The 115,343-nt window shown below is 57.0% G+C and carries 88 protein-coding genes, 2 tRNA genes, 3 rRNA genes, 1 pseudogene and 1 riboswitch (2 of these 95 cut by a window edge); of the genes and pseudogenes, 44 read left to right on the top strand and 50 right to left on the bottom strand.

The window, feature by feature from the left end; translation table 11 throughout:
- On the bottom strand, positions 1-36 hold the beginning of the coding sequence (locus tag OQH67_RS04945) for a hypothetical protein (RefSeq protein ID WP_215437370.1). The gene continues 867 nt to the left of window position 1, outside the view; only the first 36 of its 903 coding nucleotides appear in the window; its start codon is at positions 34-36; its stop codon lies beyond the left edge, outside the window.
- Between the two features lie 194 nt (positions 37-230).
- On the opposite strand from OQH67_RS04945, the gene OQH67_RS04940 reads away from it, so the two are divergent.
- The 6 genes from OQH67_RS04940 to kdpC all read left to right on the top strand — a co-directional run bounded on the left by OQH67_RS04940 (position 231) and on the right by kdpC (position 9,116).
- Positions 231-2,909: a DUF4118 domain-containing protein gene (locus OQH67_RS04940; RefSeq protein WP_215437372.1), complete on the top strand. Its 2,679-nt coding sequence runs from the start codon at positions 231-233 to the stop codon at positions 2,907-2,909.
- A gap of 19 nt (positions 2,910-2,928) precedes the next feature.
- Positions 2,929-3,627 (top strand): response regulator, encoded by a 699-nt coding sequence (locus OQH67_RS04935; protein WP_067569633.1) that lies wholly within the window; start codon positions 2,929-2,931, stop codon positions 3,625-3,627.
- A gap of 150 nt (positions 3,628-3,777) precedes the next feature.
- Positions 3,778-4,557, top strand: a complete 780-nt coding sequence (locus OQH67_RS04930; RefSeq protein ID WP_215437374.1) for a TonB-dependent receptor domain-containing protein — start codon at positions 3,778-3,780, stop codon at positions 4,555-4,557.
- Between the two features lie 117 nt (positions 4,558-4,674).
- Positions 4,675-6,375 carry a potassium-transporting ATPase subunit KdpA gene (kdpA, locus tag OQH67_RS04925; RefSeq protein WP_215437376.1) on the top strand — a complete coding sequence of 567 codons (1,701 nt, stop codon included), beginning with the start codon at positions 4,675-4,677 and terminating at the stop codon, positions 6,373-6,375.
- Between the two features lie 33 nt (positions 6,376-6,408).
- A complete protein-coding gene (kdpB, locus tag OQH67_RS04920) occupies positions 6,409-8,520 on the top strand; it encodes a potassium-transporting ATPase subunit KdpB (protein WP_343195914.1) in 2,112 nt (703 codons plus the stop codon).
- Between the two features lie 29 nt (positions 8,521-8,549).
- The gene (gene kdpC, locus OQH67_RS04915; protein ID WP_215437386.1) at positions 8,550-9,116 is read left to right on the top strand and encodes a potassium-transporting ATPase subunit KdpC; all 567 of its coding nucleotides are present in this window, start codon (positions 8,550-8,552) and stop codon (positions 9,114-9,116) included.
- 149 nt (positions 9,117-9,265) lie between these two features.
- Here kdpC and OQH67_RS04910 read toward each other — a convergent pair whose 3' ends face one another.
- Complete coding sequence (locus tag OQH67_RS04910; RefSeq protein WP_215437389.1) at positions 9,266-10,867, bottom strand: putative Ig domain-containing protein; 1,602 nt, start codon at positions 10,865-10,867, stop codon at positions 9,266-9,268.
- Between the two features lie 172 nt (positions 10,868-11,039).
- Between OQH67_RS04910 and clpB the strand changes: the two genes are divergently transcribed.
- The 8 genes from clpB to nrdR all read left to right on the top strand — a co-directional run bounded on the left by clpB (position 11,040) and on the right by nrdR (position 22,641).
- Positions 11,040-13,622: an ATP-dependent chaperone ClpB gene (gene clpB / locus OQH67_RS04905; RefSeq protein WP_067569646.1), complete on the top strand. Its 2,583-nt coding sequence runs from the start codon at positions 11,040-11,042 to the stop codon at positions 13,620-13,622.
- A gap of 959 nt (positions 13,623-14,581) precedes the next feature.
- A 16S ribosomal RNA gene (locus OQH67_RS04900) occupies positions 14,582-16,093 on the top strand.
- A 174-nt stretch (positions 16,094-16,267) separates the two neighbouring features.
- A tRNA-Ala gene (locus OQH67_RS04895) sits at positions 16,268-16,343 on the top strand.
- A 106-nt stretch (positions 16,344-16,449) separates the two neighbouring features.
- A tRNA-Ile gene (locus tag OQH67_RS04890) sits at positions 16,450-16,526 on the top strand.
- A gap of 210 nt (positions 16,527-16,736) precedes the next feature.
- Positions 16,737-19,572, top strand: a 23S ribosomal RNA gene (locus tag OQH67_RS04885).
- 255 nt (positions 19,573-19,827) lie between these two features.
- Positions 19,828-19,943, top strand: a 5S ribosomal RNA gene (gene rrf / locus OQH67_RS04880).
- Together the 16S, 23S and 5S rRNA genes with 2 tRNA genes alongside form the textbook arrangement of a ribosomal RNA operon.
- A gap of 349 nt (positions 19,944-20,292) precedes the next feature.
- Complete coding sequence (locus OQH67_RS04875; RefSeq protein WP_215458947.1) at positions 20,293-21,855, top strand: sialate O-acetylesterase; 1,563 nt, start codon at positions 20,293-20,295, stop codon at positions 21,853-21,855.
- Positions 21,856-22,149: 294 nt separating this feature from the next.
- Entirely contained in the window at positions 22,150-22,641 is a 492-nt protein-coding gene (gene nrdR, locus OQH67_RS04870) for a transcriptional regulator NrdR (protein ID WP_012419886.1), read from the top strand.
- Between the two features lie 412 nt (positions 22,642-23,053).
- Here nrdR and OQH67_RS04865 read toward each other — a convergent pair whose 3' ends face one another.
- A complete protein-coding gene (locus OQH67_RS04865; protein WP_215435505.1) occupies positions 23,054-24,055 on the bottom strand; it encodes a nitroreductase family protein in 1,002 nt (333 codons plus the stop codon).
- A 99-nt stretch (positions 24,056-24,154) separates the two neighbouring features.
- Here OQH67_RS04865 and OQH67_RS04860 point away from each other — a divergent pair, with 99 nt between their 5' ends.
- Complete coding sequence (locus OQH67_RS04860) at positions 24,155-24,487, top strand: winged helix-turn-helix transcriptional regulator (protein ID WP_215435504.1); 333 nt, start codon at positions 24,155-24,157, stop codon at positions 24,485-24,487.
- A gap of 16 nt (positions 24,488-24,503) precedes the next feature.
- On the opposite strand, the gene OQH67_RS04855 is transcribed toward OQH67_RS04860, so the two are convergent.
- The 7 genes from OQH67_RS04855 to OQH67_RS04825 all read right to left on the bottom strand — a co-directional run bounded on the left by OQH67_RS04855 (position 24,504) and on the right by OQH67_RS04825 (position 32,656).
- Positions 24,504-26,183 carry a SulP family inorganic anion transporter gene (locus tag OQH67_RS04855; protein WP_215435503.1) on the bottom strand — a complete coding sequence of 560 codons (1,680 nt, stop codon included), beginning with the start codon at positions 26,181-26,183 and terminating at the stop codon, positions 24,504-24,506.
- Between the two features lie 131 nt (positions 26,184-26,314).
- Positions 26,315-27,682 carry an argininosuccinate lyase gene (gene argH / locus OQH67_RS04850; protein WP_215435502.1) on the bottom strand — a complete coding sequence of 456 codons (1,368 nt, stop codon included), beginning with the start codon at positions 27,680-27,682 and terminating at the stop codon, positions 26,315-26,317.
- A gap of 117 nt (positions 27,683-27,799) precedes the next feature.
- Complete coding sequence (locus OQH67_RS04845) at positions 27,800-28,330, bottom strand: hypothetical protein (RefSeq protein ID WP_215435501.1); 531 nt, start codon at positions 28,328-28,330, stop codon at positions 27,800-27,802.
- Positions 28,331-28,383: 53 nt separating this feature from the next.
- The gene (locus OQH67_RS04840) at positions 28,384-29,637 is read right to left on the bottom strand and encodes a tetratricopeptide repeat protein (RefSeq protein ID WP_215435500.1); all 1,254 of its coding nucleotides are present in this window, start codon (positions 29,635-29,637) and stop codon (positions 28,384-28,386) included.
- Positions 29,638-30,488: 851 nt separating this feature from the next.
- A complete protein-coding gene (locus OQH67_RS04835; RefSeq protein ID WP_215435499.1) occupies positions 30,489-31,730 on the bottom strand; it encodes a GYF domain-containing protein in 1,242 nt (413 codons plus the stop codon).
- 25 nt (positions 31,731-31,755) lie between these two features.
- Positions 31,756-31,965, bottom strand: a complete 210-nt coding sequence (locus OQH67_RS04830; RefSeq protein ID WP_215435498.1) for a hypothetical protein — start codon at positions 31,963-31,965, stop codon at positions 31,756-31,758.
- 16 nt (positions 31,966-31,981) lie between these two features.
- A complete protein-coding gene (locus OQH67_RS04825; RefSeq protein WP_215435497.1) occupies positions 31,982-32,656 on the bottom strand; it encodes a coiled-coil domain-containing protein in 675 nt (224 codons plus the stop codon).
- Between the two features lie 373 nt (positions 32,657-33,029).
- On the opposite strand from OQH67_RS04825, the gene OQH67_RS04820 reads away from it, so the two are divergent.
- Entirely contained in the window at positions 33,030-33,722 is a 693-nt protein-coding gene (locus OQH67_RS04820; RefSeq protein WP_215435496.1) for an SWIM zinc finger family protein, read from the top strand.
- Between the two features lie 14 nt (positions 33,723-33,736).
- Here OQH67_RS04820 and OQH67_RS04815 read toward each other — a convergent pair whose 3' ends face one another.
- The 3 genes from OQH67_RS04815 to OQH67_RS04805 all read right to left on the bottom strand — a co-directional run bounded on the left by OQH67_RS04815 (position 33,737) and on the right by OQH67_RS04805 (position 37,685).
- Entirely contained in the window at positions 33,737-35,236 is a 1,500-nt protein-coding gene (locus OQH67_RS04815) for a hypothetical protein (protein WP_215435495.1), read from the bottom strand.
- Positions 35,237-35,407: 171 nt separating this feature from the next.
- Positions 35,408-36,697, bottom strand: a complete 1,290-nt coding sequence (gene eno, locus OQH67_RS04810) for a phosphopyruvate hydratase (protein ID WP_215435494.1) — start codon at positions 36,695-36,697, stop codon at positions 35,408-35,410.
- A gap of 154 nt (positions 36,698-36,851) precedes the next feature.
- Positions 36,852-37,685, bottom strand: coding sequence for a deoxyribonuclease IV (locus OQH67_RS04805; RefSeq protein ID WP_215435493.1), 834 nt, complete (start codon positions 37,683-37,685; stop codon positions 36,852-36,854).
- A gap of 153 nt (positions 37,686-37,838) precedes the next feature.
- Between OQH67_RS04805 and OQH67_RS04800 the strand changes: the two genes are divergently transcribed.
- The 3 genes from OQH67_RS04800 to OQH67_RS04790 all read left to right on the top strand — a co-directional run bounded on the left by OQH67_RS04800 (position 37,839) and on the right by OQH67_RS04790 (position 43,216).
- Complete coding sequence (locus OQH67_RS04800; RefSeq protein WP_215435492.1) at positions 37,839-39,932, top strand: alpha-L-fucosidase; 2,094 nt, start codon at positions 37,839-37,841, stop codon at positions 39,930-39,932.
- Positions 39,933-40,036: 104 nt separating this feature from the next.
- Entirely contained in the window at positions 40,037-41,092 is a 1,056-nt protein-coding gene (locus OQH67_RS04795; protein ID WP_215435491.1) for a 3'-5' exoribonuclease YhaM family protein, read from the top strand.
- A gap of 12 nt (positions 41,093-41,104) precedes the next feature.
- Entirely contained in the window at positions 41,105-43,216 is a 2,112-nt protein-coding gene (locus OQH67_RS04790; protein ID WP_215435490.1) for a ComEC/Rec2 family competence protein, read from the top strand.
- On the opposite strand, the gene miaB is transcribed toward OQH67_RS04790, so the two are convergent.
- The 5 genes from miaB to OQH67_RS04765 all read right to left on the bottom strand — a co-directional run bounded on the left by miaB (position 43,179) and on the right by OQH67_RS04765 (position 48,829).
- Complete coding sequence (gene miaB / locus OQH67_RS04785) at positions 43,179-44,555, bottom strand: tRNA (N6-isopentenyl adenosine(37)-C2)-methylthiotransferase MiaB (RefSeq protein WP_215435489.1); 1,377 nt, start codon at positions 44,553-44,555, stop codon at positions 43,179-43,181. The two genes, OQH67_RS04790 and miaB, sit on opposite strands and share 38 nt — an antisense overlap.
- 7 nt (positions 44,556-44,562) lie before the next feature.
- Positions 44,563-45,786 (bottom strand): class I SAM-dependent RNA methyltransferase, encoded by a 1,224-nt coding sequence (locus OQH67_RS04780; RefSeq protein WP_215435488.1) that lies wholly within the window; start codon positions 45,784-45,786, stop codon positions 44,563-44,565.
- Positions 45,787-45,802: 16 nt separating this feature from the next.
- Positions 45,803-46,126 (bottom strand): hypothetical protein, encoded by a 324-nt coding sequence (locus OQH67_RS04775; protein ID WP_215435487.1) that lies wholly within the window; start codon positions 46,124-46,126, stop codon positions 45,803-45,805.
- Positions 46,127-46,241: 115 nt separating this feature from the next.
- On the bottom strand, positions 46,242-47,171 hold the full coding sequence (locus tag OQH67_RS04770; RefSeq protein WP_215435486.1) for a DUF3750 domain-containing protein: 930 nt from the start codon (positions 47,169-47,171) through the stop codon (positions 46,242-46,244).
- 191 nt (positions 47,172-47,362) lie between these two features.
- Positions 47,363-48,829, bottom strand: coding sequence for a hypothetical protein (locus OQH67_RS04765; RefSeq protein WP_215435485.1), 1,467 nt, complete (start codon positions 48,827-48,829; stop codon positions 47,363-47,365).
- Positions 48,830-48,982: 153 nt separating this feature from the next.
- On the opposite strand from OQH67_RS04765, the gene OQH67_RS04760 reads away from it, so the two are divergent.
- The 3 genes and pseudogenes from OQH67_RS04760 (at position 48,983) to OQH67_RS04750 (ending at position 52,699) form a co-directional block, all read left to right on the top strand.
- Positions 48,983-49,255, top strand: a complete 273-nt coding sequence (locus tag OQH67_RS04760; protein WP_215435484.1) for an HU family DNA-binding protein — start codon at positions 48,983-48,985, stop codon at positions 49,253-49,255.
- 126 nt (positions 49,256-49,381) lie between these two features.
- A complete protein-coding gene (locus OQH67_RS04755; protein ID WP_215435483.1) occupies positions 49,382-51,529 on the top strand; it encodes an alpha-galactosidase in 2,148 nt (715 codons plus the stop codon).
- A gap of 136 nt (positions 51,530-51,665) precedes the next feature.
- A pseudogene (locus OQH67_RS04750) lies at positions 51,666-52,699 on the top strand (IS481 family transposase).
- A 96-nt stretch (positions 52,700-52,795) separates the two neighbouring features.
- On the opposite strand, the gene OQH67_RS04745 reads toward OQH67_RS04750, so the two are convergent.
- From OQH67_RS04745 to OQH67_RS04715, 7 genes are all read right to left on the bottom strand, one after another.
- A complete protein-coding gene (locus tag OQH67_RS04745; protein WP_215435482.1) occupies positions 52,796-53,248 on the bottom strand; it encodes a hypothetical protein in 453 nt (150 codons plus the stop codon).
- A 20-nt stretch (positions 53,249-53,268) separates the two neighbouring features.
- Positions 53,269-53,751: a hypothetical protein gene (locus OQH67_RS04740; RefSeq protein ID WP_215435481.1), complete on the bottom strand. Its 483-nt coding sequence runs from the start codon at positions 53,749-53,751 to the stop codon at positions 53,269-53,271.
- Complete coding sequence (locus tag OQH67_RS04735; protein ID WP_215435480.1) at positions 53,748-55,454, bottom strand: hypothetical protein; 1,707 nt, start codon at positions 55,452-55,454, stop codon at positions 53,748-53,750. Before OQH67_RS04735 ends, OQH67_RS04740 begins: the two co-directional genes overlap by 4 nt.
- Positions 55,455-56,098: 644 nt before the next feature.
- Positions 56,099-57,712, bottom strand: coding sequence for an aspartate:alanine exchanger family transporter (locus OQH67_RS04730; RefSeq protein ID WP_215435479.1), 1,614 nt, complete (start codon positions 57,710-57,712; stop codon positions 56,099-56,101).
- A gap of 11 nt (positions 57,713-57,723) precedes the next feature.
- Positions 57,724-58,440 (bottom strand): anaerobic ribonucleoside-triphosphate reductase activating protein, encoded by a 717-nt coding sequence (locus OQH67_RS04725; protein ID WP_215458949.1) that lies wholly within the window; start codon positions 58,438-58,440, stop codon positions 57,724-57,726.
- Between the two features lie 26 nt (positions 58,441-58,466).
- Complete coding sequence (gene nrdD / locus OQH67_RS04720; RefSeq protein ID WP_067570508.1) at positions 58,467-58,661, bottom strand: anaerobic ribonucleoside-triphosphate reductase; 195 nt, start codon at positions 58,659-58,661, stop codon at positions 58,467-58,469.
- A 49-nt stretch (positions 58,662-58,710) separates the two neighbouring features.
- A complete protein-coding gene (locus OQH67_RS04715; protein WP_215435477.1) occupies positions 58,711-60,807 on the bottom strand; it encodes a ribonucleoside triphosphate reductase in 2,097 nt (698 codons plus the stop codon).
- A gap of 151 nt (positions 60,808-60,958) precedes the next feature.
- Positions 60,959-61,142: riboswitch (cobalamin riboswitch) on the bottom strand.
- A gap of 366 nt (positions 61,143-61,508) precedes the next feature.
- Between OQH67_RS04715 and OQH67_RS04710 the strand changes: the two genes are divergently transcribed.
- Positions 61,509-63,746, top strand: coding sequence for a glycoside hydrolase family 88 protein (locus OQH67_RS04710; protein WP_215458950.1), 2,238 nt, complete (start codon positions 61,509-61,511; stop codon positions 63,744-63,746).
- A gap of 42 nt (positions 63,747-63,788) precedes the next feature.
- Here OQH67_RS04710 and OQH67_RS04705 read toward each other — a convergent pair whose 3' ends face one another.
- Positions 63,789-65,513: a phosphoethanolamine transferase gene (locus tag OQH67_RS04705; protein ID WP_215711648.1), complete on the bottom strand. Its 1,725-nt coding sequence runs from the start codon at positions 65,511-65,513 to the stop codon at positions 63,789-63,791.
- A gap of 113 nt (positions 65,514-65,626) precedes the next feature.
- Positions 65,627-66,394 carry a tetratricopeptide repeat protein gene (locus OQH67_RS04700; protein WP_215435474.1) on the bottom strand — a complete coding sequence of 256 codons (768 nt, stop codon included), beginning with the start codon at positions 66,392-66,394 and terminating at the stop codon, positions 65,627-65,629.
- Between the two features lie 57 nt (positions 66,395-66,451).
- Between OQH67_RS04700 and OQH67_RS04695 the strand changes: the two genes are divergently transcribed.
- Entirely contained in the window at positions 66,452-66,931 is a 480-nt protein-coding gene (locus tag OQH67_RS04695; RefSeq protein WP_215435473.1) for a hypothetical protein, read from the top strand.
- Between the two features lie 303 nt (positions 66,932-67,234).
- Entirely contained in the window at positions 67,235-67,663 is a 429-nt protein-coding gene (locus OQH67_RS04690) for an EMC3/TMCO1 family protein (protein ID WP_215435472.1), read from the top strand.
- A gap of 116 nt (positions 67,664-67,779) precedes the next feature.
- Here OQH67_RS04690 and OQH67_RS04685 read toward each other — a convergent pair whose 3' ends face one another.
- Complete coding sequence (locus OQH67_RS04685) at positions 67,780-68,328, bottom strand: rubrerythrin family protein (protein WP_215435471.1); 549 nt, start codon at positions 68,326-68,328, stop codon at positions 67,780-67,782.
- A 204-nt stretch (positions 68,329-68,532) separates the two neighbouring features.
- Between OQH67_RS04685 and OQH67_RS04680 the strand changes: the two genes are divergently transcribed.
- Positions 68,533-69,033: a hypothetical protein gene (locus OQH67_RS04680; RefSeq protein WP_130084178.1), complete on the top strand. Its 501-nt coding sequence runs from the start codon at positions 68,533-68,535 to the stop codon at positions 69,031-69,033.
- Positions 69,034-69,265: 232 nt separating this feature from the next.
- Here OQH67_RS04680 and OQH67_RS04675 read toward each other — a convergent pair whose 3' ends face one another.
- On the bottom strand, positions 69,266-70,420 hold the full coding sequence (locus OQH67_RS04675; protein ID WP_215435470.1) for a M42 family metallopeptidase: 1,155 nt from the start codon (positions 70,418-70,420) through the stop codon (positions 69,266-69,268).
- Positions 70,421-70,509: 89 nt separating this feature from the next.
- Positions 70,510-72,162, bottom strand: coding sequence for a beta-N-acetylhexosaminidase (locus tag OQH67_RS04670; RefSeq protein WP_215435469.1), 1,653 nt, complete (start codon positions 72,160-72,162; stop codon positions 70,510-70,512).
- Positions 72,163-72,320: 158 nt separating this feature from the next.
- Between OQH67_RS04670 and OQH67_RS04665 the strand changes: the two genes are divergently transcribed.
- Positions 72,321-73,487, top strand: a complete 1,167-nt coding sequence (locus OQH67_RS04665; protein WP_215435468.1) for an MFS transporter — start codon at positions 72,321-72,323, stop codon at positions 73,485-73,487.
- Between the two features lie 26 nt (positions 73,488-73,513).
- Here OQH67_RS04665 and OQH67_RS04660 read toward each other — a convergent pair whose 3' ends face one another.
- Positions 73,514-74,674, bottom strand: coding sequence for an alkaline phosphatase (locus OQH67_RS04660; protein ID WP_215435467.1), 1,161 nt, complete (start codon positions 74,672-74,674; stop codon positions 73,514-73,516).
- 85 nt (positions 74,675-74,759) lie between these two features.
- Entirely contained in the window at positions 74,760-75,173 is a 414-nt protein-coding gene (gene mscL, locus OQH67_RS04655; RefSeq protein ID WP_215435466.1) for a large conductance mechanosensitive channel protein MscL, read from the bottom strand.
- Between the two features lie 195 nt (positions 75,174-75,368).
- Between mscL and OQH67_RS04650 the strand changes: the two genes are divergently transcribed.
- From OQH67_RS04650 to OQH67_RS04635, 4 genes are all read left to right on the top strand, one after another.
- Complete coding sequence (locus OQH67_RS04650) at positions 75,369-76,625, top strand: aspartate aminotransferase family protein (protein ID WP_215435465.1); 1,257 nt, start codon at positions 75,369-75,371, stop codon at positions 76,623-76,625.
- 29 nt (positions 76,626-76,654) lie between these two features.
- Positions 76,655-77,113: an ACT domain-containing protein gene (locus OQH67_RS04645; RefSeq protein ID WP_067569173.1), complete on the top strand. Its 459-nt coding sequence runs from the start codon at positions 76,655-76,657 to the stop codon at positions 77,111-77,113.
- A gap of 122 nt (positions 77,114-77,235) precedes the next feature.
- Positions 77,236-77,802, top strand: coding sequence for an elongation factor P (gene efp / locus OQH67_RS04640; protein WP_067569176.1), 567 nt, complete (start codon positions 77,236-77,238; stop codon positions 77,800-77,802).
- A 159-nt stretch (positions 77,803-77,961) separates the two neighbouring features.
- Positions 77,962-78,615, top strand: coding sequence for a GDSL-type esterase/lipase family protein (locus OQH67_RS04635; RefSeq protein ID WP_215435464.1), 654 nt, complete (start codon positions 77,962-77,964; stop codon positions 78,613-78,615).
- Positions 78,616-78,713: 98 nt separating this feature from the next.
- Here the strand turns inward: OQH67_RS04635 and OQH67_RS04630 are convergent, their stop codons facing one another.
- Positions 78,714-79,676: a glycoside hydrolase family 16 protein gene (locus tag OQH67_RS04630; RefSeq protein ID WP_215435463.1), complete on the bottom strand. Its 963-nt coding sequence runs from the start codon at positions 79,674-79,676 to the stop codon at positions 78,714-78,716.
- 179 nt (positions 79,677-79,855) lie between these two features.
- On the opposite strand from OQH67_RS04630, the gene OQH67_RS04625 reads away from it, so the two are divergent.
- Positions 79,856-82,093, top strand: a complete 2,238-nt coding sequence (locus tag OQH67_RS04625) for a heavy metal translocating P-type ATPase (RefSeq protein WP_215435462.1) — start codon at positions 79,856-79,858, stop codon at positions 82,091-82,093.
- Positions 82,094-82,154: 61 nt separating this feature from the next.
- Here the strand turns inward: OQH67_RS04625 and recN are convergent, their stop codons facing one another.
- Entirely contained in the window at positions 82,155-83,813 is a 1,659-nt protein-coding gene (gene recN / locus OQH67_RS04620; protein ID WP_215435461.1) for a DNA repair protein RecN, read from the bottom strand.
- A 64-nt stretch (positions 83,814-83,877) separates the two neighbouring features.
- Here recN and OQH67_RS04615 point away from each other — a divergent pair, with 64 nt between their 5' ends.
- From OQH67_RS04615 to OQH67_RS04600, 4 genes are all read left to right on the top strand, one after another.
- Positions 83,878-84,651: an MBL fold metallo-hydrolase gene (locus OQH67_RS04615; RefSeq protein ID WP_215435460.1), complete on the top strand. Its 774-nt coding sequence runs from the start codon at positions 83,878-83,880 to the stop codon at positions 84,649-84,651.
- Positions 84,652-84,912: 261 nt separating this feature from the next.
- Positions 84,913-85,461, top strand: coding sequence for a WecB/TagA/CpsF family glycosyltransferase (locus OQH67_RS04610; RefSeq protein ID WP_215435459.1), 549 nt, complete (start codon positions 84,913-84,915; stop codon positions 85,459-85,461).
- 45 nt (positions 85,462-85,506) lie between these two features.
- Positions 85,507-85,833, top strand: coding sequence for a hypothetical protein (locus tag OQH67_RS04605; protein ID WP_215435458.1), 327 nt, complete (start codon positions 85,507-85,509; stop codon positions 85,831-85,833).
- Positions 85,834-85,911: 78 nt separating this feature from the next.
- The gene (locus tag OQH67_RS04600) at positions 85,912-86,247 is read left to right on the top strand and encodes a hypothetical protein (protein ID WP_215435457.1); all 336 of its coding nucleotides are present in this window, start codon (positions 85,912-85,914) and stop codon (positions 86,245-86,247) included.
- A 183-nt stretch (positions 86,248-86,430) separates the two neighbouring features.
- Here OQH67_RS04600 and OQH67_RS04595 read toward each other — a convergent pair whose 3' ends face one another.
- Complete coding sequence (locus OQH67_RS04595) at positions 86,431-87,639, bottom strand: Coenzyme F420 hydrogenase/dehydrogenase, beta subunit C-terminal domain (RefSeq protein ID WP_215435456.1); 1,209 nt, start codon at positions 87,637-87,639, stop codon at positions 86,431-86,433.
- Between the two features lie 428 nt (positions 87,640-88,067).
- On the opposite strand from OQH67_RS04595, the gene OQH67_RS04590 reads away from it, so the two are divergent.
- Positions 88,068-89,285: a Coenzyme F420 hydrogenase/dehydrogenase, beta subunit C-terminal domain gene (locus tag OQH67_RS04590; RefSeq protein ID WP_215458952.1), complete on the top strand. Its 1,218-nt coding sequence runs from the start codon at positions 88,068-88,070 to the stop codon at positions 89,283-89,285.
- An 18-nt stretch (positions 89,286-89,303) separates the two neighbouring features.
- Here OQH67_RS04590 and OQH67_RS04585 read toward each other — a convergent pair whose 3' ends face one another.
- The 7 genes from OQH67_RS04585 to OQH67_RS04555 all read right to left on the bottom strand — a co-directional run bounded on the left by OQH67_RS04585 (position 89,304) and on the right by OQH67_RS04555 (position 96,436).
- Positions 89,304-90,824, bottom strand: a complete 1,521-nt coding sequence (locus tag OQH67_RS04585; protein ID WP_215435454.1) for an oligosaccharide flippase family protein — start codon at positions 90,822-90,824, stop codon at positions 89,304-89,306.
- Between the two features lie 42 nt (positions 90,825-90,866).
- The gene (locus OQH67_RS04580) at positions 90,867-91,685 is read right to left on the bottom strand and encodes an LpxI family protein (protein ID WP_215435453.1); all 819 of its coding nucleotides are present in this window, start codon (positions 91,683-91,685) and stop codon (positions 90,867-90,869) included.
- A gap of 32 nt (positions 91,686-91,717) precedes the next feature.
- Entirely contained in the window at positions 91,718-92,992 is a 1,275-nt protein-coding gene (locus tag OQH67_RS04575; RefSeq protein ID WP_215435452.1) for a 2-oxo acid dehydrogenase subunit E2, read from the bottom strand.
- A gap of 19 nt (positions 92,993-93,011) precedes the next feature.
- A complete protein-coding gene (locus tag OQH67_RS04570; protein WP_130084201.1) occupies positions 93,012-93,986 on the bottom strand; it encodes an alpha-ketoacid dehydrogenase subunit beta in 975 nt (324 codons plus the stop codon).
- 21 nt (positions 93,987-94,007) lie between these two features.
- Positions 94,008-95,009, bottom strand: a complete 1,002-nt coding sequence (locus OQH67_RS04565) for a thiamine pyrophosphate-dependent dehydrogenase E1 component subunit alpha (RefSeq protein WP_257227013.1) — start codon at positions 95,007-95,009, stop codon at positions 94,008-94,010.
- Positions 95,010-95,116: 107 nt separating this feature from the next.
- Positions 95,117-95,797: a zinc metallopeptidase gene (locus tag OQH67_RS04560; protein WP_067569276.1), complete on the bottom strand. Its 681-nt coding sequence runs from the start codon at positions 95,795-95,797 to the stop codon at positions 95,117-95,119.
- A 180-nt stretch (positions 95,798-95,977) separates the two neighbouring features.
- Entirely contained in the window at positions 95,978-96,436 is a 459-nt protein-coding gene (locus tag OQH67_RS04555; protein WP_215435451.1) for a PepSY-like domain-containing protein, read from the bottom strand.
- 178 nt (positions 96,437-96,614) lie between these two features.
- Here OQH67_RS04555 and cobA point away from each other — a divergent pair, with 178 nt between their 5' ends.
- Positions 96,615-98,186, top strand: a complete 1,572-nt coding sequence (gene cobA / locus OQH67_RS04550) for a uroporphyrinogen-III C-methyltransferase (protein WP_251828265.1) — start codon at positions 96,615-96,617, stop codon at positions 98,184-98,186.
- A 64-nt stretch (positions 98,187-98,250) separates the two neighbouring features.
- On the opposite strand, the gene OQH67_RS04545 is transcribed toward cobA, so the two are convergent.
- On the bottom strand, positions 98,251-98,688 hold the full coding sequence (locus tag OQH67_RS04545) for a hypothetical protein (protein ID WP_130084203.1): 438 nt from the start codon (positions 98,686-98,688) through the stop codon (positions 98,251-98,253).
- A gap of 243 nt (positions 98,689-98,931) precedes the next feature.
- Between OQH67_RS04545 and OQH67_RS04540 the strand changes: the two genes are divergently transcribed.
- A complete protein-coding gene (locus tag OQH67_RS04540) occupies positions 98,932-101,505 on the top strand; it encodes a DNA topoisomerase (protein ID WP_215435450.1) in 2,574 nt (857 codons plus the stop codon).
- A gap of 279 nt (positions 101,506-101,784) precedes the next feature.
- Positions 101,785-102,939, top strand: coding sequence for a hypothetical protein (locus tag OQH67_RS04535; RefSeq protein ID WP_215435449.1), 1,155 nt, complete (start codon positions 101,785-101,787; stop codon positions 102,937-102,939).
- A 21-nt stretch (positions 102,940-102,960) separates the two neighbouring features.
- On the opposite strand, the gene OQH67_RS04530 is transcribed toward OQH67_RS04535, so the two are convergent.
- The 4 genes from OQH67_RS04530 to OQH67_RS04515 form a co-directional block, all read right to left on the bottom strand.
- Positions 102,961-103,824: an aldo/keto reductase gene (locus OQH67_RS04530; protein WP_215435507.1), complete on the bottom strand. Its 864-nt coding sequence runs from the start codon at positions 103,822-103,824 to the stop codon at positions 102,961-102,963.
- 94 nt (positions 103,825-103,918) lie between these two features.
- Entirely contained in the window at positions 103,919-104,584 is a 666-nt protein-coding gene (locus tag OQH67_RS04525) for a peptidoglycan recognition protein family protein (RefSeq protein WP_215435448.1), read from the bottom strand.
- Between the two features lie 190 nt (positions 104,585-104,774).
- Positions 104,775-107,528, bottom strand: a complete 2,754-nt coding sequence (acnA, locus tag OQH67_RS04520) for an aconitate hydratase AcnA (protein ID WP_215435447.1) — start codon at positions 107,526-107,528, stop codon at positions 104,775-104,777.
- A 212-nt stretch (positions 107,529-107,740) separates the two neighbouring features.
- Positions 107,741-108,109, bottom strand: a complete 369-nt coding sequence (locus OQH67_RS04515; protein WP_215435446.1) for a hypothetical protein — start codon at positions 108,107-108,109, stop codon at positions 107,741-107,743.
- Between OQH67_RS04515 and OQH67_RS04510 the strand changes: the two genes are divergently transcribed.
- From OQH67_RS04510 to OQH67_RS04500, 3 genes are all read left to right on the top strand, one after another.
- On the top strand, positions 108,108-108,446 hold the full coding sequence (locus OQH67_RS04510; protein ID WP_215435445.1) for a DUF2752 domain-containing protein: 339 nt from the start codon (positions 108,108-108,110) through the stop codon (positions 108,444-108,446). The two genes, OQH67_RS04515 and OQH67_RS04510, sit on opposite strands and share 2 nt — an antisense overlap.
- A 141-nt stretch (positions 108,447-108,587) precedes the next feature.
- Complete coding sequence (locus OQH67_RS04505) at positions 108,588-109,118, top strand: L,D-transpeptidase family protein (protein ID WP_215435444.1); 531 nt, start codon at positions 108,588-108,590, stop codon at positions 109,116-109,118.
- Between the two features lie 46 nt (positions 109,119-109,164).
- Positions 109,165-109,725: a L,D-transpeptidase gene (locus OQH67_RS04500; RefSeq protein ID WP_215711645.1), complete on the top strand. Its 561-nt coding sequence runs from the start codon at positions 109,165-109,167 to the stop codon at positions 109,723-109,725.
- Between the two features lie 881 nt (positions 109,726-110,606).
- Here the strand turns inward: OQH67_RS04500 and msrB are convergent.
- A complete protein-coding gene (msrB, locus tag OQH67_RS13095; protein WP_215435442.1) occupies positions 110,607-111,719 on the bottom strand; it encodes a peptide-methionine (R)-S-oxide reductase MsrB in 1,113 nt (370 codons plus the stop codon).
- A gap of 98 nt (positions 111,720-111,817) precedes the next feature.
- The gene (locus tag OQH67_RS04485; RefSeq protein WP_215435441.1) at positions 111,818-112,357 is read right to left on the bottom strand and encodes a hypothetical protein; all 540 of its coding nucleotides are present in this window, start codon (positions 112,355-112,357) and stop codon (positions 111,818-111,820) included.
- 114 nt (positions 112,358-112,471) lie between these two features.
- Between OQH67_RS04485 and OQH67_RS04480 the strand changes: the two genes are divergently transcribed.
- Positions 112,472-114,742 (top strand): M60 family metallopeptidase, encoded by a 2,271-nt coding sequence (locus OQH67_RS04480; RefSeq protein WP_215435440.1) that lies wholly within the window; start codon positions 112,472-112,474, stop codon positions 114,740-114,742.
- 69 nt (positions 114,743-114,811) lie between these two features.
- On the opposite strand, the gene OQH67_RS04475 is transcribed toward OQH67_RS04480, so the two are convergent.
- Positions 114,812-115,343, bottom strand: the end of a protein-coding gene (locus tag OQH67_RS04475) for an RtcB family protein (RefSeq protein ID WP_215435439.1). 587 nt of this gene lie beyond the right edge of the window; the window shows 532 of its 1,119 coding nt (coding positions 588-1,119); its start codon lies off the right edge, out of view — the gene reads right to left on this strand; its stop codon occupies positions 114,812-114,814.

The following is a 115,343-nucleotide window of genomic DNA, read 5'->3' as shown; positions in this document are numbered from 1 at the left end:
GAAGGTGTGGCGGAGGGTCTGGAAAGTGTTCATCATGAGAAAGGAAAGAAAAACTTTTAAAAATGCCTGATAGCAGAAAGGACGGGAAATGAGAACAAAAATAGAAAAGGGAGGGGGAAAATTAATAAAATTTTAACGGTTGTTCTGGTCTGTTTTATTTGTGCTGTGAACAGAGTTCCTCTAACATGAATCCATTGTTGAGGAGGCCATCACCCCTCCCCCCTTTTTCCATGTTTTCAGAAGTGCACTCGGACAGCCAGCGGGCGGACAGAATTCTGGCCTCCATCCGGAGGGAGGAATCCCGTTCAGGCCGTGGCCTGTTGAAAATTTTCTTCGGTATGGCTCCGGGCGTGGGAAAGACGTATGCCATGCTGGAGGCCGCCATCCAGGCGGCGGACAAGGGGGTGGAGGTGATCATCGGTGTGGCGGAGTCTCATGGCCGGGAGGACACAATGCGGCTGATCGGCAGGCTGCCGCGTCTTCCCATGAAGAAGACGGTTTACCGCGGCGTGGAGATGGAGGAATTTGATTTGGAGGAGGCGCTGCGCCTGAAGCCCCGGCTTATCCTGATAGACGAGCTGGCGCACACGAACGTGCCCGGCCTGCGCCATAAAAAACGTTATCAGGATGTGGAGGAGCTTCTGGCTGCGGGCATTGACGTCTATACCACTCTGAACGTGCAGCATCTGGAAAGCCGGGCGGATACCGTGCATGACATCACGGCCGCTCCCGTGCAGGAGACCGTGCCGGATTCCGTGCTGGCGGAGGCGGATTGCATTCAGCTGGTGGACATTGCCCCCGACCAGCTGCGCGCCCGCCTGCGGGAGGGGAAGGTATACGGCGCGCCGCAGGCTTCCGCCGCGCTGGACAATTTTTTCAAGGAGTCCAACCTGATGGCCCTGCGGGAGCTGGCCCTGCGTATCATGGCGGAGAAGGTGGATCATGAGCTGACGGAGGTACGCACCATTTCCGGGGACCATTCCATCTGGCGCAGCGGGGAACGGCTGATGGTGGCCGTGGGCCCCAGCCCTTTTTCCGCCCGGCTGGTGCGCTGGACGCGGCGCATGGCGTATGCCCTGAATGCTCCGTGGATTGCTCTTTCCGTTGACACGGGTGCCCCGCTGTCCCCGGAACAGCAGCAGAGATTGGACGCCAATCTGGAATTGGCCCGGCGACTGGGAGCGGAAGTGATCGTGATGCCCGGTTCCGATTTGGCGGAGACGCTGCTCCGCATGGCTTTTTTACGGAACGTAAGCCAGATCGTGGTGGGCAAACCGCAGGAAACCTACCTCTGGGGGCTGGTGCGGCCCATGTCCCTGGTGGACAAGTTGGTGAAGGGAAGCGACCAGATCGACATTTATGTGGTTCCCGCGGCTCCCGGACCGGGGAGGAACCGGTGGAGGAGCTGGCACCGTGAAGCGGGGAGATGTGGCCGGGATTACTGGCTGGCCGCAGGCGTGACGGCGGCCGTGACCGGAATCGGCCTGCTGATTGCATCGTTTACCGGTTATTTCGCTCCCGGATTCCTGTATCTGGCGGGAGTCGTGGGCCTGGGTTTTTTCATCCGTTCCCGCTGGGCCATGCTGATGGCCGCCGCACTGAGCGCCTTGTTATGGAACCTTTTGTTCATTCCTCCGGTCATGACGTTCAAGATAGAACGGCTGGAGGACGCCCTGATGTGTCTTTTCTTTTTTCTGGTGGCTCTTTCCACGGGGCGACTTACTTCCCGTCTGAGGATCCGCGAGCAAGAGGAACGTGAACGGGAGAAGAAGACCAATGCGCTGTTCCTGTATTCGCGGGCCATTGCCTCCGCTGCGGATGCGCCTTCCCTGATTTCCGTTGCCCTGGGACAGATGAGCCAGATCATGGGGGTGCTCATGGCCGCCATGACGCCCGGGAAAGGGACGCGCGGCCTGGAGCTGTGGGAGTCCGGCGGAGCTTTTCCCATGGATGACAAGGAATGGAGCGTGGCAGCCTGGTGTCTGGAGCATCGCCGCCCCGCAGGCAGGTTTACGGATACGCTTCCGGTAGCGGAAGGGTTTTACCTGCCCATGATGTCCGGGGAACACTGCATGGGCGTGCTGGGCGTGAGGGCGGAAGGAAAGGACCGCCTGACGGCGGGTCAGAAGGATTTGCTGGAGAGCATGGGCGCACAGCTGGCCATGGCGCTGGAACGGGAGGAATTGCGGGCGGAACGGACGCGGGCGCGGCTCATGGAAGAGTCGGAAAAACTGCACCGTTCCCTGCTGGACAGCGTTTCCCATGAGTTCAAGACGCCTTTGGCCGTAATTGAGGGAGGTTGCGAGAAGCTGGCGGTCAGCACCGCCTCCGCACCGGAAGAACGGGAAGAGTATGCGGAAATTCTGCTGGCTGCGCGCCGTCTGCGCCGTCTGGTGAAGAATTTGCTGGATGTCAGCCGCTTGGAGTCCGGAGCACTGAAACCAAAACTGGACTGGTGCGACCTGGGGGACGTGATTGAAGGAGCGATGGCCGCTACTAGGGAAGCGCGCCGGGACCATTCCGTTTCCGTTGCCCTGCCGCCAGATTATCCGCTGGTGAAGGCGGATTTTTCCCTGATGGAACAGGTACTGGTCAATTTGCTGCTGAATGCCTGCGTGCACACGCCCGGCGGAACGCCCGTGACATTGAAGGGCGGGATTGATTCCGTCCGCGGCCAGGTCTGGCTGGATGTGCACGACCTGGGACCGGGAATTCCCGCGGAACAGGCGGAGAATGTTTTTGAGCGCTTCCGCACAACGCGCGTCGGTGGGCTGGGCCTGGGGCTTTCCATTGTGCGGGGGTTCATGGAGGTGCAGGGCGGGTCCGTTTCTTTGGTACCCGTTTCCTCCGGAACCTGTTTTCGTCTGACGCTCCCCCTCGTGGAACACGGCGAGGTACCTGAAGAATAAAATTCCGGCTTTAGAAAAGATGACCGACATTCCTCCAGATATTCTGATTATTGATGACGAACGGCAGATACGCCGTTTGCTGAAGCTGACCCTGTCCGGAGCGGGCTACCATGTCCGGGAGTGTGAAACCGGGCAGCTGGGTCTGAGCGAGACGGCCCTGAAACGGCCGGATGCCATTATTCTGGACCTGGGACTTCCGGACATTACCGGACTGGAAGTGTTGACGCAGCTCCGGGAATGGACGCAGGTTCCCATTCTGATTTTGACGGCGTGGGACCGGGAGGACGAGAAGGTGGCTGCCCTGGACGCCGGGGCGGATGATTACCTGACCAAGCCGTTCAGCGGCAGGGAACTGCTGGCGCGCCTGCGCGTGATGCTGCGCCGGGGCCGTCCGGAGAGGGAGCCCTCCGTGTTCCGGCTGGGTTCCGTGGTGGTGGACCTGAGCTCCAGGCGCGTGGAAAAGGGGAAGGAGGAAGTTCACCTGACCGCCAAGGAGTACGATATCCTGCGCCTGCTCCTGCTGCACCAGGGCAAAGTGATGACCCACCGCCAGCTTCTCCGTGAAATCTGGGGTCCCCGGCATGAGGAGGATACGCATTACCTGCGGGTCCACATTGCCCACCTGCGCCAGAAACTGGGAGATTCCGATCCGGAAAACCGCATTATCCGCGCGGAGTCAGGTCTGGGATACAGGATTGCGGCGGACGGAGCGGAATAAGCTTTTTCCGTTTCCGTCGGCAGGGAGGAGACGCGGCTCCGGATTCCGCACTGCCGGAAATATATTTTTTCCTAACGGTTGCGGAGCATGGCTTAACTTAACGCGGGTCAATAGGCTGTGTAGTATTCAGGACGTATTCGATACGTCTTTATGAAGATTAATTACACCGCAATGAAGATAGGAGCGGCAGCCCTGGGCTGCGCTATGATGACAGGAAACATTTGCCGGGGGGAAGAAGTCGCCGCCAGGTCCATATCCTCCCTGGCGGAAGTGCAGCAGGCCATGATCCCTTCCACGGACAGGGACTGGTCCTTTTCCCTTTCCGCCGGATGGTCCAGCAAGTACGTGACGGAAGGGCTGGATTGTCTGCCGCACAGCGGCATTTGGGAGGTGGCTCCCGGCATTTCCTGGAAGGATTTTACGCTTGGCGCCTGGTATGCCGGAGGGGATTCCGCCAATTATGATGAACTGGACCTGGTACTGGGCTACGCCTGGAACCTGGGTGACTGGACCGTCAATCCCTGGTACGAACACCAGTTCTATTTCACGCAGGATTACAATGTGGCCAATCCGGCCCTGACCGTTTCCTACACGGTAGCGGACTGGCTCACCGCAGGCGTGGAAACCCAGGTGAAAGTGGAGCATCAGGATTTTGAATCCTATTACAGCGTGTTTGTACAGATGGAATGGTCTCCCATGGAGAACGTGACTGTGACGCCGCTGGTCCGGTACGGTTACAACGGGGGCTATAATGTGGATTACGACGACGGTTCCAACTGCATTGACTGGAGCCTGGGCGTGACCTGGAAGTTTGCGGAGCATTATTTCCTTTCCTGCTCCGTCAATTATTCCCAGGCGCTTACGGTGCTTCACCGCCGACGCGCCGGAGATGAGTTCTGGATGGGGTTCCGTCTGGGCATGGAATTCTGATGGGGTGCCCTGACGGCAGGAAAGACGGGCTTCCGGGCGGGATTTTAATTATTTCTTAATGCCCGGAAACCCTTTGTTAACTACCCGGAATTCCGGGAATGCGTATAGAGTTGCGTTATGTCCTCACACGACTTGTTCATCATTGTCTTATTCATAGGCATACTGGTCGCCTTCACCCCGTTGCTCGGGAAGTGGCTGGCGAATGTTTTACAGGGAGAGCCGACCTGGTTTTCCCGGCTCCTGGGGCCCGTGGAGTCCTGCGCCTACCGTATGGCCGGCGTGGATCCTTCCCGGGAAATGGACTGGAAAAAATATCTGGCCGCCGTTCTTTTATTCAATGCCGCCGGATTTCTCATTCTGTTCCTTTCCCTGCTGTGTCAGAAATGGCTGCCGCTGAATCCCGCCGGTACGGAAAACATGAGGTGGGACATTGCTTTCAATACGGCAGTCAGCTTCATGACCAATACGAATTGGCAGTTCTACTCCGGCGAAGGGCCGGAGGGCATCAGCTACTTTGTGCAGATGACCGGGCTGGGCGTGCAGAACTTCGTCAGCGCCGCCACGGGGATTGCCGTCATGGCCGCCCTGATCCGCGGCCTGAAGAGGAAATGTGCTTCCACCCTGGGCAATTTCTGGGCGGACCTGACGCGGAGCACCTTGTATTTCCTTATTCCCATTTCCGTCGTCGTTGCGCTCCTGCTGGTATCCCAGGGGGTGGTGCAGTCCTTTGACGGCCCCACGACCGTGGCTGGCATGGACGGCGTGGAGCAGGTGATTCCCAACGGTCCGGCGGCCTCCCAGGTGGCGATCAAGCAGCTTGGGACGAACGGCGGCGGTTTCTTCGGGAACAATAGTACCCATCCGTTTGAAAACCCCACGCCATTCAGCAACATGATTGAAATGCTCTCCCTCCTGCTGATCGGCTGCGCCTGTCCGTACGCCTACGGCGTGATGATCGGGAAAAGGAAACAGGGCTGGATAATCTTCGGAGCCATGATGCTTCTGCTTGTAACGACCATTGGCCTGTCCCAGTGGGCGGAGCACGCCGGGAACCCGCTGTTCCCCGGCCTGGAAATGCTTGAAGGGAAGGAAGTGCGTCTCGGCATCACGAACAGTTCCCTGTGGTCCGTAGCCACTACCGCTTCTTCCAACGGTTCCGTGAACTGCATGCACTGCAGCATGTCTCCGCTGGCCGGCGGCATCGCCCTGTTCAACATGCTGCTGGGGGAAGTGATTTTTGGGGGACTGGGCTGCGGTTTGTACGGCATGCTGATGTTCGCCATGATTACCGTGTTCCTGTGCGGGCTGATGGTGGGCCGCACGCCCGAATTCCTGGGCAAAAAGATTGAAGCGCGGGAAGTGCGGTGGTCCATGGTGGGCGTCCTGCTGCCCGGCATTGCCGTTCTGGCCATGAGCGGCCTGGCGGCCGCTACGGAGGTGGGGCGGGAATCCATCTGCAACGCCGGTCCCCACGGGCTGACGGAAATCCTGTACTGCTTCGGCTCCCAGGCCGGGAACAACGGCAGCGCCTTCGCGGGACTGTCCGTGGGCGATACGCCGTTCTATTCCCTGCTGGGCGGCCTGGCGATGCTGCTGGCCCGTTTCGGCGCCATTATTCCGGTGATGATCATTGCCGGGAGCATGGTGTCCAAAAAGACCGCCCCGCCCGCCCAGGGCACCATGGCGACGGACAACCTGATGTTCATGATCCTGCTGGTAGCCGTCGTGCTGATCGTAGGCGCCCTCACCTTTTTCCCGGCTCTGGCTCTGGGGCCCATTCTGGAGCATTTGCTCCTGTATTCGGGAAGCGTGCTGTAAGGCGCATTTGCCAACAATTCAAATTTCAAGATGATGAGAGAAGAAAAGAAAAATACATTCTGGTGCGACAAGGCCATGCTGAAAACGGCTTTCCGGGACGCATTGCGCAAATTCGATCCGCGCGCCCTGTCCAAAAACTTTGTGATACTTGTCACGGCCCTGGGCGCCCTGATCTCCACTATCGTCCTTGTCAGGGACGTGGCCGCGGGGCAGCCTTTCAGCTTTACCCTGCAAATTACGCTCTGGCTCTGGTTCACGGTCCTGTTCGCCAATTTTGCGGAAGCATGGGCGGAAGGGCGTGGAAAGGCCCAGGCGGACGCTCTGAAAAAAATGCGCGTGTACGTCAACGCCCGCCTGCTGACGGACAAGGGAACGGAGGAAATCGTTTCCGTTTCCGAACTGCGCAAGGGACAGAAGGTGCTGTGCGAAGCAGGGGACGTCATTCCGCTTGACGGCGAAGTGATTGAAGGCATTGCCAGCGTGGACGAGTCCGCCATTACGGGCGAATCCGCCCCGGTCATCCGGGAAAGCGGCGGCGACCGCAGCGCCGTGACGGGCGGCACCCGCGTGATCAGCGACGGCATTGTCATCCGCATCACGGCGGAGCCGGGCAATACCTTCCTGGACCGCATGATTGCCATGGTGGAAGGCGCCAGCCGTCAAAGGACGCCCAATGAAATCGCGCTGGGCATTCTGCTGGCGGCGCTGACCATCGTTTTCATTGCCGTGGTGTTTTCCCTGCCAGCCATGGCCGGGTACATTGAGGATTCCGCGCGGGAGCTCGGCTTCCGTGCGGATGGCCATATTTCCCTGCCGGTTCTGGTCTCCCTGCTGGTGTGCCTGATTCCGACGACGATCGGCGGCCTGCTGAGCGCCATCGGCATCAGCGGCATTGACCGTCTGGTGCGCCGGAATGTGCTGGCTACGTCGGGCCGCGCCGTGGAAGCGGCCGGGGACATCGACGTGCTGATGCTGGACAAGACCGGCACCATCACCTTCGGCAACCGTATGGCGAATGAATTCCTGCCCGCTCCCGGCGTGGAGGAACAGAAGCTGGCGGAAGCCGCCCAGCTTGCCTCCCTGTCCGATGAAACGCCGGAAGGCCGCAGCATCGTCGTACTGGCCAAGAAGCTGTTCGGCATCCGGGGAAGCCACATGGATGCCGAACATGTCGCCTTTGTCCCGTTCTCCGCCTCCACGCGCATGAGCGGCGTGGACATTGCCGGGCATGACGGCCAGCCGGCCGTCTCCATCCGCAAAGGCGCGGCGGAAAGCGTAGCGCAGTGGGTGAAGGAGCAGGGCGGGACTTTCCCGCAGGAAGTGGAGATGACCGTCCAGAACGTAGCCCGCGCAGGAGGAACCCCGCTGGTTGTAGCCAGGGGAAGGGACGTGCTGGGCGTCATTTATCTGAAAGACATTGTCAAGGGAGGCATCAAGGAACGCTTCGCCCGTCTCCGGGCCATGGGCATACGCACCGTCATGGTGACGGGGGACAATGCCCTGACCGCCGCTTCCATTGCGGCGGAGGCCGGCGTGGATGATTTCATGGCGGAAGCCACGCCGGAAATGAAGCTGGCGCGCATCCGGGAGGAACAGGCGGCTGGCCATCTGGTAGCCATGACCGGAGACGGCACCAACGACGCGCCCGCCCTGGCCCAGGCCGACGTGGGCGTGGCGATGAATACCGGCACGCAGGCCGCCCGGGAGGCGGGCAACATGGTTGACCTGGACAGCAACCCGACCAAATTGATCGAGATCGTGGAGATCGGCAAGCAGCTGCTGATCACCCGCGGTGCGCTGACGACCTTCTCCTTTGCCAATGATGTGGCCAAATACTTCGCCATCATTCCCGCCATGTTCGCGGGGCTGTTCGTTGCTGACGGCATGGTCAACGGCCCGCTTTCCGCACTGAACGTCATGGGGCTGCATTCCCCGCAGAGCGCCATTTTGAGCGCCGTTATTTTCAATGCCCTGATCATTGTGGCATTGATCCCGCTGGCCTTGAAAGGGGTTTCCTACCGTCCGTCCGGGGCCGCCTCCCTGCTGAAACGCAACATCCTCATCTACGGCGTCGGAGGCCTGATTGCGCCTTTCATCGGTATCAAGCTCATAGACATGGCCGTCACGGCCCTGCACCTCGTCTGAACAATCAAAACCCAACCTGTCGAATTATTATGAAATGGACATTTCCCAATCTGCGCCTTTTCCTGGCGCTGGCCGTCATCACCGGCGGCATTTATCCCGCGGCTGTCACACTCGTCAGCCTGGCCGTATTCCCCCACCAGGCGCATGGCTCCCTGATCCGGAATGAGCAGGGGGAAGTCATCGCGTCGGAGCTCATCGCCCAGCCCTTTACTTCCGCCAAATATTTCTGGCCCAGGCCTTCCGCCGGAGACTACGCCACCATGCCTTCCGGAGCCAGCAACCTTTCCTGGACTTCCGCAGAGCTGGTGAAGACGGTGGCGGAACGCAAGGCAGCGCTACTGAAGGCCCACGGCCTGCCGCAGGGGACGCCCGTTCCGGCGGACCTGCTTTTTGCGTCCGGCAGCGGTCTGGAGTCCTTCATCTCACCGGAGGCGGCGGAATTCCAGGTGAACCGCGTTGCCGCCGCCCGGGGAGAGGACCCGGAAAAAATCCGGAAGACGGTGGCCGAACATTTCATCAGTGGAGGCATTCTGGGGGAAAACGTGATTAACGTGATGACTTTGAACGCCGCCCTGGATAAATTGCCCCGCAGTTAGCGGCAGGGAGCAACAAGCGCCCCGGTCCGGAAAATACCCCTGCGGAGAAATCGCCCGGTTTTGGCCGGCGCCTTGGCTCTGCGTCTTTTTCCGGTCCCCGGGCGCTTGTCATTTGCAGGATGGCATCCGGGGATGAACCGGCACCCTCTTTATTTTTTGCCGTCCAAAAGAAACAGGGACGCCCCGTGCGGGTTAAGTTCCACATTCATTTCCTGCCGGATGGTGCCGGCGTCTTCCTGTTTCCACAAGTCCCGGACGTTTTGCGGAGATTTCAATTTGAGGAGGGAAAGCGGCACCTTGACGGTCCGGCGCTGGTTGCCCGTATTGAAGAAGCCGATGGCGCACCGGGTGCCGTCCAATGGTTTGACCCATACTTCGCAATCATTGGCGGATAAGACCTTTTCCGCAGGTCCGTAAAATGTCTGGTTGACGGCAATCACTTCCCTGTTGCACAGGAGGCCCCGGGTAAAATCGTCCAGATGCTCCAGATCGCATGAAATGATCAGGGGGGCGGACATAATGGACCAGAAGGACATTTGGAAATATTGTTCATCCGGAGTCAGCCGGGTGGGTTCGAAAGTGGTGTTCGCACGCCCGACTTTGCCCAGCCGGCCGATCTGGAGCATATCGGGATCATTCCAGTGTCCCGGTCTGGTGTAAGGCTGCCATTTCCCCTGGGAGGAAGCGATTTTTTTCAAGCTGCCCCAATGGTCTTCAATATCTCCGGTAGTGCGCCATACGTTGGTTATTTTGCTGATGGGACCGGCAATTTCAAACGGGGTTGAATTGGAGACGCTCAGGACAATATCCCTGCCGCTTTTTTTCAAGTCTGAGGCGATTCTCTCCGTATTAGGTACGTCGATCAGGTACCAGTCCATCTTCACGTAATCGAACCCCCATTCCGCCCACTGCCGGGCATCCTGGGTAACCATCCATACGGGGCCGACCTTGGTGGCTCCCAGTTGTTTGGACCCCGGGCAGGCGCCAAACAACTGGTCGGGTTGCGGACGTTTGTTTTCCGGAAGAGCCAGAGAGGAATAATCTCCCTGGGGATTGGGGGAAGAACCGCCTATGTAGCCGGCATAAGTGCCCATCCACGGGGAGGAATAAATCCCCGCCTTGAGTCCGAGGCTGTGGATTTCATTGCACATGGCCTTCATGTCCGGAAAGCGCTTGTTGGGCTGGATGGCGCGGTACTTGCCGCCTCTGGCGCCCTGCCAGCAATCGTCAATGTTGACGTAGCTGTAGCCGTAGCGGGCCAGCCCGGAATTTACGAGCAGACGGGCGGTTTTCAGGATGTTTTCCTGGCTTACGCCGCCGCTGTAGGAATACCAGCTGCTCCAGCCCATGGGAGGCGTCAGGCATATTTCCTGCCCGATGCGGATGGTGATGGTTCCTTGTGTTTTGCCGTGGCTGTTGCTTGCCTGCACGGGAAAGGAATAAACTCCCGGGCGGCTGATTTTACCTGTGATGATGCCGGTTTCCTTGTCCAGCTTCAGCCCTGGAGGAAGTTTGGCGGCGGCGAAGCTCATGGGGCGTTCTCCGCTGGCGCAGACGGAGAACTGGATGGGAGAGCCGGGACGGGCTCCGAAGAGCCGCGGTTCATTCAGGAGGGGAGCCGGTGATTCCGGAGGAGTCAGGCGCAGCCCGGATTCAGGGGCCGGGTACGGGGAAGGCATTTCCTTGGAGAAAACGGGCATGGGAGCCAGGAACAGAACGGAGCAGGCGAGCGAGGGGAAAAAAGAGGTCATTGTGATGTCGAATAAAAGGTAATGAGAAAGGAAGAATTCAATTTATGAAAAGAAGCAGTCCATGGCAACGACATAGTAAGATTTCCGGAGATAAATTTTTAGATAACAGGAAAAATCTTGTTTACCTATTCAACGGTTGGGACCATTCTTATGTCTAAAACACCAACATACCATGCTTAATAATCTAACAACAAAATTTCAAGAAGCGCTGATGCAGGCGCAGCAGGCCGCGGGGCGGCTGGGAAAGCCGGAAATCTCTTCTCTTGATGTTCTGGTGGCGTTGTTGGAGCAGGAAGGCGGCATTCTGCCTCCCATTCTCCGCAAGGCATCCTGTGATCCGGGACTTCTCCTTCAGGCCGCAAAGAGTGAAGTGGCCCATGAACCCACCCAGAGCGGAGCTTCCACACAGCCGCAGATAGGCCGTGACCTGGCTACCGTGATGCAGGCCGCGGAGGAAGAGCGCAAAAAGCTCAAGGACGACTACCTCAGTGTGGAACATTTCATGCTGGGCGCCCTGGACACGCAGAACAAGGTGCACCAGCTGACCGACACGTTCGGCCTGACCAAGGACAATTATCTGGCCGCCATGAAGGAAGTGCGCGGCAACCAGCGCGTAACGGACGACAATCCGGAAGGCAAGTACCAGACGCTGGAAAAATACGGCACGGACCTGACGGCCCGCGCCCGCGCCGGAAAAATCGACCCGGTGATCGGCCGTGACACGGAAATCCGCCGCGTACTCCAGATACTTTCCCGCAGAACCAAGAACAATCCCGTGCTCATCGGCGAGCCCGGCGTAGGGAAGACCGCCATTGCGGAAGGTCTGGCGCGCCGCATCGTGAACGGCGACGTTCCGGAAAGCATGCGCAACAAGCGCATCGTGTCCCTGAACATCGGGTCCATGCTTGCCGGGGCCAAGTATCGCGGGGAATTCGAGGAACGCTTGAAATCTTTCCTGAAGGAAGTGACGGAATCCAACGGTGAAATCATCCTCTTCATTGACGAACTGCACACCATTGTGGGAGCGGGCGCCAGCGAAGGGGCCGTGGATGCGTCCAACCTGCTCAAGCCCGCCCTGGCGCGCGGCGAACTGCGTACCATCGGCGCGACGACGCTGGACGAATACCGCAAGTACATTGAAAAGGATGCCGCCCTGGAACGCCGGTTCCAGCCCGTCATGGTGGCGGAACCCAGCGTGGAGGATACGATCGCCATTCTGCGCGGATTAAAGGAACGGTATGAAGTGCACCACGGCGTGCGCATCACGGATGCCGCCATCGTGGCCGCCGCCACTCTTTCCGACCGCTACATTTCCGACCGGTTCCTGCCCGACAAGGCGGTGGACCTGGTGGACGAGGCCGCCGCCCGGCTCAAGATTGAACTGGACTCCATGCCTTCGGAAATTGACCAGATTGAACGCGAAACTATGCAGCTCGAAATGGAGCGGCAGGCGCTCGCGAAGGAGGAAGACGCGGACAGCAAGGCCCGTCTGGAAAAGATCACCAAGGAACTGGCTGACCTGAAGGAAAAATCCGGTTCGATGATTGCCCAGTGGAAGAGTGAAAAAGCCGCGCTGGACGCCGTCCGCGTGGAACAGGAAAAAATAGAGGCCCTCAAGATTGAAAGCGAACGGGCCAAGCGGATGGGCGACTTGACACGCGCCTCTGAAATCACTTACGGAGAACTGCCGGAGGCCGAACGGGCCCTGGCGGAGGGAAAGGAAAAACTCAACAAGATGCAGAAGGCGGACGGAGGCCTGCTGAAGGAGGAAGTCACGGAGGCGGACATCGCCAAGGTGGTCGCCACCTGGACCGGCATTCCCGCCGCACGCCTGCAGGAAGGGGAACGCGCCAAGCTCGTCCACATGGAGGAACGCCTCGGAGCCCGCGTCATCGGGCAGAAGCAGGCGGTCAAGGCCGTGTCTGACGCCGTGCGCCGTGCCCGTGCGGGGCTTCAGGATGAAAACAGGCCCATCGGCTCCTTCATGTTCCTGGGGCCCACGGGCGTGGGCAAGACGGAACTCAGCAAGGCGCTGGCGGAATTCCTCTTTGACGATGAAAACGCCATGATCCGGATAGACATGTCCGAATACATGGAAAAACACTCCGTAGCCCGGCTTATCGGGGCTCCTCCCGGATACGTGGGCTACGAAGAAGGCGGCCAGCTTTCCGAAGCCGTGCGGCGCCGTCCCTACTGCGTGATTCTGTTTGATGAAATTGAAAAGGCCCATCCGGACGTTTTCAATGTACTTCTCCAGGTTCTGGACGACGGCCGCATTACGGACGGGCAGGGACGTACGGTGGACTTCCGCAACACGGTCATCATCATGACGTCCAACATCGGCAGCCAGTACATCCTCAATGAAATCAACGCGGAACAGCGCGAAGCCAAGGCGATGGAAGCCCTGCGGGGTCACTTCCGCCCGGAATTCCTGAACCGCATTGATGAAATCATCATCTTTGACCGGCTGACGGCGGAAGAACTCAAGGGTATTGTGGACATTCAGCTTCAGCGTGTCCGCAAGCGCTTGGAAGCCAAGGGCCTGTTCCTGCGCATGACTCCAGAGGCTACGGCCCTGGTAGCGGACCACGGCTTTGACCCCGTCTATGGAGCCCGTCCCCTCAAGCGTGCCATCCAGCACGACCTGCTGGACCCCCTCAGCCTTAAACTCCTGGAAGGAGACTTCCCGGAAGGGACGGAAATCGTGGTCCGGGAAAAGGGAGGCAAGCTTGACTTTACCAAGGAAAAGAAATAACTGAAAAGCCCGTATTTCCGGCGTGATCCGGAAGCGGACAGGGGCGCGGCATCATGCTGCGCCCCTGTTTATTGGGTAGCGCGGAGAGAAAAGGACATGCATGGGTTTCATATCTCCTTATTCCTTCCTCTCCACAGGATAAACAGTGGAACTGTTACTATTGACCTGGGCAATCTGACCTTTGAAAACAACAGGGTCGCTACAGGGGAAAACGCCATGATCCCTGCAAGGACGCGTCAGCTTATATAAGCAGCTTTTTCAATAACAATCACGCAATCAGGGAAGATAAGTCAGCCCAGGCGAACGCGGAGGCCATCCATGCCCATAGAGATATGACGCCGGATGCCCTTTGTTTCTCCAACCATGCGGCAAGGAGGGAAGAAAGGTATATGAAAGGGAAGAAAAGGAGAATGTTCAAAAAAATGACGAGTGGAAAAAGGAGTATGACAAAAACGTATTTTATTCATTATTAGAATATTAGGAATGGACATTTCTAAATTGGAAAGCAGTCCGGATAATTTTTGGTTCAAAATATATTGACAAATAAGTATGTTTTGGTAGACTTCTCGGCACGCCAACACGGCGGCAGTACGAAAGGCCAACGGCCCTGAGGGACCCGGAGAGGGGATCGATGGGAAGGGAAGCCGGCCGTCTGCAGGAAGCTTTTTTAGATAGAGAGCGCCGATAAGAAGATTTTCAAGGGAATGACTACCGAACCCTACGCAGGGCCGTCCTTTGAGCGATGAGAATCGCCCGGAGGAGTACCGGCTTGAAGGAGCGACCTAGCTCTGAGAGGGTAGGGTTGGTAGAAGCAAGGGAAGGAAAAAAGGTCGTGACGCGCGCCGTGCTGGTATAAGCGAAGAGGCATGAGGGAGACAAACCCGAGTGAAGAGCTTGCGAAGCATGGCGCAAATGAAATCGAGAGATTCCATTTGGTCCAGCAATTTCAAAAATTATATTTGATGGAGAGTTTGATTCTGGCTCAGAACGAACGCTGGCGGCGTGGATAAGACATGCAAGTCGAACGGGAGAATTGCTAGCTTGCTAATAATTCTCTAGTGGCGCACGGGTGAGTAACACGTGAGTAACCTGCCTCTTAGTGGGGGATAGCCCTGGGAAACCGGGATTAATACCGCATACGATTGAAAGATCAAAGCAGCAATGCGCTAGGAGATGGGCTCGCGGCCTATTAGTTAGTTGGTGAGGTAACGGCTCACCAAGGCGATGACGGGTAGCCGGTCTGAGAGGATGTCCGGCCACACTGGAACTGAGACACGGTCCAGACACCTACGGGTGGCAGCAGTCGAGAATCATTCACAATGGGGGCAACCCTGATGGTGCGACGCCGCGTGGGGGAATGAAGGTCTTCGGATTGTAAACCCCTGTCATGTGGGAGCAAATTAAAAAGATAGTACCACAAGAGGAAGAGACGGCTAACTCTGTGCCAGCAGCCGCGGTAATACAGAGGTCTCAAGCGTTGTTCGGAATCACTGGGCGTAAAGCGTGCGTAGGCTGTTTCGTAAGTCGTGTGTGAAAGGCAGGGGCTCAACCCCTGGATTGCACATGATACTGCGAGACTAGAGTAATGGAGGGGGAACCGGAATTCTCGGTGTAGCAGTGAAATGCGTAGATATCGAGAGGAACACTCGTGGCGAAGGCGGGTTCCTGGACATTAACTGACGCTGAGGCACGAAGGCCAGGGGAGCGAAAGGGATTAGATACCCCTGTAGTCCTGGCAGTAAACGGTGCACGCTTGGTGTGCGGGGAATCGACCCCCTGCGTGCCGGAGCTAACGCGTTAAGCGTGCCGCCTGGGGAGTACGGTCGCAAGATTAAAACTCAAAGAAATTGACGGGGACCCGCACAAGCGGTGGAGTATGTGGCTTAATTCGATGCAACGCGAAGAACCTTACCTGGGCTTGACATGTAATGAACAACATGTGAAAGCATGCGACTCTTCGGAGGCGTTACACAGGTGCTGCATGGCCGTCGTCAGCTCGTGTCGTGAGATGTTTGGTTAAGTCCAGCAACGAGCGCAACCCCTGTTGCCAGTTACCATCGAGTAATGTCGGGGACTCTGGCGAGACTGCCCAGATCAACTGGGAGGAAGGTGGGGACGACGTCAGGTCAGTATGGCCCTTATGCCCAGGGCTGCACACGTACTACAATGCCCAGTACAGAGGGGGCCGAAGCCGCGAGGCGGAGGAAATCCTGAAAACTGGGCCCAGTTCGGACTGTAGGCTGCAACCCGCCTACACGAAGCCGGAATCGCTAGTAATGGCGCATCAGCTACGGCGCCGTGAATACGTTCCCGGGTCTTGTACACACCGCCCGTCACATCATGGAAGCCGGTCGCACCCGAAGTATCTGAAGCCAACCGCAAGGAGGCAGGGTCCTAAGGTGAGACTGGTAACTGGGATGAAGTCGTAACAAGGTAGCCGTAGGGGAACCTGCGGCTGGATCACCTCCTTTCTATGGAGTAAGTGCAGCATTGACTGCATAGGTCGGCTCTCGTCCCGAGGGATGAGAAAGCGTATCTCGCGAGGGAGCGCAACGAACTACAACAAGATGTGTAAAGCAGGCTCGCCTTTGAGCGGAGCCGGTACGACGTGCGTCACGGCCTTTTTTTCAGAAAGAACCGCAACTGGGGGTATAGCTCAGTTGGTAGAGCGCCAGCTTTGCAAGCTGGATGTCCGGGGTTCGAGTCCCCGTGCCTCCACCAGTTTCGGTAAGCGGGTTGAAAGAGGAAAAGAACTGTTAACTATTAACCATTACTTGTTAACTATTAACTGTTACCTATTCCCTATCAACTGCAAGAGACCCAAGCCGGGCCTGTAGCTCAGTTGGTTAGAGCACGCGCTTGATAAGCGCGGGGTCACAGGTTCAAGTCCTGTCAGGCCCACCAAGAAATTGCTTATTGGAAGGAAGACGAAAATTGACATCTGCGTGGCAAAGAAAACGATTGCTGAGAAGCAATCGCTTTCCAACAAGTGGGTAGTTGAATAACAACAACTACAACAACACAAAAACATGCATACCAAGATAAAAAGACAATACAGTAAGTCACGAAAGGGCTTTGTGGTATTGTAGGAGTGGTAAAAAACTTTTGCAATATGATGAAGTAAGTAAGGGCGTACGGTGAATGCCTTGGTGCCAACAGGCGAAGAAGGACGCGGCAAGCTGCGAAAAACCTCGGGAAGCTGCAAGCAAGCGATGATCCGGGGGTGTCCGAATGGGGTAACCTGACTGGGGTAATACCTGGTCGTTCATACCTGAATACATAGGGTATGAAACGCAATACCCGCTGAAGTGAAACATCTCAGTAAGCGGAGGAAAAGAAAGAGAAATCGATTCCGTAAGTAGTGGCGAGCGAAAGCGGATGGAGCCCAAACCGAAGGTACTCCTTCGGGGTTGTAGGACCACGACATATTCGACCATAGTGGATAGTAGAACAGTCTGGAAAGGCTGGCCATAGAAGGTGAAAGCCCTGTAGACGAAATCCAGAGTGGGAATTAGTGGTATCCTGAGTAATACATCACACGTGGAACGATGTATGAATCAGCGCGGACCACCGCGCAAGGCTAAATACTAGTTGGCGACCGATAGTGAACAAGTACCGCGAGGGAAAGGTGAAAAGAACCGCTGTGAGCGGAGTGAAATAGAACCTGAAACCGTATGTCTACAAAGTGTCAGAGCAGAGCAATCTGCGATGGCGTGCCTTTTGTTTAATGAGTCTGCGAGTCAGTGTTTGTGGCAAGACTAAGGGCTTCCGGCCCGGAGTCGCAGCGAAAGCAAGTCCGAATAGGGCGCATTAAGTCGCAGGTACTGGACCCGAAGCGGAGGTGACCTACCCTTGGCCAGGTTGAAGCATGGGTAAAACCATGTGGAGGACCGAACAGGTGAACGTTGAAAAGTTCTCTGATGAGCTGAGGGTAGGAGTGAAAGGCTAATCAAACCCCGTGATAGCTGGTTCTCTTCGAAATGCATTTAGGTGCAGCGTCACGTGCTGATGCGCGGGGGTAGAGCACTGACAAGGCTAGGGGGCACACCCGCTTACCAAACCTTATCAAACTCCGAATACCGTGCAATGGAACGTGGCAGTGAGACAGTGGGGGATAAGCTTCATTGTCGAGAGGGAAACAACCCAGACCAGCAGCTAAGGTGCCTAAATAACGCTGAGTGGAAAGGATGTGGGATTACACAGACAGTGAGGATGTTGGCTTAGAAGCAGCCACCATTTAAAAAATGCGTAATAGCTTACTCATCGAGTGATCCTGCGCCGAAAATGATTGGCGATCAAGCGTTATACCGAAGCTCTGGACTTTGCCGCAAGGCAGAGTGGTAGAAGAGCGTTGCATGCGCATTGAAGGGTGATGGCGACTGACCCTGGAGCGCATGCAAGTGAGTATGCAGACATGAGTAACGTAAAGCCGGGTGAAATCCCCGGCCGCCGTAAACCCGAGGTTTCCAGGGCAACGTGTTTCGTCCCTGGGTTAGCCGGGACCTAAGCCGAGGCCGAGAGGCGTAGGCGATGGATATCAGGTTAATAATCCTGAGCTCGCGACCCTTAAACTGGGGGGACGCATGAGAAGAGATGACCAGGTTATTGAATTCCGAGCTGGGTCCACGGACCCAGCGCATCATCAAATCGAGTGCCAAGAAAAGCCCCAGCGTATGCTAAGCGACCCGTACCGCAAACCGACACAGGTGGGTGGGTAGAATATACCAAGGCGTAAGAGTGAAACCTGGTTAAGGAACTCGGCAAATTAGCCCCGTAACTTCGGAAGAAGGGGTGCCTGCAGCGATGCAGGCCGCAGAGAAATGGCCCAACCGACTGTTTATCAAAAACACAGCACTCTGCAAAGACGCAAGTCGAAGTATAGGGTGTGACACGTGACCAATGCCGAAAGATTAAGGCAAGGGGTTAGCCGCAAGGCGAAGCTCTGAACCCAAGTCCCGGTGAATGTCGGCCGTAACTATAACGGTCCTAAGGTAGCGAAATTCCTTGTCGGGTAAGTTCCGACCTGCACGAATCGTGAAACGAGTTGGGCACTGTCTCAACCAGGCGCTCAGTGAAATTGTAGTGGCGGTGAAGATGCCGCCTACCCGCAGAAGGACGGAAAGACCCTATAGACCTTAACTGTAAGCTGTCATTGTTTCTTCGGTTTTAATGCTCAGAGTAAGTGGGAGACGCTGAAGATGCCCTTTAGGGGGCATCCGAGTCATCAATGAGACACCACCCTTTGAAACTGGAGGATCTAACCCTGAGCCGTGAATCCGGCCAGAGGACCGTGTCAGCCGGTCAGTTTTACTGGGGCGGTATCCTCCCAAAGAGTAACGGAGGAGCGCGAAGGTGGGCTCAGCCCGGTTGGCAACCGGGTGTCGAGTGCATGGGCATAAGCCCGCCTAACTGTGAGACCAACAAGTCGAGCAGATGCGAAAGCAGGCCCAAGTGATCCGGCGGTAGAAAGTGGAATTGCCGTCGCTCAACGGATAAAAGGTACCTTAGGGATAACAGGCTGATCACGCCCAAGAGTTCATATCGACGGCGTGGTTTGGCACCTCGATGTCGGCTCGTCGCATCCTGGGGCTGGAGAAGGTCCCAAGGGTCCGGCTGTTCGCCGGTTAAAGCGGCACGCGAGCTGGGTTCAGAACGTCGCGAGACAGTTCGGTCCTCTATCCTCTGTGGGCGTTGGAAAATTGAGGGGTTCAGACCTTAGTACGAGAGGACCGGGTCTGACGCACCACTGGTGCATCGGTTGTACTGTCAAGTGCATGGCCGAGTAGCTAAGTGCGGAAGGGATAAGCGCTGAAAGCATCTAAGCGCCAAGCCCATCCCAAGATGAGTTTTCCCTATAGGTTCGTGGAAGACCACCACGTCGATAGGTCGCAGGTGTAAGTGCAGCAATGTATTGAGCCAAGCGATACTAATCACCGATAGACTTCATCATATTACATCACACTCCCAATCGTGAATACAACTTACCAAATGTCCTATTCACCATATGCATGAAATAACACCACCAGCCACGCAGATGTCAGTTTACGCTGACCCCCTTCCCAATAACACATTCACCTTAAACAGGAAGAAAATCTCCTTGCCACACAACAAACACTAAAAAAATCCCCCCCAAAAAAGCACCCCTAACAAGGGCGCCGGGCAGGCAGGATGAAGCCCCTCCCAACAGAGAAGCTCCCCCCTGAAGCCCGGTGGCCAGAGCGCAGTGGTCCCACCCGGTCCCGTTCCGAACCCGGAAGTGAAACGCTGCCGCGCCAATGGTAGTCGGACGATAGGTCCCGCAAGAGTAGGTCGCCGCCGGGATTTTTTACCATCAAGCCCCTGGAGTTTAAACAACTCCAGGGGCTTGTTCTTTTTCTTGAAAACAACCCATTTAAACATGCCATTAAGATATTAATGGACTCAATGGACCTAAGGGACACGGTAAACTTAAGGGACAGAGGGGGCTCCGGAAACTTAAGGGACAAAGAGAGTTTGATGTCGGCACCATTACGGCCAATATGTCCACTAAAAAATTGTAACGAACACTTGAAAAGAACCACGGAACTTAAGGACCACTGGAAAACAAAGGCTGGTCTTTATACAAACCGCTGTCTGTGATCTTGCCCCATTAAGGAAATTGCGTATGGTAAGCTTCTGATAAGCTTTCACCATGAAAAAAATTTTGCTGCTTTTCCTGTTGGCTTGTTCCGTTTCCATGGCTTCAGCCAGAGAGTTGAAGATTTTTTTACTGACGGGCCAGTCCAACTCTTTGGGGGCAGTGAAAGGCAGTCCCGCTTCACCGGAGCTGCTGAAGAAGTATGAACCGCAGGCCACGCTGTACTGGCATGAGAATTTCGGGCAGCGGGAGGGGGTGTTTCCCGGAGCTTCCACGGCCTGGGAACAAGTTCGGCCTGCGATGCCGCGCTATAACGGTAATTTGTGCATGGGGCCGGAGTACGGGTTTGCCTTTACCTTGGAGAAAAACGGGTGGTTCAAGGATGCGGATGTTGCAGTCGTAAAGGCCTCCAGGGACGGAGGGGACAATTCCCACTGGCAGAAGCACGGCCAGGCTTATCAGGCACTGGTGCAGGCTGTTAAAAACGCTTGCGGGGCTGTGGACAGGTCCAGATATTCCAAGGTAACGTTTTCCGGGCTCCTGTATTTGCAGGGGGAGAGCAACACGGGCACTTCCGTTCCGGAAAGTGCGTCCCGTTTTCTGGAGTTGCTGAACGATCTGTCGGCAGATCTGAAACCTTACGGAGATACGTCTGCTCTGGCTGCGCAGAAGGCCATCATTGGGGAGAATGCGAACTGGGACGGCAGGAATGAAACGGATGCGGAGACTGGAAATATTACCGGAGGGCTGGAAGGCCGCGATACCACCGTACAGGGAAAAACGACTCAGCAGGTCATGAAGAGTCTGGCGGCTTCCCGTCCGGGCATGGGCTATGCTCCTACCAGAGACCTTCCCAAGCTGACGGCAGGGGACACTATGGGAGTGCATTACAGTGGGGCTGCCCAGATCAGCATCGGTGCGCGGTTTGCCTACGAAGCGGCCCGGCTGGCGGGAAAGGATGCGGGCTCTGTCCGCAGTGGCCGCTACGATGTTCCGCTGGGAGCGCCGGAAGCATGGATGAACAGGAAGCAGCCGGGAAAAAACGTGTGTGTATGGAATGTGGCTTCTTCCATCAAGCCGAGCGTGGTGTCCGGCACAGTAAAATTGTTCGGCATACGGGTGGAAGATCCGGCGGTGAATACGGTGGTGATTGAAGGTGCTGGCGCGTCCGGGGACCGGCTGGTGCTGGGACCGGGAGGCATTCGCCTGTCGGAAGGAAAAAATCTGCTCATCAAGGGAAATGTTCAACTGGCGGGACGGCAGACCTGGAACATTCCCGGTGGTTCCGCGGTAACGATAGCGTCGCGGGAACCTGCGGCGCTGGACGGGAAGGCTCTGCCTGGGCTTCTGTCCGGACAGGCGGAGGTGCATGTCGTCCGGGAAAATGGAGGGGAGCAGCAGAGTGCGGCCAAGATTGTGTTCAGGAATGTGCGGACTTCCTCCCTGAAGTGTTCCTGGGTGTTGTCCGCGGGAACGGAGATGTTTTTGGAAGGGATGGACGGACAGTCATTGAATTTGGGACGGATTACGGTCAGGAAAGGCGCAGTCCTGAATTTGAACGGAACGAGATTGCCCGCAGGCTCCGTCGTCAATGAGGGCGGCACGGTGAATGAATGACCGGCAATGAGAAATAGCATGTCTTGGGGTACTCCGGGGGCGGTTTTCCCCGGCGGTAGGGCTCGCCTGAAAATAATGGCAGCCTTCCATGCAAGCCATGCGGGCTTTTGTCTGCCGCTTATTCACAATCCCGGCATGTGCGGAAATCCTTTTCATGGCGGGAAAAAGGGATATTCCACGCGCGTTTTATTTACATGAAACGGTGTTTGGGAAATATTGATGGTTAAGCCTTCTGCACTATATTTGGCGTACTTTTTTCTTTATGGACGCGCTATATGGTAGTATGGTTCCGGCATGAGATGTGTTCAGTGCGGTCATCTGGAGGACAAGGTCATCGACTCCCGCATGTCCAAGGACGGGACGACGATTCGCCGCCGCCGTGTCTGCCTGAGGTGCGATTACCGCTACACGACGTATGAACAAATCGAGCGTACGGAGTTGCGCGTTGTGAAGAGGGACAACCTGCGGGAAGCCCTGAACCGTGAAAAAATCTTAAGGGGCCTCGTCAAAGCCTGTGAAAAGCGCCCCGTCAGCATGGACCGCCTGGACCGCGCGGTGGAGGAAATCATCTCCGAACTGCACCGGGACCACCTGCGGGAAGTGCCGTCCAGCGAGATCGGCAAGAAGGTGATTGAAAAGCTGTACGCCATTGATCCCGTAGCCTACATCCGCTACGTGTCCGTGTACCGCCAGTTTTCCAATGTGGAGGAATTCATTCAGGAAATCACTCAGATGCGCCACCAGACGCTGATTGATCCCCTTCAGCGCAAATTGCCCATTTTATAACGTCTTCCCATCCATTTTCCATGATCGGCTTCAGAAACAACAGACCTCTGCTCAAACTCGGCGACTTCCTGATCGCCGAGTACGGTGAGCAGTGGCTGGCCGACGCGCTGGAATCCGCCGCGCGCCAGGCGGGAACGACTTTGCCGTTCAAGGAAGACCTGCTCGCTTCCGTCCGCTATTATCTGGAGCATGAATGCGACCTGTCCGTCATGTCCCTGTCCGACCTGTATGACCGCATCCGCCGCATGCTCCGGGACGTGGGCCTTGCCCATCTGGCCAGGGAATTGAAAGACATGACGCCGCCCATGACGGTCAGCGTGGCGGAGATCGCGCGCAGCGTGCCGTTCTGGCTGTTCTTTGACGGTGAGCTGAGGCAGTACCTTTCCCGCCTCCGGGAACAGGGCATTACCCGCTACCGTTTTACGGATAAAAAGGAATGTGTTCTGGCCCTGCAGGGAAAGAAGCGCTGGAACAGCACCAGCCAGCATTTGCTGGAAGATTTGGACTTCCTGCTTTCCCGGTATGAGGAAGAGGATTCCGGTCGTTGACCGGAGATTCGGCGGAAAGTGATTTCACGGCGTTTCCGTTCCGGCATGCGTCTGAGTTGCAGGGTGGGGGCGCCGAGAACGAAGGATTGGTACACTTCCTGCTTTTCCGGCAGTTGCAGAGCCTGGAGAAGAGGCTGGTATTTGAGCATCCGGCATCCCAGGACCAATCCGCCCATGTAGCAGCATCCCAGTCCCAGGGAAGTCATGGCCAGCATGATATTCTGGGAAATGACGGTGGCGTCTTCCCGGCCGGTTTGCGATGCCGCCGGACCGGTCAGCAGAATCAGTGCCGGAGCTCCGTACAGAATGGGGTCTTCGCCCCGCGCCTGAGTCTGCCGGCGCAGGGTATGCGTAGCGCTTTCAAAAATCACGGACCGGTAGTCCCTCCGGTTCAGGGCCAGTTTCAGGAAGAAGCGCGTCAGAGGGAACCGGGCCAGCTTCTCCAGTTTCCCGTACATATGCATGGCCGCCTTCCTGATGTGGGCGAGGGCGTCCGGATGCTCGATGACTATCAGACGGATTTCCTGGGCGTTCAGGCCGGATTGGGAGTATTCCGCCACGCGGCGCATGAGGTCATAGGCTTCCCTGCCGACGGGAGAGGGCTTGAAATGCCGGACGCTCCTGGTTTTCATCAGCAGATTCAGGAATCCCTGCTCATCCGGGACGGGACCGATGGGTTCCGTTTTTTTAACGGTGGCATGGCTGATAGCCTGCCGAGGGCAGACGGCGACGCAGTGGCCGCAGTTGATGCAGTGCTGTTCTGCGGCTTGTTCCAGGGAGTCGAATCCGCAAAAGCGGGTGAGGATGCAGGCTTTTTTGCACAGGCCGCAATGGATGCACTTTTCTTGGTCAATAGTCACTTTCATATCTGGCGGAAATGGAGTTCCGCTCAGAATAGGGCGACAGGGATTTTTTGACAAGTAGGCACTGTTTTGTAATATAGTACCCAAAAAGTTACTGAAGCCATGAAGAACCCCCCTTCCACCTACCGCTGCCCCTGCGGGGCAACTCTTTCCCTGATCGGGGGGAAATACAAGATTGTGATCCTCTGGTTTCTTTACCAGAACTCCGTTCTCCGGTTCAATGAACTGCACCGGCTGGTTCCGGAGGCCACGACCAAGATGCTTGCCCAGCAGCTCCGGGAACTGGAGGCGGACAAGCTGGTGGAGCGGAAAGTCTATCCCGTCGTTCCTCCCAAGGTGGAATATTCCCTGACGCCGTTCGGCAGGAGCGTTCTTCCCGTGCTGGAAGCCATGAACGCGTGGGGAGCTTCCTATCTGGAGGCGCACGGAGCCTGACCGTCCTCCTTCTCTCTTACAGATGTTTTGGAGCGGGGCCGTTGAGAACCTTGTCGGCTCGGATCAGGGCGGCGTCAATATTCTCGCAAATGTTGTAGCGCTTCAATTCCCGGTAAAAGGGAGCGTGGCGGATGACATCCAGCGGCTGGGGCTGCACGCCGCAGACAAGCAGGGTACAGCCGTGTTCCCGGCACTGGTGGCAGAAGTCGGACAGGACGTTCAGACCGGTGGCGTCCAGCGCGGGAACCAGCCGCATGCGCAGGATGACTACCTTCGTATCGTGTTCCAGCGTTTTCAGTACCTGGTCCTTGAATTGCTCCACCGCTCCGAAGAAGAAGGGGCCCTTGACGTCGAACACTTCCACTCCTTCCGGGATATTGAGTTTGGCTGTGGAACGGTCTCCGCTGTCTTCGGAATCGTCGTCCAGCAGTTCGTTCTTGATGGCGGAAACGTCGCTGATCTGCGCCATCCGGCCCATGAAGAGCAGGGCGGCCAGCACCACGCCCACTTCCACGGCCACGACAAGGTCCACAAAGACGGTCAGCAGGAAGGTGATCACCAGCACGGCCGCGTCCTGCCTGGGGCCCTTCAGCAGGCGGCGGAAGGTGTGCATCTCGCTCATGTTGTAGCACACGACGGTCAGGATGCCCGCTAGCACGGCCAGCGGGATTTGCTGGGCATATTGCGCGAAGGCCATCAGGATGGCCAGCAGTGTCAGGGAATGGATCATCCCGGAAACCGGGCTTTTTGCCCCCGCCTTGATGTTGGTAGCCGTGCGGGCAATTGCTCCGGTGGCCGGAATGCCGCCGAACAGGGCGGAGCCGATGTTGCCGATGCCCTGGGCGATAAGTTCCATGTTCGGTTTGTGCCGTCCGCCCGTCATGCCGTCCGCGACGGACGCGCTCAAGAGGGATTCAATGGCCGCCAGCAGGGCGATGGTAAAGGCGGGCGCCGTCAGCGCGCCCACGTTGTGCCACTCGATATGGGGGAGGGATGGCATGGGCAATGTGTTCGGCAGGCTGCCGAAGGCCTGCCCGATGGTGGCTACGGGGAGTGTGAAGGCCACGGAAACGGCCGTCATTCCCAGCATGCCTACCAGCATGGCCGGGCCCTTGGGCCAGAAGCGGCGGCTCAGCAGGGTAAGAATGACGGTTCCGGCGGCCAGTCCCAGCGCGGCCCAGTTGACGGTGTGGAAGTGCTGGAAGTAACACGCCCATTTGTCGATGAAATCACCGGGAATTTTCTCTGCAATGGTGAGGCCGAAGATGTCCTTGATCTGTGTGGAGAAGATCACCACGGCAATGCCGGAGGTAAATCCCGTGGTGACGGGGAAGGGGATGAAGCGGATGAGCGCCCCCATGCGGCAGACGCCGAAGATGATGAGAAAGACGCCCGCCATCAAGGTGCAGATCAGCAGGCCGGAGGCGTGATACTGTTCCAGCACGCCCATAATGATGATCACAAAGGCGCCTGTGGGGCCGCCTATCTGGTACTTGCTGCCGCTGAACAGGGAAATGAGGAACCCGGCCACAATGGCGGTGACAAGCCCCTGGGACGGGGAAAGCCCGCATGCAATGGCGAAGGCCATGGCCAGAGGAATGGCTACGACGCCCACGGTCAGCCCCGCGAAGAGGTCTGAGAGGAATGTTTGCCTGGTGTAGGTTTTGAGGGAGGAAACGAGAGCTGGTTTGAACATGGCTGCCGGATCTGGGGCTATGGCGCTGTGCCATGCCGGGGATGGTTGGAAAACTCCCCCTGTCTGCGCCTGAGGGCGCGCCGTGGAGGCGGACGGCCGGCTCTTCGTTCCGTCCGCCTCCTGAAGCCGTGCTATTTGGAAAGGACGTTTTCCCAGTAGGCGATGCGGCGGCGGGTATTTTCGGAATTGGGAGCCCCCGGGTTGGTACGCTGGGAGAAGGCTTTTGTCAATTCAAATACACTGCGCGCATCCGTTCCGTAGGCATCCGAGATGGAAGCGAATTGATCGTCGCTCAACTGATGAAGCGGAGTTCCGGTGGAAATGCTCATGGCGACCGCCTTGCCGACCAATTCGTGGGCCTGGCGGAAGGGAACGCCGCGGCGCACCAGGTAGTCCGCCAGATCCGTGGCCAGCAGCATGGGATCAGAGGCCGCTTCCAGGGCGCGCTCCGTGTTGACCGTCATGGCGGCGATCATCTCCGCGTTGACATCCAGGGCCAGCTTGATGGTGTCGATGGAATCGAAAAGCGGTTCCTTGTCTTCCTGAAGATCGCGGTTGTAGGTCAGCGGCAGGCCCTTGACGGCTACCATGACGGCGGTGAGGTTGCCGTACAGCCGCCCCGTCTTGCCGCGGGTCAGTTCCGCGACGTCCGGATTCTTCTTCTGGGGCATCAGGGAGGAGCCCGTCGTGTGGGCGTCGGAAAGAGTGGCAAAGCCGAATTCCGCCGTACACCACAGGATGACGTCTTCGCTCAGGCGGGAAAGATGGGCGCCGATGACGGCCAGGTCGAACAGGGTTTCCATGATGTAGTCCCGGTCCGCAATGGCGTCCATGGAATTCTCCGTGACGGCGTCAAAACCTAGTTCCACGGCTATTTCGTGGCGGTCCAGGCAAATGGTGGAACCGGCAATGGCTCCGGAACCCAGCGGAGAGACGTTCAGCCGCCTGCGGCAGTCCTTCAGGCGGTCCGCATCGCGGTTCAGCATTTCCACGTAGGCCAGGAGATGGTGGCCCATCGTGACGGGCTGGGCGCGCTGGAGATGGGTGTAGCCGGGCATCATGGCATCCGCGTATTCCCTGGCCTTCATGACCAGGGCCCGCTGCAGGCGGCGCACCTTTTCCAGGATTTCATCAATCTCCGTGCGGCAGTAGAGGCGCGTATCCGTAGCCACCTGGTCATTACGGGAGCGGGCCGTGTGCAGCTTGGCGCCGGGCGCGCCGATGCGGCGGGTCAGCTCGCTCTCAATGTTCATGTGCACGTCCTCCAGCTCCCGGCTCCAGGTAAAGTTTCCTTCTTCAATGTCTTTCAGGATGTCTTTGAGGCCGGATTCGATGGCGTCGAACTCTTCCCGGTTGAGCAATCCTGCCTTGAGCTGCGCCCGGGCGTGGGCAATGGACCCGGCAATGTCCTGGCGGAAGAGCCTCCAGTCGTAGGAGACGGACTCGCCATAGCGTTGAACCAGGTCTGCGGTGGGTTTAGAAAATCTGCCTTTCCACATGACGCCCCTGTTGTGCCCCAAGCCGCGCAGTTTTAAAAGCCTGAAATGGGTAATGGAATCAAATGGCGGGCCATTATGAGGGCCTGTCCCCGCAAATGAATGGAATATGGGGCATTTTTATTGTTCCGGCTTCCGCAGATGCAGTTCAAAGTAGAAGATTCCCTGCTGGCGGTCGTAAGGAGCATACGTACCGTGGAAGGTATTCCCTCCGTCTGAAGTTTTTCCGGTAAAATTGGCCAGTATTTCCTGATTTGGCAGATCCGTTTTCGGCAGAACCTTTGTTTCCAGCATGTCGTTTCCCGCATCGGAGCACCGATTCATCAAGCCTCCGATTATTTTCCAGGAGACGGAATTAAGCATTTGGATCTGAATGGTGTCATTGGAGCAGGTTCCCTGCACCGGAAAACGTGCAAGGTTTTTCGCATTTTGAAAACGGTTCTGCATTTCCAATTTCCCCTTAAACGAATTTCCTTCCCGTGAAAGGATGGTCAGCAGAAATTCCTCCGGCTTTTTGTTGACATGGATGGTTCCGTGATAGGCTGCCTCCACAGCCGTCTCATCCTGGTGAAACGATTGATAAAGCCGCACGCCAAACCAGATGATTACGAAGACGGTAACAAAAAAGGAAAACAGGAGAAGCCTTTTCATGGATGCAGTACCCCAATATGGGGATGTGTGCCGTATTTTTATTCTTCTTTGATTTATTTAAAACCGGGAGAGAGGGAAGGCATGCTCTTTTTGAAAATCTGTTCTCTCCAGTGCATGATTTTTCCTTCGGCATCCAGTGTCCATTTTTCCTTGGCGTATCCTTGAATGACTTTATTTTGTGCGGAGATGTAATGGAAACGGTAGATGAGTTCAATCCGGTTGTCTTTTCTGCCGCCGGCTATGTAAGTGCATTGCCTGTTTTTCCAGTTGTCCCATCCTTCCCGAATATCTTCCATCACGGCGTCATGAGTTGCCTTTTTGCCTTTAATATATTGATAATCCAATTCTCGTGCAAAAAAGCCGCTTAAATGACCCATGTCCATATTTTGTCTGGCGGCCACATAGGATTGCAGGAGCGGTTTGAACTGTCTTTCATCAAGCAGTCCGGATTTATTATTTGATGCTTCTTCTTCCAGCAGTTTGATGGCGACGGGATTGCCTGCCTTGGCCGCCATTTGCAAAGCTTCCTTCGCCTTACCCAGAAGCTGCTGTTTTTCAGGCCCGCTGGTCTGCACGGCACGGCGCCGCCAATGGATTCCGAGCTGACATGCCGCATCGGCATCCCCTTGCTTCATAAGGCGGTTAAGCCAGAGCTCCGCCAGGTTGAGTGACGCTTCCGGGGAAATGTCCGGATAACCGTGTTTTTGGTTGAGATACATATCCGCCATAAGTCTCATGGCTTCTGGAATGTTCTGATCGGCATGGGATTGGACCAGTTTTGGAATTTCCCGGTGGGCGGAGGCATCGTTCCCTTCGTAATAAATACGCCCGAGAAGGATGGCGGCTTCCGGGGAGGGTTCCGCCAGCAGGGATTTTTTAATAAGTTCAATGGCCTTGTTCCGGGATTGTTCTGCGGGAGGAATTCCCTTCAAATAAAATTCGGCAAGCTTGAGCTGAGCCAGCGGTTCTTCCTCCGCAGCCCGGACAAGCCAGGAAAAGGCCTGCTGGTGATCCCTGGCAACGCCTAAACCGGCATGGTACATGCGGTAGATCGCGAATTCCGCACCGTGATGGTGCTGTTGCGCCGCTTCTTGAAAGTAGCGGAATGCCTTATTGGTGTTTTGTTCCACTCCCGTTCCGGCCAGATAAATGCGCCCCAGCTGGAAAAGGGCATGTCCGTGATGCTGCTGCGCCGCTTTTTCATAGCACTGGATGGCCTGTTGATAGTCGGAGTCCGTGGGCTTTTCACCGGAAAGCAGAAAATCTGCTTCCGCAACCCAGTCCTGCGCCGTTTTTTCTTTTTCCACTGGTGGAACGGATGGAGCCTGCGAATTTTCTTTCGTTACGGGAGGCGACTGCTCAGGAGACAGTGGCGGGTTTACAGATGGCTCGACATGTGGCGGGGGAGTTTCGCAGGGAGGTGTATCCGCTGCAACAGCATTCTGATCGGATTCTGTTCCGCGGGAAGCGACCAGATACCATATGACGCCGCCAAGAATGATCAGGGAAATAGCGGCTATTATCCCCTTTGTCTGGAAAGAAGAATGCCTGCGGTGCGAGGCCGGCGGAGGAGGCAATTGGCAGCCTGATGAACCGGGCTGCTGTCCGAAGGGATTGGGAAATTTTCCTTCTGGAGCGGAAGATTCCGAATCCGGACAGGGAGGCAAGTCCGGAACCGTCTGTTTCTGGAGGGGAGATGGTACCGGTCCGGCAGAAGAAGCGGCAGGCACGCATACTGTTGGCGGAGGCGGTAATGAATCATTTGCCGGCTTGATTCGCTTTGAGGAAGGCTTGGCTGTTTCTTCTTCCGGACATGGAATTTCCGGCAGGGGGGGAGGTGGCAGGTCGGGTAGAGCGCTTTCCTGCGGAATGGATTTGGCCGGATCGGCAGATTGCGCTTTATGAATGGCTTCTGCCGGAGGGGGCGGCAGTGGAATATCCGCTTCATCAGGATGCTCTTGGGGAACACCGCCAATCCCTTTTTGCAAAAAGGGATTGGCTTTGTTCGGAAGCGGGGGCAAAGGGGGATCCGGCAGATCCAGGGAATCATGAGAGGAGCCCGGTGCATCGGAAGCATGGGAATGCAGGGGGGCGCCTGGCGGTGGCGGCGGAAAGTCTGGAAGAACGGGTTCCTTCATGAGAGATGAATCAATATGTTTTATCTAATTTGACATGATTTGCTTTCCTGCAATTCATCGTCGTCGTAATCCGGCTCCTTTCCTTTCCTCTTTGGCATTTTTTTGAATGAATCAAGGATATAGGGAATGAGAGAAAGGACGCATACCCCAAAATAAGTGATCACAGGAAAACAAAGGAATACGATGGATAATATCGTGACTAATCCGAAAGCTTCTGGCGTTTTTCCGGTATTTGGCAGACTATCCATGTAGGAAGGAGAATAGTTTCTTGTTCTCATGCCGCCATAAGGAGACGGTCCGTTATAATAGCTCGTGGCAACAGGGGAGGTATTTCTTGCATCGTTGTTCTGAGTGGCGGTAGAAAGAGATATACTGGAAATAACGGTAGTCAGGATGGCCCCCGCAAGAAGAATTGGAGCACTTAAATGGGCGGTAATTCCAAAGAGGCGGATGAAGAAACGGAAAAAGGCAATGGGTTCGTGCTGGGCTTCCGCCTTTTTCCAGATGCATGTGAAGAACCGATTGGAACGCAGGCATAGCCATGCCGTCAGATAACAAGTAAACCCGACCGCCAGGAAGAGCGGTATATATACGGGCTCCGTGAACATTCCGATAATGCAGGGAATAATCAGAAAGAGAGAGGCGATTGCCATCAGACGGGGAAAGAGCATGCTGGCCAACGGAATTTTAACTGAAGTTAACAGCTTTATATTGGTCTCCGTGAACAGATAGCAAATATACTGGAAGAAAAATCCAAGAAAAATGCCGATGAAGATGCCTACCCAGGCAAAAGCAGGATTGACGATTAGTCCGATTGTCACGCACAAAATAACTGTGGACAACCATACAAAGTATACCTGGAGCATCCCCATTTTAATAAGGGCATGCTCAAATGAGGCGGAATTCTCAGGATTGAATTTTCCAAAGGTTATAACTTTGGCCAGCCATGCACCGACTTCGCTATTGAATTGAATGAGCCGTTCAAGTCTGTGCGTAAAGCCTTTCCGAAGAGGCTGCACAGGGTCTGCCGGAGCAGGGGCAGCAACTGCTTGCGCGGGTTTTGGAACGGAAGCGGAGACATCCGCCGGAATGGGAGCAGGCAGTTCCGCAAATGTGATCCATTTTTTTTCAATGGTGGAAATAACGTAAGTGCTGTCTGTAATGGTTCCGTCTTGGTGAAGGTTTTTCAGTTGGGTCAAAGTCAGGGGGCCGACGTTTGCGCCTTCGGGAGAAAGGTAATAGTAAATGGCTTGGTTTTCCATGATGGTATGGGCGTGGGATGAATGGCTAATATTGGCTGCGCACGTTTTTCTGTTCACCTTTCAGGGATTGATTACGTTTTTGCAGTTGTTTCTGTTGCTGTTGCAGGCTCGCATTGTCCTGTTCCAGTTGATGAATGCGGGCTTTTGCGGCTGTATTGGAATCGAAGATGCCTCCTTCGAATGAACAGGCGGGCAGCAATGCCAAGGTAGCTAAAAGGAAGATATGTGTATTCATGATTATTGAGGCACAGTTAACGGATACTGAGGTTTTTCAGGTCCTTGCGCTGGGCGGAGTAGGTTTTCCTGGAGCTTTGAAGTTTGGATAATTCTTCTTTCAGGTCGTTGACTTCCTGAGTATTCGGAGAACTGGCAACTGCCTGTTTTGCCGTACGTATGTCCTTGTCCAGCAGGGCCATTTTATAATCTATGTCCTTCAATCCCTGTTTGATTGATTCATTGTGGTTTTTGATGGCCATGGCGTCATGAGACGATTTAAGTTTTTGTTTTTCCGTTTTCAGGGAGGCAATGGATTTGGAAAGGTGCCTGTTTTCCTTGTTCAAGTCCTTGATGCGTTTCTGGCTTTGCTTGATATTGGCCTGGAGGTATTCTTCCTGGCTCCTGTAGGCCGCACGTTCCCGGACAATGGAGTCCCCCCATTTGGACCCCATATGGTACCCTACGTATCCTCCGATCAGCGCCCCCGCCCCGGCAATTAAACCGGCCGTTTTATTGTTTGCTCCAAAAAGTTTGGCTATTCCAAAAGCGGTGCCTCCACCGATGGCGGCTCCAGCCCCTGTTCCTACCGTTTTGGCCTGGGCCCGGGTTCTATCGTCCTCGGAACCGGAATAATTTTTCGTAAAGGCGCACGAACCCAGCAGGCTGATCCCCAGGCTGAGTGTCGCGATCATCGGAATTATTTTGTTCATGTTCATATGTTGGATTGAATGAAAGGCGGGCAGCATCTTGGGGGATTTCCTGAAATCAAGGAATATCAAAAACTATGTAAGTTATTGCCATTATGGTAATGCAGATGGGAATGTGATGTCAATATTCTTTTTAATAGTAAATAAGTTCCATTCATTTCTTCCTTTTGATTCATGCTCAGATTGATTTGGAATAAATGTTGGAAAATTAAAAAATGTATTGAATGTTATGTGAAAATTAATGAGAAAAGGCGATTTTGCGATGTACGGAATTTATTGATTATTTTTGATTTAATGTATTCTGATTCCCGTAACGAGGGATATGCCGGAATGCATATTTTGTGAATTGGGGGGAATGGATGTAAGATATTTTTCAATGAATGATGAATCCGGACAATGGAAACGGGCGGATTTGCGAGAACGCGCGGAGGCGAAAGCGGCGGAATTGGCCGCGGAAGGAGTGGAATTGCACCCCGTGGCGGCTTCCGGACGGAATCTGGCAAGGAACTTCTGGGGCCGGGAATGGATGAAGAGCCTGGGAGCCTGCGAGGTGTACGGCATGCGGCTGGCTCCCGGAAGAACGTATTTGCGCTATAGCTGCGTTCTGGACATGAAGGTGTCCCCCGGCCGGATAGACGCCCTGGTGATGGGGGAGCATTTGTATGAGGCAAGCGTGGAGGCGGCGACTCCGGACGAGGAATCGCTGGAGCGGCTCCGTGCGCAGTGCGCCGGACATATCGGGTCCTGGATTGATTTGCTGAAAGGGAATTTATCCCCGGAGCTGCTGCGTATTTTGTGCGACCCTGAAAGCGGCCTTTTTCCCAGGCCGGAAGAGTGGCGCTTTTCCTGTTCCTGCCCGGACTGGGCGGATTTGTGCAAGCATGCGGCGGCGGTCTTGTACGCGTTCGGCGTGATGCTGGACGATCAGCCGGAACTGTTGTTTATGTTGCGGGGAATTGACGCGTCCATTCTGATTCCGGATGCTCCGGAACCGGCTTCCGGCAGAGAAGACGCCCTGGACAGGGATGCAGGCTCCCTGTCCGACATGTTCGGGATTCGGCTGGATTGAGCCGGTTTCCGGCTTTACGGCTTCCGGCATCCCTTGAACAGCCAGCCGGGAAGAGGGTGGCCGTCTTTTTTGATGAATTGGCGGTAGAGCGGTTGTTCCGGGTGGTAGAGCGTTCCTCCGTAGCTTTCCTGCCGGTGTGTCCGCATGAGGGCGACGTCCGTAGAGAATGTCCTCAGCTTTTCCGTTACACAAATCACGGAAGGAATGGCAGTGAGTGCCACGTAAACGGCCAGGAGGATGCGGGACCGCGTGCCTCCGGTGCGGAAAGCGTACAGGAAGAGAAAGGCGAGGAAGGGGTAAAGCACGGCGGGGGCCTTGAACAGAAGTTCGTTGTTCATCATGCCCGTCCGGAAAAAGAGGCCGCATGCCATTCCTCCCAGAGTGATGTAATACAGGGGCATGCGCCTGCAGGCAGGGAAAAGGAGTGTCCCCGGCAGGAGTACATTCAGAAGCAGGGAGAGAAGGAAGCTGGCGTACTTGACGGAGTCCGGATAAAGCACCATCCTTTGCATGGTGTAGTGAAACGCCGCCGCGTATCGGTCCGCAAGCAGGCAGGAGAATTGGCCGCCCCCGTCCAGATGGGCGTAAAAGAGGCTCATAACCGCCACGCACAGGAACCCTATCCAGAAAACGGGACGGCGCAGGAGAGTGCGCAGGCGTTCGCCCGTACCGGGCCCGGATGCCTTGTTCCGGCTGTCTCGGAAGAGTGTTTCATGCAGAATGAAGGGGAGCAGAATCAGGGCCGCCAGGGGAGAACCGGGCAGCAGCAGGGCTCCCATCAGGTAGTAGCCGGAGGCGGGCAGGGAACGCGTCAGGACCAGGACCGAACACAGAAGTGCCGGAACGGCATGGTTGAATGTGTTGAATATTTGGGATGGAATGCCGATGAACAAGGCTATTTGGGCGTGGTATTCCGGAAACAGGTACGAGAGGGGCATGCCCAGGCAGTTCAGCGACGCGGCGGGCGAACCGAGACAGAGGAGAAGCAGGGCCCACCAGGCGGTTTTCCGGATTCCCCAGCGGCATGCCGCTGTCAGAAGCGCCAGTTCCAGCCCCAGGAAAGTCCATCCCGTCAGCAGCCAGGGGGCGTATGCAGCAGGGCAGAAGGACGCCGCGCAGGCAGGCGGCAGCCAATGGCCCAGATAGTAGATGAAATGGTGCCCGTCCGGCATGACGAGAGGCCATGGTTCCGCGATGAGCTGTCCGTAAATGGCGTTGCGGATGGTGAAGTCCGCATGCTGTTGGAAGTGGCCCGTAAAACCGCACAGGAATGCCAGAAGCAGACACCCGGCGGACAGAAGAAGGAGAAGAACCGTTCCGCGTTCCGTCAGGGAAAGCCGCCCTTCCGGCAGTTTCCGGCCCGTGGCGTACAGTCCGCAGGCCACGGCGGCGCAGAGAGGGAGAGAGAAGAGAGGCTGAAGCCATCCCCACAGGAACAGAATTATGGGCAGCGCCAGGTACAGCAGACTCGCGCACAACAGGGGGCGTGCGGGCAGGGAAAGGCGGGATGGCATGGTATGGGGAGGATGGGTAAAGAGTCAGTCAGTGCAGGGCAGGGGACGCCACAGCATTGCATATTTCCCTGCAAAGAAAAGTTTCCATTCCATCGGAATAAGAAAAATCCCCGGCCGCAAATGCGGCGCGGGGATGGGAGATTGTTTTGTATCAATCTCGGCGGGAATGGGTTAGAAGAGACCGAATCCGTTGCCGTAGCGGGCGGATTCCCCCAGTTCCTCTTCAATGCGGAGAAGACGGTTGTATTTCGCCATGCGGTCGGAACGGCTCAGGGAGCCGGTTTTAATCTGCCCGGCGTTGGTGCCTACGGCAATGTCCGCGATCGTGGCGTCTTCCGTTTCTCCGGAACGGTGGGAAATGACGGCCGTATAGCGGCTGCCCATGGCCAGTTCCACGGCATCCAGCGTTTCCGTGAGGGAGCCGATCTGGTTGACTTTTACAAGAATGGAGTTGCCTACGCCCAGGCGGATGCCCTTGCGCAGGAATTCCACATTGGTGACAAAGAGGTCGTCCCCGACGAGCTGGGTGTTTTTGCCCAGCTTGTCCGTCAGGATTTTCCAGCCGTCCCAGTCGTTTTCCGCGCAGCCGTCTTCAATGGAGACGATGGGATATTTCTTTTTCAGTTCCACGTAGTAGTCCGTCAGTTCTTCCGCCGTGCGGCGGCTTCCGTCGGACTTTTTGAAGACGTACAGGCCGGATTCGGGATCGTAGAATTCGGAGGAGGCTACATCCAGGGCAATCGCAATGTCTTCCCCGAAGCGGTAACCTGCCTTTTCCACGGCCTGGGCGATGCAGTCCAGGGCGTCTTCAGCGGAATCAAGATTGGGGGCAAAACCGCCTTCATCCCCCACGGCGGTGGACAGTCCGCGACCGTGAAGAACGGATTTGAGCGCATGAAATACTTCCGCGCCGTAGCGCAGCGCTTCCCGGAAGGTGGGCGCTCCGGACGGAACGATCATGAACTCCTGGAAGTCGATGGGGGCGTCGGAGTGGGCGCCGCCGTTGATGATGTTCATCATCGGTACGGGGAGCACTTTTGCGTTGGGGCCGCCCAGGTACCGGTACAGGGGTTGCTGGAGCTGCTCGGCAGCGGCCTTGGCCAGGGCCAGGGAAACGCCCAGAATGGCGTTGGCGCCCAGTTTGGACTTGTTGAACGTGCCGTCCAGGGAGCGCATGAGCGCGTCCGCCGTGGTTTGTTCCGTCGCTTCCAGGCCGATGAGGGCGGGCGCGATGATGTTGCGGATGTTGTTTACGGCCTTGGTGACGCCCTTGCCCTGGTAGCGGGCCGGGTCTCCGTCGCGCAGCTCCCAGGCTTCATGTTCGCCCGTGGAGGCTCCGCTGGGGACGGCCGCAGTGCCTGTGGCTCCGCCTTCCAGGTACACGTCCGCCTCAATGGTGGGGTTGCCGCGTGAATCCAGGATTTCACGCCCTGTTATTTTTGCGATGCGCATTTCTTTCATAAAACCGGATGATGGTGCCTGTGGAAAAACAGGCGCATGAGTTAGTTTAAACTAATTTGCACGCCCTGTTTATTCCGAATGGACCGCTCTTGCAAGCTTTTTCCGGGGGAGGAAAGGAACGCTGTGGCGGCACCGGGGCTGCATTCCGCCGGATTCAGGCGCGGTAATGTTCTTTCAGCCAGGCTATTTCCTGGCCGTGCCCGGCATCGTCCCGGGGCGTTTCCAGAAAGAAGGGCAATTCCCGCAGGACCGGATGATTGATGAGGTTGATGAAGGCCTGTTCACCCAGCGAACCTTTGCCGATGGTTTCATGGCGGTCCTTGAAGGAGGCGAACGGCGTCATGCTGTCGTTCAGGTGGATGGCGCGCAGGCGTTCCAGGCCCAGCACGGAATCAAAGTGTTCCAGCACGCCGTCCAGGCGGTTGACAAGGTCGTAGCCCGCGGAATAGACGTGGCACGTGTCCAGGCAGACGCCCAGTTTTTCCTTCAGTTCCACCCGTTCGATGATGGCGGCCAGTTCCTCAAAGGTTTTTCCGATTTCACTGCCCTTTCCGGACATGGTTTCCAACAGCACGGTCGTGGTCTGTCCGGATGAGAGCACGTCATTCAGTTGCGCCGCCACCAGTTCAATGCCTTTTTCCACTCCCTGGCCTACATGGCTGCCCGGATGGAAGTTGTACAGGCTGCCCGGCAAATATTCCATCAGCGCCAGGTCCTCCTGAAGGACCTGGGCCGCAAAGCGGGTTACCTTGGGGTCTGCAGAACAGGGATTGAGCGTGTAGGGGGCGTGCGCCAGCAGAATGCCGAATCCGTTGTCCCCGGCGAGCTTCAGAAAGCGGGAGATATCCTGCTCGTCAATGGCTTTAGCCTTGCTGCCGCGCGGGTTGCGGGTAAAGAACTGGAAGGTGTTGGCGCCGATGGAGAGGGCTACCTTGCCCATGGCTTCGTACCCTTTTGCGGAGGAAAGATGGCATCCGACGTGTAACATGAAGGCGGTTCCGTAAGTTGCAGGAATGGTAGCATTCCGGCCTGAAGAAAAAAGACCAAAAGAGAGGCATCGTTTACCGGAAAGAATCGGAACCCGTTTCCACGTACATGATTGGACGAGATGACTTGCAAGAAAAGATTATTAAACAGATTGGTGCCGGCGCTGCTGGGAGTGTGCGTGCTGGCGGCCGGCATGGGAACCGCCGGGGCGAAGGAGAGGGTGGCACCGTTGCTTCCCGTTCCCTCCGCGGCACAGCTGGCCTGGCATGACATGGAGATGTACGCCTTCGTTCATTTCACGATCAATACGTTTACCGGGAAGGAATGGGGCTATGGAGACGAAAAACCGGAACTTTTCAACCCCTCCGATTTTGATGCGGACGACCTTGTCAGGACACTGGCGGATGCCGGATTCAAGGGGGTGGTGCTGACCTGCAAGCACCACGACGGGTTTTGCCTGTGGCCCACGAAGACCACCCGACACAGCGTGGCTTCCTCCCCGTGGAAAAACGGAAAGGGGGATGTTGTGAAAGACGTCTCGCGCGCGTGCAAAAAATACGGCCTCAAGTTCGGAGTTTACCTGTCTCCCTGGGACCGCAACGCCTCCTCCTACGGCACGCCGGAATATATCGGGATGTACCGCAGGCAGTTGAAGGAACTGGCGACAGGCTACGGCCCCCTTTTTCTCGCCTGGTTTGACGGAGCGAACGGCGGCGACGGTTATTACGGCGGTGCGCGGGAAAAGAGGTCTATTGACAGAAGCACTTATTATCGGTGGAAAACGACGTGGAGCGAGTTGAAGAAGCTCCAGCCGAACGCCGTCATTTTTTCCGATGTGGGGCCTGATGTCCGGTGGGTGGGGAATGAGAGCGGCTATGCGGGTTATCCGTGCTGGGCCACTTATACGCCCGTACCCTTGCAGGCCGGAACGGAACCTGCCCCCGGCACGGTCCGCTACCAGCTGGGCGTGGAAGGCACCGTGGACGGGAAGTACTGGATTCCCGCGGAAGTGGACGTTTCCATTCGTCCGGGCTGGTTCTGGCATGATCACGAGAATGCACGTGTACGGACGCCGGAGAATCTTCTGGAATTGTATTTCAACAGCGTAGGGAGAGGGGCGAACCTGAATTTGAATGTGCCGCCGGACCGGAGCGGGCGCATCCATGAAGAAGATAAAAAATCCTTGGCGGGATTTCGTGCGTTGCTGAACGAACTTTATTCCCGCAATTTTGCCGAAGGAGCGGAGGCGAGCGCTTCCTCCACCCTGAACGGGTACGGGGCGCGGCATGTGCTCGACCGGAAGCGCACCACATACTGGATCGCCTCCAAGGGAGACAGGAACCCCTCCCTCACCCTGAAATTGCCCGATTCCGCGACGTTTGACGTCATCCGCCTGGCGGAGCCCATCCAGCTTGGGCAGAGAGTGCGCAAGTTCCGTGTGGAAGTGTGCGAAAATGGGCGGTTCGTCCCATGGGCGGAGGGTTCCAGCATCGGGGCCAGGGTGATGCTGAAAGGGAGGCCCGTGACAACGGATGAAGTGCGCGTGGTGCTGGAAGGGTTCAAGGCCGTTCCGGCGCTTTGCGAGGTTTCGTTGTGGAAATACCCCGGTTTTCTGAATGCTCCCTCCGTCAGCTACGACCGCGACGGCCGGGTAACGCTGACGGCTGCGGCGGGAGCCGTTATCCGGTACACGATGGACGGAACGGAACCGGGACCGCAGTCACCCGTTTATGAAAAGCCGTTTGTCCTTTCCGGCGGTGGAACCGTGAAGGCGGCGAGCGAGGGGAATGGCAGGAAGTCTTCCGTCACGGCGCGGGTGGTTCCGGTACCTTCGCGGGACTGGAAAGTGATCGGCGGAGAGAGGGCTGCCTCCGCGCCGGAACTGGCTTTTGACGGTGATTCCGGTACCTTGTGGCACACGCATGCCCCGCAGGGAGAGATTGCTCCGCCCCAGGCGCTTGATATCGACATGGGCCGCGCGGTGAATGTGGCGGCCGTGCTGTACGCTCCGCGCGCGGATTCCGCCAAAGGTACGATTGACCAATACGCCGTTTATTTCAGTGAGGACGGCAGGGAATGGGGGGCTCCCGCGGCGGAGGGAGAGTTTTCCAATATCCGGGCCAATCCCGTCCTCCAGAGAATTGATTTGAAAACTCCCGTGAAAGCCCGCTACCTGCGTTTTGTAGGCAGGCGTGTGCTGGAAGGAAGTCATGTCGTCATTGCTGAACTGGGCGTTTTGGAAAAATAGCGTATTCCTGTTTTTGCGGAACCTGCCGTGACGGCACGGAGATAAGTGGCCGCGCTCCCGGCGTTTTCTTGACGGATGGGAAGAAGCGGGGCAAGATGGCACGCATGGAACAAGTCAGTCTCATGGAGTTGGGAAAACTGGCCGCGGAAGGCCAGACGGAAGCGGAAGTTTTTGCCCAGATTTCCCAGTGTGCGCAGAAATTGACCAAGAGCAACAAGCCGTACCTGGACGTAACTTTTGCCGATGCGGAAGGGACCATGGGATTGAAGGTGTGGGAAGACAAGCCCTGGTTCCGGGTGTTGGCCTCCCTGCCGCTCCGCAGTTTCGTAAGCCTGCGCGGCCAGTGGACCAAGGGTTCTTTCGGGATGGAGGCCGCCGATCTGGACGTGCGCCTGCTGGAGGAGACGGAGAAAGAAAGTTTTCTGGCCGGTTCCGGGACCTTGAAGAAGAAGCAGGAGGCGGATTTGAAGGAAATTTGCGTGTTGATCAAGAGCATGAACGATCCGCGCATCCGGTCCTTGTGCGTCGAATTCATGGAACAGTTCGCAGAACGGCTCCAGCGTGCCGCCGCCGCCAGAACGTACCACCACGCACGCCGCGGCGGTCTGGTGGAGCATGTGGCCGGCATGATGCGCACGGCTTCCGCCGTGTGCCAGGCAAATCCGGAGCTGAACCGCGACCTCCTGTTGGCCGGCTGCCTGTTCCACGACTGCGGAAAGCTGTGGGAGAACTGCTACCCGAAGGAGGATTTCACGATGCCGTATTCGGAAGCCGGCGAACTGCTGGGCCACATTCCTCTGGGAATTGAACTGGTCAACAATCTGTGGAAGCGCATCATGGCTCTGCCGGAAGCGGATTCCTGGAAAACACTGGACCCGCCCTCCCCGGACGTGCGCATGCACCTGCTGCACCTGATTGCCTCCCACCACGGGGAACTGGCGTTCGGCTCCCCGGTGTTCCCGAAGACGCCGGAGGCCGTGGCCCTTCATTATATCGACAATCTGGACGCCAAGCTGGAGATGTTCCGCGGCGCCTATGAAACGAGTGAGGCGCTGGCGCCCAAAGTGCTCCAGCGCAAGGCCCCCCTCCCTGCCAACGTCGTTCTCCCGCTGCCTTCCGTTCTTCCCCTGGTTCCGGATGGAGCGGACGCCATGCCGTAACCGTCCCCCCTCATGGAGAAGGAGCGGCACCTGCTGCGGCCTTGGCCGGAACGGATGATGACTTCCGCTCCGCTACTGGCTCCTGCGCTGGCCATGCTGTGCGCCTGTGCGGCCGTGGACGTTTCCCCGTGGTTCTGGGCGTGTTGCGCCTGCTGGGTTTTGCTGCCCTGCCTGTTCCGGATGCCCGTCATGAGCCTGCCGGCTCTCGCGTTGGCGGTTTGGGCCGGCGGCTGTCTGCTGGATTACGGGCGGCAATACGGGAATCTGGCTGTGGAAGAGGGCGGGAGATTTGCGGCGGAAGGTTCCGTTGATGCCGTTTCCGGGCGTTCCGTCCTGTTCAGGCCGCACGGGGCCAGGTGGCTTTACACGGTTTCCGCCCGTGAAGGAGGGCTTCCGCTGGAACCGGGAAAACGGTACCGGATTGAGGGAGAGATTTATTCCCTGAAACCTCCCTGCGGGCCCGGTCTGTTTGACCGGGAACGGTGGGGCTATCTGCACCGGGTAGCGGCCGGAGTCCGGCTGGAAAGATTTTCCGAGCTGGGGCCGGGAGACTGGCGCAGCCGATTTCTGGCGGCTTCCCTGCATCTCCGTGAAGAGGCGGCAGGCCTGCTGAAACAGGGCGCGCCGCCGGACGACGAGGCCCGGCAGGTCATGGTTTCCGCCGTGCTGGGCGACAAGACGGACGCCCGGCCGGAGACCATGGACAGCTTTATGAGGAGCGGCTGCATGCATGTATTCGCCGTCAGCGGCATGCATGTGGGTCTGGCCGCCATGCTGATTCTGGGCCTGCTGAGGCTGCTGCTCATCCGTCCCCCCGTGGCTCGGCTGGCCTGCATCCCTCTGCTGGCCCTGTATGTGTTTGTCACGGGAATGTCCGTTTCAGCCCTGCGCGCCCTGATTATGGCGGTGGTCTGGCTGCTGGCCTCCGTCCTGCGCAGGAAGGGGCATCCCGCCAACATTCTGGCTCTGGCGTTTATCGTGCTTTGCTTCGTGGACCCGCTTCAGGTTTTCCAGCCGGGGTTCCAGCTTTCTTTCTGCGTGTTTGCCGTGATTGTGTGCATCGTAGCGTACATGAACCGGGAAAAGCCCCTGTGGGCGCCGGACCCGTTCATTCCTCCCCGGATTTACAACGCACGGGAAAGGGGACAGGTATGGCTGGAAAAAGCGTGCCGCGGAACCCTGCTTGTGTCCGTGGGGGCATGGCTGATGTCCATCCCGCTGACGGCGTGGCATTTCGGCACCTGGAACCTGTATGCGCCCCTCACCAACATATGCTTGGCGTTGCTGGTTCCCTTCCTGATGGGTATTTCCCTGTTCGGGCTGATGTTTGCGTGGTGTCCCTGGGCATTGTCCGTCTGCAATGCCGCGGCGGCCTGGCTGGCCGGGTGCATGCTGGGCATTACCCAGCTTGCGGCCGATCTGCCGTGCAGCTATCTTCCCGCCCGGCTTCCTGCTGCGGAAAACGGAGCCCTGGTGATTCCCATGCAGAAAAACGCCTGGTCCGTCGTCATTTCCAATCCGGCCTTGGTGGTGGATGCCGGTACGGAGAATACAGTTCGCTACACTCTTCTTCCCATATTGAAATCCCTTCATATACGGCCTTCCGGCGTGGTGGCGGCCAGGAGCGGCAGGGCGGAACGGGCCGGGATGGAAGTCTTGCTGAAGGAGTATCCCGGCATGCGGAACTGGGGCCGCACGGGGGCGGAAGATTCTGCGGAGGAGTGGGTATTGAGCCCCGGCAACAGGGTGGAGACGGCGGACTTGCCGGAGCCGCTGCCTACGGGGCTGCATCAGGACCGGAATCCGGTGCTGGCGTGGACGTGCCGGGGACACCGCGTGCTGCTGGTCGGAAATGCCGGGTTTTCCTCCCTGGCACGGGCGGAGGAAACGGAAAAGGCGGATGTCCTGATTATCGGGCATCATCCGCGCGACCCGGTCAGCAGCGCTGCATGGATCAGGGAAACCGGAGCCCAGGCAGTCATTTTCACGACGGAATGGGGATGCCCCGTGCCGGAAGGCGTGGCCGTGTACCGGCTGCCGGAAACCGGAACCCTGTACCTGAAGACGGAAGAGAACGGCGTAACCGTTACTCCTTGGAAGGGCACGGAACGCCGTACAAGGTGAATCCGGTGCTTTCCTCAATCCGGATGGGCAGGATTTGTCCCGTCAGGCCGGGCTCCGCATCCACCATCACGGGCTTGTTCTGGGAGGTGCGGCCGGAGAGGCGCGCGGCGTTGGTCTTGGACGGCCCTTCCAGCAGGACTTCCTGAACCGTGCCGATGAGTTCACGGTTTTTCCGGACGGCGATTTCATTGACGACGGCCAGCAGGTCCTGGTTGCGCGCCTCCTTCACTTCTTCCGGAATCTGGTTCTCCATGGCGGCGGCAGGCGTGCCGCGGCGCGGGGAATAGCGGAAGATGAACGCGTTGTCGAACTGGACCTGTTCCACGGCCTGTCTGGTCAGCAGGTAGTCTTCCTCCGTTTCTCCCGGAAAACCCACGATGATGTCCGTGGTGATGGACAGGTCCGGACGGGCCTGCTTCATTTGCGCGCAAAGATCCAGGAAGGTTTCGTTCCTGTACGGTCTGCGCATCATTTTCAGGATGCGGTCGCTGCCGCTCTGCATCGGGAAATGGATATGGCTGCACAGCTTGGGAAGGTAGGTGAACGCCTGCACCAGGTCCTGCCGGAAGCCGATGGGATGAGGGGAAACGAAGCGGATGCGCCGCAGGCCCTCCACTTCATGGACGGCTTCCAGCAACTGGACGAAGCCGCCTTTTCCATCCACGCTGTCCATCTGGCGTCCGTATCGGTTGACGATCTGGCCCAGCAGGGTGACTTCCTTCACGCCGGAGTCCACCAGCATCGCCACTTCGTCCACGATGTCCCGGATGGGGCGGCTTCGCTCCGTTCCGCGCGTGTAGGGCACGATGCAGTAGGCGCATTTCATTTCACACCCCTGCATGATGGAAACGTAGGCCGTGGAGCGTGCGCCCGGGTCCAGGTGGTCGCGGATACGGTTCTGGGAGTCCTCCTCTTCCGCCACGTCACATACATGGCTGCCGGAGAAGGCGCTACGGAGGTTGTCCATACGGCGTTCCTGCCGCTGCCGGAGGATGCCGTCCACATGTTCGAACACGCGGTGGTATTTCTGGGTGCCAATCACCAGGTCCAAGCGGGGAAGCTCCTTGAACAATTCATCCTTCCGGCTCTGGGCCATGCAGCCCATCATGCCGTACACCACGTGGGGGCGGTGCCGCTGCTGCTTGGCGAGCAGCCCCATCTTGCCCAGGGCTTTCTGCTCCGCCTGTTCACGGATGGAGCAGGAGTTGAACAGGATCACGTCCGCCTCGTCCTCACGGTCCGTCATGGTGTACCCCTTCTGGACGAACATGCGGGCCACCTGTTCGGAGTCCCGTTCGTTCATCTGGCAGCCGTAGGTTTTGATGTAAAGCTTGGGCATGGAAAGGTCAGTTTTTCTTTTTCAGGGTGACCACGCATTCCAGATGCTTGGTCTGGGGGAACAGGTCAAAGGGCTGGACGGCAGTGACGGCGTAGCCGGCCTTGTCAAATTCCGCCAGGTCCCGTATCTGGGTGGCGGGGTTGCAGGAGACATACACGACCTTTCCAGGGCCGAAAGCGAACAGCTGGGTCAGGAATTCCATGCTGCACCCCTTCCGCGGCGGGTCGATCACCACGGCAGTTTTTTCCGCCGGAAAGTCCACCTGGGCGAAAATGGCTCCGGCGTCGGCCGCCAGGAATTCCGCGTGGCTGATTCCGTTGCTGCGGGCATTGCTGCGCGCCCAGTCTGCGGAAGTCTCGCTGACTTCCACGCCGAGCACTTTTTTGAATTTTTCCGCCAGGCTCAGGGCGAACAGGCCGGAACCGCAGTAGGCGTCCACCAGGAATTCCTCGCCGTCCATGCTGGCCTGCCGGGCCACGTAGTCCGTGAACAGGGGCAGGATGAACGGATTGTTCTGGAAGAAATCTCCGGCCAGGAAGTGGAATTCCAGAGTGCCCACCTTTTCACAGGCCACGGCGTTGTTATTGGTGATGACGCCGCCTTCCGACGCCCGGAGCAGAATCGTCGCTCCGCGCTTGAAGCGGGCCACCGCCTGATAGACGCTCTTGCGGGCCATCGGCAGGACCTCGTTGATGCATTCCATCGCAATCGGACATTGCGGCACGTCCACTACTTCCCTTCTGGAGCCGGCTTTCAGAAAGCCGATGGCGGGTTTGCCGCCTTCTTTGGGCTTGTCGAAATGGGGCGTAATCTTGGAACGGTAATGGTATTCCCGCGGGGAGGCGATGGCCGGGTTTACGGGGAGTTCCAGCCCCGCCTGCAGACGGAGGAGGTCCGCCACCTGGCGCGTTTTCCAGAAAAGCTGGCGGCCGTAGGAGAAGTGCTGGTACTGGCAGCCGCCGCAGGTGCCGAACAGGCGGCACACCGGCTCCACGCGGTCCGGACTGGGCCGGAGCACTTCCACCAGGTCTGCGGAGGAATAATTCCTGTCGTTGCGCCAGACGCGGGCTTTTACCCGGTCCCCCGGCAGGGCAAACGGGACAAACACCACCCAGCCGTCTACGCGGCCGATGCCGTCGCCCGCGTTGGACAGGGCGTCAATGTCCAGTTCAAGCTCCTGGTGGTAGGAGAAGGGTTCGGGATGGAAGCCTTTGGGAATGGTGGCGGTCATGGTTCAGGGGGGTGGATTACGGGGTGGCGGGGGTAATCAGCTTGCCGTCCAGGTCGTACAGCAGGGTATCCGGCAGTTTGGGCGTGCGCAGTCCCGGGCGGAAATCGCCGGGGAGCACGGCCGGTCCGGAGATATCGCTTTCATCCTCTTTTTCCGGAAGAAGGCTGGTGGTGAGGGGAACAGGGGACGGCGGGGCAGGGCGGGCGGCTGCGGCCGTCTGTTCCGGCTGCATGACCGGGGCGGCGGCAGGTTCCTGAACGGCCGTTTCCTTGTTGGAGGCGCAGGAAGCGGCACAGACCAGCCCGGCAATCAGACAGGAGCGGATCAGGAGTCTTTTCATGGCGCGGATTCTTACAGCTTCATTCCCGCTTGGCAATCGAATTTCCGTTTCATTCCCTTTCTTCAGCGCGTGAAAGAAGGCCGTGCATGGAAAAACCTTCCGCAAGGGGGGATTTTTATATCCGGTCGCTCGTTTTTACCCGGGGATGGCGGAAATGGGGAATGCGGCGCGCCTGCCGGCGTTGCTGATGAATGCGCCGGAGCAGGATGAACGCCAGAAAGGCGGAGGCCAGCAGAAGCAGGGTAATGCTCCACCAGTCCCAGGTTACGGGAGCGTCGGGAACACCCACGCGTCCGATCATGGGGAGTTTCAAGGCAGGCCGCAGGATGTCGACTCCGGCGTTCAGCCCCATCAGGCTGATTTCCACGCCTTCCGCCAGTCCCAGACTGGCTCCGGCTATTCCCCAGAAGTTGATGCGCACTCCCTTGCCGGTCTCCGTGAGGTCCACGATTCCGCCGGCGGGATAGTCCTTCCCCACGGCGTGGGGGGGCAGTTCGACCGTCAGTTCGGGAATTTCCCGCATCAGGGCCGCAATGAAGGTATTGCTGTTGGGGCCGGGGATGATCCGGTAGGTGCCCGCATAAGGGTATTCCAGTGCCGCCCGGCGGATGGCGGGAATGGCTTTTTCCGCGGCTTTCCCGCGCAGTTCCTGAATCAGTGCGGGTTCGGCCCCGAACCATTTCCGGTCCGGAATGTCTGTGGCGATGGAGACGCTCGTTCCCGTGGAGGGGAGGCGGTAGCCCAGAACCTGGTAAACGGTGTAGGCATCGGCATTTCTCTCCTTGACGGCCATCCATGAATGAACGGCAAAATACTTGCGCCAGCCGAAAGTGCGCGCGGCATAGACCTGGACGACGGCTTCCGGCTCTTCCGAAGGCAGCGGAGCCAGGCGGCTGCTGCTGCGGTCCGCCGTTTTCCAGTCGTCTTCGGGATGAAAGTAGATGAGGGCTCCGCATGCCAGCAAAAACAGCATGAACAGCCAGAAGAGCACGCGCCATTTGCTCCAGGGCTTGGGGTGATGGGAATATGGGTTGGAATGGCGCATGGCGGCCTCGTGTATACCTTGGATGAAATGGAATGGCAATGACAATGCAAAGGGCCTTGACGCCGAGTCTTCATTCCGTGGGAATCCCGTTTTTCAAAAAATCCTTTCCGCGGATTTTGTCTTTCACCAGACGGGTCCCGGATTGGTCTTCAAAGGATAATCGGGAAGATTCCAGACGCAGGGGAGGGCCGTTAACGGAAAACCAGGCGGTACCACCAGCCCGGACTGCCGGAATAATAGGGATGCCAGCGGTGGCCGGGATGATACATGGTGCCTTTCCAGCCGTCCTGGACGCAGGCGTGTTCCGCGAGGATCAGTTTCCGGAGTTCCCTGGCCGTCCAACCGTCCGGGGCAGGGAGGTTTTTGAGATGAAGGCGCATGGGTTCCGGCGCGGAAAAGTAATAGGGCAGGTTGAATCGGGGGGCCAGCCCCAGCAGAAGGAGAATCCATATCCACAGGCGGAGGGAGGGATGGAGGGCATAAGTGCGCGCCAGAAAGGCCAGCAGGCAGCCCATGACCGGAACGCTGCCTTTGCAGAGCAGGTCGTTGACGTCTCCGTTGACGTACAGGAAAGGAAGAAGCAGTCCGGTTGCCAGCGTGCAGAGGAAGAGGGGATTCCGCCGGAAGTCGCGCCAGCAGAACAGCGCGTATGTGAGAAAGGAGGTGCCGATGAGCAGGAAATCTCCCCACCCGGTATAGAAAGGCCGCAGGCCCATCCGGGAGGACGGGGCGTTCACATGGCCGTAGTAGATCAGGAAGCAGATTCCCGGAATGGCGGCGGCAAGGACGGCAGGCACGCTCCAAACTGCCTGGCCGCTGCGTCCGGCCTTCCATTCCCTGATGCCCTCGCAGACTATCAGCGGCAGGCCGCCAACGGCTGCCAGGGGCGAATAAAAGGCCATGCAGGAGAACAGAGGCAGCAGCCAGCCGGGCAGCATTCGGCCTGCCGCAAGCCAGGTGAAGAAAAGAATGACGGGGATGGACGCGTTGGCGCTGCACATGATTTGTTCCGCGATTCCGAAGTAATGGAGCCGGAACAGGTCCAGCGAGAGCCAGCATTGCAGGTTCAGCAGGGAGCCGAACATGATCAGCAGAAGGGCGAAGACGGCGGAGCGGCGTCCGGAAAAGACGCAGATCCAGCACCAGGCCAGAAAGAATCCCCAGGCTCCCCACAGGGGAAGCAGGATGCGGGCGGCGTCCAGTCCGGCCAGTTTGCCCGCCAGAGCGGGGATGATCCAGAAACCGATGTTGTATATCAGTACGTCTCCGTCGGGAAAGACGACGGGCCACGGGGAGGAAACGAGTTCCTGAAGGCAGGCGTTCCTGACGATGTGGTCCGGGTGCTGGTTGACCCAGCCTCCCCATCCGGAGAAGATCATCACGACGATGAAGGCCGCCAGTACGCACAGGGATTGCCGCGTGAAAAGGGGGAAAGGCGCTTGTTCCGGCATGCCGTCCCGGTCTGGAGCGGAGGACCGCGCCCCTTTTATGATCCCCCACACGAGCAGCGCCGCCGCAGGGAGGGAGATGTACCAGTGCATCCATCCGGCCATGAACGCCAGCACGGGCAGCAGCAGCCACGCGCAGGTGTGCCGTTCCAGCAGAACCGTGTTGAAGGTTCCGTCCGGGCCGGAATGATCTATGGAAGATGGGGGCATGTCCTGACGGACCTTAATGGCGGAGGCGCGGAGAGGCAAGGGAGAAACTTGCGGCTTTTCCCCTGCCGCGAATGGGACGGTCCGGGTGGCAGGAATGGGGGGCCGCCGTCTTCGCTTTACCCGAAGAAGGCGACATTTCATGCTGGCGGCCTTATGAACAAGACAGAATTCATTCAGGAATTGCGGCAGGAACTGGGAGGCGAAACCACTTCCCGGGAGGCGGAACAGGTGCTTGACGCCGTGCTGAACACGATTGCGCGGTCCGTGCAGCGGAAGTCGCAGGTTAAATTCCGCGGCTTCGGCACTTTCGGCATCAAGCGGCGCCAGGCCCGCGTGGTCCGGCATCCGGGCCATGGCGGCAAATTGTTCGTGCATGAATCAAGCACCATGAAATTCCGGCCTTCCGGCCGTTTATGGAAAAAGTAGGCAAAACCGCCGGGCCGCCCTCCCCATTTTGCCATTGACTTCCCGTTCCGGCGCAGAGTTAATGAGGATGACAGGGGCGGCCCGGATGGCCGGTCCGGAATAGAACCATCCATCTTTTTTGCGACCATGACGCCGGATTCCGTGCATTTGCTGACCCGTTCCTCCCAGATGAGCCTGTTCCGCGATGGAAAGGGAAGGGTGCGCCGCGCCTATTACGGCGCGCGCCTGCATGAGCCGGAAGACGCCTTTTCAGATTCCGCCTCCGCCCCTCTCCTGTGTACGACGCTGGCGGACTCCCTGGACGGCCTGCCGAATGCGTCCGGGGAGTACGATCTCTGCATTACCCAGGCGGACGGTTCCCTCTCCCTGTGCCTGGAATGCGAGCGGCAGGAGGTTGTACGGCTGGACGAGGACCGGGAGGAAGCCGTCTTTTATCTGAAGGATCCGGCCTATCCGGTGAGAGTGGAGGTGCATGTGCGCGCCCACAGCGAATCCGGCGTGTTCATGCAGTGGACGGTCATCCGCAATGAAGGGGAGGAAGGCATCCGGATTCACCGGGCGGCTTCCGGCCATCTGAATTTGAAGGCGGAACGGTATTTTGTGACCAGTTTTCGCGGTACCTGGGGCGGAGAATCGCTAATGAGCGAGGAAGAGGTGGCGCGGGGCCATGAACTGGTGCTGGCTTCCGGTACCGGGACCCGCGCCGCGCAGGAGGGGAGCCCCGGCTTCATCATTTCCCTGGACGGTCCGGCCCCCGAGGATTCCGGGGAAGTGATCATGGGCGCGGTGGCGTGGCCCGGCAATTACCGGATATGGTTCCGGCACAGCCCGTACCATTATTTGTATGCGGGTGCGGGAATGGATGTGGCTCCCGCTCCGTATGTACTGGATGCCGGCGGCGTATTGGAGACGCCTCCCGTCATCCTGGCCTGGAGCGGAGAGGGCAAGGGAGAGGCTTCCCGCAGCATGCACCGCTGGGCGCGCCGCTACGGCCTGCGCGGCGGTGATGAGGAGCGGATGACGCTGCTGAATTCCTGGGAAGGCGTGTATTTCACATTTACCGAGGATGTGCTGCACGGCATGATGAAGCGTGCGGCGGACCTGGGGATAGAGCTTTTCGTGCTGGATGACGGATGGTTCGGCAACCGGTTCCCGCGCAATGACGCCCGTGCCGGGCTGGGGGACTGGCAGGAGAACCGGGCCAAGCTTCCCCACGGGATTGACGGATTGGCGGAAAAGGCGGAGGAACTGGGAATCCGCTTCGGCATCTGGGTGGAGCCGGAAATGGTAAATCCGCAATCGGAATTGTTCCTGAGCCATCCGGACTGGGTGATCGGGCTGCCTGGTCGGGAAAACAGGCTGGAACGTAGCCAGTACCTGCTGGATCTGAGCAATCCGGAAGTACGCGGCTACATTCTGGGCGTGATGCGTGAATTGCTGGGAAAACATCCGGGCATCGCCTACGTCAAATGGGACTGCAACCGCAAAATTTCCGATCCCGGTTCCGCATGGCTGGATGCGCGCCACCAGGGTAATCTGGCCATTGATTACGTGCGCGGCTATGAATCCGTTCTGGACGCGCTGGCGGAGGAATTTTCTCAAGTGGTGTTCCAGGCCTGCTCCTCCGGGGGCGGTCGCGCCGATTACGGCACCATGCGGCGGCATCATGAGTTCTGGACGTCCGACAATACGGATGCCTGTGAACGCGTGTTCATGCAGTGGAGCATCGGGCACCTGTTCCCGGCCATTTCCATGGGCGCCCACGTGACGGCTTCTCCCAACCATCAGACGGGCCGCGCCGTTCCGCTGAAATTCCGTTTTGACGCGGCCATGGCGGCCCGTCTGGGCTTCGAGCTCCAGCCCTGCGATATGACGGAGGAGGATGCGGCTTTTTCCAGACGTGCGCTTGCCGAATACAAGCGCATCCGTCCCGTGGTCCAGTTCGGTGACCTGTATCGGCTGTCCTCCCCGTATGAAAGCCGGATGGCTTCCCTGATGTACGTGCGGGAGGACCGCGCCGTCGTGTTTGCGTGGCTCATGGACAAGTGGCTTGCGGACGCTCCGCCACCCCTGCGGCTGAAGGGCCTGAAGCCCGGGACCAGGTACTTGCTGCGGGAATTAAACATGGATGGCAATGGCTCCCTGACGCATGTTCATGAACAGGTCCTGGGCGGAGATTTCCTGATGAATGCGGGCATCCGTATCAACTGGAAAAAGACGTTTCAGTCCGTCTGCCTGGAATGCATAGAGGGTATCATCTATCTTAACGAATAACGGGAGGGAATACTGTGGAAAACTAATTAGCCATCATCCATGATGAGTTGTCTTGAATTCGATGATACTAGGAATGATAAACGGTGTATAGTTAACCTTCTTTCCAAATATATAAAAATATCATAGCAAGAAGGAAATGAAAGCGGAAACCAAAATCATGTATCAGCGCCTCGAAGCGCTCCAACTAGCCGAAGAGCTCGGCAACGTCAGCCGCGTCTGCCGGGAGGGGGGGGAATCTCACCCACTCAGTTCTATGAATACCGTAAACGGTTCAGAGAACAAGGCTTTGAAGGATTGAGAGACCTGCCACCCATTCATAAAACACACCCTCAAACCACACCGCCCGAAGTAGAACAGCGCATCCTGGAACTGGTTGCCCAACACCCGCAAAAAGGATGCGGCCACATTGAGCAGCTCTTGAAACTGGAAGGCAAAAACTGCTCCAAGCCTACTATTCAAAAAATCATGGAGCGCCATGGATTGGGGAGCCGTTACCAACGGCTTCTCAAGCTGGAAAAAGAGCACCTTACCCAAGGCAAACAACTCAGCCAAGAGCAGATTAAATCCATTGAAAAAGCCAACCCCTGCTTCAAGGAAAGGCATGTGGAAAGTAAGGCTCCCGGCTACCTTCTCTCTCAGGACACCCTTTATGCGGGCAAACTCAAGGAAGTAGGGAAAGTTTACATGCAGACGGTTGTAGACACCTATGGTTCCTTTGCCTTTGGCTACCTGCACACGGGCAAACTGCCCGACCATGCAGCTCTTATCCTTCATAATGACGTAGTGCCCTTCTATCAGAAGCACGGATTGAAGATAGAAGCCATCCTGACGGACAATGGGAGGGAATACTGCGGCAGACTCACCCATCACCATTACGAAATCTATCTGGAGCTAAATGGAATTGAGCATCGTAAAACCCGCATCGCCACGCCTCAAACTAATGGCTTTGCGGAACGCTTCAACAGAACAGTCAAGGAAGAGTTCTTCGACATAGCCTTGAGACAGAAACTCTATACTAGCGTGGAAGAACTCCAGAAAGATCTCAACGAATGGCTCAAGCACTACAACTACGAGCGTCCACATCAGGGATACCGTAACATGGGAAGACGTCCGATAGAGACGATCGAAGCCTTCAAAAAATCACAACAATCTATACTTGAAGAAGGTTAACTATACAATAGTACACCGCCTATTTGACAGACGGTGCACACGTTCCAACACTGGGTTATTGATTATTGTTTTTTCTTTTGATCAGGGAGCAGGTTGTCATCCAATCTGGATGATGCCTTTTTTGATCAGCTTTTCCGTTTCCCGTTTTATTTCCTTTTGATGTTTTTTCATGTATGCCTGATACGCTTCTTCTATATCAAAACGGATTGTCATAACTCGCTCGCCTTGTTCATTTTCTAAGTAAAAAAATGAATACCGATGGCCGTCCATAATATCATTCTCTTCGCCCTTTCCTTTTATGCGATAGTCGGGATAATGTTTTTCCACATATTCTCGTTGTTTTTCTTTAAGCTTGTCCAAATCTTTCTCATTGAAAATAATAGGATTTGTAATGGTTGGTATATCCTTATTTTCTTCCTGGATTTTAGAGGAAGCCTCTTGTTGTTGCATGTCTGGTTGATTGGCTTTTTCTTCTTGTGCCACAACCGAGCTGACTAACCCCAGCATACAAGAGGCCAAGATAGTAGTAATATTTGATATAGATTTCATAGTTTTATCTCTGTTATTGATTATTGATGATTTTTACAATCTTTTTCCAATTCTTTATCTAATTGTCTTTCAATTTGCTTTTTTCCTTCCACTACAGCACCGGGAAGATCTTTGGGCTGGAAGTAGTCCACTCCGTTTCGCGTTACCCTAGTCTTATGACCGAGCCGCCACACTCCAACCTGTTTTTGATGAATAAATCGATAAAGATAAAAGATATGTACATTCCGGAGTGCCTTATCAGTTCTCATCGCTTCAGATAATTTGAGTATTCCGCCAGCCTTATCAATCGCGAGTTTAATTGTGTGTTGTAACACTTTTGCAGCAATTCCATCTAATGATTTCCCCACGAGTTCCAATTTTGCAGAGGAAGCACCGTTAGGGGTCATGTAAGTAAAATATTTTACCTCATAGTCACAAATTTTTGCCTGTGCAGGCGAGAAGCTGAACAAGCAAACGACTGCTACTATAATAGGCAGTATTGCTATCACTGATTTCTTTCTCATGTCAATTTCTTTTTGGTGTTGGAGTCCATTCCGACGTCGTTTTTCGTCAGATTGGAAATTTTTCTGATAAACTCTTTTCCCTCTTGGCTTAACTTTCCGTCATTCCAGATGTTCAACAATTTTTGGTAGGCTTCTATGTAGCGTTCCCTCGTCTTGTCCCTCCCCTCCAGTGCAACAATCGCATTCTGCAACATCCTGGCGGAGTACTTTTTCATTTTGGGAGTCCATTTGGCGTGTCCCCCTTTTTGAGTCCAGATGGACAGATGGTTTCCTGTGAATCCTGCTTTATATTCGGTGATGCTTTTGATTTCAGGGCAATCGGCAACAAGCCTGTTCCAAACTAGGCGGTTGAAGAGTTCTTCTGCGTGAGGTGTGCAATCGGGACCGAGCACGCATGAGTAAAGTTCGTATGGATCAACCCTGTTTTCCCGGATGTTTAGCACTTTACTCGCCACATGCCAAATAAGGTTGTGTTCATTGGGCATAGCTTGAGTTAACTCTTTAAGGCAGGTGAGTTTCTTTTGATCATCTGCGTTTTTACTCTTAATCTTCAAATAATGGAGCCATGCCGGATAATTAAAAGGATTGGCTTTACATGCCTCTTGCAATAACAACTCTATATGTGCTGATTTTTGCGTGCATAGGGAGAGGTAGTACATCAGAGTCGATTTTTCCGCATTGGGATGGTGAATAAAGGCATCATAAGTGGGAACAAATTGGATGGAGCCTTTCCATGGAATCTGGGCTCCCCCGTTGGCCCAGTTCCAGCCGCCGATATTATTGCCGATTTGCCAGTGTCCATTGGGATGCTTCCAAACGAAGGCGCAGTGACCGGGTTGGCCTATTGGATAGGCTGGGACACCTTTGGACCGTAAAAATCCTGCAGCTCCTTTAGATACGGCGCCGCATACCCCTCCATATTCCGTATAGAGTTTCAGGGTGATGGGTTTGTTATCATAAAAAGCTCCTCCGGCATGTACGCTGATGCCCTTATGATTTTTCAAGCGGTAAGGGATAAATCTGGTGAATTTATCTCCTGCCTGTGCAGATTTGATTTTTTTTCCTTCAATGAACTGTTGTGCCCATGTTAGATCTTCAATACTTTCTCTGCCCTGAAGTACAATAGCCCACTCCCAAGGCTGAAGAGTATCTGCATGAGGGTAGCATCTGCCGTGATGATGGGAATCCTGGTAAAAGTTAAACTTGGCAATGCATTCCTCAATAGTGAAAGTATTGGCAGCTAGTCCGGCTCCCAGTGCCATGCTGATTTCGACAGGGGTGAGTTTTTTATCTTTTACTTTCCAAATTTGATAAAATACGCTGAGAACGTTTCGATTGGCATAGCCGGAATGGGCAAGCATCTTGAAAATTTCAGGATGCCGGGAAAGCCATGCCGTGAACTCTTTATCACGCAGTTCACTTTGAGTATATGGTTTTTCACTCCCGGCATTATTAAAAAATTGGCTTAAATAGCATAGCTGTGCCACTTGGGAGGATTGGACCATTTCATGTATTTTCTCAATGGTCAGGGGGCCGAAATCAAGCCGGCTGCGCAAGATATTTCGAGTCTCGTCGGAGATGGCAGAAGAGCGTCCGACTGCAAGTAGGTTCTGAATGTTGTATTCAGAAGGATTGGCACGGACAGAGGTAAAACCTGCCAATGCAACCATACAAAAGATAGCGCTCCGTAAAATGAGATTCATAGGTGAGACAAATTAAATGGGGTAGAGGGGAAGATTTGTCTTCTTGAAAGAGGCAATCTAACATTTTTTTGCTTTGCGTCAACAAAAAATCCAATATTTCCTATGAACGATGATTCGAGGATTTACATAAATATTTATTTTAGAATGATATATGGCTTAATTTTTTTGTGAGAACTGGATTGATGTTCGCTTCCTTTGAAAGAAAAAAGATTCTTTCTATTTATTTCGTGAATTTGTTAGACGTATTTATGAAGAGTCATAATGTTATAACAATAAAAAGGTATCTCAATTTTACCTCCGTAGTGATTGATGATGGTGATTTCCAAATCGTGCTGCATTTGGGGCTCGTTGTTCAAATCAGTTCATAAGTTTTATGAACAAAAGCATGGGATGGTTTTTCAATTCTGAAATTTAGAAATAAGTTCCCATTTTTTAGCGCATCCAATAACGTTTTTAAAAAACGTTGGAGGAATTAGTGTATTCTTGCGAATGTATAAAATTATTTTCCCGTAGCGATTCGGAGAGAAAAATTCTCAAGCAAAGTTCCTTTCAAATATCACTTGTATATTGTGCACATGAAGTTGAGCGAATTCCGTCTTTGCCTTCTTCATCTTTATTTAGGCATGTGTGAGTTTGGCGACGGGTTATACGCCAACCACACCGCCGATGGTTTGGATGATGACCTTCGCGATGATAGTCATCAGGATGAGGGCCACGGGGTAGGCGGTAGCGTAGCTGACCACAGGGGCCTGGGAATCCGTCTTGCTGGCGATGGCGCCCAGGGCCGGGGTGGAGGTCATGCCGCCGCAGATGCCGCCCAGGCATTCCAGAATGTTCATCTTGAAGACTTTCATGCCGACAAAGTAGCCGGAGAACATGCCCGCGCAGGTGACGATGATGCCCATCACAAAGACGGCCGCGCCGTGGGTGGCCACCGTGTCCACCAGGTCCGCGCCGCCCTTGATGCCCGCGTCTGCCAGGAAGAAGACCAGGCCGAGGTCTTGAAGAAGCAGGCGTGTGGGACGCGGGATGTACCCCACAATGGGCCCCAGGCGGCCGAAGTGGCCGAGGAGCAGGGCGACGATCAGCGGACCGCCGGCAATTCCCAGCGAAATGCCCATTCCGTTGCCCAGGCTGAAGTTGACCAGCCCCAGAATGATGCCGAGGGACAGGCCGAATCCCAGGGAAAGGAGGTCCGTCTGGTTCATGTCCTGGCTGCGGTGGCCGATTTTTTCCCCGTATTTGGTGAGGTTTTCCGGCGAACCGACGACGGTCAGCACGTCGTTTCGTTCCAGTGTCGTGTCGCCCGTGGGGACAAAGGTGAACCCCAGCCGGGAAATGCGGGAGATGATGACGCCGTCCGTGCGGAGGGTTTTCAGGTCGCGGAGCTTGCGTCCGGCATAGTCCTTGTTGGTCAGGATCAGTTTGCGGCGTTCCTTCTGGGAGTCCATGGGGTAGGGGTTTTCACAGGCTTCCCCCAGGAACGCGATGTCGTGCGGCATGGTATCGCTGTTGCCTACGATGAGGACTTCCGTCCCTTCCCGGAAGGTGTCTTCCGGCGTCAGGGGCATCAGCCTGCCGTCGCGCACCACGCGGGTCACCATGCAGTGCAGGCCGTCCAGCAGCTTGCAGTCCGCAATGTTTTGGCCGAGCAGGTTGGGCTGGTTGACGCGCACCAGGCGGGAAATGATGCTGGCTTCTTGCTTGGCGTGCATGGCCCTGGCCTCCTTGTGCAGGTCAAAGTGCAGCAGGCGCGGCAGGAGCTGAACGAACAGAACCACGCCTACGACCCCGAACGGATAGGCGATGCCGTAGCCAATGCTGACGCCGCTGCCGGAAGCCCCGGGCAGGCTTTCCGTGGCGGCCGCAAGCGCCGGAGTGCTGGTGCAGGCCCCCGCAAAGATGCCGGAGGAAATACCCGCCGGCACATTGAACCAGATGCCGCACAGGCAGGTGAACAGGGCGGAAACGCCCACAATTACGGCGGACATCACGGCCAGTTTGCTGCCCTGCTTGGCGATGGCGGAAAAGAAGCGGTTGCCTGCGCTCAGCCCCACGCAGTACACGAAGAGCGCCAGGCCAAGCTGCCCCACTCCATTGGGAATGGCCAGCCGGTAGTGGCCGGCGGCAAGCGCCACGAAAAGCACGCCGGAAAGGCCGAGGTTGAGGCCGTATATTTTAATGCTGCCCAGGGCGATGCCGAAGAAGATGATTCCGAAAAGGACCAGGGTGTTGTGGTTGAGCAGGATGTCGAACATGTGGGGCGGTATCAGTTTCTTCCGTTGCCGAGGTCGAAGTTGCGGAATTGGACGGGGAGGGAGGATGAATCCACCCTGCTCCGGTCAAACGGGCGGTCCGGCGTGGGGAGAGAGTTGAGCGTTTGTGTGGTCTGGTAAAAATTTTGCACGAAGTAGTTGCCTTCATAACCCCGCTTTGTCAAGTCGCGTATGATGGTGTTGACGTGATCTTCCGTCAACAGGTCCGGGTGCACGGTCGTTCTGACTTCGAAAGGGATTTTTGAGGCAATCAGATAGTCCAGCGTTCTGGAAAAGAACGGAAACAGGCCGGGCCTTCCCGTGACGGCGCCGTACTGTTCGGCGGGGGCCTTGTAGTCCAGGGCAATGTAGTCGCAAAGCCCTTCTTCCACCAGGGACTTCACGACGGAAGGCCGCGTTCCGTTGGTGTCTATCTTGATGGCGAAGCCGAGCTGCCGGATTTCACGGCAGATGGGAATAAGGTCGGGACACAGCGTGCATTCGCCTCCGGACAAAACCACTCCGTCCAGAAATCCCACCCGATCTCTGAGGAAGTTGAGGTAGTCCGTTCGTCCGCCGGTTCCGGGGACCGCATTTTTGACCAGGGAGACGTTGTAACAGTACTGACAAAACAAATTACAGCCTCCCAGCCAGAAGATGCAGGCCACCTTGTTTGGAAAGTCCAGCAAGGTGAGCGGCGTGATGTCCGCTATGCCCCGACCCGTTCCCATTGACTTCGCATATGTTATTGGGAAAATCAGCGGGGCTGTTCCGTGCGGGGGGAACAGTTGCAGGGAGCGCCCGGTTCCACGAAGTGGACGCGGTCGTGGAATTCGCCCTGCTTGCCGGCATTGAAGGTTTCCACGGGGCGGTGGTAGCCCATGACGCGCGTGTACACGGTGCAGCGGGTGCGGTCCTGGGCGTATTTGCTTAGTATTTCCTGTTTGGTCATTGTCGTTTCGATGATTGGGTTGAAATGAGGCGGCTGGTTGAAAAGGGAGTTATTCGTGCCTGTGGATGTGGAGCAGTTCCTCGTCGCAGAAGGGGCAGTACTGGTGCTCTCCGCGCAGGTAGCCGTGTTTCTCACAGACGGAGAAGAGAGGGGTGACGGTCAGGTACGGCATGCGGAAGCGGGTCAGCACCTTGCGGACGATGTCCCGGCAGGCTTCCGGGGAGCTGATGGCTTCATTCATGTACATGTGGAAGACGGTGCCCCCTGTATAGCAGCACTGGAGTTCGTCCTGGAGCTGGAGAGCCCGGAACAGGTCGTTCGTGTGGTCCACGGGGAGCTGGGAACTGTTGGTGTAGTAGCGCTGGCCCACAGGGCCGGCCTGGATGATGTCCGGGTAGCGTTTCTGGTCTTCCCGGGCGAAGCGGTGCGTGGTGCCTTCCGCGGGAGTGGCTTCCAGGTTGTACAAGTTGCCCGTTTCCTCCTGGTATTCCTGCATGCGGAGGCGGATGAATTCCAGGATTTCTTCCGCGAACTTCCTGCCTTCCTCCGTGGTGATGTCCATGGAGTCGTTGGAGAAGTTGCGCAGCAGCTCGTTCATGCCGTTGACGCCGATGGTGGAAAAGTGGTTGCGGAAAGTGGGCAGGTAGCGCCTGGTGTAGGGGTACAGGCCGCGGTCATACATTTCCTGGACGAAAGCGCGCTTTTTTTCCAGGCAGGATTTGGCCAGGTCCAGCAGTTCCCCCAGCCGTGCGAACAGGGCTTCCCGGTTTTGCTTGAAGAGGTAGCCCAGGCGCGCCAGGTTGATGGTCACCACGCCGATGGAGCCGGTCATTTCCGCGGAGCCGAACAGGCCGCCACCGCGTTTAAGCAGTTCCCGAAGGTCCAGTTGGAGGCGGCAGCACATGGAACGCACGGCGTCCGGCTTGTAGGCCCGTTCGTCAGGCACGCGTTCCCCGTTTTCATTGACGGTGTATTGGCTGCCGATGAAGTTCTGGAAGTAGGAGGAGCCTATTTTGGCGGCGTTTTCAAACAGGAGCGGGACGTTTTCCCCTTCCCAGTCGAAGTCTTCCGTGATGTTGACGGTGGGAATGGGGAAGGTGAAGGGCTGTCCCGTGCTGTCGCCTTCCGTGAGCACTTCATAGAAGGCCTTGTTGATCAGGTTCATTTCCTTCTGGAAGTGCTTGTAGGTCAATTCCGTCAGGCTGTTCACCCCGCGTTCCTTGGCCAGGAAGAGCAGGGCGGGGTCTTCCACTCCTTCAAACAGGTGCTCTCCTCCGCTGAAGGGGGGCTGGTCCTGAAGGTCGCGCGGAACGGTCCAGTCGATCGTCACATTGGTGAAGGGGGACTGCCCCCAGCGGGAGGGAACGTTCAGGTTGTACACAAAGCTGCGGATGTCCTTCTTGATGCGCGTGAAGTCCGCCTGGTCCTTGAAAACGTAAGGGGCCAGGAAAGTATCAAAGGAGCTGAACGCCTGGGCTCCGGCCCATTCGCTCTGCAGAATGCCCAGGAAGTTGGCCATCTGGCCCAGGGCTTCCCGGAAGTGGCGGGGCGGCCGGCTGTTCACGCGGCTGCGCACGCCGTTGAACCCTTCATTCAGAAGGTTGCGCAGGCTCCAGCCCGCGCAGTAGCCCGTCAGGCAGTCCAGGTCGTGAATGTGGTAGTCCCCTTCCCGGTGGGCGGCGCCTTCCCGTGCGGAATAGACCTGGTCCAGCCAGTAGTTGGCGATCACCTTGCCGGCGGTGTTGTTGATCAGCCCGGCATTGGAATACGTGGTGTTGGAGTTGGCGGCGATGCGCCAGTCGCTCTGGCCGATGTATTCCTCCACCGTCAGCTTGCAGTCCACATACGTATTGCCGGAATACAGGCCCGCGATCTGTTCGCGCTGCATCTTGTGGAGGAAGCGGTAGGTGATGAAAGCCTTGGCGGTTTCAAAGTATCCGCAGCGGAACAGGGCCCGTTCAATCAGGTCCTGGATTTCCTCTACGGTTGCGTTGTCCTGGTGGCCCAGCTTGGCCTCCACCTCTTCATAAATGGCGCGGTTGTAAACGGTGCCGGAACTGTGGAATGCCTTTTTAATGGCTTCCTCAATCTTGTAGCCCTGGTATGGTTCCTTCTTTCCGGAACGTTTGATGATGCTTGTCGCCATAGTGGATGTCTCGCTTGAAAGGATGATGACCGCTCATCCGCGAGCCTGGCACAAGCCTGGAAAATCATAAGCAGGGGAAGCCGCGTGCAACTCGTCCGAAAAACGGTACACGAGGGAACCTGTGCGTATGTTCATCCTGTCCGCGGGATGGGAGATACGGCAGCATCAGGTCGTCTTCTGGCTCCCGGTGCGACATGTGATGGAGACTTCCCGATTGCCTGGCAATCAGTGTCCGGTCCATCGTCTACCGGTTACAGCGGCGCGTCCGCGACGGATTTTCACCGTCTTCCGTTACCTGCGCTGGACTGCAATGAACCATAAAATATATGGGTCTGCAAGGAAAATGTGCAAATGATGTATTAAATATTTATTATCATACAATATATTGTATCACCTCTGAGAGGGAGGATTGAAAATGCGATATTCGCCTTCATCATGGTACCATATGTGCCCGGAAAGGCTGTCTGGGTGCCAACAAGAGAAAATGGATGAAAAATTACGGGTTTTCCGTTTTACTCATGTATTGTTTGATTTGGCCGGGTTATATATCAGATGATGGAACGGCGGCGTCAGAATTCTGCGCTGATCATTCAAACGCCGTCCTTGAAGGGAAAAAGCGATGCCGCGGGATTTTATTTTATATCATTCCGAAAAATGGTTAATGAAGAAATTTTATAACTGGTTTTTTTGTATATATGAATATGCAACAATTTACTCTCTCATTCAACATGCTGCAACAAAGGATTCTGGTCCTGTTCCTGTCTTTTTTATCTTTATTCGGAGTTGCTTCCGGCGCTCCTGCGGACTGGAAGGAGAAAACCATCAGGGAAAATCTTGAACTTGTAGCCTCGTGGCAGATAGCCCATCCCGTCAAGCGTTCCCATCTGCATTGGACCTACGGGGCGTTTTATTCCGGCCTGGTGCAGTATGCCCTGGCCCATCCGCAGAGCATGAAGCTTCAGGCCGTGAGGACGGTCGGGGAAGGGAGCCAATGGGGCGTTCTGAAACGGCCCTACCATGCGGATGACCATGTGATCGGCCATGCCTGGATGGAGATGGCCATGGAAGATGGAAATCCCGCCGCCGCCGAAAAAATCCGTGCCGTTCTGGACAAGGTGATGGCCCGGCCCTCGTCCGCCTCCCTTAAATTCCAGACGCCCGGATGCCAGGACCGCTGGTGCTGGTCGGACGCCCTGTTCATGGCGCCCCCCGTATTCGCGAAGCTGGCGGCCTATACCGGAGACCGCCGGTATCTGGAGTTCATGGACCGGGAATACAAGGCCGCATACGATTATTTGTTCGATAAGAAGGAAGGCCTGTTTTACCGGGATTCCCGCTACTTCACCATTCCGGCGGCCAACGGAAAGAAGATGTTCTGGAGCCGCGGGAACGGCTGGGTGATTGCCGGGCTGCCGATGATTCTGCAGGACATGCCGCGGGACTGGCCCACGCGGACCTTTTACGTGAACCTGCTCAAGCGCATGGCGGCGGCATTGAAAAAATGCCAGTCTCCCGACGGTTCCTGGCACGCCAGCCTGATGGACCCCGCCGAACCGCCCCTGAAGGAAATGAGCGGAACCCTTTTCATCATGTACGGCATGATGTGGGGCGTGAACCAGGGTTACCTGGACGAAAAAGAATACCTGCCCGTCATCCGGAAGGCATGGCAGGCGGCCTGCGACGCCGTGAACGCGGAGGGAGCGCTGGGCTGGGTGCAGCCGATCGCGGACAAACCGGGGCATTATTCCGGAAATGATACGGAGGTGTACGGTTCCGGAGCCTACCTTCTGGCCGGCTGTGAACTGCGCAAATGGGTGATTCGTCAAGATCATCCGCGGCGGAAGACCGTTTCCGTCGCCAACCCCTTGAATGTTTTCCGGCCCCGGGAAACGGTGTCCGTTCCGTGGAATCCCGGAAAAGGGCGGGATTCTTCCCGGCTGCGCGTGTTTGACGTGCGCAACGGCTGCGTGATTGTCCACCAGCTGGCGGATACCGATGGGGACGGCAGGATGGACACCCTGCTGTTCCAGAGCAATTTCCGCGCGGGAGCGTCCCGCGATTTCTGGATTCTGGAGAATTCCTCCCTGGATGCCGCTCCTGCGGAAGAGGTGTGCTTCAGTCGTCATGTGCCGGAGCGGCTGGACGATTTTGCGTGGGAAAACGACCGTACGGCCCACCGTATTTACGGTCCGGCAGTTTCCAGGCCTGCGCCGGAGGGGGAGGGGCTTGTTTCCAGCGGAACGGACGTATGGAGCAAGAAGGCAGGGGTGCCTGTAATTAATGAATTTTACAAGAAGGGAGATTATCACCGTGACCGCGGCAACGGACTGGACATGTACCATGTGGGACCCGGACGCGGATGCGGCGGCATTGCCGTGTTCAGAGACGGGAAAGCCCATGTTTCCAGCAACTGGGCCAGGGTGCGGACCCTGTACAACGGACCTGTTCAGACCGCCTTTGAAGTAAGTTACGCGCCGTGGAACGTGGGAGGAGGAATGAAGGCTGCCGAGACCAGGAAGGTGACTCTGGATGCCGGAAGCCATTTCACAAGGGTAAGAAGTTCCGTGACCCTGAACGGGGGCAATTCTTCGGAAATCCGAGTCGGTGCTGGCATGGATACCGGGAAGAAAAGGAACAGTTATGAAGTTGTCACGGCGGACCGGGAAGCCGGAATCGTGGCCGCATGGAGCAGGCCCAGGGGGGATAACGGCTGTTTCGGAACCGCCGTTATGGTGCCGTGGGCGCCGGATGGCGCCGCGGAGGATGGGGAGGGATGCTCCTACTGGACCCGCTCCATGAAGAGCGGGAATTCCTTTGACTGGTACATGGGGGCGGTATGGAGCAAGGCTTCTCCCGTCAAGTCCGCTGAACAATGGGAAAAAGAGGTGCGCCGCGTCCGCGATTGCATCCGGACTCCGCTCCGGGTCAAAGTGCGTTGAGGTCCGGCGATGCCGTTTTATCGCAGAATGTCGTGGTTTCCTTCACAGGCCGGCTGCCGTGGCCGTTGCGAACGGCTGCCAGTCTGCCAGCACTTCCGGCTGGATGGGAACGGCGGTTTCCTTTGCCCGCGGGGCGGCCAGGTTCAATTCCGGCCGCACGGTCTCTGAGCGGATGGCCGCCAGGGACAGGAGGGTATGGAAAATATGGTCGTGTGAAACGGCTTTCAGGCGGTTGGCCTTCAGGGCGCGCACCATGTCCGGGTAACGCGCGGCGAAAGCGTCCGAATACCAGACGAACATGGCAGGGCGGTAAACGCAGGGGAGCGTGTGGCCCTGGAACATTTTTCCTTTTTCTCCCAGGGCCACGCCGTGGTCGGAACAGTAGAAATAAATGGCGGGCCGGTCTTTCAGGCGACTGATCATGCGGTGCACGGAGGCGTCAAGGTCCACGATGGAATTGTCGTAGGCATTGATCGTTTCGTCCAGATGCGCCTTGGGGTCGTCCATGTTGCAGCGGGCCGGAGTGAAACGGGCGGCTTTTTCCGGATAGGAAAACGCCATGTGGCTGCCCTCGTTGTAAATGACGTACAGTTGTCTGGCGTTCCCGTACTCTTCCAGGCATCCCTCCATTACCAGGGAAGTGCGCTCCTGCATCATGTCCGGTGTCCGGTGAAGCGGCGGCGTTTGTTTCTGCACCCGGCAGTTCCGGGTCAGGATGCCCAGGGAATAGTCGTGTACGGAATCCCCGTTCAGGTCCATGATGCGGATGGATTTGAAGCCGTGCTTGTTGAAAAGGTCAATGAAGGAGGAATGGCCGGGCTGGCGCCGCTCCAGTTCCGCATCCGTAAACATGCCGATGGCGGAAATGCGCGTAACGATGCCGAAGGAGGTGGCGTGGGGGAAGGATACGACGTTGGGCTCACGGGAGAGCAGTGGCATTGTGTTGCGGTGGTAGCCGTTCAGGGGGAGATGGTCGGCCCGGACACTCTCGCCCATGTGGAAGACGACGACCAGATTGTCCGGTGCATCACAGTGGGAAAGCGGCTCCGCGCAGGACGGAAGCTCCCGGAGCATGTTGAACTGCCTGGCGTCATTTGCGACGTATTCGTTGACCAGCTTGTGGGCCATTACAAAATCTACCAGCGGCCAGCCCTTCGCCTTGTCGGAAGTATAATAGAGGTAGAGGGGTTCCGCGCTGCAGGAGACGGCCGGAATACTCAAAAGAAGGGAAACGCCGTAAAGGCCCCAGATGCAGGCAAGGGCGGGCCATGTGGCCGTCTGGTGAAGGGAACGGCGGCTCCAGTAAATGGCCAGGTAGATAAAGCCGGCCAGCAGCAGCGTTCCCGCTATGGACCCGACCGTGCAGAAGGCGCAGGCTTCCTGGAAATTGGTCTCTGCGATGCTGGCCAGGACGGAGAGGCTCAGGGTCACTCCGTACCGCATTTGCATCATGTACAGGCCCGCATTGAACAGGATGACGGCCGGAAGAACGGCGTAAGCCGTGAAGCGGTATTTCAGGCAAAGCAGGATGACGCCGCAGAGCAGGCTGGCGGAGCAGACAATCCCCATGCAGCTCATCAGCACGCTTTGACCGTCATTGAGTACATATGGATTGACCACCAGCGCCGCTACGAGGCTGGCCGTCCACAGGCAGCGCATGCGGCGGGGTATGAACGCGGCACGCAAAGCCTGCAAAACCGCCGTCCATACGTGTTGTTTTGCAAGGTGCCGTGCCGGAGAGTCGGTAGTTGTCCGGGGTATTGCCATCAGATGAACGGGGCGGGGTTCCTTCCGCCCCGGAAAGAAGTTATTGTAAGGCCTCAGGAACGAGGCTCAAGCAGAATTATGCCGGAATGAATTTAATGGAGGCGAGGGTTTATCTAATTGAAGTATTCGTCAAAGGTGGAAAAATTGAAAAATACATTTCCTGACGTTTCTATGAGCAATAGTTTATCCCATTCGTCATCTATTTCCTGGTTTCCCCGACGTTTCAAATAAAAAAGTTCCTGCAGACGCACCCGGTTGGAGGAAAGTGATTGAAGCAGTTTTTTGGCTTCCCCGGCATTGCCGGAAAGAGGGTCCATGGGGATTGCCTGGTTCAAAGCCTGCCGGGCTTTGTCCCACTCTCCTTGTTCCGCAAAAAAACGGCCTTTGAGCAACAGCAGCAACTGACGGGATGCATAAGAGGTGTATTTGGAGAAAGATTTTTCCAGACGTTGAAGGGCTAGTGACGGATTATTTTTATAAGTGTCGTCCAATTTGAAAATCTCTGCCCCCATGCGGATATTGTCCCAGGCATGCGTACGCAGGTAACGGGACATTTTGGAATGGGGAGAAATGGAAATAATTCGGGCCTGCACTTTTTCCACTGGCTCTTGTAGAAATGAATCCAGGAAGGAGGGGTCCTTTTTCAGGGGGTGGATGTATGGTTCCACAGCCAGGTAAGATTCCAGGAACTGCTTTACTACAGGAGAGGCATTGAGCCGTGTTTGATAAGGCTGGAGGAATGATTGCAGCTGTTCCATGTTTTCTGCGTTGGAGATGATTTTGAGAAGTTCACTCAAAAGCTGGTTCATCTGCTCAATACGGCGAGCGCGTTTTTTTAATCCGCTGGAATCTTCGCCGTCGTTTTTCAGCGTTTCTTCCATCCAGTTGCGGTAGGAAGCATGGAATTGTTCTATTCCGTCAGGCATGGACAGGAATAATTGTCCGATGAGGCGGAAATCCGGATTTTTGCCGGGCTGCCTGTCCAGGGATTGAAGAATTTTCTGGATGACGGGTTTGCGCTCGGCCGCAATAACCAATTCTTCCAGGACCCAGTCCATTCCCATGGTCCATTCACCGGAGAAACTGTAGTAGGGGCGGCTGGAGGCATCACAAAAAACGATGACGGTGGAGGGGGAATCCTCCGGGTCGGACAGGGGCATTTGCTGCTCCACCAGAATGTAGTTGCGGCGTGCGGCATTTGTGAAGTGAATGGAATGGAACAAGGGCTCCGGATTTTCGTCGCTGAACAGGGGGTATTCCCCGATTTGGTAAAGCACCAGGATATCCTTGCCATCATTTTGCGCAGCTTGTTTTGCCTTTTCCATATCCTGCAGCCAAGTTTCATCGGCGGCGACAGTACACAGCCACAGACAGCAAATAGTCAGTATGAGGAAGATTTTTTTCATTATTGGGATTAGTTGATTTCCACCCATTAGCACTGCTTTTTCATTTCTGCAAGCCCATCTTTAATGGGGATGATGCCCTCCGTATCTGTCAGGACGCCTGGTACACATGGGAAAGGGAGATAAACAGGTTTTGCCGGATTTGCTTGCAAGTGGAGTTTCATGGAAGAGGCCGCAGCTGTGGCTGCACAGGAGCAAATTTCCGGCTACCGGCATTATTTACCCGAAATTCCGTAAACCGGATGATGTTGGAATTTTTTATCTGAGATTCTTTGGCAATGATTGACAATCAGCTGCGGCAAGGTATATAGGAGACATATGGAAACTCAAAACCAACCTGTTGCCTGTCAATGTTCTGGAGTCCTTAAAGGTATTACGGTCGCTTGTGCCGTGCTGGCCGTGGTGCTTCCATGGTTCGGCATGATGGCGGCCCTTATCGGTATTCTGCTTGCGGTAGTATCCATCGTATGTGCCATTATCGCCGTATGCAAAAAGGCTACTATGTTCGGCATCATCATGATCGTCGTGGGCATGATTGCCGGCGGGATAGCTACCGGAGGGTATTTGTTCTCCGTAGCCAAGGATTTGAATCTCGTTGATCAAGGCAAGATTCAGGTAGAGTTTGCAAAGAAAATCGAGGCTGCCCAGAAGGCCGGCGACCTGAAGAAGGTGGAGGAGCTGAAGAAGGAGCAGCAGGAGGCACTGGAACAATATTCGCAGAATCTGCAGAAAAAGTTCGCTAAATAGAAACTCTTGCTCTTTTCCGGCCCGCGTGTATTGCGGAAGCCGGTGTAAAAAACCGCCCGGGAATAACCCGGGCGGTTTTGCAATGTCATGGAAGGTCTCCGGTGCTCAAGCGGAGTTTATCCAATGACGAGGAATTTTTCAGCCTTGGTGCCGCAGAGGGGGCAGGCTTCCACACCTTCCAGAGATTTGAAGGTGTCCCCGCACACAAGGCAGATCCAGTATTGTCCGGGCAGGGCGCTGGTGTCTCCGTTTTCCAGGGCCTGGAGGGCGGCTGCGTAAAATTCGGCATGTTCCTTTTCCGCTTCCGTGGCCCAGGTGAAGGAACGGACGGCGGCCTTCTGTCCTTCTTCCTCCGCTGCGGCGATAAATTCCGGATACATGCTTTCAAATTCATGAGTTTCCCCGGCGATGGCGGCTTTCAGGTTTTCCGCCGTGGAGCCTACATGAATCTGAATGTCAAAGGGGTCCATGTTGGCTCCGAGTTTTTCCAGTACCTTGTTGTGGTTGGCGGCATGGACGGATTCAGCCTTGGAAGCGGCTTCAAACAGTTTCTGGATGAGAGGCTGCCCTTCTTGAGCAGCTTTGGCTGCATAGGCCGCATAAGTGGCGGAGGCGGTGCTTTCGCCAATAATGGCGGCTTTCAGATTTTCTATGGTCTTGGTCATCGGAATTAAATTTATAATAATTCTAAAAAGATGCAACTGAAAAAGCCCGGGAGCTTGAAAAAATTGCAAAACACGTTTTCTGCGGCATCAGAGGGAGCCGTAACGCAATGAGGCATTGACGCAGACATGGAGAGCCTGTACAAGGAGAACGCTATGAAGAGCATTGTAACAATTAGTTCAGCATGTGCCCTGGCATTTGCAGGTATGGCTTCCGCCCAGGATGCCCCGGCTCCGGCCCCCGCGCCGGCTGCTGAAACGCCTGCGGAGCCGGCAGCACCGGCCGCTGAAGTTTCCAAGGAAGCGAAGGAAGCCGCAGACCAGATGCTGGCATTGATGAAGGAAATGTCCGCTACGCTCAGCACGGTAAAGGACAAGGCCACCGCAGATGCGGCCGCTGAAAAGATGGCGAAGATCAATGAAAAGGGCGAAGCCCTTTCCAAGGACGCCCAGAAATTGGCGGACCAGGTGGACGCCGCCATGCAGGCCCGCCAGGCCGAACTTCTGCCTATTTTCATGGGCATGATGACTGACATGCAGCGCTTGCAGCAGGCCGATTTCTTCGGCAGCCAGGCTCTGAAGGACGCCATGAAGAAGACCGGCGCTTCCGGTCCGGAAGAAGGCGTTGAAGTAGAGGAAGAAGAAGTGGAAGTGGATGCCGCGCCGGCTCCCGCTCCTACTCCTGCACCGGCTCCCGCCGCCAAGTAATTTTCCTTTTCTCATTGATTCGCTCCCGGTGTCTTTCAGGATGCCGGGAGATTTTTTTGCCGGTTGCGGCATGCCGCCGAAGGGGAAGGGAAATGTCAGACCCGGTTTATGGAGACATGGCGCTGCCGGTCATGCACGTTTTCCGTAATTATGCGGACAAGCTTTCCCATGAAACAGGCCGCATCCGTTCCCGGGTGCGGCCTGCTGTTCAGGGATGTATCAAAGACTGGCTTTACTTGGCCTTCTTTTTCTTGGCGGCGGCTTTGCCGGTCTTGGCAGCGGCCTTGGATGCCTTGGCCGGTTTGTCGCAGACGCTCTGGCATTGATTGACGGAGTTCCAGGACCAGTCCCACTTGTCCACATTCATGGCGCAGGCGGCCAGCAGGTCCACGGCCGCGTCCAAGTCGCTCTTGCTGGCCATTTCAATGACCTGGTGGACGTTGCGGGTGGGAACGGAGATGGCGCCGGCGATGGAGCCGCCGGGCACGAATTTCTGCATGGCTCCGGCGTCCGTTCCGCCTGCGGGCAGCATTTCCACCTGCCATTTGATCTTGTTGGCTTCCGCGGTGGCTTTCATGAACTGCACCATGCGGCGGTCCGCGATGATGGAGCCGTCATAGAGCTTGATGGCCGCGCCTTCGCCCAGGCGGGAGACCTGGTCGTGCGCCGGGGTGCCGGGAATGTCGCAGGCGATGGTGACGTCCAGCGCGATGGAGAAGTCCGGCAGGATGTCCAGCGTGCCGGCCTGCGCGCCTCTCAGGCCCACTTCCTCCTGCACGGTGAATGCGGCCACGAAGTTGCAGGAGGGTTTCTTTTTGGAAGCCTTGATGGCGCGGAGGGCTTCAATGAGTACGTAGCATCCGGCGCGGTTGTCCAGGGATTTGACGTTCACGCAGTCGCCCATTTCCACCAGATCCCGTTCGCGGGTGACGGAGTCGCCCACGGAGACGTATTTTTCCACTTCTTCCTTGCTCATGCCCAGATCGATGAAAAAGTCGGTCACTTCCGGAAGCTTGGTGCGTTCCGCGGGGGACATCACATGGATGGGCTTGACGCCCATGACGCCGATGAGGTCCTTTTTCCCGTGTACGATCACGCGCTGGGCGGTCAGCGTCTTGGCGTCAAATCCGCCCAGGGGCAGGAATTTGATGAACCCTTTGTCGTCGATGTGGCGGACCATGAAGCCGATTTCGTCCATGTGGGCGGCGGCCATCATGGTTTTTTCCGTATCCTTGCCTTCCACAATGGCGATCACGCTGCCCATGTTGTCCACGCGTATGGCGTCTACGAGGGGCGCCACTTCCTGAATGATGAAGTCGCGGATTTTGTCTTCAAACCCCGGAGCGCCCGGAGTTGCGCAAACCTGACGAAGCAGTTCCAAATTCATAATGCCGCCAATGTAATGGTTTTCCTGGGGCTTGGCTAGTCCATAATGCGGCCTCGGGGAGGGCCGCACGGCATGGTTTTCTCCCGGATTCAGCGGAGTTCCCGGGTGATGACGGCATCCGGGCGTGCGGGGGCGCCGTTGTCCGGCCTCTTGTAGTTCACGCCGCGGGCGTCCAGGAACGGGAGCTGGCGTTCCAGCCGTAGCCGGAAGTCCTGCTCGTTCTTCAATTCGCGCGGCGTCCAGGCTACTTCCGCCAGCGCCAGAGCGCGGGGAAAAACCTGGTATTCCCACTTCGGCAGGTTGGGGATGTATTCCGCCCAGACGTTGGCCTGGCAGCCCAGGACCTGTTTTTCCCGGGCTTTCGGCGTCCCCGGTGGGACGGGTTCCAGGGAGTACACGTGCTGCCAGGTGAGAGAGTCGTTGTTGATGGTTTCGTATTCCGCGGCGGCGGGTTTTCCGGGTCCCTGGTCATAGTCAAAGTACAGGTGGCTGTTGGGTGTCATCACGATGTCGTTGCCCTGTTCCAGGGCATGCCTGGCGCTGTTCGGCATCCAGCTTCGCCAGACCATCATGGTGGCGGTCGGGGAAAGCCCCCCTTCCTGGATTTCATCCCAGCCGATCAGCCTTTTGCCGTGGGCGTTGATCATTTTTTCCACCCTTCTGACGAAGTAGCTCTGGAGCTCGTGCTCATTTTTCAGGCCCTTGTCTTTCATGACTTGTTGAGCCGTGGGGGATTGCTTCCACTGGTCCTTGGGGGCTTCATCCCCGCCGATGTGGATGTACGGACTGTCTGGGAACAGGCGGCACACTTCGTCAATGACGTCTTCCAGAAAGCGGAAGGTTTTTTCCGTGGGGGCGAACGTGTAGGGGTGGACTCCCCAGGTTTCCTGCACTTTCGGGGCGTAATCCGGGATGTCCGCGTTTCCCAGCTCCGGATAGGCGGCGATAGCTGCGGAGGCATGCCCGGGCAGTTCCACCTCCGGAATGACGGTGATACCCCGGTCCTTTGCGTACTGGACCACGTCCCTGATTTCCTCCGCCGTGTAATGACCGGAATAGGGCTTGCCGTCCGGCTTGCTGCGGTTGCCGGTCACGGGAGATTGCGCACGGGTCCCCCCTGTTTCCGTGAGCCTGGGGTATTTGGCAACGGGAAGCCTCCATCCCTGGTCGTCCGTCAGGTGCCAGTGCAGGATGTTGAATTTGTACCTGGACATCAGGTCCAGCACTTTCTTGATGTCCCGCACGGGCATCATGTGGCGGCAACTGTCCATCATGATGCCGCGCCAGGAGAAGCGGGGCTGGTCCCTTACCTCCAGCGCGGCCAATGCAGGAGCGCCGCCGCCGTCTTTGACGATGCTCTGCATGAGGCTTTGCAGGGCATGGAGGCCGCCGTTGGCCGCGCCGCAGTCAATGGAGATGGAATCCAGGGTGACGGTCAGGCGGTAGCCTTCGCCGCCCAGGGATTTGTCTTCCGTAAAGGCAATGTCCGCGCCCTGTTCAACCATTGCCGTTTTGACGCCGTTTTCCCGGAAAAGGCGCTCCGCCTGTACGGAAAGGGGGTGCCCCGCCGGAAGTTTCACGCCGCCGTCTTTCAGCGCAAAACCGGGCTGTCCGGCCTTGAATTCCAGTGAAGCGGGCCGCGGAATGATGCAGGGAGCCTCCCGGACGGGGGCGGAAGGGGCGCCCCAGCAGAAAGGGGCCGCGGTGGATGAAGCAGTGAGGAAAAGATGCCTGAGATTCATGATCTAAGTACGGAATTTCCTTAAGAATATTTCTTTGCCGTGCATTTTTCCTGCGGGAACCTGGCGGAAGGGGCCGAAAAAGCGGTTGCTCCTGCCGGAGGCCTGTGAGAGTATCCTGCCGCTATGAGTGATGCCGCTTCCCCCGCATCAGAAAGAGGATGGTGTTTGTGCTGCTGGCCCTGTTCCTGGGGCAGTTCGGGAGTGGCGTGTATGATTTGGTGTTCAGCAATTTCCTGCGGGACGCCCAGCATCTGGACGTGGAGATGCGCGGGTTTATCGAACTGCCGCGGGAGCTGCCCGGCATCCTTTCCCTGTTTGTGGTCGGCATGCTTTTCATGTTCAATGAGGTGCGCATGGCCGGCGTGGCCTGCCTGCTGATGTTCGGCGGTATGTATGCGCTGGCCCTGTGCGGTCCCGGAACCGGGCTGTGGGTTTTGTCCGCGTGGATTCTGACGGTGAGCCTGGGCCAGCACGTTCTGATGGGGATGATCGATACCATCGTGATTCATACGGCGCGGCCCGAGAACCGTAGCCTGAGGCTGGGGCAGATGAAGGCGCTCGGCACGGCGGCTTCTCTGCTGGGGGCTTTATGCGTCTGGATCAAGTGGAAGTTCAACCAGTCCTTTGCCGTGGATTTTTTCATCATGGGCGGCGTGTGCCTGCTGGCGGCCGTGCTCCTGAGCCGGGTGAAGACGCCCGTGTTTCCCAAGCGCCGCGGGTGGCGGGAATGTTTTGTTTTCAAGCGCAGGTACACCGTTTATTACGGGCTGGAGATTTTGCACGGCATCCGCAAGCAGCTGTATCTTACATTCGGGTTCTGGCTGATGGTCAGTACGCTGGGTCAGTCTCCGGAGCATATCGGGAAGACCCTGCTGATTGCCGGAGTGGTCGGTCTGGGAACGCAGCCTTTGATCGGGTGGAGTATCAAGAGGTTCGGGGAGAGGAATGTCACGATTTTCGACAGCATTGCACTGTCCCTGCTGTGCCTGGCTTACGCGTTTGCCCCCGGGCTGCTGCCTTCGCACTGGGCCGTGGCGGTAGTGACCACCTGTTTCGTTCTGGATAACCTGCTGTTTGCGCTCGGCATGGCCCGCAGCACGTATGTGGCCCGCATTTGCGAGAGGCCGGAGGAGATCACGCCCAGTATTTACACAGGGCTGGCCATCAACCATGTGGCCTCCATTTCCTACGGCGTTTTGGGCGGCCTGATCTGGATGAGCACGGGCGGTCCGCAGGCCGTATTCCTGATAGGCGGCCTGGCTACGGCCGGAGCCGGCCTGGTGGCGCGGCACATGGATGCGCCGCCACGGAAGGGCGAAGCATAGCGGGCAGCAGGAAGAAGGCAGACTGCTCAAGAGTCTTTTTTGACGGGAACAGCCTTGTTTTCCTCCCCTTTCATGGCCGCCATGATTTTGCGGAAAATGTCCGTGTTTTCATAGATGCCGGTGAAGGCGCCGCTTCCGGAGCCGAAGGCGTAAACGGGAACGGCCACTCCGTCATGGTTGCCGGAAGAGAACAAGGCCGTGATTTCCCCTTTTTCCAGATTGCCCCCGGAAAGGGAGAAAGCGCCGGTGTTGTGGTCCGCCGTGATAACCACCAGCGTGCCGGGATGACGCGCCGCCCATTCCAGCACTGTTCCCGCCGTCCGGTCAAAGTCGAAGATTTCCTCCATCATTTCCGCCAGTTTGCCATGGTGGGCCGCCTTGTCGATGTTGGAGCCTTCCACCATCAGGAAGAATCCCCTGGGGTTGCGGGAGAGGGTTTCCAGGGCTTTCAGCGTGGCCTGGCGGAGTACGGCGCCCCTTTTGCCGGGAGGGGGCAGGTTCCCCGGAGCTACGACGGCGAGCGTTTTTCCCGGCGGCAGGGCGGCGGCTTCCTCCCAGGAACGGGCGATTTTATAGCCCAGGGCCCCCATTTCCTTGAAGATGTCCCTCCCGTCCGGCCTCTGGGTAAAATATTTGCTTCCGCCGCCGAAGATGAAGTCGGCACGGGAGCGTGGATAGTCGCCGATGATGCCGTAGGAGTCGGATCTTTTTTCATTATTGGCGCAGAAGGCTGCCGGGGTGGCGTCATTCAGTTCGCAGGTGACGACCACGCCCGTTGACTTTTCCATGTCTTTCGCCTTGTCGATCAGGGAGTCCAGCTTGTTGCCCTCCGGACATGTGGCCACCCTTTTGTAAAGTGTCTTGGTCCCCGTCGCCATGGCGGTTCCCGCCGCGGCCGAGTCCGTGACCAGCTTGTCCCGGCACCAGGTTTTCGCAATGCCCGTCACCGGGCAGTTTTCAATGAACAGGCGTCCCCGGTTGGCGGCCCACGCCGCGGAAAGGTGGTGGATGCCCATGCCGTCCCCGATCATCAGGATGACGTTGTTGACGGGCAAGTGCTGTTCCGGCTCCCGGATGTTCGCCACAGGGTAGGGCTTTTCCGATATAAAACTCTGCGTATCCGCCGCCGGAAGCTGGGGCGGAACAAGCAGCAGGGCACAGGCCAGGACACGCAACAGGAGAGTCATGCCTCCACTTTCCCGCCATGGAGCGGACAAGTAAAGGGGAAAAAGGCGCCGGTTCCGTCAAGAGCCGGCACGGGCGGCGGAATGCCTATTTGGTTTCCGTCTGTTTCTGAAGAATGTCGCGGATTTGTTCCAGCAGGACGACGTCATCCGGCTTGGGTGCGGGCGCGGCGGGTGTTTCCGCCTGCTTGCGGTGCATGGCACCGATCAGTTTGATGGCGAGGAAGATGGAGAAGGCGATGATCAGGAAGTCAATGGTAGCCTGGAGCAGTTCTCCGTACCGGAGTTCCACGTCTCCCAGCTTGAGGGTCAGGAACGCAAGGTTCACGCCGGACGTGAGGTAGCCGATGATGGGCGTGATGATGCTGGAAACGAATACGGAGACGATTTTATTGAACGCGCCGCCAATGACGACGGCCACGGCCAGGTCAATGACGTTGCCTTTCAGCGCAAAAGCCTTGAATTCTTCCAGGAATCCCTTGGGGTTAAGAAAATGTGCCATAGTGGACTGGTGCTGTTGATGGATTTATTTTGATGTGATGCGGATAAAAGAAAAGAAAAATCAAATCCTGCCCTGAACAGAGATATGACTTCCGTTCCGGATAAAATGTGCAAATCATGACGTGGGTCCTAAAAAAATCATTTACAGACGGGGCCAGAAGCGCAAACTACAGAGGCATTATTCAACCTCACCTCCATGAATACAGAAGAGAAATTCAACCAGTACGTACTTCACACTTATGGCCGCTATCCCATGGCAGCCGTTCGCGGAGAAGGCGCCCGTCTGTGGGACAGCACGGGCAAGTGCTATCTGGATTTCTGTGCCGGCATCGCCACCTGCGTGCTAGGGCATTGTCATCCCGTTGTCACACAGGCCCTGCAGAAGCAGGCCGCCACGCTGGTGCACTGTTCCAACCTGTACCAGATTCCCCAGCAGGCGGATCTGGCGGAGTTCATCGTGACCAAGTGCGTGGAGCGTCCGGGAAAGGTGTTTTTCTCCAACAGCGGGGCGGAGTCCAATGACGGGCTGATCAAGGTGGCGCGCCGCTATGGCCACCGGCGCCCCCAGCCGGACGGCAAACCGCGCTTTGAGGTGCTTACGTTCAACAAGTCCTTCCACGGCAGAACCTTGGGCAGCATGTCCGCCACGGGGCAGGACAAGATCAAGATCGGCTTTGATCCGATGTTGCCGGGGTTCCGGCACCTGCCCTTCAATGATTTGGAGACGGCGCGCGAGGCCATCAGCCCGGAAACGGTCGCGTTCCTGTTGGAACCCGTTCAGGGCGAGGGCGGCGTCAATTCCGTGACGCCGGAGTTCCTGCGCGGGCTGGCTGAGCTATGCAGGGAGCATGACCTTCTTTTACTGATTGACGAAGTCCAGTGCGGCTTTGGCCGCTGCGGCAATATCATGGGATGGCGCGCTGTGGCCCCGGACGTGGAGCCGGACGGCGTTTCCTGGGCAAAAGCCCTGGGCGGCGGCTTCCCGATCGGCGGCTTCTGGATTTCCGACCGCGCCATTGACGAGAGCGGCACGGAGCTTTCCTCCATCATGGACCCCGGCTCCCACGGTTCCACTTACGGCGGCAATCCTCTTGCCGCCACGGTCAGCCTGGCCGTTCTCCGGGAAGTCGTTTCCGAAGGGCTGCCGGAACGCGCCCACCGGCTGGGTACGGAAATCCGTGCGGAGATAGAGTCCTGGAACCTGCCCGTGGTGCAGGGGGTGCGCGGATTGGGGCTGCTGCTGGGCATCGGCCTGAATCCGGAAATGGTGGACGCGCCGGAAGGCAAGACAATTGCCTCCGTCGTTGTGGAGTCCCTGCGGCAGGAAGGTTTGCTTTCCGTTCCCGCCGGACCGGAAACGGTGCGCCTTCTGCCCCCCCTGAACGTCAGTGAAGAGGAGGTTCAGCAGGCGCTCGCCATCATCAGGCGCGTGCTCAAGACGTACGTGAAGTAAAGAGAGTTCCAACCCGTTTTTTCGCAGTCATGCAGGATGAAGCCATTCAACCGCCCGGCAGTACGGTCAAGCAGTTTTCCGTGATGCTCCAGAACCGGGTGGGGGCCTTGTCCGCCCTTTTGGGCCTGCTGGACATGCACGGTATTTTCTGCCTGGGGTTCAGCATGCATGACTGCCATGAAGCGACAATCGCCCGGCTGGTGGTGAGCGATCCGGAACGGACTTCCGAGATTTTTCTGGAGAAGGGCATCTGCTACACGGATTCCGACGTCCTGGTGGCGGCTCTGCGCCACGGTCCCGCGGACCTCAAGAGGTGTTTGGATGTTCTGTATTCGGCGGAGATGAACGTCAATTTCGTGTATCCCCTGCTGCCGCGCGTTGCCGGGGTGTCCCTGATAGCCTTGCATGTGGATGACATGAATTTCGGACGCACGGTTTTGAATTCCTCCGGCATCAAAGTGCTTTTCCAGCAGGATCTCAGCCGTTAGAATTACATGGCAGGGGGCGGTTTTTCCGTCATGACGGAAGAGCGTTTCACCCAAGCGGATCAAGGGGTTGACGGGTTTTTTCAGCTTGACGGAGAGGGAAAACATGGTATGTTACGGGCCGCATGGCAAAAGTACCCGTAATCAATCTTCGCAAGGGACACGCGGTTAATCATAACAATGACGTTTGCGTTGTAGTCAGCATGGAGCACAAGTGCCCCCCCCGCATGGCTTCCTATGTGCAAATGAGCATCCGCAGCATTTCCACCAAAAAAGTGTACAACCTTCGCCTGACTTCCAATGAATCACTGGAAGGCGTGAACCTTGCCCGTGAGGAGTATGAGTTCAGCTATATTGACGGCATGGGCTACCATTTCATGAATCCCGATACGTATGAGGATATCACCGTGTCTCCGGACATCGTAGAGCCCGTGAAGGATTACCTGATGGAAGGCAATATTTACATTCTGCTTTTCACTGATGAAACGGTCGTTTCCGTGGAACTGCCCGCCTCCATCACGATGGAAGTGGCGGAAGCCCCGGAAGGGATCAAGGGTGACAGCGCCAACAACGTTTACAAGTCCGCCACCATGACCACCGGCCTAGTTGTGCAGGTTCCCCTGTTCATCAAGCCCGGCGAAAAGATTTCCGTAAAGACGGAAGACGGTTCCTACCTGGGCCGCGTGAACTAAGCGTTCTTTTTTCTTAAAAAGCCCTTTCCGGCCGATTTCCGCCGGGAAGGGCTTTTTATGTCCGCGGCAAAACGCCGGAAAGACCAGAAGCCGGGCGGCCCGATTCCTTTACATCCGTCCCTGCTTGCGTTACACCATTTTCATCACAGGTTTCCGGCCATGAAAAAGTTGATCATTTTATTATGGATTTGCATGTGGTACGCGCTGATTCCGGCATATGGCGCGTCTCCGGTCCGGATTGCGTGCCTGGGGGACAGCATTACCGCCGGAATGCTGGTCAGGAAGGAGGATTGCTGGGTGTCGCGCGTGGCCAAAGCTTTGGGCAAGAAGGCGGAAGTCGGAAATTTTGGCGTGTCCGCCCGCTGCCTGCTGTTCAAGGGCGACCGGCCCATCACGCGGGAAAAGGCTTACCGTGACGCTCTGGCATTCAAACCCGGCATGTTGCTGATCGGTCTGGGAACCAATGACAGCAAGGAAGTGAATTGGAAGCACAAGACCGATTTTGCGGACAATTACAAGGAGGTGATCGCGGAGTTCAGGAAGGAAAATCCCAGGTTGAAGGTGTATTGCCTGCTACCCATCCCGTCCCAGGAGGCCCGGGAAGGCGGCATCAGCAGGGAGCGCATTTCCAGGGAAGTCATTCCGCTTATCCGGCAAGTGGCCAAAAGCACCAATTCCAAGGTGATCGACCTCAACAAGGTCATGAAGGACAAGGAGGGCCTGCTGGTGGACGGCGTACACCCCAACGCGGAGGGGCACGCCCTCATGGCGGAACACATTCTCCTGGTTCTCAAGGGGAAGGCCGCGGAATAGAGACTGCCTGCCGGGTATTTTAAAAGATTTTCACGCCTCCTGGCAGTGTGGTAACGCTCCTGAAGGGAGAAATTCCGGGACCGTGTTCTTCCCGGCCATCATTCTATCCGGGCCTCCGGCTTCTTTTCCGGCTGGTACGGAATGGTTCCCTTGTGAGGAGAATCCTTTTTCTGGTAAATGCGGACGTAGTCTATTTCATATTTCTGGGGCAGAGGGAGCTTGTTCAGGTCGCCTCCGGTGGCTCCCAGAGCCAGGTTCAGGATGATGAAGTGGGGCTGCCGGAAGGGATTGGCGACTTCCTTGTAAACGGCGTTGATCGTGTTATCCAGGGAGGTCTTGTTCAGCAGGATGTCGTCCGCGTACAGGCGCACTTCCTTTTCATCCCAGTCCATGCGGAAGACATGGAAGCGGGAATCCCACTGCGGGTCTTTTTCCCGCAGCCATTTCAGGGGCGTGTAGGTAGAGCTCCATTTGCCCACGTGTTTTTTGGCGGACCCCCAGCAGAGGTTGGCCAGATACGTGGACTGGTAGTATTCCATGATGTCTATTTCTCCGCACCTGGGCCAGCCTTCCCTGACCCCCAGGGTCCAGAACGCAGGCCACATGCCCTCCCGCGGGCTGAATCTGGCGCGGATTTCAAAACGTCCGTACTGCCAGGAGAATTTGCCCTGCGTCGTCAATGAGGCGGATGTATATTCCGCTTCCTTCCTGGTGGTGCGCCAGTCTTTTCCTTCCGGGTTGTAGCGGGGATTGGGACGCTTTTCCTTCCTGCCTTCAATGATCAGCATGCCGTCCTTGCAGTAGGCGTTTTCCGGCTGGTACCACTGGGCTTCCTTGTTGCGGACGAATCCGTTTTCATAGTTCCATTTGGCGGGGTCGGGACGGCCGTCCTTGTCAAATTCGTCATTCCAGACAAGTTCATAATCGGAATAGTCCGCCTTTTCCACGACTCTGTCAGCTTTTTTGACACCGTCCCCGTGAAGTGAGTAGAGCTGGGCATGAACGGGAACGGCCAGAAGTGCGGCGCAGGCCAGGGGCCGGAAAAGGGAGGCGGTTTTCATATGATATAAATGACGGTTGTTTTATCTTTTACGGTCATAGGTAAGGCGGTTTGTCATTTTTTGCCATAAAAGTTCGTTGATGCGGAAGAGTGTTGAGAATTTCATGGCATGTGTTAGGATTGGCTAACAATAAGGGGTTTCAGTTTGTCTGAATAAGGGAACAATCACTTTTAACGACCATGGAAGAAAAGAATTATCTGGTTTCCGGCATGCATTGCGCCGGCTGTGCCGCCAAAGTAGAACGGGCCGTGGGAGAGTTGCAGGGAGTGGAGAGCGTGGAGTTGAATTTGCTGACAGGCCGCATGACCGTCGTTTTCCGGGAGCATGGTTCTCCCGCCAGGGGCCGCATGGCGGAGGTGGTGGAAAAAGCCGGATTCCAGTTGGCGGACTGGGTGGACGGAACACCTTCCGGCAAGGATGAAGAGGAAAAGGCGGAAGATGCCGGAGGCGCCCGGCTTGTGTGGTCCGTCTTGCTGCTGCTGCCTTTGATGTATTTGTCCATGGGGCCCATGTGGAGCTGGCCGGCGCCTTCCGGAGAGTGGGGGATTTGGGCGAATTTGTGGGGGCAGTGTATCCTGGCGGCCCTGATTTTGTGGCTGAACAGGCGTTACCTGGTCAACGGCGTGCGCCAGTTGGCCACCCTGTCTCCCAATATGGATTCCCTGATCGCCATCGGTTCCGGTTCCGCCTTTCTGTATGGCCTGTTTCTGCTGTGCGGCGGAATGCTGCGGGGCGGGAGAGTGGATACCATGGAGCTGTATTTTGAATCCGCCGCCATGATCGTCACCCTGATTTCCCTGGGAAAGTATCTGGAGCGCCGTTCCTACCGGAAGACGAACGCCGCCGTGAAAGGGCTGGTGAATTTGATTCCCCAGGAAGCCCTGGTCTGGCATGACGGGGAGGAACGGGCCGTGCCCCTGAATGAACTCCAGGTGGACGACCTGATTGTGGTGAAGACCGGACAGAGGGTTCCGGTGGACGGCGTGATTACGGAGGGCCAGGCCGCTCTGGACGAGTCCGACCTGACGGGCGAAAGCATGCCCGTGGACAAGAGCGCCGGGGACAGGGTGATCAGCGGCACGTTCAACCGCGCCGGGTATCTCAAGGTCCGCGCCGAACGGGTGGGCGGGGATTCCACGCTGGCCCGCATGATCCGCCTGGTGGAGCAGGCCGGACAGTCCAAGGCTCCCATTGCGCGGCTGGCGGACCGGGTGTGTTATTTTTTCGTACCCGCAGTGATTGCGATTGCCCTTGCGGTGTTTGGCATCTGGCTGGCTGCCGGGGAGGGCTTTTCCTTTGCCCTTGCCAGGGCGATTGCCGTGCTGGTGATTTCCTGTCCCTGCGTTCTCGGCCTGGCCACACCCATTGCGATCATGGTAGGCACGGGCAGGGGGGCGCGCCTGGGTATCCTGTGCAAGTCCGCCGGCGCGCTGGAGGCTCTGAGCCGCGTGGATACCGTAGTGTTTGACAAGACGGGGACCCTGACTGTCGGAGAACCGCGTGTGGTGGCCGTCCTGCCGGAGCACGGCATGAATGCGGATGAATTGATGGAAGTGGCGGCCGCCCTGGAGCAGGGATCGGAGCATCCGGTAGGAAAGGCCGTTTACGAGCACGCCAGAATGCTGGAACTGCCGGTACGGCCCGTGGCGGACCTGTCCATCGTGCCCGGCCGCGGGATTGCGGGAACGGTGGACGGAGTGCCGTACGTCATCGGCAACCTGGCGTTTATGCAGGAGAAAGGGATTTCATGGGAGCAGGAACAGGGGAGGTTCAGGGAGTTCATGAGGCAGGGCGCTTCTCCCCTTTACGTGGGACGCGAAGGACGCCCCGCCGGGGCGATCATGGTGGCGGATTCCCTGAAGCCGGACAGCCTTTCCGCCGTGGACAATTTGAAGAGAATGCACATGCGCGTGGTGATGCTGACAGGGGACAATGCCGCTACGGCGCGGCATATGGCGGAAGAACTGCATATTGACGAAGTGGTTTCCGACGTGCTGCCGGATGAAAAGGCCTCCCACATCATGAAGATGGAGAAGGCGGGGGCCAGGGTGGCGATGGTCGGAGACGGTGTGAACGACGCGCCCGCCCTGGCATGCGCCCAGGTGGGCATTTCCCTGAAGTCCGGGACGGACCTGGCGATGGAGTCTTCCGACATCGTGCTGATGAAGAACCATCCGCGCGGGGTGGCGGAGGCCCTGCAACTGGGGCGTGCCACGCTTCACATTATCAGGCAGAATTTGTTCTGGGCGTTTTTCTATAATACGATCGGCATTCCCCTGGCTGCCGGAGCCCTGTACCCGGCTTTCGGCATTACATTGAATCCGATGATAGCCGCGGCGGCCATGAGCCTGAGTTCCCTGTGCGTGGTGTTCAATTCCCTGAGGCTGCGCACATTTAAGCCCCATCTGGAGAAGTAAGTCCGCGAGGCGTCGCAGGGCAGGGATTTCCCCTTGATGGAGAAGGGGCTGAAAGAGAATGTCAGGAGGTTTGCAGAAGAGCCTGGGCCAGTGTGCGGGCGTGATCGCCCCCGCCGCCCAGCATGCGGGCCAGTTCGTCTATTCTTTCTTCCTGGTCCACTTCCCGCAGGCAGGAGATGGTGCGGTTGCCCGCGGAGGCTTTCTGGACCAGATAGTGATGGGAGGCCAGGGCGGCCACCTGCGGAAAGTGCGTGATGGAGATGACTTGGTGCCTGGCGCCCAGCTGCTGCATTTTAAAGCCCACGGACCGGGCCACTTCCCCGCCCACGTTGGCGTCTATTTCATCAAACACCAGCAGTGGCGTGGAGTCCTTGTGGGCCAGGGCGCTTTTGATCGCCAGCATGATGCGGGCCAGCTCCCCTCCGGATGCAATGAGCCTCAGGGGCTTGGAGGGTTCTCCCGGGTTGGGGCCGAAGAGGAATTCCACCGTTTCCATCCCCTGTGAGCCGGGTTCCTGGAGCGGAGTCAGAGATATTTCAAATACGGCCTGACGGAAGCCCAGTTCCCGTGAGTGTTTGACGATGGATTCCGCCAGACGCGGCGCGGCGGCCTGGCGTGCTTTCGTCAGGGCCTGTCCGGCGGCGTCCAGCTGCTTGCGCAGCTGGGCAATGGCGGCCCGCAGTTCTTCCAGGCGTTCCGTCCGGTGCTCGATGCGGTCCAGCCTGCATACGGCTTCCTCCCGCCGTGCGGCGATGTCTTCAAAGGAATGCCCATATTTCATTTTCAGGGATTCCAGCAGGTTGATGCGTTCTTCAAGCCGGAACAGTTCCTGGGGATCGCAGTCAAGTTCCGCGGAGTAGTCCGCCAGGCGGTTTTCAATTTCCTTAAGTTCCAGCGTCACTCCCTCCAGCGGAGCCAGCCATGCAGCTGTGGAGGAGTCCATGCGTTCCAGGTCGTGGGAGGCACGGGAGAGTTCCCGCAACTGGGAGCCGAGTCCGGGACCGTCCGTTTCCTCCAGCATGGAGAGCATTCTGGATACCAGCTCCTGGAGCCTTGTTCCGTTGCGGGCGCGCTGCCAGCGTTCCTCCAGGGTGAGCACTTCCTCCGGGGTGAATCCGGCGGCGTCTATCTCGTCCACCTGGTGGCGCAGCAGTTCTATTTCCCGGTCGGCGGCGGCTTCTGCGTGCTCCAGGTCGTCATATGCCCTGCGCGCGTCCTGCCATTGTCTCCAGGAGTCCGCGTAGGCCTGCGTCAGCCGGGCGTGTTCACCGAAGGCGTCCAGCAGGGAGAGCTGCCTGTCATGGGAGGTCAGGGAACGGTGGTCATTGGGGCCGTGCATGTCCACCAGGCAGGCGCCCGCCTCCCGCAGAAGGTTCAGCGTGCAGGGGCTGTCGTTCAGGAACTGGCGGTTGGCGGTGGGGGAGATAATGCGCTTGATGATGAGGTTGCCGTCTTCACAGGGAGGCACTCCGTGTTCGTTCAGAATGGCGTGGACGGAGGATGAGTCCGGCAGATGGAACACGGCTTCCACGCTGCATTGCTGTTCTCCGGAACGGATGAGCGTTTTGTCCGCACGTTCGCCCAGCGCCAGACGAATGGCGCCGATGATGACGGATTTGCCCGCTCCCGTTTCCCCCGTGATGCAGATGAAGCCGGAGCTGGGTTCCCACAGCAGCTGGTCCACGAGAGCCAGGTTCCTGATTTTCAGCAAAGTAAGCATTCGGGCTTTGGATTTTGAATGCATTATGGCATAATCAGCTCTAAACGCAACCATGACATCCGTGATGAACATTCTCTTTTTGGGCACGGGCACGTCTACCGGGGTCCCCCAGATAGGTTGCTCCTGTGCGGTGTGCACCTCCCCGGACCCCAGAAACAAGCGGTTGCGTTCTTCCATTTACGTGGAGGCGTCCGGCACCCGCATCCTGCTGGATTCCTCTCCCGATCTGCGTCAGCAGGCCCTGAGGGAAAATATTACCGATCTGGATGCCGTGCTGTACACGCATGCTCATGTGGATCACATAGGCGGGTTTGACGATTTGCGAGCCTTCTGCTGGCGCAGAACAGGAGGATTGCCCATGTACGCCTCCCCGGAAACCATGAAGACTTTGAGGACCATGTACGGCTGGGCGTTTGAGTCCGGAAAGGCCAGAACCGGCTACGTGCGGCCGGAACCCCACGAGGCGACGGAACCCTTCCGCGTGGGCTCCGTTCTGGCCACCCCCCTCCCCGTGGACCATGCGGCCGTGGACACTTGTGCGTACATGCTGGAGTCCGGAGGCATGCGGCTGGTATACATGCCTGATGTCAAGAGTATTCCGGAGGCCTCCCTGGAGCGCATGAAGGGGGCGGATCTTCTGATTATCGACGGCTTGCGCTATGACCTTCATCCCACCCACATGTGCCTGGACGAGTCTCTGGCCGCCATCAGGGCCATCGAACCCGGACAGGCTTTTCTGACGCACCTTTCCCATAACATGGATTACCGTATTTTGTCCGGCAGGCTCCCGGAGAACGTGGGGGCGGCCTATGATGGCCTGCGGCTGTCCCTGCCATGATTTCTTCCTTCCCTGCCGACATGACCTCTTTTCCCGACAAGAACAGGAATGACGCATCGCCGGATATCGGCACCAGGGACGTGTTCGGCTTTTCCGTGGCCGTGAGCTCCGTTGAGGAGATGTGCTCCGTTCTGGTGGAACGTGCCCTGGCCGGGGAAGCTCCTTTTCTGGTAGCCGCCGCGGATGTGCACGTGATGACCCGCGGCGTACATGAACCGGAGTATGGCGCGGTTTTGGAGAGGATGGATGTGATTTGTCCGGATGGCATGCCGGTGGTATGGAAGCTCAACAGAGTGCGGGGGGGGGGGGACCGCCGAACGCGTGAGCGGGCCGGATTTGATGGAAGCCGTGGTGAAGGCGAATGCCGAATATCCCGGCCTGAGACATTTTCTGCTGGGGGGCGACGAAAGGACACTGGAAACCCTGGCGGCCAGGCTGGCGGAAAAGTACCCCGGTTTTTGTTTGGCCGGAGTTTATTCTCCGCCGTTCCGCTCCTGGAGTGAGAAGGATTTGCAGGATATGAGGGAGACCATTGCCAGCAGCGGAGCCAATGTAGTCTGGGTGGGGCTGGGGTGTCCCAAGCAGGAACGGTGGATGGCGGAACAAAAGGACCTGCTTCCTCCCGCCGTTTATGCAGGCGTGGGAGCGGCTTTTGCCTTTCATGCGGGCACGGTGAAACGTGCGCCGGTGTGGATGCAGAAGAACAGTCTGGAATGGCTGTACCGCATTTGCAGGGAGCCGCGCCGGCTGCTCAAAAGGTACGTGAAGCACAACAGCCTGTTCCTGTGGTACGTGCTGACGGGAAGATAGGGGAGGAACTTGACCCTTCCCGCTCCATGGCTTACGGTTCCGGCCATGAATATTGAGGAAAAGGCCCTGTCCATGTTCCGTGCGGAACCGTACCGTTACAATTGCGCCCAGACCGTGTGCGCCGCCCTGGAGCGCATGGATTTGGTGGAGCCCCTGTCTGCATGCAGCGGAGGAAGGGCCCCGGACGGCTTGTGCGGAGCCTTGTATGGAGCGCTTCAATGCAGTCCGGAGGAATGCCGCGCAGACATCATGGCGCGTTTTGTGGACAGACTGGGTTATTCCCGGTGCAGGGAGTTGAAAAAGGAGGGCCAAGTCTCTTGCCGTGAATGTGTTTCTACAGCCGTTTCCCTGGCCGCCGGGGCAAAGGCGTGAACGCACAATGACGCACGTCCTTTGACGATTTCTCATGAAAGCGTAGTCTATTAGAATGAATCTAAATAGATCAACATCATGAAAAAACTCATTTATACAGCAATAGCAGTACTGGCAGCGGTTCCCGTTGTCGCTTTCGCCCAGGGGGCCTGTGGAGGCTCTTCCCCCAATGGAGACAAGGGGGACAAGGATATGGCTGAAGCCAAGGAACATATGAAGAAGGGCGCCGAAGCCGCCAAGGATGCCGCCGCCAAAAAGATGGAACAAGGCAAGGAAGCAGTAAAAGACACTTACGAAAAAAGCAAGGATGCCGTGAAGGATACCTATCAGGACAGCAAGGATGCCATGCAGCATGCGGCTGACCGGATGGGCGACAAGGCTGAAGCCGCCAAGGATGCGGCCAGAGACGCCTGAGGACGGTAGAATTGTTTTACATGTTCCTTTCCGCGCATTTCAGGCATGGAAGCCGTCTTTCAACCGTTTTCCGACGTGACGGCTGACCGGAATGATCCGATAGCGGAACATGTCCGCATCACGGCAGAGATTTGCCTGCCGTGATGCGGCTTTTGTGTTTGGAAAGGGAAAATTCCAGTCCGGTCAGCGCATTCTGCGGTTCCATATTCTTTTAGTCGAGCGCTTTACTTTTCTGGCGATCCGGCGCAGCAAGGAAGGCTGTCCTTTTTTATGGCACCATGCAATGAGGGCTTCCAAAGGAATGGTGCCGATGTTGTCATGGAACAGCTTTTCCGCAGGATGATGCGGAAAGGATTGGTGGTAGGCGTGATTGTACCGTACGGCCAGTTCATAGGGAACGGGTTTGGAAAAGACGGCGTCCTGAATCTCCCGCCAGATGCTTTCCCCTTTGGCGGAATGAATGAAGATAAGGGATGTCCCCTTGTCGTCGTCCAGTTCCGGCATATGCAGGTCCACTCCCCAAAAGTCTCCCAGCGTGATGTCTGCATGCCTGCGCTCCTTGTGGGCGGCACATGCGTAGCACGAAGGCCTCAGGCAGAAGTTGCCCAGGAATCCCTGCATGAACAAGTCCCGGTGGAGAGTTTCCGCGTAGGCGGCTTTTCCATCGCCGAACCGGCACACCATGCTGAATGATTTCCATCCCACCCGCTTGTCCCGGAATTGGACAGAGGTTACTTTGCGGTTTTCCTCTCCGGATTCCCGGAGCCGGATATATTCCTGGAAGAGCTTTGGAGAGGGGACGCCGTGGCAAATGATATCCACACAGAGCAGCAGAGGGTAGGCGTGCTTCAGATATTGGTGAAGCGCGGCAATTTGGCACGGTGTTCCGGAGAAGAGTACTGGAAGGCCCTCTTTCAAGTCTTTTTTGACGGTGCGGTATATCCATCCGGTGTCGCTCTGGATATATTTGGAGCCGCGCAGGGTGGAGAGTTCCTCCGGCGTGGTGATACGGATGTGCCGGACGCGTAGGTTCTCTCCCATGGCCGCTCCATATACGGTTCCTCCTTTTTTCAGGGTGGATATGGCCAGCGCGCTGAATATACCGCCGGAAGAACTGGCAAGCCGTATGGATTCGTCCTTGTTCCATCCCGCATACACGGCCAAGGGGTTTTGTTGAGGAGAAGGGTGGGATTCCGCATGAAGCACGGGGCAGATGCGGATACATGTTTTGCAGCCCGTGCAGTCCATTGAATGAACCCTGGGACGGACAAAGCCTTCCGCATCCGGAACGAGTTTAATGGCATTTTTCGGGCAGGAGTTCATGCATGCACCGCAACCGCTGCACAGGGGAACCAGTTGGTTCAGTGTGTCTGGAGCCAGTGGAGAATTCATAAGAACATGATGAAAGGCCGATTAAGGGGCTGGAGCGGGGACATACCGGATTTGGAATTCGACGGCACGGATTTGGAATTCGACCTGGTTTTTTATAGAGACAGCCAAGTTCCCTTTTCGGACGGTCCGGCTTTTGAGTTCCAAGCAATAGGAAAATTCGCATATTTCGGAAAAACACGTAATATTTTGATAGAGAGTCAAGAATGATGTTTGTTGATCTCGAGCAATAAAAAGATGAAGAAAAATTCCCTTCCGCTTGCGTTGTGTAAATTTTCCTTCTGCTGGAACCCGGCGGGGTCCATGTCCGGAAAGGCGGAGTTCCAACAAATGAGGAGAGAATGATGCCAAATGCCTTTTCCTCAGAATTGTAGCTTGACTCCGGATTCCAAATCCGCCAGTTTCTGTTTTGTTCAGCATTAGAACTTTTTATGAGAAAGGCCTTGAGCCAGAATTTTTTAATACAGTCCGTACCTTCATGTTCCGGTTGTTCGGCCTGCCTGAATTCATGCCCTGCGCATTCCATTGTGATGAGAGAGGACGGCGGCGGTTTCCGGTATCCTCATATTGATGAGTCTTCATGCATCGGGTGCAGGAAGTGCATCAAGGTGTGTCCGGTGTTTAATGGGGAAGCGCGCGGCTGTTCCTCCACCGGGGCGGATCATGAGCCTGCCGCATACGGAGGCTGGAATCTGGATGATGAAGTCAGGCTTGCCAGTTCTTCCGGCGGCGTGTTCAGTGCCTTGGCCATGTCCGTTCTGGAGAAGGGGGGAGCCGTGTACGGGGCGTCCATGGGGGAGGATCTCCGCGTACGCCATGTTCGTGTGGATGATGCCGGGCAGCTTTTCCGGCTGCGGGGGTCGAAATACCGCCAAAGTGACATAGGGACTGTTTATCAAAGTGTGCGGCAGGATTTGAAGGCCGGTATTCCGGTCCTGTTTTCCGGTGTTCCCTGCCAGATTGGAGGGTTGCTGAGTTTTTTGGGCGGCCGGCATGAGCTCCTGCTGACCGTCGATATTGTTTGCCACGGGGTACCGTCCGACCATTTGTTTGAGGCTTACGTCAAATGGCAGGAAGCCAATTATGGCTCACGTGTGCGGAAAGTGGATTTCAGGAACAAGAATACCGGATGGAAGAATTACAGCCTGCTCCTGGAGTTTGAGGAAGGAAAACGTTATGTCGCCCCGTTTACGCGAGACCCTTTCATGGGGGGATTTTTAATGGATATTTGCCTGAGGCCGGGATGTTATGCATGCATGTTCCACAAGACGCCCCGGCAGGCCGATATTACGCTCGGGGATTTTTGGGGCGTGCAATGGGTTGCCCCGGAGCTGGACAGGGATGACGGGGTGTCTCTGGTGCTGGAGCATTCGGAGAAGGGGCGTGAAGCCTTGCGTGCGGCAGGCGGCCGTCTTTATTTGGAGAGAGTGGATTTTCAAAAGGCAATTGCCCAGAATCCTTCCTATTCCCATTCTGCGAACATGCCGGCGGATTATCGGAAATGGGCGGAGGGCCTGGAGAGAGGGCCGGAGCGGCGGTGGATGAACCGCATTTCCAGGCGCTGGAATCCTTCTTTTCTCATGCGGTTGTTGAGGAAGGTATGGAGAAAGTGGAAGGCCTTCATACGCACATGGAAGGCAAAGTCCTGACAATCCGGGATGAAGGGGTCAGGTATTTTTCCGAAAACGCCTGAATGTATTCAGGATGAGTGATTTTTCCGAGTCATTCATATAAAAAAGCCACGCGCAGAGGATGTAGCATGCCGTAAAGAGAAAGATGCCTGTAAAGAACGGCACCAGGGACGACATGGGAATCAGCCGGGCGAGCAGGGCCCCGGTTGCGGATAGAATGAGGGCAGGCAGCAGACTACCTTTCAGGAGGCGGGAGAAGAAGACCTTGATGTTGATTCCCACTTTTTTGTGGTAGAAGTAATTCATGGCAATGCACTGTCCGCAGATGAGGGAGAGGGCCGTTCCCGCCGCCAGTCCCGGTGCGCCGAAGGATTTGGACAGCATGTATCCCACGATGACGTTGCAAACGGCAATGAGCAGCAGTATGACGGCCCGGTAGTTGTGCATGTTTTTGGCCTGCACGATTTGGATTCCCAGGTTTTGGACCAGAGGAAGGCTCAGGGGAATGACCACAAGCAACCCGATGATCCAGCAGATATAAGTGCTGGAACCCAGAGTTCTGCCCACCCACAGGGTCAGGAATTGCTGGCCGAAAAAGATGAAGCCCATCATCAGCAGGCCTATGAAGAGGAGCTGGAGGCGTCCGACGCGTGCCATGAGCCTGGTCAGTGCCTGGTTGGTTTGGTTCAGGGCAACCATGGAAACGATTTTGGGGAAGAAGACGCCTGCCACGGCACTGGAAACGATGATGAAGTAGTTGGAGAAGTTGATCCCCAGGGAGAACAGGGTCACGTCCATGGGGCCCGACGTGCGTGCTATGATGATGTTCCCCGTTTTCCAGTAAAGGAGGTCGGCAATGCTTCCTACGAAGATCCAGCAGGAGTATTTGAGAATGATTTTCACGATTTCCGGGGAGATTTCCCACTGGATGCGGGTGCCCAGACTCTTGATGGAGTAGAAGATAGAGCCTGCCAGAATAGCAAATCCGGAAGCTACGTTGATGATGACCAGGGTAATGGCCTTATATCCCCACCATAGGAAGAGTACGGAGGCAGCCACCGCCAGCATGGCGGAAGCGATGTTGATAAGTCCGGGAACAATGAATTTCTGATGGCCGGCGGGAATGCCGGCAAATACCTTGAATGGGAAGTAGAGAACCGTGTAGGAAAAGGAGATCAGGTACATGACCTTGAAGTTTTCCAGATTTTCTCCATGCAGTGAGGGGAAAAGGAACGAGATGTTCCAATAGACGATTATTCCGGCCACGAAAACGACCAATCCGGAAATGATGTTGAGCAGCATGACGTTGCTCAGGAAGACGGCTTCCTTCTTTTGGTCCTTTTTGGCGCGGAATTCCGCTACGTAGCGTGAGACGGTGGCGGAGATGCCGAAGTCCGCTAGGATCATCCACATGATCACGGAGGATACCAGGGTGTACGTTCCGTATTCCACTGCGCCCAGGCAGGAGAGAACGTAGGGGGTCATGAAGAACGCCGTTCCCAGGCGCAGGGCCGTACTGGCGAAATTGAGGGCGACTCCTGCCTTGAGCTGGTTCATGAGGAAGGTTGAGGTGCCGGACGCCGGAACGGACGGATGGTTCTAAATGGCGTGGAGGCTGATTTTATGTTTTTTGCAGAGTTCCGTGACCCGCTCGCGTTCCAGAAGGATGGTTTTTCCCGCTTCAAGAGCAACCTGGCGGATGCCACATTCCGCGCATGTTTCCATGGTGGCGGGGCCTACGGTGGGGATGTCGAAGCGCATGTCGTGCCCCTGGCGTGCCACTTTTGCCAGCGTGGCGGGTTTGCCCCCGGCAAGCTGGCCGCCGCGGCGGATGCAGTTGTTAGTGCCTTCAATGGCCTCCACGGCTACGACTGTACCCTGGTGCACGATGACGGACTGGCCGATGTGCAGGCGGCTGATTTCCTTGGCCGTCTGCATGCCGAAGACGGCGTCTTTCCATTGTTCCGGAGTGGGCCTGGGGCCGGCGATGTGGCCCGGCTGCGGCATGTGTTCCTCCATGTATGTGGAGGCAGGCAGGATGTTGAAGCCTTCCTTTTCCGCTTCCGTGATGACCGCCCCCAGCAGGGAGTCCGCGTTTTTCTCCGGCATGCGCATCAGGACGGAAAGGGCGCGCAGGTCCGGCCGGAGGGAAAGGATGTTTTTGGGGTTGATGCCCCCCGCCATGATGACGTCGGTCACACCGTGTTTTTTCAGGAAGGAGAAGGGCTTGCTGATCTGCCCTACGCTGAATTCCCGGTACTCGTCGCACAAGGGAATGACCGCTGGGTTGGTTTCCCCCTTGAAGCCCACGGCCACGATGCGCAGGTGCGGCGTGTGGCGGCGCGCTCCCCGGACGATGTATTCCGGATAGGCTCCGTCACCGGCTACCAGACCTAAGACGGGCGGGTTGGTGGTCATGCGGCTTGGGCAGGCGGGAGGAATGGAAAGAGTTACAGGTATTCCGGGCGCTGGAGCAGTTCCGCCACCCGCTTGAGCACGCGGCCGATGTCGGCGCCGTCCACCACGCGGTGGTCTCCTGTAGCCACGATGTTGGCTTTGGAAATGGGAATGAACGCTTCCACTTCATCGCTCCATACCGGGGTCTTGGTCACGGCGCCTACGCCCAGAATGATGGATTCGCTGGGCATGGGCATGGGAGCGGCGAAGGTCAGGCCGAAGCCGCCGAAGTTGGTGACAGTGGCGATGCCCCCCGTGCTGTCTTCCGGGGCCAGCCTTCTGCGGCGCGCCTGGGCGATCAGGCGGTTGTAGTCCTCCAGCAGTTCTTCCATTGTCCGTTCATTCACACGGCGCAGTACGGGCACCATGACGCCGTCCGCCACCTGAACGGCGATGCCGATGTCAATGGCGCGGGGGGAAAGAATGTTTTCTCCCACCAGGTAGCCCGCGCATTCCGGGTTTTCCGCCAGGGCCAGGGCCAGGGCGCGCGCAAAGTAAAGGGTGATGCCGGGCCGGTGCGGGGAGTGCTGCCTGTGCTTGATCAGGGGGTCCATGAATACGGGACGCCCGGCGGAGGCCAGGGGGCGCGTCCAGCTGCGGCGCATGGCGTCCGCCACGGCCAGGCGCATGGAGGATGCCTTGCGGCGCGGCCATTGGCTGACGTATTCCAGGAATTCCTCCAGATCGTCAATGGTGACGCGGCCGCCGGATCCGGAACCGGAGATGAAGGCTATGTCGGACGCCCTCATGCCAAGTTCATCCATGCGGGCCTTCATGCGGGGGGACATGTAGTGGGCGCCTTTCATGCCGGCGGGAACGGGCAGTCCGCGCACGCTGGGCTGTACCTTCAGGTCTGCGCCGTGTTCCTGATAGGAGTCTCCCGTTACGCCGAAGTGGACGCCGGCAGGCTTGTCCTCCGCGGCGGGGGCGGCAGGGGAGGAATGAGGGACGGATTCCGGGCTGGCGGGCAAGGAGGGCTGGTTGTCTTCCCCCGCCGGAGTGGCTCCGGAACGTTCGATTTCCTCGTCCGTGGCCTCAATCATCGCCATGCAGGCGCCGACCACGACGGAGTCCCCCTCCTTGATGAACATGTCGCTGAGGATGCCGCCGCACATGGTGGTGACGCCCATCGTGGCCTTGTTGGTCTCTACCTCAAAGATTTCCTGGTCGGCTTCTACGGAGTCCCCCGGAGCCGCCAGCAGGCGGAGCACGGTGGCTTCCGCGATGGAGTCCCCGAGCTGGGGCATGAGAATGGGTACTTTAGGCATGGTTGGAAACTGGGTTGAATCAGATGGATAAAAGATGGCGGATGGACGCGGCGATGGATTCCAGAGTGGGACGGTGAGCTTTCCACAGGTTAGGATGCTGGGGGATGGGCGTGTCTTTGGCGTTGAGCCGCTGGGGAGGCGCGTCAAGCAGGTGGAAGCCTTCCGCCACGATGCGGGAGACTATTTCCGCCGTGACTCCGCCCCACGGAAAGTCTTCCCCAACTACCAGCACGCGGCCCGTGCGCGCCACGGAGGCGATGACGGTGTCCATGTCCAGCGGACGCACGGTGCGCATGTCCACCACTTCCACTTCATAACCGCTTTCCCGTGCCAGAAGGTCCGCCGCACGGACGGCTTCATGCACCATGGCGCTGTACGCCACTACCGTGGCGTGTTTTCCGGTGCGGGCGATGCGCGCCATGCCGAAGGGGACGACGGGCGCTTCCTTGTAGTTGTCTTCCGCCTTCAACCAGCGGTACAGGAATTTGTGTTCCAGGAAGATGACCGGATCAGGGATTTCCACGGCCTGGCGCAGCATCCAGTAGGCGTCCGCCACCGTGGCCGGCGTCATAACATGCAGACCGGGATAATGGGCGAACAGGGCTTCCATGCTCTGGCTGTGGAAGGGGCCCGTGCCGGGCGTTCCGCCGCAGGGGAGACGCACCGTAATATTGGCCGGAATGCCCGTACGGTAGTAGTGGGTGGCAGCCATGTTGACAATCTGGTTGAAAGCAATCGTGCTGAAGTCCGCAAACTGGACTTCCATGATGGGCTTTTTGCCCATGACGGCCGCGCCGGTGACCATGCCCGCCATGGCGTCCTCACTGATGGGGGCGTCTATCACACGGTCCGGGAATAGATCCTTCAGGCCCTTGGTGGCCTTGAATGCGCCGCCGAAAACGCCTATGTCCTGCCCGTACAGGAAGACGTCCTTGTCTTCTGTCAGCAGGTCTTTCTGGGCGTCGTGAATGGCATCAATGTATGTTACGCTCATGGGAATGTTCCGTTTGCGGTCTTAATAAGGTCTCCAGACAGTGGCGTTCCAGTCTTCCCGGAAGGGGTCCGGCTCCGGTTCCCGCTGTGCCGTGGCTACGGCAAGCTGCACTTCGTCCGCATACTGCCGTTTCATGTCCGCCGCTTCTTCCGGAGTAAGCCATCCGGCTTCCAGAAGCTGGCGCTCCGCGACGGATACGGGGTCTTTCTTTTCATATTCCTCTTTCAGTTCCTTAGGGATGTAGGAGGCGTCGTCATGTTCCCCGTGGCCGCACATGCGCAGGGTTTTGGCCAGCACCCACTGGGGGCCTTCTCCGTTGCGCGCGGCGCCCACGGCCTTCCAGAACGTTTCCAGAAGGGCCATGAAGTCAGTGCCGTCCACTTCATGAACGGCGAATCCGTAGCCGCGGCCCCTGTCCGCCAGGGAGGCGCCGCCGAATTCGCGGACGTTGGGCGTGGAGTAGGCGAATTGGTTATTCGTCACGACCAGCACCAGGGGAAGCTGTTCCACCTTGGCCATGTTGGCCGCTTCATGAAAGGCTCCCGTGGAAGTGGTGCCGTCCCCGCAGAAAACCATGCCTACGGGGCCCGGAAGCTTGCCGTCCAGCCGTTTGGCGAAAAGGCAGCCGTTGACGAAAGCCACGGAGCTGCCCAGATGGCTGATGGGGGCCATGTAGCCTTCAGCCGGAAGGCCGCGGTGAACGTTGCCGTCCCTCCCCTTCATGTACCCCAGGGCGGACCCCAGATAGGCGCGCGCCGCCTCAATGATGGGTTCCCCCCATGCGACGCGGGCGGCCTGTTCGCGGATGAAGGGTGCAATTACGTCGTAGCCGGCAGTAAGGAAAACGCCGCCGCAGGCAGCAATGGCCTCATGGCCCCTGCCCAGATAAACGCCGCCCGTGATTTTTCCGGCTTTGTAAAGGCTGGAAATTTTGGTGTCGAAGGCGCGCGCCAGAAGAATGGCTTGATAGGCCTTGAGGGCGCTTGCCTGCAAATCCGGTAATGTAGTGTCGCCATGTGCCACGTCCTTATTTTATATGCTGCATGCGGAAATGCAATGTCATTTCATCATACGCCGGGCCTCCCGGCCTTCCGGTCGGCCGGAGGTCCGGCGCGGAAGGTTCGCAGGGGTCAGTTTCTGCCCCTGGCGTTCATGAAAATGAACACGTAGTACAGCAGCATGGCCAGTGAGGAAAGAGCCCCCACCACATAGGTCATGGCCGCCCAGAAGAGGGCGCTTTTGGCCTTGCCGTGGTCAAAGTAGTTCATCAGGTGCGAACGGTCCAGCCATTTCAGGGCTCTGGCGGAAGCGTCGAATTCCACCGGGAGCGTGATGAAGGCGAATATCGTGGTGACAGCGAACAGGCCGATGCCCAGTCCCAATACCCAGGGGGAACCGCCCATCACCAGCAGGACGATGCCGATCATCAGCACGATTCCGACCAGGTTGGAGGAGAGCTGCACCACGGGTACCAGCGCGGAGCGCAGCCCCAGCCAGTGGTAGGCCTGGGCGTGCTGGACGGCATGGCCCACTTCATGGGCCGCCACAGCCGCCGCCGCGATGCTGTTGGAGTTGTAAACGGATTCGCTCAGATTGACGGTCTTGTCCGCCGGATTGTAGTGGTCCGTCAGATGTCCCGGGGTGGACGTTACCTTGACGTCCGTGATGTGGTTGTCTTTCAGCATTTGCTCAGCCACTTCCCGTCCTGTCATCGGGATGGGAATCTGGGAGTATTCGCTGAAACGGCTTTTCATCCGCGCGCTGACCAGCCAGCTGAGCAGCATGGAGCCCAGCAGGATGATCCAGTAAATGGTATAGGAGTGCTGCGGAGCGGTTTCCGCATTCTGCACGTAATAGGAAAGGATGTCTATGTTGAGGAATTCAATCATTGCAGTGTTGACTTTATATCATATGGTTCCATTGAATCCAGAGGGCGGCGTGTCAGTGTACGGCCCGTTCGTTATAAAGGAACCACGCTCCTGAGAGAAGGGTCAGTCGTCAATTTTTTTGGAAAGGAGCCTGCCGTCCGGGGTATAATACAGTTCCAGCTTCCGGACGGCGGCGCTTTCCGAGCGGCAGTCAACGCGGTATTTTACGGTTCCCCGTGCGGTGATCTGCTTGGCGCTGCGCAGGGCGTATTCCGGAAAGTCCTTTGCGATCGCCGCCTTGACCGGGGCAGGGAGGCTCTGGAGAGGAATGTCCGCCTTGATGAGGAAGACGGTGCCGTCTGCGGAGAGCTTCATGTCGTATTCCAGGCCGTTGATGCGGAATTCCGCTTCATAAACGTCTTCGTCATGATCAAAGTCCCATTCGATGACACCGGCGTTCGGGAACTGGTTCTGCACCTGGGCTTTGACGGGAGCGGGCACATTGGAGGCCGGGATGTCTGCGAGACCGGGTGCGATGAAGGCGGCGCAGACGACTGGTAAAAGAATTTTTGAGATGTTCATACATATGCAATAATTTTATTCATTCAAAAAAACAAGATTTTTTTCAGGCTTCCGTGTGACAGTTGCGTTGCGCACTGCCTATGGAAAAATGGGGCGGATTTGGGTGCGAAGGGCTTGTATCCGGGAATTTTCCCCAGTTCAAAGGAACGGTTTTCATTTTACGGGCGTGCATGTGCGCATGGCGGGGTTTGTTATCGCCAAGGGACTGTTCGTGAGGTTGAATGACAACATGCAACAGGGTATCGTCTATTTGCTTGGAGCGGGTCCGGGAGACCCCGGTCTGATTACGGTCCGCGGCCGGGAGCTGGTGGAAACGGCGGAAGTGCTGGTGTACGACGCGCTGAGTTCCGCGGAGATGCTGAATTGGGCGCCCGCTTCCTGTGAAAGGATTTTTGTAGGCAAAAGAGCTTCCCGGCATGCGCTGCCGCAGGAGGAAATCAATGCCCTGCTGGTCAAGCTGGCCCGCCATGGGAAAAAAGTGGTGCGGCTGAAAGGGGGAGACCCGTATGTGTTCGGCCGGGGGGGAGAGGAGGCGGAAGCCCTGAATGCTGCCGGCGTTGCTTTTGAAGTTGTACCGGGCATTACTTCCGCCATTGCGGGTCCCGCCTATGCGGGCATTCCCGTGACGCACCGCAGGCATTGCACGCAGTTTACCGTGTTTACGGGCCATGAGGACGTGAACAAGAAGGAGTCTTCCCTGGACTTGAAGGGAATCGCAGAGGCGCGGGGGACGAAGGTCATGCTGATGGGCATGCAGAAGCTGGAGGAAATATGCAAGGCCCTGATCGGTTACGGGCAGGTCCCTTCCACGCCTGCCGCCGCCATTCAGTGGGCCACGACGGGGAGACAGCGCACCGTGGCGGGTACGGTGGAGACACTGCCCGGAAAAGTGTTGAAGGCCGGGCTGGGCGCTCCGTCCGTGGTCGTGATCGGGGACGTGGTGGAGGAACGCGTTCATCTGGATTGGTTTGAACGCCTGCCCTTGTTCGGAAAGCGCATCGTGGTGACCCGCACGCGGGCGCAGGCGGGGGAATTGAGTTCCCGGCTGCGCCGCCTGGGTGCGGAAGTGCTGGAAATGCCCACCATCCGCATCGCCCCCCCTACGGACAAGCGGGAATTTGCGGAAGCCGTGGTGCATGCCCATACCTATGACTGGCTTGTTTTTTCCAGTCCCAACGGCGTGGAACGCTTCTTCCAGGCGTTTTTTGCCGTGTACAAGGACATTCGGAGCATCGGGGGCGCCAGGATTGCCGCCATCGGGCCGGGGACGGAAGCCAAGCTCCGGGAATACGGGCTGGCCGTGGATATCATGCCTAAGAAGTACGTGGCGGAAGGGCTGGTCAAGGCATTCAAGGACGCCCGGGAGGAAATAGGCACCATCGAACACAGCACGTTTCTGTGGGTGCGCGGGGAAGACGCCCGCCGCGTTATCTACGACGGCCTGATATCCATGGGAGCCATTGTGGACGAATGCGTAGCTTATAAAACGGAACCGGAGACGGATGACGTGGCCGGAGCCCAGGCTGTCTTCCGGGAGACGGGGGCGGATATCGTGACGTTCACCAGCTCCTCCACGGCGGAGAATTTCTTCAAGCTCGGACTGCCCTGGCCGGCCGGGTGCAAGGCGGCCAGCATCGGCCCCGTGACTACGGATACTTTAAAGGGACTGGGACATCTCCCTGCCATCAAGGCCAGGGAGCATGATATCAACGGCCTGGTGGAAGCCATCCTCAAGGCCTGCGGCAAGTAACGGGGAGAAGGCCGTGGCTCCGCGTGCCTTCTGGCGCATGGTTCCGTCTTGGGACGCCGATGTGTCAGAAGCCCTTGACGGCTTCCCAACTAACGACTTTTCCGTTTTCAAACAGGACGTTGTATGAAATGGGAGGCCTGCCTCCCAGCGGCATGGTTACGCCGACTCCGGTACCGACGCCGGAGTCCCTGCCGCGGAATCCGCCCCCGCCCAGCCCCAGGGACCAGCCTGTGCCGCTACGCGTGTAAATCCAGCGTTCCGTATTTTTGCCGTTGCTCCACCCCGCCATTTTCTGTTCCGGTTCTCCCCATGCCAGAAGGACGGCCTCCGGACTCATTCCTTTTTCAAGTTCTCCCCGAGCTACTTTGACTTGCTGTTCCTTTGGCAGTTGCTGGTAAACCGGCATGTTTTTGGCGATGCGGTCGGATGGCGTAGGGGAACAGGCCGCCAGCAGGGCGATGCAGGCCGGAAACAGAACGGGAAAAAGGCTTCTTTTCATCATCCGGTTTCATAGCATGCGGCTGCGCGGCTGGCAAGGGAACAGCGAGGCTGTACCGAGTGAGAAATGGCGGAAATGCCCTTAATCCTGACATAAAGGGGCACTTTTTCCGTAGATACATAATTGGTGATTGACAAGGATGGGGGGTAGGGGAGTAGGAATTCACCTCCAGATGCAACGCGCCGCCGGGAGCGGTTTTTGACGTGCACGTATTTTCCACTATTTTCATCTTTCCGAGCCTTTCATATGTCCAAAACCTTAATTATAGCAGAAAAGCCGAGCGTAGCCACTGATTTGGCGAGAGTTCTCGGCAAAGAGCTTGGAAAATTCACCCGTGACAAGTCCGGTTCCTTTTACCAGAACGACAAAGCCATCATCACTTCTGCCGTAGGCCATCTCTTGGAGCAGAAGAAGCCCATGACGGAGGGCGGCAAGTCGCTCCCCTGGAAGTTCGATTATCTGCCCGTCATTCCCAAATCCTTTGAACTGGAACCCATCAAGCAGTCCGAAGATCGGTTGAAAAAGGTTCTTCAGCTTGCCAGGAGCAAGGACGTGACGGAAATCGTCAACGCATGCGATGCCGGCCGCGAAGGGGAATTGATTTTCCATAATCTGGTACGGTACGGCAAGTGGACGAAGCCCGCGCGCCGGCTCTGGATGCAGTCCATGACGGACGAGGCCATTTTGAACGCCTGGCACAGCATGCGCAGCGAGGCGGACATGCAGCCGCTGACCAACGCCGCCGTCTGCCGTTCCGAGTCCGACTGGCTGATAGGCCTGAACAGCACCCGCGCCCTGACCATTCTTCAATCCCGCGGAGGGTTCAGCGTAACGCCCGCCGGACGCGTCCAAACGCCGACGCTCGCCATCCTGACGCAGCGCGAATTGGAGATCCAGGCGTTTGAACCGGAACCCTATTCCGAGGTGTGGGCGGATTTCGGCGTTCAATCCGGAGTTTATTCCGGCCGCTGGATTGACCGTGACTGGAAGAAGAACGACAATCCCCATTCCCGTGCGGAGCGCATCTGGGATTCTGCGCTGGCTACCGTCATCCGCGACCGCTGCCGGGGCAAGTCCGGCACGGTGACGGAGGAAAAGAAGCCCGTTACGACGATTGCCCCCCTGCTGTACGATTTGACTTCCCTCCAGAGGGAGGCCGCCAACCGCTACGGCTTTTCCGCCAAAAGGACGCTCCAGCTTGCGCAGGAATGCTATGAAAAGCACAAGGTGCTGACTTATCCCCGTACGGATTCCCGCTACCTGCCGGAAGATTATCTGGGCAAGGTGTACGGCATCGTCGGCGCCGTGGCGGAGGAGAATGCGGAGTTCGCCCCCTTTGCCAGAGACATTCTGGACAACAAGCGGGTAAAGCCCAACAGGCGCGTGTTTGACACCAAGAAGGTGAGCGACCACTTCGCCATTATTCCGACGGGCAAGATCGAAAAACTGAGTGGCGACGTGCAGAAGCTTTTTGAAATGGTCATGGCGCGTTTCCTGGCCGTTTTCTTCCCTCCCGCCGTTTTTGAAGATACCAGGAGAACCACTCTCATCGACCACCGGGACGGAGTCACGGACGCCTTCCTGACCACGGGGCGCGTGCTTGTGGAACCCGGCTGGCAGGCCGTGTACGGCCGCAAGGCCGGCAGCTCCTCCAAGGAGGAACTGGTGTCCGTGCAGGACGGCGAACAGGCGGCCGTGCGCGAAATCGAGATACGCAACGCCATGACCAAGCCCCCGGCCCGCTATAATGAAGCCACCTTGCTGGCCGCCATGGAAGGAGCCGGAAAACTGGTGCACGACGAAGAGCTGGCCGCCGCCATGAGTGAACGCGGCCTGGGTACGCCCGCCACCCGCGCCTCCATCATTGAAGGCCTGATTTCCCAGGAATACATTGCGCGCGACGGCCGGGACCTGCTGGCGACGCGGCGCGGCATTGAATTGATCGCCCTGCTGGAGCGCATCGGCCTGAAAACTCTGACATCCCCCAGCCTGACCGGAGAATGGGAATACAAGCTCAAGCAGATGGAGCAGGCGTCCCTGGGACGGGAATCCTTCATGGACGGCATCAAGAAGCTGACCGGGGAGATTGTGAAGCGCGTCCATGACTTCCAGGAAGCCCAGCAGCAGGTGGAATTGCCGGAAATGGACCTGGATTGCCCGTGCTGCCATGCGCACGGCCTGAAGAACACGCTGGACGCCGTTTCCTGCCGCTCCTGCAAGTTCAGCATCCGCAAGGTGATTTCCGGCCGCGAGATGGCGGATGAAGAGTTGAAGACCCTGATTGTGGACGGCAAGACGGGGATTCTGCAAGGATTTACATCCCGCTTCGGCAAGCCCTTTGAGGCCGGGCTGGAACTCAACGACAAGTGCCGCGCCACCTTGTACTTCCCCGCCAGGGAGGAGGACGAGTCCGCAGTCAATGAAGAAGCCGTGAAGGCCGCCAGCGTCATCGTCCCCGGCATGGGAGAACACGACGTGATGGAAACCGCCAAGGCATGGAAACTGCCCACCCTGACGGCAGGGAAGGAAAATACTCCCGTTTCCGTGGCCCGTACCATCCTGGGGCGTGAGATTCCTCTGGACCAGGTGTTGAAGATTCTTTCCGAGGGCAAATCAGATTTGATGAAGGGATTCATTTCCCAGCGCACCAAGCGTCCGTTTGACGCCTATCTCGTGTTCAATGCCAAGCTGGGCAAGATCGGCTTTGAATTCCCACCCCGGGAAAAGAAGTACCCTGCCAGGAAAGCGGCAGGCTCCGGCAAGAATGCCAAAGAGAGCAAAGAAAGCAAGGGGAAGGAAGGCAAGCCGAAGGCCAAATAAAGGGATTTTCCCTGTAGAGGCGCGGATGGCGGATTTCCTCTGCTTCAAGAGGAGATAACCGGAAAGGCCGGCACAGGGGGCATTTTTCTGCCGGAGGCGGTTGCTTTTTGCGGGTGGGTTTCCCGGCAGCTGTGATTCGGCCATCTTTTTACCGGGGCACGAGCGGTTCCGCATGGCCTGTGCCGGTGGGAGGTGTGAAAAAAGCTTTTTCCCCTTCTTCCGTGTGCTAATCTGGAGTTGCGACCCTCTCTCCCTGTGATGAAACATGCATTAATCCTTATGTTGGCGTGGTGCGGCGCCTGTTGCGCCCTGGCGGAAGATTATCCTTTCCCGGGAGAACGGGAATGGGTCTCCAAGCTCGGAGACGTGGTGAAGGGAACTTTCCAGTCCTGTACAGGGGCCAAGGTGGCGGTCAAGGTAGACCGGAAGCGCGTGGAGATTCCCCTGAATCGTCTGGACGAGGAGGATGCCGCCCTGGTCCGTTCCCTGACGGGCACGACAGCCCGGCGGGATATCAAGCTGGCGGAAACGTTTTGGCCTTACATCATGAAGGAGCTTGAGAAGGTTACCTGGATTCCGGTGGAAAAGGATATTTCCCCGAGATTCAGCGGGGCCGCCCGGAAAGCCGCCACCAAGACCACAACAGGAACCAGGAAGGTGGACGGCTTTTCCTGCACGACTTCCGTTACTTCCATCAGGGGGAATCCCTTCGTGATACGGGAATATTACAGTCCGCAGGTACGTTCCACGAGCGGAGGCGGCCCGAAGAATTTCAACATGGTTCTGGAAAATGGAGAAGTTTACGCCTGCTACGATACGGGAAAGGGGCTGCTGGCGCCGGGAAAACACTTTCTTGAAGCGCGGACGGAAATGCGCGGTCCGGTATCCTCCCTTCTGCCGCCGGGAGAGAAGATTGCCGCCCGTGAATCAAAAACTTTCAGCAATGCTGATTATTCCCTGAGAATGGCGAAGAATTCCGTCAAGGGCGGCTACGAGACGTGCAAACCCAATTTCCTGACCCGGAAAATTCTGTCTTTTCAATGGAGTACGGAGGGGAAAATGGTCTGCGGCGTCATGAAGCTGGAGTACGACAATGCCCGGGTGGCCGTTCTGTTTGATGCGGAAAAGAAGCTCATGAACGCTCCGGGTCTGGGGTATGCCGTGATGATTTCCCGCATGAACAAGAAGAGCCGGGACCCCAAGGTAAGGGATGAACATTATTACCATGTGGGCCTGGCCGCGGACGGCCTGCCCGTTTACCACCATGAAGGGCCGGAGGACGAGGCCGGAATGGACCCGCTGCGGTACGGGGAGCTCCGGGAGTCGGAGAAGAAGGTCGTAGAGGAAAAGGAGAAGGAACGGGAAAAGGCGCTTCGGGCCAAATTGGAGGCCCGTCAGCGTCTGGTGGAGTCCGCCCGGAAGAGGAACGGATGAACGGCTGTTTTTCCAGGAGGGTTATTCCTCGGAAAGATAGTCCGGATGAATGGAGTAGTTGCCGGGAGCGTCCATCGTTTCAATGAGGGCCATGTCCTCCCCGTCAAGGGAAAAGTCGAAAACGTCCAGATTGGCGCGGATTCTATTCTTGTGCGCGGATTTGGGCAGAGGCACGATGCCGCGCTGCAGCACCCAGCGTATGCAGATTTGGGCGACGGATTTGTTGTGCTTGTCCGCAATGCGGCGCAGAATCGGTTCCTCCAGCGCGCCTCCCCTGGCCAGAGGACCCCATGATTCCACGAGGATGCCGTTTTCCCGGCAGAAGGCGGCCGTGGCCGTTTGATGGTACCGGGGATTGATTTCAAGCTGGTTGACCATGGGCATGACTTCGGCCCGGTCCATCAGGGCTTCCAGATGGTGGGGGAGGAAGTTGCTGACGCCGATGGCTTTGATCCGTCCGTCCCGGTAGAGCTGTTCCATGGCTTTCCAGGTTTCCCGGTTGAGCTGCCTGTAGTCGTCCGCATGTCCGGCGGGCACGGGCCAGTGGATCAGGTACAAGTCCAGATAGTCCATCTGGAGAAGCTGCATGGAGGCGTCAAATGCCCTCAGGGTACTGTCGTATCCCTGGTCCGTGTTCCAGATTTTGCTGGTGATGAATATTTCTTCCCGCAGCAGGGCGCTTTCACGCACGGCGCGGCCCACCGTGTCTTCATTGCCGTACAGGCTGGCCGTGTCTATCAGGCGGTAACCCGCTTCCAGCGCGTCCAGGATGCAGCGGACCCCGGCCTCGTCGTCAGGGGACAGGTACGTTCCGTAACCGATGCCGGGCATCGGCAGCCCGTTGTTCAGACGGTGCGTATCTCCGGGAGAAGTGATGGCGCTCATGCTTTCCATGAAGCACCCTTTGCCGGGGCGCGTAAAGAGGCCTTATTGTCATGAAAGCGGCATGCAGGAGCCGCATCGCAAGCGGGCGGAGAGGCTACTTCCCGGCCTGGAGGCAGCGGTAATAGTAGTCCACGCGGGAGATGAACCAGCTCCATTTATAACCGGGACGCCCGTTGGTCATCAGGGGGGCGGGACAGTTTTTTCCGGACCAGTAGTTATGGGGGACTACGTTGCGCAGGGGAATTCCGTACCGTTGCATGAGCAGGGCGGTCAGCTTGGCCGTCTTGTTGTAGATGACGGCGGGGTTGTGCGTGGTGCATTCGCACATTTCAATGGCTACGGAGTATTTGTCTCCCGGCCCGGAATGGTCTGCGTGATGGCCTGTTTCCGTCGTGGGAATGTGCTGGTAGGCTCCGAACTGGTCGACCGTGAAGTGCCAGTTCAAACTGCGGGATTTGCCGCTGTTCAGATAGCGGGAATGGGCGTTGGCGTCCCCCTTGGGGTTGGCCGTGCTGTGGATGGTGATGAAGCGGGGGGTCATGGAGGAAGCCCGCTTCCGGGCATAAGTGCTTTTGGGCATGTAAGATACGCGGATACCTACTTCCCGGCTCATCTGGTTCATGGAGCGCGGCACGACCGGGGCGTTTTGCGGTTTGAAGGAGATGGCAGGCGGCCTCATTTTGTCGTTCTGGGAACAGCCGGCGAATGTCAGGGCCGCAAACACGGCAAGAAGGCCCGTCCACAAAGATCTGTATTCCATGTGCCTGTTCTAGAAACAGGCCGGAGCGATTGCAAGCAGAATTTGGAATTAGTTTACTCAAACTAAGTTGCCGTGTCATGCCTGCCCTGAAACGGGGAGGGCCATGCGTGCGTGCACAGCCCGCGCTTCCGGGAAGAGGCACGCGGACTGTCTGCACGGATTCCGTACCGGATTTCCCGGTATGGAATGGTTATTTAAGGATTTGCGTAAGCACGTATTGCAGGATGCCCCCGGCCAGGTAGTATTCCTTTTCAATGGGGGTGTCGATGCGGACGACTACGGGAATGTCAAAGGCCGGAGCGTCTGCGGGCTGCACGCGCAGGGTGACCTGCTGGCGCGGGGAGATGTCGTTGTTCAGGCCGAGAATGGAGAAGGTGACATCCTTCAGCGGAGCGATGCGGTCGTAATCCTCCTTGTTGGCGAAGTTGAGCGGCAGTACGCCCATGCCGATGAGATTGGAACGGTGGATGCGTTCAAAGCTCTTGGTTACCACGGCTTTCACGCCTAGCAGGTTCGTTCCCTTGGCCGCCCAGTCCCGGGAGGAACCCATGCCGTAGTCTTCTCCGCCGATGACGATCAGGGGGGTGTTGTCACGGGCGTAGGCCATGGCGGCATCGTAAATGAAGGCGGGGGAGCCTGCGGAGGCGGGGATGTTCTTGTCCGGGGCCGGGATTTCCCTGTTCCCGAAGTACAGCGTGTAGCCGCCTTCCGTCCCGTCTACCATCAGGTTCTTGATGCGGACGTTGGCAAAGGTGCCGCGGGTCATGACGCGGTCGTTGCCGCGGCGAGAGCCGAAGGAGTTGAAGTCGTTCCGGGAGACGCCCATGGATTGCAGGTACAGACCGGCGGGACCCGTTTCCCGGATGGCTCCGGCGGGGGAGATGTGGTCCGTGGTTACGGAGTCGCCAAAGATGCCCAGGGGCCGGGCGTCTGTAATGTCCGCCAGCGTGCGGGTCTGTCCGTTGAAGCCGCAGAAGAAGGGCGGGTTCTGGATGTAGGTGGAGTTTTCATTCCACTGGAAGACGGAACCGGAGGGGGCGTGGACGGCGGCCCAGCGCGGGTTCTTGTCCGGCGTGATGGTGTAAAGTTCCCGGTAGGCCTCCGGGTTGCGGGATTTGGCGACGGCTTCCGCAATTTCCGCGGAGCTGGGCCAGATGTCCTTCAGGAATACCGGCTTGCCGTTTTTGTCCGTACCCAGGGGTTCCTTCTGGAAGTCAATGTCCACGCGGCCCGCCAGCGCGAAAGCGACGACCAGAGGCGGCGACATCAGGAAGTTGGTCTTGATGGAGGCATGGATGCGCGCCTCAAAGTTGCGGTTGCCGGACAGCACGGAGGCGCCGATGATGTTGTTTTCCCTCACGGCCTGTTCCAGTTCCGGGTTCAGGGGGCCGGAGTTGCCGATGCAGGTGGTGCAGCCGTAGCCGACGGTTTCAAAGCCGAGGGCGTCCAGGGAGGCCTGGAGTCCGTTCGCGGCGAAGTAGTCGGAAGCGATGCGGGAGCCCGGAGCTATGGATGTTTTTACGTAGGGGGGGACCGTCAGCCCCAGTTTCACGGCTTTCTGGGCCAGAAGCCCGGCGGCCAGCATCAGACCGGGGTTGGAGGTATTGGTGCAGGAGGTGATGGCGGCGATGAGGATGCTGCCGTCCTTCAGTTCGGCTTCCTGGCTGAAACCTTCCACCGGAACGGGGACACCCGCGGGGGAGTGCATGGTCACTTTTACGGAGGGGGATTCCGTTTTTCCGTAACCGCCTTCCGCAATGGGTGCGCTGACCATGCTGCGGAAGCTGTCCCTGATGGAGTCCAGGCGGATGTGGTCCTGCGGACGTTTGGGGCCGGAAACGGCGGGTTGGATCGTGGAAAGGTCCAGCTCCAGCTGGTCCGTGTAGTCCAGCTCTCCATTGCGGGGCATGCCCCAGAGGTTCTGTGCCTTGAAGTAGTTTTCGTACGTGGCGATGGATTCCTCGCTTCTGCCGGTCTGGCGCAGGTAGTCGGAGCAGTGTTCGTCCATCGGGAAGAAGCCCATGGTGGCGCCATATTCCGGGGCCATGTTCGCCACGGTGGCGCGGTCCGCCAGCGGCAGGGCCGCGGCGCCTTCTCCAAAAAACTCTACAAATTTTCCTACCACGCCGTGCCGGCGCAGCATTTTGGTGACGTGCAGGGCAAGGTCCGTGGCAGTGACTCCTTCCCGGAGTTTTCCCGTCATGTGGACGCCTACGACTTCCGGCACCAGGAAGGTGACGGGCTGGCCCAGCATGCCGGCTTCCGCCTCAATGCCGCCCACGCCCCAGCCTACCACGCCGATGCCGTTGATCATCGTGGTGTGGGAGTCCGTACCCACGAGAGTGTCCGGGAAATAAACTCCGTCCTTTTCCATGACGCCCGGCGTCAGATATTCCAGGTTCACCTGGTGGACGATGCCCACGGAGGGAGGAACCACAGAGAAGGTCTGGAAAGCCTGCTGGCCCCATTTGAGAAATTCATAGCGTTCTGCGTTGCGCTGGAATTCAATGTCCAGGTTCTTTTCCAGCGCGTCCGTGCGACCCGCCCAGTCCACTTGCACGGAATGGTCCACGACCAGGTCCACGGGCACCAGCGGTTCAATAACGGAAGCGTCTTTTCCAAGCCCGGCCACGGCGGAACGCATGGCGGCCAGGTCCACCAGAAGGGGAACGCCGGTCAGGTCCTGGAGAACGATGCGGGCTACGGTGAACGGAATTTCATAGGAACCGGGATCTTTCGCCTTCCAGGAGGCCAGATTGTCCACGTCCTTTTCCGTCACTTTCAGTCCGTCGCAATTGCGGAGCAGGGATTCCAGCACGATCCGGATGGAAACGGGCAGGCGGTTGAGGCGCGGGTAGCCGTTTTCCGTCAGGGTGGGCAATGAATAAAACTGTCCCGGGGTTCCGGTTCCCGTGGTGAACGTGCTCTTGGCGATCTGGGTCATGATGCTGAATAGCGGTTAACAATAAACAGACGGCTGCGCTCCTGGCAGTCGCGGGTACTATACAGGGCAAAGACAATAAGGCAAGGACTCTATGCGGCGGAAGAAGGATTTTCCTGTTCACGGCGCGGAAGGGGCCTTTTTCCAGACCGGCAACGTGCCTGATTTCCGCCGGAGAAAGGCGGCCGCCCGGGAGGGAGGCTGACAAACTGTTGTCATGCCAAGACGTTATTGCGTTGAACATGGGGGAAAAGATTAATGTCGTAACCGTACTTAACCAATATTTTCAAGAAATGGATATGGAACATATGTCTCAGCCGGTCAGGCCGAATAACACCCTTGCTATTTGCGCCCTTGTCTTTTCTGTCTTGTGCAGTCTCGTAGGTCTTGTCCTCGGTATTATCGGCATGAACAAATACCCGAAGAACACCAGTGGAAGGACCATGAGTGTTATTGCCATCATCATCAGCGTGCTCATGATGGTGGGAGCCTTCATGCTCCGTGGCCGCTGGTAAGGCGGCAGGAAGTGCAGATGAATTCAAGGCTTGCGGAATAAGGACATTCCGCAGGCTTTCTCCATGCATGAAACTGTTTGCCTTGTATGGGGCTCTCCTCGTTCTGGCGTGCGGCGTGCTCGTCTATACAGGAGACCCCTCCCGCTCCAGCTGGCTCCCGGAGTGCCCTTTTTACAAAACCACGGGGTGGCTTTGTTATGGCTGCGGTTCCACCCGGGCTCTCCATGCCCTTCTGCACGGGCACTGGGCGGATTCCTTGAAGTACAATATCCTGCTGGTGCCGACCCTGGTATGGCTGGGCGCCCTTTTTTTCATCCGGAACAGGCGCGTGTTTAACCGGACATTGCTGGCAGGAGCAGGGGTGCTTGTGGTGTTTACGGTTGTGCGCAATCTCCCGTGCCTGTAGCGGCGTTTGAAACAGGGAGGCAATGCAGGCCGGCGTTCCGGGGCCCGATACGGCAAGCAACGAATAAAGGCGGCTTGCGCGCCGGAAAAATGAACTTGCCCTCTCTGCGGAGGAATGGGATAGTGCCATAAGCGGCTTCCCATGAAACTTCTGCCTTATTTGCCATTAATGATTCTGCTGTTTGTCCCCGGCACGGTTCATGCTGCTATGGAGGCGGAGCATCTGGAAACCCATGCGGAATTCGTAGCCCGCAAAGGGTACCCGGAAAGCATGGAACAATGGTCTGATCGCCATTTGCTGAAAGCAGTGGATGCCAGGGTCCTCCATGTGGTTATTTATCTGGGAAGCCAGCGGGGACGGCTGTACGCAAATGAACAGGTAGTGATGGATTTTCCCGTTTGCACCGGGGACCGGGATCATCCTACCCCCGCAGGAACTTTTACCGTACTGGAGAAGGACAAGGACCATTATTCGGACCTGTACGGTTTGGCGATGCCGTGTTTCATGAGACTCACCCGAGACGGAATCGGCCTGCATGCGGGGCCCGTTTTCCGGACGCCCCAGTCTCACGGCTGCATCCGCATGACGCGGGAGTCCTGTGTTTCTCTATTTAATAGAATTCGCCTTGGAACGCCTGTGCGAATTGTGGCAGAATGCGTCATGAAACATTGAAAATAAGTCTGTGATGTGTCCAACTCATAAAAGGGAGTTGAATATTATGAATGCAAAGAAAAGCTCGATAATCATGGGAAGCGCCCTGGCGGGAACGCTGGCGATGGTTTCCTGTTCGGGACCGCCGGAGGAGAATTTGAGAGTAGTGCCGTTGACGATGCCCATGGCATCCTACAATCCCAATACGCGGGTTGTGGTAGCCGGCGTGGATTATACGGAAGTACATGATGAATGGATGAACCCGGATATCATGAAGAAGGCCAAATCCGGCAATACGCGGGTGGTGATCAGCCGGAGCGCCCAGAGGGGGCAGCTGATGGTGGGTGATGAAGTTGCCATGGACTTTCCCGTTTGCCTGGGGACTTCTACACACAAGACGCCTCTGGGGCATTTTAACATTACGGAGAAAAAAGTTCATCACGTTTCCAATTTGTATGATGCTTCCATGCCTTATTTCATGCGCCTGACGGATGGCGGAATTGGAATGCATGTGGGACCCGTCTTCCGAACGCCACAGTCCCACGGCTGCATCCGCATGACGCGGTCCTCCTGCGTGCCGCTTTTCAAGACCGTCAAGGTAGGAACGCCCGTGAGGATTGTGCCGTAACGGGGAAAAATGGCCGTAATCGGCAGTGGCATCTGCTTTTTGTTGATGATGAGGAAGCAATGGATTCTCCCGTTAGAACATGCGGACGAACTGAATGATCTGCCGGAAGCGCTGGTTTTTCTGGAATCTCACACTCCATGATTTATTGCGGTATTCCTTATTCTCAAAAAAGGTCCGGAAAAACTGCGCGTATTAATGGAACCGGGAAAGATGGAAAAGGCCGGTGCTTCCCGCAAGAAGGGGAACGTTTTCCGTCTGGGAACCTTCTTGCTTTCGCTGAAGTTTTCTTATGAAAGAGGGGGTTTTGTTCATGACGGAACCCCGAAGTCAGGAGGATATTTGTTAATTATTTCCATAATAGATTTATTGCATTAATATAATGAATGACGTACGGGGCATGAAAAAAAGATAAAAAATGATTTTTCTTACACAAAATCGAACTGGCTGCCGCTATCAAAATAGGAACGTATGAAGATAACCGGTTTTGTACCGCAAGTCGCATTGCTCCCAACAACCCAAACCCTCCCCCATGCCTTACTGCCGGTTGAACGGTTCCCGAATTCGGCCGGCAGCGGCATGAATGGATTTCCATCATGTGCGCCCCTGTTGTCTATGGGGCATATGAGAATGATCGTTAAGATTTACGGTGGTAGAAGCACGGCATTCGCTTTCACTCTGTAACGATTCCGCCCGGGTTGACTGTTTTATGGAGAAAATACGGCTTGTGGGAGCCGTTCCGTGGGCGAGTCTGCCCGCGCTGTTGATCGGAGTGTCTACACGCCGCGCGGCAAACGTACCGGCTGGCATGCAGCCGTAGGTGCTTCTCCGTGACCGTGCCGGAAAGTTGGTTTCTGCATGTAGCGGTTGTTTACTCCGCCTTCTTATCGATCTTTTCTGGAGTTCTTTTGCAGGAGGGGAACGTATCTTCCATACCCCTGGGCTTCCATGTCCTGTTCCGGAATGAATTTCAAGGAAGCGCTGTTGATGCAGTAGCGCAGGCCGCCGCGTTCTTTGGGACCGTCCGGGAAGACGTGGCCCAGGTGGGCATCTCCTGTCTTGCTGCGGACTTCTGTGCGGTTCATACCGTAGGAAAGGTCCTGTTTTTCCTGAATCAAGTCTTCCTTGATGGGACGGCTGAAGCTGGGCCATCCGCAGCCGGAATCAAATTTATCCGTGGAAAGGAACAAGGGTTCTCCCGTCGTGACGTCCACGTAGATGCCGGGACGGTCATTGTTGAAATATTCGTTCCGGAAGGGAGGTTCCGTAGCGTTTTTCCGGGTGACGGCAAATTGTTCCGGCGTCAGGGATTTCCGCAGTTCTTCATCCGATTTCTTTTGATAGACGGGTTTAGTTTCCCTGGCCTGTCTGGCTTCCTGGAAGCGGAAGGCCGGAATGTGGCAGTAGCCGTCGGGGTTTTTATTTAAATAGTCCTGATGGTACTCTTCCGCCCTGGAAAACTGTTTGAGGGGCTGGACTTCAATGGTCAGAGGCTGCTTGAAGTGTTGCTGGAGGCGTTTCAGAGACATTTCTATGACCGGCTTGTCCTTTTCATCCGTGTAGTAAATGCCCGTGCGGTACTGTACCCCTGAATCGTTTCCCTGCCGGTTGACGGAGAGGGGATCAATGACGGCATAGTATTGTTCCAGCAGGAAGGGCAGGCTGACCTCGTCCGGATCGTACACTACTTTCACCGTTTCCGCGTGCCCTGTGCCTTTGCGGCACACGTCTTCATACGTGGGGGAGGGAGTGGAGCCGTTGGCGTACCCGGCCTCCGTTTCCTTGACTCCGGGAATCAGGGAAAGATATTTTTCCACCCCCCAGAAGCAACCGCCCGCTAGGTAAATTGTCTTCAAATTCTTGTTGTCCATATGATGTTTGCTGTTGTCCGCATGGCCGTTTTCTCCACAGGAAAGCAGGGAAAGCAAGGCCACGGCCGCCAGAATGGCGAATGCCAGGCCAGCTAGGGTCCAGGGACCGTGGTAGATACGTTTCATAACCATATTGCTGCGCTTGCCTTCCGGAATATGTCCGGATATTTTGCGGAAGGCTATGAAGTTAGACAATGCCGGCGTCGTTGTGTTCGCCAGGAATGTCAGCGGAAGGTTGCCGCCCGGGGGGTATTCCCGGCGCGCGGCAGGTTTTTCAACCATTCGTAAATGGCCCGGTCGCGCGCGGTAAGTTTCCGGCTTGTTTGCAGATAAAAGCCGTATTTGGTCCGGAAATTGAAAATCACCTTGCCGGCATTCATTCCGATGACCAGGTGGTCCAGCCGTATTTCCGCTTCTGCGGGGGCATATGAAGTGAAATCAACATGGCCGCAGTTGTTGATGCTGCCCACGTAATGATTCAGTACCGGCAGGATGCAGGGGAGGAGGGATGAATCCACCGGACAGGGGGAAGGGGACGGTCCGTCCCGGAAAAGGATTTCAGGGGAAGATTCTGCGGAACGGAGGGCGGAAAGCTTGTCGAATGGAATATTCCACACAAAGGAGAATACCGCCGTGCCCAGAAGGAATATGGGAACAGCCAGAATGGCGCAACATTTGCTGAATGTGTTTTTTACCTGCATGCCGTCTGTGTTCCGGTGGAGGACGGCTTCACAGCATGGCATGGAGGGATGCGTATTGTCCATTCGGAAATAGGGGGTGGTGAAGATGGAAGAAGAAGGGCGAACATGTGGTCTTTTTGCTGTTGTTGGTTTTTGGTGAAAAAAAGAGATGAAAAACGCGTAAGATGAGATAGTCCAATGAATGTTCAGCTCCTATCCATTGTCTCCGCACTCCGGCATGAGCGCTGGCTGACGGTTCTTCTTGCCGTTCTGGCAGTATTCTTTTCAGGGATTTCCCCAGCTAAAGATTATCCTGCCCTGGATGTCCCCGCAGACATTGCGTTGAAGGTGAACAAGGCTTCCTCCCCCCAGTCCCCCTATTCTTCCGGTCATTCCGTGAACCAGGCGATAGACGGTTCCCTGGAATCCGCCAACTGGCATGCGCCCGGTGCGAGGCACGTGGAGGGAGAGTTTGAGCTTGCTGAACCGTCCACCCTTCATTACGTGTCTTTCTCCGGAGCCAATTTCAACGAAGTGTCCCTTTCCGTCATGACGGGATCCTCCTGGCGGAAGCTCGGCAAGTTCAATCTGGGCGGTTCCAGGATCGTCAAATTCAAGACGCCGCTCCAGAAGGTGCAGAAAATCAGGATGGAGGTGGATTATCCGGAAGGAACGTCTCCTTCATTCACCGTGCGGGAAGTAGGTTTTTACCAGAAACCGGAATCCGGCCTCAACCGGCAATTGCTGAAAGTATTCCAAGACACGTCCTGTTCCTCCCTGAATCCCAAGTGCACGCTGGCAGATCTCAAAGCATTGCCGGAGTTTCTCCAGATAGTAGCGCGGAAGCTGAAATCCGGACGGTATGAGGACAAGGAATTCCGCATCGCTTCCTACAACGCTTACAGCCATCCCGAATTTTCTGCGAAAGTAAGAAACATCAACGCATTGAATAAATTTGACAATCCTACCGGGATCGTAGCGCAGGAAGGAGATGAAATTCTGGTGTTCGTCGGGCCCACGCATGGGGAAGATATCGCCCTGGCTTCCGTTTCTCCGGCGGGGATAGAATCCTCCTCCTATCCTCTTGACAAAGGAATCAACAAGATCAAAATTTCCCGTTCAGGGCTGTTGTATGTGATGTACCATACGGATATCAGCAAGCCCAAGCGGCCCATAACCGTCCATATTCCCGTAGGCAGCGGAACGGTGAACGGGTATTTCGATGTTACCAGGCATACGGACAAGGACTGGGAGCGGATGATCGGCAAGGCTCCCCACAGCATGTTTGACATCGTGGGGCGTTATTCCATGATGATTCTTCATACGGAATACCTCAGGGCCTACAGCCCGGATTCCATCACGAAGTCCGTCCAGACATGGGATGAAAGCGTCAAGGCCATGTGGAAGATCATGGGTTTTGACAAATACCCCCAGCCGCACAATAACCGTCAGCTTGGCGTTTCCGTGGGCAACGGCGTCCACATGTTCGCCACCTGGTATTATTGCGGCTACAGCATCGGTGATAACGGCAGCACGATGAAGAATGAAGTGATAGCGCCCGGCGTGCTTCAGGGAAACCGCCTCTGGGGAATAGGCCATGAAATCGGTCACTGCTATCAGCATCCGTTCAATTGGCGCAGTATGTCGGAAAGTTCCAACAATTTCTTCGCGCAGCTGATTCTGGATCAGGTGGCCAACCGGATCAATGGCAACGAACGGGCCACGGATATGGAGAATCCCTGCAAATACCTGCTGGAGGACGTCGTGAAGGGAAAGCCCTTTCACGATATCAATGGATGGGCGAAATGGGGCTTTGCCCAATATTCCTTCTATCTGTACTTCCACAAGCTGGGGATCAATCCGGAATTTTATCCCGTGCTGTTTGAGTCATTGCGGCGCAAGCCTCTTGCCAAACAGCAGTATGAGGTTTCTGAAGCCCATCTGGCGTGGTATGAACGCGTTTGCAATGTCTCCAAAACGGACTTCACGGAGGATTTCGAGATCTTCAACTGGTTTGTTCCCATCGACTACAAGGGGAACCAGTATGGGGAGTACAGTTTCAAGATGACGGAGGAAATGGCCCGCGCCTCCAAGGCGCGCATTGCCGCCAAGAGGTATCCCAAGCCGAAGTTCCGCATCGCTTTCCTGCACCAGCACGGGAAGACGGTGAATTTATGGGGGAAGAACCTGCACGGTTCCGAGCTCAACGGCTATTGGACCAAGTACAAGAAAAACGCCCGGCTCAGTTCTTCCGTTTCCGCCACCAGGAAAGGCAGCATGATCGTGGTCAGGAACGGGGAAAATGCCGCGGCTTTCTGCGTGACGACCAACGGCAAGGTGGTGGGGTATTATGATCGCCAGCAATTTGATGTTTCTTCAGTGGAATGGAATGATACCTCCAGGGTGTATGCCATTCCGATCCAGGCCTCGGAACCCTACAAGCTGATTTACCAGGCCGGTAAATCCTGAACGCCGTTCGGAAGCTCCCGGACCCCTCCTGGAACAGGACGTTTCCGGGAGGGGCGGGCGACGGGGCGTCTACCATTCAGGCGACTTGAAGTTGTATACGGGCCGGAGGCGTTCCACGATTTCCGCCGTTTCATGGATGTTGTCCAGCACGCTGTCTCCGTCCTTGTAGGCCATGGGCGCTTCATCCAGCGTGGCGCGGGAAACGCAGGTGGAGAAGATGCCCTGCATGGAGGTCTCGAACTCTTCCAGGGAGATGCTGCTTTTGGCTTTCTTTCTGGACATTTTGCGACCTGCCCCGTGCGGGGACGAATTGTTGTATTCCTCATTTCCCTTGCCGATGCAGATGACGGAGCCGTCCCGCATGTTCAAAGGCACGATGAGCTTGCAGCCCGCGGAAGCCTGGACGGCGCCCTTGCGGATGATGTTGTCTTCCGCGATGTAGTTGTGGACGGTGTCGAAGCTTTCCAGTTCTTCTGCATTGTCCATCAGTTCGTGCAGCATCACGCGGCGGTTCAGTGCGGCAAAGCGCTGGGCCACTTTCATGTCCCGCATGTAATTCAGCGTGTTTTCCCCCTCCAGGTAGCAGAGCCCTTTCTTGCGC

This window comes from Akkermansia biwaensis, from assembly GCF_026072915.1.
Taxonomy (GTDB): domain Bacteria; phylum Verrucomicrobiota; class Verrucomicrobiia; order Verrucomicrobiales; family Akkermansiaceae; genus Akkermansia; species Akkermansia biwaensis.
This window is presented reverse-complemented; position numbering and strand designations above follow the sequence as displayed.

What these genes read in the sequence shown, in the direction of transcription:
- OQH67_RS04480 (WP_215435440.1), top strand. Translation starts at nt 112,472, where the DNA reads ATGAATGTTCAGCTCCTATCCATTGTCTCCGCACTCCGGCATGAGCGC.
- OQH67_RS04605 (WP_215435458.1), top strand. Translation starts at nt 85,507, where the DNA reads ATGAATATTGAGGAAAAGGCCCTGTCCATGTTCCGTGCGGAACCGTAC.
- OQH67_RS04710 (WP_215458950.1), top strand. Translation starts at nt 61,509, where the DNA reads ATGCAACAATTTACTCTCTCATTCAACATGCTGCAACAAAGGATTCTG.
- OQH67_RS04590 (WP_215458952.1), top strand. Translation starts at nt 88,068, where the DNA reads ATGAGAAAGGCCTTGAGCCAGAATTTTTTAATACAGTCCGTACCTTCA.
- cobA (WP_251828265.1), top strand. Translation starts at nt 96,615, where the DNA reads ATGGCGGGGTTTGTTATCGCCAAGGGACTGTTCGTGAGGTTGAATGAC.
- OQH67_RS04765 (WP_215435485.1), bottom strand. Translation starts at nt 48,829, where the DNA reads ATGCCCCCATCTTCCATAGATCATTCCGGCCCGGACGGAACCTTCAAC.
- OQH67_RS04855 (WP_215435503.1), bottom strand. Translation starts at nt 26,183, where the DNA reads ATGTTCAAACCAGCTCTCGTTTCCTCCCTCAAAACCTACACCAGGCAA.
- OQH67_RS04610 (WP_215435459.1), top strand. Translation starts at nt 84,913, where the DNA reads ATGGCATGCCGGTGGTATGGAAGCTCAACAGAGTGCGGGGGGGGGGGG.
- OQH67_RS04790 (WP_215435490.1), top strand. Translation starts at nt 41,105, where the DNA reads ATGGAGAAGGAGCGGCACCTGCTGCGGCCTTGGCCGGAACGGATGATG.
- OQH67_RS04660 (WP_215435467.1), bottom strand. Translation starts at nt 74,674, where the DNA reads ATGACTCTCCTGTTGCGTGTCCTGGCCTGTGCCCTGCTGCTTGTTCCG.
- OQH67_RS04665 (WP_215435468.1), top strand. Translation starts at nt 72,321, where the DNA reads ATGGTGTTTGTGCTGCTGGCCCTGTTCCTGGGGCAGTTCGGGAGTGGC.
- OQH67_RS04690 (WP_215435472.1), top strand. Translation starts at nt 67,235, where the DNA reads ATGGAAACTCAAAACCAACCTGTTGCCTGTCAATGTTCTGGAGTCCTT.
- OQH67_RS04685 (WP_215435471.1), bottom strand. Translation starts at nt 68,328, where the DNA reads ATGACCAAGACCATAGAAAATCTGAAAGCCGCCATTATTGGCGAAAGC.
- OQH67_RS04545 (WP_130084203.1), bottom strand. Translation starts at nt 98,688, where the DNA reads ATGATGAAAAGAAGCCTTTTTCCCGTTCTGTTTCCGGCCTGCATCGCC.
- OQH67_RS04775 (WP_215435487.1), bottom strand. Translation starts at nt 46,126, where the DNA reads ATGAAAAGACTCCTGATCCGCTCCTGTCTGATTGCCGGGCTGGTCTGT.
- kdpB (WP_343195914.1), top strand. Translation starts at nt 6,409, where the DNA reads ATGAGAGAAGAAAAGAAAAATACATTCTGGTGCGACAAGGCCATGCTG.
- kdpA (WP_215437376.1), top strand. Translation starts at nt 4,675, where the DNA reads ATGTCCTCACACGACTTGTTCATCATTGTCTTATTCATAGGCATACTG.
- OQH67_RS04865 (WP_215435505.1), bottom strand. Translation starts at nt 24,055, where the DNA reads ATGAAAGTGACTATTGACCAAGAAAAGTGCATCCATTGCGGCCTGTGC.
- OQH67_RS04780 (WP_215435488.1), bottom strand. Translation starts at nt 45,786, where the DNA reads ATGACCGCCACCATTCCCAAAGGCTTCCATCCCGAACCCTTCTCCTAC.
- OQH67_RS04625 (WP_215435462.1), top strand. Translation starts at nt 79,856, where the DNA reads ATGGAAGAAAAGAATTATCTGGTTTCCGGCATGCATTGCGCCGGCTGT.
- OQH67_RS04845 (WP_215435501.1), bottom strand. Translation starts at nt 28,330, where the DNA reads ATGAAAAGGCTTCTCCTGTTTTCCTTTTTTGTTACCGTCTTCGTAATC.
- OQH67_RS04770 (WP_215435486.1), bottom strand. Translation starts at nt 47,171, where the DNA reads ATGCGCCATTCCAACCCATATTCCCATCACCCCAAGCCCTGGAGCAAA.
- OQH67_RS04505 (WP_215435444.1), top strand. Translation starts at nt 108,588, where the DNA reads ATGAAACTTCTGCCTTATTTGCCATTAATGATTCTGCTGTTTGTCCCC.
- kdpC (WP_215437386.1), top strand. Translation starts at nt 8,550, where the DNA reads ATGAAATGGACATTTCCCAATCTGCGCCTTTTCCTGGCGCTGGCCGTC.
- OQH67_RS04700 (WP_215435474.1), bottom strand. Translation starts at nt 66,394, where the DNA reads ATGGAAGAAACGCTGAAAAACGACGGCGAAGATTCCAGCGGATTAAAA.
- nrdR (WP_012419886.1), top strand. Translation starts at nt 22,150, where the DNA reads ATGAGATGTGTTCAGTGCGGTCATCTGGAGGACAAGGTCATCGACTCC.
- OQH67_RS04525 (WP_215435448.1), bottom strand. Translation starts at nt 104,584, where the DNA reads ATGGAATACAGATCTTTGTGGACGGGCCTTCTTGCCGTGTTTGCGGCC.
- OQH67_RS04745 (WP_215435482.1), bottom strand. Translation starts at nt 53,248, where the DNA reads ATGAAATCTATATCAAATATTACTACTATCTTGGCCTCTTGTATGCTG.
- OQH67_RS04805 (WP_215435493.1), bottom strand. Translation starts at nt 37,685, where the DNA reads ATGTTACACGTCGGATGCCATCTTTCCTCCGCAAAAGGGTACGAAGCC.
- OQH67_RS04940 (WP_215437372.1), top strand. Translation starts at nt 231, where the DNA reads ATGTTTTCAGAAGTGCACTCGGACAGCCAGCGGGCGGACAGAATTCTG.
- OQH67_RS04675 (WP_215435470.1), bottom strand. Translation starts at nt 70,420, where the DNA reads ATGAATTTGGAACTGCTTCGTCAGGTTTGCGCAACTCCGGGCGCTCCG.
- OQH67_RS04635 (WP_215435464.1), top strand. Translation starts at nt 77,962, where the DNA reads ATGAAAAAGTTGATCATTTTATTATGGATTTGCATGTGGTACGCGCTG.
- clpB (WP_067569646.1), top strand. Translation starts at nt 11,040, where the DNA reads ATGCTTAATAATCTAACAACAAAATTTCAAGAAGCGCTGATGCAGGCG.
- OQH67_RS04860 (WP_215435504.1), top strand. Translation starts at nt 24,155, where the DNA reads ATGAAGAACCCCCCTTCCACCTACCGCTGCCCCTGCGGGGCAACTCTT.
- OQH67_RS04705 (WP_215711648.1), bottom strand. Translation starts at nt 65,513, where the DNA reads ATGGCAATACCCCGGACAACTACCGACTCTCCGGCACGGCACCTTGCA.
- mscL (WP_215435466.1), bottom strand. Translation starts at nt 75,173, where the DNA reads ATGGCACATTTTCTTAACCCCAAGGGATTCCTGGAAGAATTCAAGGCT.
- OQH67_RS04510 (WP_215435445.1), top strand. Translation starts at nt 108,108, where the DNA reads ATGAAACTGTTTGCCTTGTATGGGGCTCTCCTCGTTCTGGCGTGCGGC.
- OQH67_RS04500 (WP_215711645.1), top strand. Translation starts at nt 109,165, where the DNA reads ATGAATGCAAAGAAAAGCTCGATAATCATGGGAAGCGCCCTGGCGGGA.
- OQH67_RS04650 (WP_215435465.1), top strand. Translation starts at nt 75,369, where the DNA reads ATGAATACAGAAGAGAAATTCAACCAGTACGTACTTCACACTTATGGC.
- OQH67_RS04645 (WP_067569173.1), top strand. Translation starts at nt 76,655, where the DNA reads ATGCAGGATGAAGCCATTCAACCGCCCGGCAGTACGGTCAAGCAGTTT.
- OQH67_RS04715 (WP_215435477.1), bottom strand. Translation starts at nt 60,807, where the DNA reads ATGGCGACAAGCATCATCAAACGTTCCGGAAAGAAGGAACCATACCAG.
- OQH67_RS04935 (WP_067569633.1), top strand. Translation starts at nt 2,929, where the DNA reads ATGACCGACATTCCTCCAGATATTCTGATTATTGATGACGAACGGCAG.
- OQH67_RS04820 (WP_215435496.1), top strand. Translation starts at nt 33,030, where the DNA reads ATGAATGATGAATCCGGACAATGGAAACGGGCGGATTTGCGAGAACGC.
- OQH67_RS04740 (WP_215435481.1), bottom strand. Translation starts at nt 53,751, where the DNA reads ATGAGAAAGAAATCAGTGATAGCAATACTGCCTATTATAGTAGCAGTC.
- OQH67_RS04825 (WP_215435497.1), bottom strand. Translation starts at nt 32,656, where the DNA reads ATGAACAAAATAATTCCGATGATCGCGACACTCAGCCTGGGGATCAGC.
- efp (WP_067569176.1), top strand. Translation starts at nt 77,236, where the DNA reads ATGGCAAAAGTACCCGTAATCAATCTTCGCAAGGGACACGCGGTTAAT.
- OQH67_RS04735 (WP_215435480.1), bottom strand. Translation starts at nt 55,454, where the DNA reads ATGAATCTCATTTTACGGAGCGCTATCTTTTGTATGGTTGCATTGGCA.
- OQH67_RS04615 (WP_215435460.1), top strand. Translation starts at nt 83,878, where the DNA reads ATGAACATTCTCTTTTTGGGCACGGGCACGTCTACCGGGGTCCCCCAG.
- OQH67_RS04630 (WP_215435463.1), bottom strand. Translation starts at nt 79,676, where the DNA reads ATGAAAACCGCCTCCCTTTTCCGGCCCCTGGCCTGCGCCGCACTTCTG.
- recN (WP_215435461.1), bottom strand. Translation starts at nt 83,813, where the DNA reads ATGCTTACTTTGCTGAAAATCAGGAACCTGGCTCTCGTGGACCAGCTG.
- OQH67_RS04575 (WP_215435452.1), bottom strand. Translation starts at nt 92,992, where the DNA reads ATGCCTAAAGTACCCATTCTCATGCCCCAGCTCGGGGACTCCATCGCG.
- OQH67_RS04875 (WP_215458947.1), top strand. Translation starts at nt 20,293, where the DNA reads ATGAAAAAAATTTTGCTGCTTTTCCTGTTGGCTTGTTCCGTTTCCATG.
- OQH67_RS04670 (WP_215435469.1), bottom strand. Translation starts at nt 72,162, where the DNA reads ATGAATCTCAGGCATCTTTTCCTCACTGCTTCATCCACCGCGGCCCCT.
- msrB (WP_215435442.1), bottom strand. Translation starts at nt 111,719, where the DNA reads ATGAAACGTATCTACCACGGTCCCTGGACCCTAGCTGGCCTGGCATTC.
- OQH67_RS04585 (WP_215435454.1), bottom strand. Translation starts at nt 90,824, where the DNA reads ATGAACCAGCTCAAGGCAGGAGTCGCCCTCAATTTCGCCAGTACGGCC.
- OQH67_RS04595 (WP_215435456.1), bottom strand. Translation starts at nt 87,639, where the DNA reads ATGAATTCTCCACTGGCTCCAGACACACTGAACCAACTGGTTCCCCTG.
- OQH67_RS04485 (WP_215435441.1), bottom strand. Translation starts at nt 112,357, where the DNA reads ATGGACAATACGCATCCCTCCATGCCATGCTGTGAAGCCGTCCTCCAC.
- OQH67_RS04730 (WP_215435479.1), bottom strand. Translation starts at nt 57,712, where the DNA reads ATGTTCGACATCCTGCTCAACCACAACACCCTGGTCCTTTTCGGAATC.
- OQH67_RS04530 (WP_215435507.1), bottom strand. Translation starts at nt 103,824, where the DNA reads ATGAGCGCCATCACTTCTCCCGGAGATACGCACCGTCTGAACAACGGG.
- OQH67_RS04535 (WP_215435449.1), top strand. Translation starts at nt 101,785, where the DNA reads ATGTTGGCGTGGTGCGGCGCCTGTTGCGCCCTGGCGGAAGATTATCCT.
- OQH67_RS04725 (WP_215458949.1), bottom strand. Translation starts at nt 58,440, where the DNA reads ATGGGAACGGGTCGGGGCATAGCGGACATCACGCCGCTCACCTTGCTG.
- OQH67_RS04930 (WP_215437374.1), top strand. Translation starts at nt 3,778, where the DNA reads ATGAAGATTAATTACACCGCAATGAAGATAGGAGCGGCAGCCCTGGGC.
- OQH67_RS04910 (WP_215437389.1), bottom strand. Translation starts at nt 10,867, where the DNA reads ATGACCTCTTTTTTCCCCTCGCTCGCCTGCTCCGTTCTGTTCCTGGCT.
- OQH67_RS04680 (WP_130084178.1), top strand. Translation starts at nt 68,533, where the DNA reads ATGGCTTCCGCCCAGGATGCCCCGGCTCCGGCCCCCGCGCCGGCTGCT.
- nrdD (WP_067570508.1), bottom strand. Translation starts at nt 58,661, where the DNA reads ATGACCAAACAGGAAATACTAAGCAAATACGCCCAGGACCGCACCCGC.
- OQH67_RS04540 (WP_215435450.1), top strand. Translation starts at nt 98,932, where the DNA reads ATGTCCAAAACCTTAATTATAGCAGAAAAGCCGAGCGTAGCCACTGAT.
- OQH67_RS04570 (WP_130084201.1), bottom strand. Translation starts at nt 93,986, where the DNA reads ATGAGCGTAACATACATTGATGCCATTCACGACGCCCAGAAAGACCTG.
- OQH67_RS04555 (WP_215435451.1), bottom strand. Translation starts at nt 96,436, where the DNA reads ATGAACATCTCAAAAATTCTTTTACCAGTCGTCTGCGCCGCCTTCATC.
- OQH67_RS04580 (WP_215435453.1), bottom strand. Translation starts at nt 91,685, where the DNA reads ATGACCACCAACCCGCCCGTCTTAGGTCTGGTAGCCGGTGACGGAGCC.
- eno (WP_215435494.1), bottom strand. Translation starts at nt 36,697, where the DNA reads ATGAAAGAAATGCGCATCGCAAAAATAACAGGGCGTGAAATCCTGGAT.
- OQH67_RS04795 (WP_215435491.1), top strand. Translation starts at nt 40,037, where the DNA reads ATGGAACAAGTCAGTCTCATGGAGTTGGGAAAACTGGCCGCGGAAGGC.
- OQH67_RS04830 (WP_215435498.1), bottom strand. Translation starts at nt 31,965, where the DNA reads ATGAATACACATATCTTCCTTTTAGCTACCTTGGCATTGCTGCCCGCC.
- acnA (WP_215435447.1), bottom strand. Translation starts at nt 107,528, where the DNA reads ATGACCCAGATCGCCAAGAGCACGTTCACCACGGGAACCGGAACCCCG.
- OQH67_RS04515 (WP_215435446.1), bottom strand. Translation starts at nt 108,109, where the DNA reads ATGCATGGAGAAAGCCTGCGGAATGTCCTTATTCCGCAAGCCTTGAAT.
- OQH67_RS04755 (WP_215435483.1), top strand. Translation starts at nt 49,382, where the DNA reads ATGACGCCGGATTCCGTGCATTTGCTGACCCGTTCCTCCCAGATGAGC.
- argH (WP_215435502.1), bottom strand. Translation starts at nt 27,682, where the DNA reads ATGTGGAAAGGCAGATTTTCTAAACCCACCGCAGACCTGGTTCAACGC.
- miaB (WP_215435489.1), bottom strand. Translation starts at nt 44,555, where the DNA reads ATGCCCAAGCTTTACATCAAAACCTACGGCTGCCAGATGAACGAACGG.
- OQH67_RS04835 (WP_215435499.1), bottom strand. Translation starts at nt 31,730, where the DNA reads ATGGAAAACCAAGCCATTTACTATTACCTTTCTCCCGAAGGCGCAAAC.
- OQH67_RS04760 (WP_215435484.1), top strand. Translation starts at nt 48,983, where the DNA reads ATGAACAAGACAGAATTCATTCAGGAATTGCGGCAGGAACTGGGAGGC.
- OQH67_RS04600 (WP_215435457.1), top strand. Translation starts at nt 85,912, where the DNA reads ATGAAAAAACTCATTTATACAGCAATAGCAGTACTGGCAGCGGTTCCC.
- OQH67_RS04815 (WP_215435495.1), bottom strand. Translation starts at nt 35,236, where the DNA reads ATGCCATCCCGCCTTTCCCTGCCCGCACGCCCCCTGTTGTGCGCGAGT.